112 protein-coding genes, 3 tRNA genes, 2 pseudogenes and 1 riboswitch (1 of these 118 running past the window's edge) are annotated in these 115,343 nt (G+C 40.5%); of the genes and pseudogenes, 43 read left to right on the top strand and 74 right to left on the bottom strand.

Features of this window, described 5'->3' with window-relative positions:
- The first annotated feature begins 175 nt into the window (after positions 1-175).
- Positions 176-1,027, top strand: a complete 852-nt coding sequence (locus MTN96_RS14775; RefSeq protein WP_248532104.1) for a DUF2971 domain-containing protein — start codon at positions 176-178, stop codon at positions 1,025-1,027.
- Between the two features lie 257 nt (positions 1,028-1,284).
- Here the strand turns inward: MTN96_RS14775 and MTN96_RS14780 are convergent, their stop codons facing one another.
- The 6 genes and pseudogenes from MTN96_RS14780 to prlC form a co-directional block, all read right to left on the bottom strand.
- Complete coding sequence (locus tag MTN96_RS14780; RefSeq protein WP_248532105.1) at positions 1,285-2,286, bottom strand: TniB family NTP-binding protein; 1,002 nt, start codon at positions 2,284-2,286, stop codon at positions 1,285-1,287.
- A complete protein-coding gene (locus tag MTN96_RS14785) occupies positions 2,283-4,124 on the bottom strand; it encodes a Mu transposase C-terminal domain-containing protein (protein ID WP_248532107.1) in 1,842 nt (613 codons plus the stop codon). Before MTN96_RS14785 ends, MTN96_RS14780 begins: the two co-directional genes overlap by 4 nt.
- Complete coding sequence (locus MTN96_RS14790) at positions 4,121-4,750, bottom strand: TnsA endonuclease N-terminal domain-containing protein (protein ID WP_182752307.1); 630 nt, start codon at positions 4,748-4,750, stop codon at positions 4,121-4,123. Before MTN96_RS14790 ends, MTN96_RS14785 begins: the two co-directional genes overlap by 4 nt.
- Before the next feature lie 245 nt (positions 4,751-4,995).
- Positions 4,996-5,751: a class I SAM-dependent methyltransferase gene (locus MTN96_RS14795; RefSeq protein WP_036981241.1), complete on the bottom strand. Its 756-nt coding sequence runs from the start codon at positions 5,749-5,751 to the stop codon at positions 4,996-4,998.
- Between the two features lie 144 nt (positions 5,752-5,895).
- Positions 5,896-6,196 (bottom strand): annotated as a pseudogene (locus MTN96_RS14800) (response regulator); the annotation flags it as partial.
- A 162-nt stretch (positions 6,197-6,358) separates the two neighbouring features.
- Complete coding sequence (prlC, locus tag MTN96_RS14805) at positions 6,359-8,410, bottom strand: oligopeptidase A (protein WP_248532108.1); 2,052 nt, start codon at positions 8,408-8,410, stop codon at positions 6,359-6,361.
- Positions 8,411-8,658: 248 nt separating this feature from the next.
- Here prlC and gorA point away from each other — a divergent pair, with 248 nt between their 5' ends.
- Entirely contained in the window at positions 8,659-10,020 is a 1,362-nt protein-coding gene (gene gorA / locus MTN96_RS14810; RefSeq protein WP_036981238.1) for a glutathione-disulfide reductase, read from the top strand.
- A 159-nt stretch (positions 10,021-10,179) separates the two neighbouring features.
- Here the strand turns inward: gorA and zapE (MTN96_RS14815) are convergent, their stop codons facing one another.
- The gene (zapE, locus tag MTN96_RS14815; protein ID WP_010390581.1) at positions 10,180-11,268 is read right to left on the bottom strand and encodes a cell division protein ZapE; all 1,089 of its coding nucleotides are present in this window, start codon (positions 11,266-11,268) and stop codon (positions 10,180-10,182) included.
- 133 nt (positions 11,269-11,401) lie between these two features.
- Here zapE (MTN96_RS14815) and MTN96_RS14820 point away from each other — a divergent pair, with 133 nt between their 5' ends.
- From MTN96_RS14820 to MTN96_RS14830, 3 genes are all read left to right on the top strand, one after another.
- On the top strand, positions 11,402-11,836 hold the full coding sequence (locus MTN96_RS14820) for a YhcB family protein (RefSeq protein ID WP_036981235.1): 435 nt from the start codon (positions 11,402-11,404) through the stop codon (positions 11,834-11,836).
- Positions 11,837-11,967: 131 nt separating this feature from the next.
- On the top strand, positions 11,968-13,320 hold the full coding sequence (locus MTN96_RS14825; RefSeq protein WP_008465125.1) for a Do family serine endopeptidase: 1,353 nt from the start codon (positions 11,968-11,970) through the stop codon (positions 13,318-13,320).
- 87 nt (positions 13,321-13,407) lie between these two features.
- A complete protein-coding gene (locus MTN96_RS14830; RefSeq protein WP_013463993.1) occupies positions 13,408-14,490 on the top strand; it encodes a trypsin-like peptidase domain-containing protein in 1,083 nt (360 codons plus the stop codon).
- A 275-nt stretch (positions 14,491-14,765) separates the two neighbouring features.
- Here MTN96_RS14830 and murA read toward each other — a convergent pair whose 3' ends face one another.
- The 7 genes from murA to MTN96_RS14865 are packed head-to-tail and all read right to left on the bottom strand — an operon-like array spanning position 14,766 to position 19,432.
- Entirely contained in the window at positions 14,766-16,025 is a 1,260-nt protein-coding gene (gene murA, locus MTN96_RS14835; RefSeq protein WP_036981232.1) for a UDP-N-acetylglucosamine 1-carboxyvinyltransferase, read from the bottom strand.
- Positions 16,026-16,039: 14 nt separating this feature from the next.
- The gene (locus MTN96_RS14840) at positions 16,040-16,297 is read right to left on the bottom strand and encodes a BolA family protein (RefSeq protein WP_007378312.1); all 258 of its coding nucleotides are present in this window, start codon (positions 16,295-16,297) and stop codon (positions 16,040-16,042) included.
- 5 nt (positions 16,298-16,302) lie between these two features.
- Positions 16,303-16,596, bottom strand: a complete 294-nt coding sequence (locus tag MTN96_RS14845) for a lipid asymmetry maintenance protein MlaB (protein WP_008465119.1) — start codon at positions 16,594-16,596, stop codon at positions 16,303-16,305.
- Positions 16,589-17,269, bottom strand: a complete 681-nt coding sequence (locus MTN96_RS14850; protein WP_069438866.1) for a phospholipid-binding protein MlaC — start codon at positions 17,267-17,269, stop codon at positions 16,589-16,591. The genes MTN96_RS14845 and MTN96_RS14850 overlap by 8 nt, the downstream gene beginning before the upstream one ends.
- 5 nt (positions 17,270-17,274) lie before the next feature.
- Positions 17,275-17,823, bottom strand: coding sequence for an outer membrane lipid asymmetry maintenance protein MlaD (mlaD, locus tag MTN96_RS14855; protein ID WP_069438865.1), 549 nt, complete (start codon positions 17,821-17,823; stop codon positions 17,275-17,277).
- A gap of 14 nt (positions 17,824-17,837) precedes the next feature.
- A complete protein-coding gene (gene mlaE, locus MTN96_RS14860; RefSeq protein WP_013463989.1) occupies positions 17,838-18,617 on the bottom strand; it encodes a lipid asymmetry maintenance ABC transporter permease subunit MlaE in 780 nt (259 codons plus the stop codon).
- The gene (locus tag MTN96_RS14865) at positions 18,617-19,432 is read right to left on the bottom strand and encodes an ATP-binding cassette domain-containing protein (protein WP_013463988.1); all 816 of its coding nucleotides are present in this window, start codon (positions 19,430-19,432) and stop codon (positions 18,617-18,619) included. The genes mlaE and MTN96_RS14865 overlap by 1 nt, the downstream gene beginning before the upstream one ends.
- A gap of 266 nt (positions 19,433-19,698) precedes the next feature.
- Between MTN96_RS14865 and MTN96_RS14870 the strand changes: the two genes are divergently transcribed.
- The 12 genes from MTN96_RS14870 to mgtE all read left to right on the top strand — a co-directional run bounded on the left by MTN96_RS14870 (position 19,699) and on the right by mgtE (position 29,237).
- Positions 19,699-20,667: a calcium/sodium antiporter gene (locus MTN96_RS14870; protein WP_033104260.1), complete on the top strand. Its 969-nt coding sequence runs from the start codon at positions 19,699-19,701 to the stop codon at positions 20,665-20,667.
- Between the two features lie 3 nt (positions 20,668-20,670).
- On the top strand, positions 20,671-21,642 hold the full coding sequence (locus MTN96_RS14875; protein WP_248532110.1) for a KpsF/GutQ family sugar-phosphate isomerase: 972 nt from the start codon (positions 20,671-20,673) through the stop codon (positions 21,640-21,642).
- Positions 21,643-22,194 (top strand): 3-deoxy-manno-octulosonate-8-phosphatase KdsC, encoded by a 552-nt coding sequence (gene kdsC / locus MTN96_RS14880; protein ID WP_036981223.1) that lies wholly within the window; start codon positions 21,643-21,645, stop codon positions 22,192-22,194.
- The gene (lptC, locus tag MTN96_RS14885; protein ID WP_036981221.1) at positions 22,191-22,745 is read left to right on the top strand and encodes an LPS export ABC transporter periplasmic protein LptC; all 555 of its coding nucleotides are present in this window, start codon (positions 22,191-22,193) and stop codon (positions 22,743-22,745) included. The genes kdsC and lptC overlap by 4 nt, the downstream gene beginning before the upstream one ends.
- Positions 22,735-23,274, top strand: a complete 540-nt coding sequence (gene lptA / locus MTN96_RS14890; RefSeq protein WP_036981218.1) for a lipopolysaccharide transport periplasmic protein LptA — start codon at positions 22,735-22,737, stop codon at positions 23,272-23,274. Before lptC ends, lptA begins: the two co-directional genes overlap by 11 nt.
- Entirely contained in the window at positions 23,271-23,996 is a 726-nt protein-coding gene (lptB, locus tag MTN96_RS14895; RefSeq protein ID WP_013463982.1) for an LPS export ABC transporter ATP-binding protein, read from the top strand. Before lptA ends, lptB begins: the two co-directional genes overlap by 4 nt.
- Before the next feature lie 334 nt (positions 23,997-24,330).
- Positions 24,331-25,830, top strand: a complete 1,500-nt coding sequence (locus tag MTN96_RS14900) for an RNA polymerase factor sigma-54 (RefSeq protein WP_036981216.1) — start codon at positions 24,331-24,333, stop codon at positions 25,828-25,830.
- A 26-nt stretch (positions 25,831-25,856) separates the two neighbouring features.
- Complete coding sequence (hpf, locus tag MTN96_RS14905) at positions 25,857-26,144, top strand: ribosome hibernation promoting factor (RefSeq protein WP_010390562.1); 288 nt, start codon at positions 25,857-25,859, stop codon at positions 26,142-26,144.
- A gap of 4 nt (positions 26,145-26,148) precedes the next feature.
- A complete protein-coding gene (gene ptsN, locus MTN96_RS14910) occupies positions 26,149-26,601 on the top strand; it encodes a PTS IIA-like nitrogen regulatory protein PtsN (protein WP_248532183.1) in 453 nt (150 codons plus the stop codon).
- A 19-nt stretch (positions 26,602-26,620) separates the two neighbouring features.
- On the top strand, positions 26,621-27,463 hold the full coding sequence (gene rapZ / locus MTN96_RS14915) for an RNase adapter RapZ (RefSeq protein ID WP_036981214.1): 843 nt from the start codon (positions 26,621-26,623) through the stop codon (positions 27,461-27,463).
- Positions 27,464-27,482: 19 nt separating this feature from the next.
- A complete protein-coding gene (locus MTN96_RS14920; protein ID WP_013463979.1) occupies positions 27,483-27,755 on the top strand; it encodes an HPr family phosphocarrier protein in 273 nt (90 codons plus the stop codon).
- 123 nt (positions 27,756-27,878) lie between these two features.
- A complete protein-coding gene (gene mgtE / locus MTN96_RS14925) occupies positions 27,879-29,237 on the top strand; it encodes a magnesium transporter (protein ID WP_013463978.1) in 1,359 nt (452 codons plus the stop codon).
- An 84-nt stretch (positions 29,238-29,321) separates the two neighbouring features.
- On the opposite strand, the gene MTN96_RS14930 is transcribed toward mgtE, so the two are convergent.
- Positions 29,322-31,505, bottom strand: a complete 2,184-nt coding sequence (locus MTN96_RS14930) for a YgiQ family radical SAM protein (protein WP_248532111.1) — start codon at positions 31,503-31,505, stop codon at positions 29,322-29,324.
- A gap of 289 nt (positions 31,506-31,794) precedes the next feature.
- Between MTN96_RS14930 and MTN96_RS14935 the strand changes: the two genes are divergently transcribed.
- Positions 31,795-32,343, top strand: coding sequence for an SRPBCC family protein (locus MTN96_RS14935; protein WP_069438860.1), 549 nt, complete (start codon positions 31,795-31,797; stop codon positions 32,341-32,343).
- Positions 32,312-33,193: a TIGR03899 family protein gene (locus MTN96_RS14940; RefSeq protein ID WP_248532112.1), complete on the top strand. Its 882-nt coding sequence runs from the start codon at positions 32,312-32,314 to the stop codon at positions 33,191-33,193. Before MTN96_RS14935 ends, MTN96_RS14940 begins: the two co-directional genes overlap by 32 nt.
- Positions 33,194-33,234: 41 nt before the next feature.
- Here MTN96_RS14940 and MTN96_RS14945 read toward each other — a convergent pair whose 3' ends face one another.
- From MTN96_RS14945 to MTN96_RS14980, 8 genes are all read right to left on the bottom strand, one after another.
- Positions 33,235-34,005, bottom strand: coding sequence for a TIGR04219 family outer membrane beta-barrel protein (locus tag MTN96_RS14945; protein WP_036981206.1), 771 nt, complete (start codon positions 34,003-34,005; stop codon positions 33,235-33,237).
- A gap of 3 nt (positions 34,006-34,008) precedes the next feature.
- Positions 34,009-34,995: a DUF2333 family protein gene (locus tag MTN96_RS14950; protein ID WP_013463973.1), complete on the bottom strand. Its 987-nt coding sequence runs from the start codon at positions 34,993-34,995 to the stop codon at positions 34,009-34,011.
- An 8-nt stretch (positions 34,996-35,003) separates the two neighbouring features.
- Positions 35,004-35,513 carry a copper chaperone PCu(A)C gene (locus tag MTN96_RS14955; RefSeq protein WP_138627049.1) on the bottom strand — a complete coding sequence of 170 codons (510 nt, stop codon included), beginning with the start codon at positions 35,511-35,513 and terminating at the stop codon, positions 35,004-35,006.
- Positions 35,514-35,591: 78 nt separating this feature from the next.
- Positions 35,592-35,918 carry a hypothetical protein gene (locus tag MTN96_RS14960; protein ID WP_069438857.1) on the bottom strand — a complete coding sequence of 109 codons (327 nt, stop codon included), beginning with the start codon at positions 35,916-35,918 and terminating at the stop codon, positions 35,592-35,594.
- A 10-nt stretch (positions 35,919-35,928) separates the two neighbouring features.
- Positions 35,929-36,135: a PspC domain-containing protein gene (locus tag MTN96_RS14965; RefSeq protein ID WP_013463970.1), complete on the bottom strand. Its 207-nt coding sequence runs from the start codon at positions 36,133-36,135 to the stop codon at positions 35,929-35,931.
- A 10-nt stretch (positions 36,136-36,145) separates the two neighbouring features.
- Positions 36,146-36,826 (bottom strand): PspA/IM30 family protein, encoded by a 681-nt coding sequence (locus MTN96_RS14970; protein WP_069438856.1) that lies wholly within the window; start codon positions 36,824-36,826, stop codon positions 36,146-36,148.
- A gap of 236 nt (positions 36,827-37,062) precedes the next feature.
- Positions 37,063-37,995, bottom strand: a complete 933-nt coding sequence (dusA, locus tag MTN96_RS14975) for a tRNA dihydrouridine(20/20a) synthase DusA (protein WP_069438878.1) — start codon at positions 37,993-37,995, stop codon at positions 37,063-37,065.
- Between the two features lie 123 nt (positions 37,996-38,118).
- Positions 38,119-38,739, bottom strand: coding sequence for a MarC family protein (locus MTN96_RS14980; RefSeq protein WP_036981200.1), 621 nt, complete (start codon positions 38,737-38,739; stop codon positions 38,119-38,121).
- A gap of 92 nt (positions 38,740-38,831) precedes the next feature.
- Here MTN96_RS14980 and MTN96_RS14985 point away from each other — a divergent pair, with 92 nt between their 5' ends.
- The 3 genes from MTN96_RS14985 (at position 38,832) to MTN96_RS14995 (ending at position 40,222) form a co-directional block, all read left to right on the top strand.
- Positions 38,832-39,266: a transcriptional repressor gene (locus tag MTN96_RS14985; protein WP_036981198.1), complete on the top strand. Its 435-nt coding sequence runs from the start codon at positions 38,832-38,834 to the stop codon at positions 39,264-39,266.
- A gap of 63 nt (positions 39,267-39,329) precedes the next feature.
- A complete protein-coding gene (locus tag MTN96_RS14990; protein WP_036981196.1) occupies positions 39,330-39,797 on the top strand; it encodes a chemotaxis protein CheX in 468 nt (155 codons plus the stop codon).
- Positions 39,794-40,222, top strand: coding sequence for a secondary thiamine-phosphate synthase enzyme YjbQ (locus MTN96_RS14995; RefSeq protein WP_069438855.1), 429 nt, complete (start codon positions 39,794-39,796; stop codon positions 40,220-40,222). The genes MTN96_RS14990 and MTN96_RS14995 overlap by 4 nt, the downstream gene beginning before the upstream one ends.
- Positions 40,223-40,362: 140 nt before the next feature.
- Here MTN96_RS14995 and MTN96_RS15000 read toward each other — a convergent pair.
- From MTN96_RS15000 to orn, 4 genes are all read right to left on the bottom strand, one after another.
- Positions 40,363-40,438, bottom strand: a tRNA-Gly gene (locus MTN96_RS15000).
- A gap of 155 nt (positions 40,439-40,593) precedes the next feature.
- Positions 40,594-40,669, bottom strand: a tRNA-Gly gene (locus MTN96_RS15005).
- A gap of 242 nt (positions 40,670-40,911) precedes the next feature.
- A tRNA-Gly gene (locus tag MTN96_RS15010) sits at positions 40,912-40,987 on the bottom strand.
- A gap of 154 nt (positions 40,988-41,141) precedes the next feature.
- Complete coding sequence (gene orn, locus MTN96_RS15015) at positions 41,142-41,687, bottom strand: oligoribonuclease (RefSeq protein WP_008115490.1); 546 nt, start codon at positions 41,685-41,687, stop codon at positions 41,142-41,144.
- A 122-nt stretch (positions 41,688-41,809) separates the two neighbouring features.
- On the opposite strand from orn, the gene rsgA reads away from it, so the two are divergent.
- The gene (rsgA, locus tag MTN96_RS15020; RefSeq protein ID WP_069438877.1) at positions 41,810-42,868 is read left to right on the top strand and encodes a small ribosomal subunit biogenesis GTPase RsgA; all 1,059 of its coding nucleotides are present in this window, start codon (positions 41,810-41,812) and stop codon (positions 42,866-42,868) included.
- A gap of 14 nt (positions 42,869-42,882) precedes the next feature.
- Positions 42,883-43,749, top strand: a complete 867-nt coding sequence (gene asd / locus MTN96_RS15025; protein WP_016900290.1) for an archaetidylserine decarboxylase — start codon at positions 42,883-42,885, stop codon at positions 43,747-43,749.
- A 106-nt stretch (positions 43,750-43,855) separates the two neighbouring features.
- On the opposite strand, the gene MTN96_RS15030 is transcribed toward asd, so the two are convergent.
- The 8 genes from MTN96_RS15030 to MTN96_RS15065 form a co-directional block, all read right to left on the bottom strand.
- Positions 43,856-44,611, bottom strand: a complete 756-nt coding sequence (locus tag MTN96_RS15030; protein WP_175416130.1) for a HesA/MoeB/ThiF family protein — start codon at positions 44,609-44,611, stop codon at positions 43,856-43,858.
- 4 nt (positions 44,612-44,615) lie between these two features.
- On the bottom strand, positions 44,616-46,142 hold the full coding sequence (thiE, locus tag MTN96_RS15035) for a thiamine phosphate synthase (protein WP_069438853.1): 1,527 nt from the start codon (positions 46,140-46,142) through the stop codon (positions 44,616-44,618).
- Positions 46,143-46,154: 12 nt separating this feature from the next.
- Complete coding sequence (locus MTN96_RS15040; protein ID WP_069438876.1) at positions 46,155-46,946, bottom strand: thiazole synthase; 792 nt, start codon at positions 46,944-46,946, stop codon at positions 46,155-46,157.
- Positions 46,947-46,950: 4 nt separating this feature from the next.
- The gene (gene thiS / locus MTN96_RS15045; protein WP_248532113.1) at positions 46,951-47,145 is read right to left on the bottom strand and encodes a sulfur carrier protein ThiS; all 195 of its coding nucleotides are present in this window, start codon (positions 47,143-47,145) and stop codon (positions 46,951-46,953) included.
- A 7-nt stretch (positions 47,146-47,152) separates the two neighbouring features.
- A complete protein-coding gene (locus tag MTN96_RS15050) occupies positions 47,153-48,154 on the bottom strand; it encodes an FAD-dependent oxidoreductase (protein WP_248532114.1) in 1,002 nt (333 codons plus the stop codon).
- A gap of 103 nt (positions 48,155-48,257) precedes the next feature.
- Entirely contained in the window at positions 48,258-50,210 is a 1,953-nt protein-coding gene (gene thiC, locus MTN96_RS15055; RefSeq protein ID WP_248532115.1) for a phosphomethylpyrimidine synthase ThiC, read from the bottom strand.
- Positions 50,211-50,351: 141 nt separating this feature from the next.
- Positions 50,352-50,458: riboswitch (TPP riboswitch) on the bottom strand.
- A gap of 100 nt (positions 50,459-50,558) precedes the next feature.
- A complete protein-coding gene (locus MTN96_RS15060) occupies positions 50,559-50,957 on the bottom strand; it encodes an META domain-containing protein (protein WP_282452050.1) in 399 nt (132 codons plus the stop codon).
- Positions 50,958-51,083: 126 nt separating this feature from the next.
- Positions 51,084-51,482, bottom strand: coding sequence for a thioesterase family protein (locus MTN96_RS15065; protein WP_248532116.1), 399 nt, complete (start codon positions 51,480-51,482; stop codon positions 51,084-51,086).
- Between the two features lie 102 nt (positions 51,483-51,584).
- Here MTN96_RS15065 and MTN96_RS15070 point away from each other — a divergent pair, with 102 nt between their 5' ends.
- The gene (locus tag MTN96_RS15070) at positions 51,585-53,684 is read left to right on the top strand and encodes a TonB-dependent receptor (protein ID WP_248532117.1); all 2,100 of its coding nucleotides are present in this window, start codon (positions 51,585-51,587) and stop codon (positions 53,682-53,684) included.
- Positions 53,685-53,786: 102 nt separating this feature from the next.
- On the opposite strand, the gene epmA is transcribed toward MTN96_RS15070, so the two are convergent.
- Positions 53,787-54,761, bottom strand: coding sequence for an elongation factor P--(R)-beta-lysine ligase (gene epmA, locus MTN96_RS15075; protein ID WP_248532118.1), 975 nt, complete (start codon positions 54,759-54,761; stop codon positions 53,787-53,789).
- A gap of 60 nt (positions 54,762-54,821) precedes the next feature.
- Positions 54,822-55,388: an elongation factor P gene (efp, locus tag MTN96_RS15080; RefSeq protein WP_010390517.1), complete on the bottom strand. Its 567-nt coding sequence runs from the start codon at positions 55,386-55,388 to the stop codon at positions 54,822-54,824.
- Between the two features lie 40 nt (positions 55,389-55,428).
- On the opposite strand from efp, the gene epmB reads away from it, so the two are divergent.
- Positions 55,429-56,442 carry an EF-P beta-lysylation protein EpmB gene (epmB, locus tag MTN96_RS15085; protein WP_069438846.1) on the top strand — a complete coding sequence of 338 codons (1,014 nt, stop codon included), beginning with the start codon at positions 55,429-55,431 and terminating at the stop codon, positions 56,440-56,442.
- Here the strand turns inward: epmB and MTN96_RS15090 are convergent.
- Positions 56,439-56,648: a hypothetical protein gene (locus MTN96_RS15090; RefSeq protein WP_036981174.1), complete on the bottom strand. Its 210-nt coding sequence runs from the start codon at positions 56,646-56,648 to the stop codon at positions 56,439-56,441. The two genes, epmB and MTN96_RS15090, sit on opposite strands and share 4 nt — an antisense overlap.
- 116 nt (positions 56,649-56,764) lie before the next feature.
- Here MTN96_RS15090 and MTN96_RS15095 point away from each other — a divergent pair, with 116 nt between their 5' ends.
- On the top strand, positions 56,765-57,055 hold the full coding sequence (locus MTN96_RS15095) for a hypothetical protein (protein WP_010390514.1): 291 nt from the start codon (positions 56,765-56,767) through the stop codon (positions 57,053-57,055).
- 53 nt (positions 57,056-57,108) lie between these two features.
- On the opposite strand, the gene MTN96_RS15100 is transcribed toward MTN96_RS15095, so the two are convergent.
- A complete protein-coding gene (locus tag MTN96_RS15100; RefSeq protein WP_069438845.1) occupies positions 57,109-57,594 on the bottom strand; it encodes a DUF3016 domain-containing protein in 486 nt (161 codons plus the stop codon).
- Between the two features lie 251 nt (positions 57,595-57,845).
- Here MTN96_RS15100 and galE point away from each other — a divergent pair, with 251 nt between their 5' ends.
- Positions 57,846-58,862 carry a UDP-glucose 4-epimerase GalE gene (gene galE / locus MTN96_RS15105; protein ID WP_248532119.1) on the top strand — a complete coding sequence of 339 codons (1,017 nt, stop codon included), beginning with the start codon at positions 57,846-57,848 and terminating at the stop codon, positions 58,860-58,862.
- Positions 58,863-58,934: 72 nt separating this feature from the next.
- Here galE and zapE (MTN96_RS15110) read toward each other — a convergent pair whose 3' ends face one another.
- Positions 58,935-60,044, bottom strand: coding sequence for a cell division protein ZapE (zapE, locus tag MTN96_RS15110; protein ID WP_248532120.1), 1,110 nt, complete (start codon positions 60,042-60,044; stop codon positions 58,935-58,937).
- Between the two features lie 58 nt (positions 60,045-60,102).
- On the opposite strand from zapE (MTN96_RS15110), the gene rsuA reads away from it, so the two are divergent.
- A complete protein-coding gene (gene rsuA / locus MTN96_RS15115; protein WP_193050100.1) occupies positions 60,103-60,801 on the top strand; it encodes a 16S rRNA pseudouridine(516) synthase RsuA in 699 nt (232 codons plus the stop codon).
- A gap of 134 nt (positions 60,802-60,935) precedes the next feature.
- Here rsuA and MTN96_RS15120 read toward each other — a convergent pair whose 3' ends face one another.
- Complete coding sequence (locus tag MTN96_RS15120; RefSeq protein WP_248532121.1) at positions 60,936-61,709, bottom strand: YggN family protein; 774 nt, start codon at positions 61,707-61,709, stop codon at positions 60,936-60,938.
- A 139-nt stretch (positions 61,710-61,848) separates the two neighbouring features.
- Positions 61,849-64,278, bottom strand: a complete 2,430-nt coding sequence (locus MTN96_RS15125; RefSeq protein WP_248532122.1) for a zinc-dependent metalloprotease — start codon at positions 64,276-64,278, stop codon at positions 61,849-61,851.
- A 155-nt stretch (positions 64,279-64,433) separates the two neighbouring features.
- Here MTN96_RS15125 and MTN96_RS15130 point away from each other — a divergent pair, with 155 nt between their 5' ends.
- A complete protein-coding gene (locus MTN96_RS15130; protein ID WP_008115459.1) occupies positions 64,434-65,402 on the top strand; it encodes a class 1 fructose-bisphosphatase in 969 nt (322 codons plus the stop codon).
- A 113-nt stretch (positions 65,403-65,515) separates the two neighbouring features.
- On the opposite strand, the gene MTN96_RS15135 is transcribed toward MTN96_RS15130, so the two are convergent.
- Entirely contained in the window at positions 65,516-65,842 is a 327-nt protein-coding gene (locus tag MTN96_RS15135; RefSeq protein ID WP_069438841.1) for a hypothetical protein, read from the bottom strand.
- A gap of 43 nt (positions 65,843-65,885) precedes the next feature.
- Here MTN96_RS15135 and MTN96_RS15140 point away from each other — a divergent pair, with 43 nt between their 5' ends.
- On the top strand, positions 65,886-66,236 hold the full coding sequence (locus MTN96_RS15140) for a DUF5522 domain-containing protein (RefSeq protein WP_069438840.1): 351 nt from the start codon (positions 65,886-65,888) through the stop codon (positions 66,234-66,236).
- Between the two features lies 1 nt (position 66,237).
- Here MTN96_RS15140 and MTN96_RS15145 read toward each other — a convergent pair whose 3' ends face one another.
- Positions 66,238-67,068, bottom strand: coding sequence for a sulfurtransferase (locus MTN96_RS15145; protein WP_248532123.1), 831 nt, complete (start codon positions 67,066-67,068; stop codon positions 66,238-66,240).
- Between the two features lie 131 nt (positions 67,069-67,199).
- Here MTN96_RS15145 and MTN96_RS15150 point away from each other — a divergent pair, with 131 nt between their 5' ends.
- The gene (locus tag MTN96_RS15150; protein WP_248532124.1) at positions 67,200-67,943 is read left to right on the top strand and encodes a glycosyltransferase family 25 protein; all 744 of its coding nucleotides are present in this window, start codon (positions 67,200-67,202) and stop codon (positions 67,941-67,943) included.
- A 40-nt stretch (positions 67,944-67,983) separates the two neighbouring features.
- On the opposite strand, the gene MTN96_RS15155 is transcribed toward MTN96_RS15150, so the two are convergent.
- From MTN96_RS15155 to MTN96_RS15175, 5 genes are all read right to left on the bottom strand, one after another.
- Positions 67,984-68,403, bottom strand: a complete 420-nt coding sequence (locus MTN96_RS15155; RefSeq protein WP_248532125.1) for a group 1 truncated hemoglobin — start codon at positions 68,401-68,403, stop codon at positions 67,984-67,986.
- Complete coding sequence (locus MTN96_RS15160; RefSeq protein WP_248532126.1) at positions 68,403-69,233, bottom strand: DUF3034 family protein; 831 nt, start codon at positions 69,231-69,233, stop codon at positions 68,403-68,405. Before MTN96_RS15160 ends, MTN96_RS15155 begins: the two co-directional genes overlap by 1 nt.
- Positions 69,223-71,538: an EAL domain-containing protein gene (locus MTN96_RS15165; protein ID WP_248532127.1), complete on the bottom strand. Its 2,316-nt coding sequence runs from the start codon at positions 71,536-71,538 to the stop codon at positions 69,223-69,225. Before MTN96_RS15165 ends, MTN96_RS15160 begins: the two co-directional genes overlap by 11 nt.
- Positions 71,528-72,193 (bottom strand): methylamine utilization protein, encoded by a 666-nt coding sequence (locus MTN96_RS15170; RefSeq protein WP_248532128.1) that lies wholly within the window; start codon positions 72,191-72,193, stop codon positions 71,528-71,530. The genes MTN96_RS15165 and MTN96_RS15170 overlap by 11 nt, the downstream gene beginning before the upstream one ends.
- A 137-nt stretch (positions 72,194-72,330) precedes the next feature.
- A complete protein-coding gene (locus tag MTN96_RS15175; RefSeq protein WP_248532130.1) occupies positions 72,331-73,434 on the bottom strand; it encodes a phosphoribosylaminoimidazolesuccinocarboxamide synthase in 1,104 nt (367 codons plus the stop codon).
- A 178-nt stretch (positions 73,435-73,612) separates the two neighbouring features.
- Between MTN96_RS15175 and MTN96_RS15180 the strand changes: the two genes are divergently transcribed.
- From MTN96_RS15180 to MTN96_RS15195, 4 genes are read left to right on the top strand one after another with little or no spacing between them, the layout of a single operon-like run.
- Positions 73,613-74,683, top strand: a complete 1,071-nt coding sequence (locus MTN96_RS15180; protein WP_248532132.1) for a CDP-glycerol glycerophosphotransferase family protein — start codon at positions 73,613-73,615, stop codon at positions 74,681-74,683.
- A 7-nt stretch (positions 74,684-74,690) separates the two neighbouring features.
- Entirely contained in the window at positions 74,691-75,389 is a 699-nt protein-coding gene (locus MTN96_RS15185) for an ABC transporter ATP-binding protein (RefSeq protein ID WP_069438833.1), read from the top strand.
- Positions 75,386-76,633, top strand: coding sequence for an ABC transporter permease (locus tag MTN96_RS15190; RefSeq protein WP_069438832.1), 1,248 nt, complete (start codon positions 75,386-75,388; stop codon positions 76,631-76,633). Before MTN96_RS15185 ends, MTN96_RS15190 begins: the two co-directional genes overlap by 4 nt.
- A 14-nt stretch (positions 76,634-76,647) precedes the next feature.
- Positions 76,648-77,148 (top strand): DUF3299 domain-containing protein, encoded by a 501-nt coding sequence (locus MTN96_RS15195; RefSeq protein WP_028834506.1) that lies wholly within the window; start codon positions 76,648-76,650, stop codon positions 77,146-77,148.
- Positions 77,149-77,207: 59 nt separating this feature from the next.
- Here MTN96_RS15195 and tldD read toward each other — a convergent pair whose 3' ends face one another.
- From tldD to MTN96_RS15240, 9 genes and pseudogenes are all read right to left on the bottom strand, one after another.
- Complete coding sequence (tldD, locus tag MTN96_RS15200; protein ID WP_248532134.1) at positions 77,208-78,647, bottom strand: metalloprotease TldD; 1,440 nt, start codon at positions 78,645-78,647, stop codon at positions 77,208-77,210.
- Complete coding sequence (locus MTN96_RS15205) at positions 78,644-79,483, bottom strand: carbon-nitrogen hydrolase family protein (protein WP_248474008.1); 840 nt, start codon at positions 79,481-79,483, stop codon at positions 78,644-78,646. The genes tldD and MTN96_RS15205 overlap by 4 nt, the downstream gene beginning before the upstream one ends.
- Complete coding sequence (locus MTN96_RS15210; RefSeq protein WP_248532136.1) at positions 79,480-83,328, bottom strand: YhdP family protein; 3,849 nt, start codon at positions 83,326-83,328, stop codon at positions 79,480-79,482. The genes MTN96_RS15205 and MTN96_RS15210 overlap by 4 nt, the downstream gene beginning before the upstream one ends.
- Positions 83,328-84,800, bottom strand: coding sequence for a ribonuclease G (gene rng / locus MTN96_RS15215; protein WP_013463925.1), 1,473 nt, complete (start codon positions 84,798-84,800; stop codon positions 83,328-83,330). Before rng ends, MTN96_RS15210 begins: the two co-directional genes overlap by 1 nt.
- A 1-nt stretch (position 84,801) precedes the next feature.
- Positions 84,802-85,371 (bottom strand): nucleoside triphosphate pyrophosphatase, encoded by a 570-nt coding sequence (locus tag MTN96_RS15220; protein ID WP_248532143.1) that lies wholly within the window; start codon positions 85,369-85,371, stop codon positions 84,802-84,804.
- Positions 85,371-85,850: a rod shape-determining protein MreD gene (mreD, locus tag MTN96_RS15225; RefSeq protein WP_016900308.1), complete on the bottom strand. Its 480-nt coding sequence runs from the start codon at positions 85,848-85,850 to the stop codon at positions 85,371-85,373. The genes MTN96_RS15220 and mreD overlap by 1 nt, the downstream gene beginning before the upstream one ends.
- Positions 85,843-86,685, bottom strand: coding sequence for a rod shape-determining protein MreC (gene mreC, locus MTN96_RS15230; protein WP_171034717.1), 843 nt, complete (start codon positions 86,683-86,685; stop codon positions 85,843-85,845). Before mreC ends, mreD begins: the two co-directional genes overlap by 8 nt.
- Positions 86,685-87,728, bottom strand: coding sequence for a rod shape-determining protein (locus MTN96_RS15235; protein WP_036981126.1), 1,044 nt, complete (start codon positions 87,726-87,728; stop codon positions 86,685-86,687). Before MTN96_RS15235 ends, mreC begins: the two co-directional genes overlap by 1 nt.
- A 134-nt stretch (positions 87,729-87,862) precedes the next feature.
- A pseudogene (locus tag MTN96_RS15240) lies at positions 87,863-89,783 on the bottom strand (SUMF1/EgtB/PvdO family nonheme iron enzyme).
- A gap of 336 nt (positions 89,784-90,119) precedes the next feature.
- Here MTN96_RS15240 and MTN96_RS15245 point away from each other — a divergent pair.
- A complete protein-coding gene (locus tag MTN96_RS15245) occupies positions 90,120-91,028 on the top strand; it encodes a 1-aminocyclopropane-1-carboxylate deaminase/D-cysteine desulfhydrase (RefSeq protein ID WP_248532150.1) in 909 nt (302 codons plus the stop codon).
- A gap of 29 nt (positions 91,029-91,057) precedes the next feature.
- Here the strand turns inward: MTN96_RS15245 and MTN96_RS15250 are convergent, their stop codons facing one another.
- From MTN96_RS15250 to MTN96_RS15260, 3 genes are all read right to left on the bottom strand, one after another.
- Entirely contained in the window at positions 91,058-92,704 is a 1,647-nt protein-coding gene (locus tag MTN96_RS15250; RefSeq protein WP_248532151.1) for an EAL domain-containing protein, read from the bottom strand.
- A gap of 282 nt (positions 92,705-92,986) precedes the next feature.
- Positions 92,987-93,676, bottom strand: coding sequence for a single-stranded DNA-binding protein (gene ssb / locus MTN96_RS15255; protein ID WP_248532153.1), 690 nt, complete (start codon positions 93,674-93,676; stop codon positions 92,987-92,989).
- Between the two features lie 20 nt (positions 93,677-93,696).
- Entirely contained in the window at positions 93,697-95,064 is a 1,368-nt protein-coding gene (locus MTN96_RS15260) for an MFS transporter (RefSeq protein WP_036981115.1), read from the bottom strand.
- A 163-nt stretch (positions 95,065-95,227) separates the two neighbouring features.
- Between MTN96_RS15260 and uvrA the strand changes: the two genes are divergently transcribed.
- The 3 genes from uvrA to MTN96_RS15275 all read left to right on the top strand — a co-directional run bounded on the left by uvrA (position 95,228) and on the right by MTN96_RS15275 (position 98,958).
- Complete coding sequence (uvrA, locus tag MTN96_RS15265) at positions 95,228-98,053, top strand: excinuclease ABC subunit UvrA (protein ID WP_248532154.1); 2,826 nt, start codon at positions 95,228-95,230, stop codon at positions 98,051-98,053.
- A 29-nt stretch (positions 98,054-98,082) separates the two neighbouring features.
- Entirely contained in the window at positions 98,083-98,406 is a 324-nt protein-coding gene (locus tag MTN96_RS15270) for a hypothetical protein (RefSeq protein ID WP_248532156.1), read from the top strand.
- Between the two features lie 72 nt (positions 98,407-98,478).
- On the top strand, positions 98,479-98,958 hold the full coding sequence (locus MTN96_RS15275; protein ID WP_248532158.1) for a hypothetical protein: 480 nt from the start codon (positions 98,479-98,481) through the stop codon (positions 98,956-98,958).
- A 55-nt stretch (positions 98,959-99,013) separates the two neighbouring features.
- On the opposite strand, the gene trpS is transcribed toward MTN96_RS15275, so the two are convergent.
- Genes trpS through rpe form a run of 3 tightly spaced genes read right to left on the bottom strand, consistent with a single transcriptional unit; the run spans position 99,014 to position 101,400 of the window.
- Positions 99,014-100,018 carry a tryptophan--tRNA ligase gene (trpS, locus tag MTN96_RS15280; RefSeq protein ID WP_248532160.1) on the bottom strand — a complete coding sequence of 335 codons (1,005 nt, stop codon included), beginning with the start codon at positions 100,016-100,018 and terminating at the stop codon, positions 99,014-99,016.
- Positions 100,019-100,051: 33 nt separating this feature from the next.
- Entirely contained in the window at positions 100,052-100,717 is a 666-nt protein-coding gene (locus MTN96_RS15285; protein ID WP_036981107.1) for a phosphoglycolate phosphatase, read from the bottom strand.
- Entirely contained in the window at positions 100,717-101,400 is a 684-nt protein-coding gene (gene rpe, locus MTN96_RS15290; RefSeq protein WP_028834492.1) for a ribulose-phosphate 3-epimerase, read from the bottom strand. The genes MTN96_RS15285 and rpe overlap by 1 nt, the downstream gene beginning before the upstream one ends.
- Before the next feature lie 298 nt (positions 101,401-101,698).
- Here rpe and MTN96_RS15295 point away from each other — a divergent pair, with 298 nt between their 5' ends.
- Positions 101,699-101,998, top strand: a complete 300-nt coding sequence (locus MTN96_RS15295; protein ID WP_214552037.1) for a hypothetical protein — start codon at positions 101,699-101,701, stop codon at positions 101,996-101,998.
- 4 nt (positions 101,999-102,002) lie between these two features.
- Positions 102,003-102,188: a DUF2970 domain-containing protein gene (locus MTN96_RS15300; protein ID WP_008115053.1), complete on the top strand. Its 186-nt coding sequence runs from the start codon at positions 102,003-102,005 to the stop codon at positions 102,186-102,188.
- On the opposite strand, the gene MTN96_RS15305 is transcribed toward MTN96_RS15300, so the two are convergent.
- The 9 genes from MTN96_RS15305 to MTN96_RS15345 all read right to left on the bottom strand — a co-directional run bounded on the left by MTN96_RS15305 (position 102,151) and on the right by MTN96_RS15345 (position 111,283).
- Positions 102,151-103,002: a Dam family site-specific DNA-(adenine-N6)-methyltransferase gene (locus MTN96_RS15305; RefSeq protein ID WP_036981101.1), complete on the bottom strand. Its 852-nt coding sequence runs from the start codon at positions 103,000-103,002 to the stop codon at positions 102,151-102,153. The genes MTN96_RS15300 and MTN96_RS15305 overlap by 38 nt on opposite strands.
- A gap of 53 nt (positions 103,003-103,055) precedes the next feature.
- Entirely contained in the window at positions 103,056-104,372 is a 1,317-nt protein-coding gene (locus MTN96_RS15310) for an AAA family ATPase (RefSeq protein ID WP_069438816.1), read from the bottom strand.
- Positions 104,373-105,443: a 3-dehydroquinate synthase gene (gene aroB, locus MTN96_RS15315; protein WP_248532162.1), complete on the bottom strand. Its 1,071-nt coding sequence runs from the start codon at positions 105,441-105,443 to the stop codon at positions 104,373-104,375. It lies immediately after the preceding gene.
- A 29-nt stretch (positions 105,444-105,472) separates the two neighbouring features.
- A complete protein-coding gene (aroK, locus tag MTN96_RS15320; protein ID WP_008466255.1) occupies positions 105,473-105,991 on the bottom strand; it encodes a shikimate kinase AroK in 519 nt (172 codons plus the stop codon).
- 447 nt (positions 105,992-106,438) lie between these two features.
- Positions 106,439-108,529 (bottom strand): type IV pilus secretin PilQ, encoded by a 2,091-nt coding sequence (locus tag MTN96_RS15325; RefSeq protein ID WP_138626377.1) that lies wholly within the window; start codon positions 108,527-108,529, stop codon positions 106,439-106,441.
- The gene (locus MTN96_RS15330; protein ID WP_036983362.1) at positions 108,516-109,052 is read right to left on the bottom strand and encodes a pilus assembly protein PilP; all 537 of its coding nucleotides are present in this window, start codon (positions 109,050-109,052) and stop codon (positions 108,516-108,518) included. The genes MTN96_RS15325 and MTN96_RS15330 overlap by 14 nt, the downstream gene beginning before the upstream one ends.
- Positions 109,052-109,654, bottom strand: coding sequence for a type 4a pilus biogenesis protein PilO (locus MTN96_RS15335; protein ID WP_036981094.1), 603 nt, complete (start codon positions 109,652-109,654; stop codon positions 109,052-109,054). The genes MTN96_RS15330 and MTN96_RS15335 overlap by 1 nt, the downstream gene beginning before the upstream one ends.
- A complete protein-coding gene (locus MTN96_RS15340; protein ID WP_069438813.1) occupies positions 109,644-110,216 on the bottom strand; it encodes a PilN domain-containing protein in 573 nt (190 codons plus the stop codon). Before MTN96_RS15340 ends, MTN96_RS15335 begins: the two co-directional genes overlap by 11 nt.
- The gene (locus MTN96_RS15345) at positions 110,204-111,283 is read right to left on the bottom strand and encodes a pilus assembly protein PilM (RefSeq protein WP_036981089.1); all 1,080 of its coding nucleotides are present in this window, start codon (positions 111,281-111,283) and stop codon (positions 110,204-110,206) included. Before MTN96_RS15345 ends, MTN96_RS15340 begins: the two co-directional genes overlap by 13 nt.
- Positions 111,284-111,414: 131 nt before the next feature.
- Between MTN96_RS15345 and MTN96_RS15350 the strand changes: the two genes are divergently transcribed.
- Positions 111,415-113,889 carry a penicillin-binding protein 1A gene (locus tag MTN96_RS15350; RefSeq protein ID WP_248532163.1) on the top strand — a complete coding sequence of 825 codons (2,475 nt, stop codon included), beginning with the start codon at positions 111,415-111,417 and terminating at the stop codon, positions 113,887-113,889.
- 48 nt (positions 113,890-113,937) lie between these two features.
- Here the strand turns inward: MTN96_RS15350 and metL are convergent, their stop codons facing one another.
- Positions 113,938-115,343, bottom strand: the 3' portion of a protein-coding gene (gene metL / locus MTN96_RS15355) for a bifunctional aspartate kinase/homoserine dehydrogenase II (protein ID WP_248532164.1). Its footprint extends 940 nt past the window's final position; the window shows 1,406 of its 2,346 coding nt (coding positions 941-2,346); its start codon lies beyond the right edge, outside the window; it ends in the stop codon at positions 113,938-113,940.

A 115,343-nucleotide genomic window follows, 5' to 3' on the forward strand; every position in this document is an offset into this window, starting at 1 on the left:
TTAAATCAGCTAGGAAAGTGAGAGCCTCCAAAAAGCAAATTCCCATAGCATAAACAACACCAACTCTGACACACCGAGCAGGTAGCGGCTCAGTCCAACAAGCGATTATGCAACACAAACAGCGTGTCGCATAAATACTAAAATGTTATGCATTTAATCAGAATTTTGAGGTTTAATGAGAAATCATAGAGTTTTTAAATTTAGAGCCGGAAACGCTAATGACCTTGATGCTCTTTTCGATAGCTATGTCTGGTTTGCTGGGTTGTCAGCTTTAAATGATCCTTATGAAGGCTTTGCTGCACTGTCAAATGAAAATATTGACGATGATTTCAGAGAAAAATATTTAGCCGCTGTCTATTCAAAGGAACCTAAAAAAGAAATAACCCCAGAGAAAGAGGCTTCGAAAGTTCGACAAGAATGCCAAGGCGATAGTTTTTCTGAGTATGTGGACAAAAAAACTGCTGAGATAATAAATAGCTACTATGAGGAGCATAAGAATGATTTCAAAATATTTTCTCTTTCCTTAGCGAAGGATCAGCATGAATTTCCTGCGCCATTAAATAACATGCTCATGTGGTCCCATTATACGAATGGTTTCAAAGGCTTTTGTATAGAGTTTGATTTTGAAAAGCTGAAAGAGAGCATAGAAACTAACATGGAATGTGAACTTGGCACTTCCCAAGTTGCGTATGCCACTGACGGTAAACTACCCGTTGTAAATATGAAAACTTTTATGCAATCGACTATCGATGACAGTAAAGATAGTTCGTTTGAGATTATCGATGCATTTACAAAAAAAGAGCAGAGCTGGTTTTACGAAAACGAAGTAAGGTTTCTTTCTACTGCCGCAGGAAAACATGAATACTCCTCAGATGCCATAAATGCAATATATGTCTCAGAAAATGCGCCCAATTGGTTAAAGCAAAGCATTGTGACTTTCGCGGTAGCTAATAGTAATCTGAAACTCTTTTTAGTTAAATTACATCGTAGTGAATACAAATTTGGTTTCGAGAGAATAAATGCATAACAAACCGCTGTAGTCGGTCGCAAGCTCCCTGGGACAATAACACGTGGGCTCAGTCGCTTCGCTCCAAATTTTAGCCCACGTGTTATTGCCCATAAGCGGAGCGTTATCAATATCCGCATCACGCCCTGAGGCACTCAACAAGCTTTTTCTATCACTAAAAGAGGAGAACCTTTCTCTTTTAGTGCTTTTAAATATTTTGATTCATCATAAGCTTTTCCTGTTTTCCAGCACCTTAATAGACCTTAGGCTAGTACAGCTTACTTTAGTATTGCGAATTTACGACCTGTGAGCATATGTTCAGGATCTAATGCATTAGGGTTGTAAGATGAGCTTTTAATTACTTCATAAATAACAATATCTTTAGCATCTTGTTCAAAAGGGTTTTTTAACTCCAGTGACTCTTTGTCATTAAAAAAGTCGAACTTTTCATAAGCAGTAATAAAATGTTTATTTTCAAGATACTCGTTACAACTCAATGCTAATTTTAAAGCCTCCAACAGTAGATGTTTAAGAGCTCGATTCTCACCCCGACATGCAGCAAACAACGCTATTGTGGTATTTTTACTTTCAAGCTTAGGCGGCTCATCAAATGGCATTTGTTTCGCTAGGCCCATTAAATATTGACGAAAGTACTTGCTATCATTTTTTAAGCTAAAGTATTCAAGTTTTCTTTTTCTAACTAAGCGAGAAGCCCATTGTGGTTCTTCAGCTATTGTTGCAGCCCAAGGCATACCAACCAGTACTATTGGCACTTTGGCTTCTTCACTAATAAACTTTAACCCATTTGCGATTTGTTGCCGCTCTTGTATGCTTTTAAACTCTATTAACTCCTGAAACTCATTAATGATGAGTAACTCAACTTGAGCTTTAATTAAGCTTTCTACAAGCTTTTTAGTAAGGTCTGTTTTGTAGCCTCGCTTTTGAATTTGACTACTTCCAAATAGCTCCAGATCTGCCAGCATTTGAATTAAAGTAGCATCTAAGCCTTTCCCCCTAGATATACGACTTATTAAGACTGGCATAGTGTTTCGGCTATAATTCTGTGTAGCTAGAACTCTTTTTTTGTATTGATTAATGGTATGGCTTTTTCCTACGCCTGTATCACCAATTAATAGCATACACTGTTGGTCTGACTGAAATTTACGGTTTAATCTTAATTCATCAAAGTCATTAAAAATTGTTTTAATTTGAGTATGCATAACGATGCAATCGCTAAAGTTGCGCAACTGTCCGATCTGTAATTCTGTTAAGGCATTCATTCAAATGCCTCTAAGTCATCATCCCAATCATCAAAAATATCGTTACTTATATTTTTTTGCACAGGGGCTGCACTTTTTTCAGAAACCTTAATAGTGCCCGTTCCTGTATTGCTTACATCAGCTATTTGAGCTTGCTTTTTGACAGTTGTTATTTTTGCTTTAGTTTTTGATTCAATCAAAGCTTCTTGCTCTTGTTTTACTCGCTCATGAATAGCCATGCGAGCTTTAGCTAAGCCCAGACTATCTTTAGATTCCCTAATCATTTCTCTATTAATTTTTTTTATTGTTTTATGCTCATAGATACTTAACCCGTCCGTATAACCGGTAGGGTCTGTACACGGTACTTCTAGGTAGCTTTCCAGCTCTTCTAAGTAAACATAAATTTTTGAAATATCATCAGGATCAACTTTAATCAGTTTTTTTATAGTTTCTTTTGTTTGCGGATAATGTTTACGATAATCAGCCAAAGCTGTTGAGTCATACATTAACTCTTGATATTTAAACCCATTTCTCGTTAATGTTCTTGAGTCTGAGATGCGCATTAACATATCAAAACGCGCTTCATCATCTTCACTCATAGTTAAAGGAGGATAGACATCATATCCTCGTTGCCACTGCTTGATTGGGATACGAGTTTCACGCGAATTATTATCTTGATGGTATACATCCACGATCCAACGGTGAAATTCTTCAACAAACGTTGAGAAACGCATAATTGCATCTTTCTCAGGTTTATATTCTTCTTTTTCTAAAATATTTGAAAATGTTTTTCCTGGTAATTCTGGTAAGAAATATTCATTAATCACGCCAAAAAACCGCTCTATAAACGGTTTTAACCAAGGCTTGCGTACGGGGTTATATTGGATATTTATTCCTGCTGACTGACAAGCATGCTCTAAGTTTTTAGACCAAAACTCAGCACCATTATCTACAACTAAATTTTCAAATTTACCAAAGCAGGGCCAAACATTTTGTAGTTCTATATTCAGACCATCAAGTGATTTTGGCTTAATTGCATGAGTAATAGCCTTAGCAGCAGATACGTACGAAGGAGATTTATAACTAAGATGAAAACCAAGAACACAACCACTAAATACATCAATAAGTAATGTTAGATAAGGTCTTCCTATAGGGATAAGTAACTCATCATCAAGTAGAATTAAATCAAGTGGAGTATGATCAATCTCTACCCGCTCTAGTATTCTTGTAGGAGGTACATGAGCAGCACAGTAAGCAAACCATTGATCTGCTTTAAATTTACCATGCCTTGCCACCGCAACCGCATATGGAGGGATTGCTTTGATTCTTTGATTAAAAGCACTGTAGGATATTATTGGAACTTTGCCTTCAACAATATGCTCATTTTCAATAATAATTAAGTCTTTGTAGTACTGGTATGCTGTTGCAACAGTAGGCCTTTTAGCATCTAAAAATCGCTCTAAAGCTTTATCAAAAAACTTATCATCCCCTGTTATACGCTTGGTTCTATTTCCCATTTTATGGTTTTTATCAGCAAGGGAGGCAATATCCCCGTTGCTTTCGATATACTTTTTACGCCAACGAGCAACAGTCCGCCAATTTGGCCTATCTTGTGTATTCTCTTTAAAAAGTTCGTCTAAAATAGGATCTAAATTTTTTTGAGTCCAGCCACGTGAAAGCTTTTTATCTATAGAGCTAATTATCTTATATCTTTGTAGCGCTTGATTCTTAAAGGTATCTGTAAAGGTATCCAAATCACGCTTGATTAAGTTAGCATCATCTAATTTGACGTATTGAGTGGGCGTTTGTGGTTTTAATGGCGCTAGTGATTCATCAAATTCATTAAAAAAGTCAGTCATGGTGTAGCCCATAATGTTGGATTATTAGTTAAATCATCACACCCTAGATCAGCCTTAACCAATCCTTTATGCATTAACCCAAATATAAAGGAGCGTGTTTTACCAATTGGTAAACCAATCTGAGAGCTTATATCATTTAACTTAATTACCCCTGATTTATGAATAAAACTGAGCAACTCATTTTGAATGCTACTGATACCATAAACACCTGAGTAGCGATGTAATAGTTTTAAGTTGTTTAATATTGGGTTTACCCTAATTTGCCTATCAGTCACTAAAATAAGATCAATTCCCATTTTTAATGATGCAGCCCTTTTAGCCGCAAATTCAGCTCTAAATAGTGGAGAAGCAATTTTAGAATAGGGCTTATATTCGTGGTATTTTTGAGTTTTATCTGTATATGAAATCAGTGCATCTGGTGTATAAGGTAAGCTTTTACCCATAAACTCATATTTAAAGCCTTCAGGCTGACTGCCAAAACTCTCTATCAAGTCGTTATATTCATGATGAAAACATGCATCAAACTCTAATGTGCTCTCACACATAACTACACTACTAACTTTAGTGCTCGCAAATTTGAATACATTTTTATTAGGAGAAGGCTTTCTTAAGTTGCGTATATACATAAGTAAATATTTATTTTTATTATTTTAGTACACACACTATACAAATAAAAATCCAGTATGTCACACTATGGCTCAACTTATGTGTAAGCGATTGATTATAATGATATTTATTTTTAGTATAATTTTTAATAAGAGGATTTATGTCAAAGTATGGTTTAATTATGTCATAGTATGGTTGTATTATGTCAGACTATGGTTTCAGCGACATCAGCGACAACTTTAACCTTTAACCTTTAACCTTTAACCTAAACCATCGCGGCTTTTACATATACATCAAAGCGGTTCTTTTTCGTTTTGATTTGCATGCTTGGGGTTTTATCATTTAAAAATGGTGCGTAATCGGGGCGTTTAACCACCACACGTTTGCTGGCAAGAGGGTAGGCAAACTCGAGTAAATCATCGGCGTCGGTATCACCACCCACTAACTCTTGGAATACCCGCATTTCTTTTTTAACCAATGCTGATTTTTCACGGTGCGGAAACATAGGATCTAAATACACTACATCGGGCACGCTGTCACATTGAGCAAGTAAGGTATGGCTTGAGCCAAATATTAAGCTCATATTTTGCTGCATCCATAGGCCAATTTCACTATCGTTATAAGCACGTTGTAAACCGTCATATAACAGCGCGGCAACCACGGGGTGGCGCTCATGCAAAATCACTTTACAGCCTAGCGAGGCTAAAACAAAACCATCACGTCCAAGCCCTGCGGTTGCATCGAGTACCACTGGCGTTGCGCCCTTATTAAGACCAACGGCTTTAGCAATTGATTGCCCTTTACCACCACCAAATTTACGCCTATGTGCAACGGCACCAGTTACAAAGTCTACGTTAATTGCACCTAGTTTAGGCTCATCAGTTTTATATAGGCTTAGCCCTTTATCATCGTAATGCAAACTAAAGCCACTGCTTTGCTCTGCCCATTGAGCAAGCCCAAAGCGTGTTTCTAACTCATTCAAATATGGCCGACACTCTTTAAACGCACACTGTATAACCACTTCACACTCCGATGATAAATTTCACCGCTATTATACCCAAACAGCAGCAATATACGAAGTTCGCAAGGTGTATAGTTTAAAACAACTCAATATCGTTATTTTCACTCTCAGATTCTGGCTTCGCTTGTTGTTTACTTAGTTGTAAATGTAGTCAGCCCCGCCAACACTAAACCCTTTAATACGTTCAGCCTGCCCCACTTTGGATGATAAAAACATTACCGGAATGTCTGTTGTGGCTTTATTTTTTTTGGTGCTTTGACACACTTCATAACCAGACATACCCGGCATTTCAACATCAAGCAAAATAATATCAGGGTTATACTTGTTTGCTTGTCTTATGCCATCTTCACCATTTTGGCATGGAGCACTTTACAAAACCCAGCTAAAGACTCTTCAATAATATGGTGCATTAATTTATCGAAATTGCCAGTATTAACTTTGCCATGCGTTAGTCCCTTTTAGTACTTCGTTCAAAGCATAGTGCGCTATGTTGAAACTACTAAAACTTATTCAAAATATTCTTTAACAACACTGTGTTTTAGGCAATAAAAAAGCGCCACTGGGGCGCTTTTGTAATTATATTTTAATCCGCAAAGGTCAACAGACCCTAAGCGGCAATGCCACTGTGGCGTAGTAGTGCGTCTACACTTGGCTCACGACCACGGAAGTTTTTAAACAGTGCCATTGGCTCTTCACTGCCGCCTTTTTCAAGAATGTGCTGCATAAACGCTTGGCCTGTTTGTGGATTAAAAATCCCCTCTTCTTCAAATTTAGAATAGGCGTCTGCCGAAAGTACTTCAGCCCATTTGTACGAGTAATAACCTGCACTATAACCGCCCGCAAAAATATGACTAAAGCCATGCTGAAAACGATTAAACGCTGGCGGCTTAATGACTGAGGTACGACTGCGTACATCATCAAGCACAGCTTGAATGTTACATGGTTTGTCTGCCACGTAATCGTGGTGGATTTTAAAATCAAATAACGAGAACTCAAGTTGTCTTAACATTTGCATACCTGAGTTATAATTTTTAGCCGCAAGTAGTTTATCAAGCAACTCTTTTGGTAGTGGCTCACCGGTTTCGAAGTGACCTGAGATAAAGCTAAGCGCTTCTTCTTCGTAACACCAGTTTTCTAAAAACTGACTTGGCAATTCAACGGCATCCCATGCTACACCATTAATACCGGCAACGGGGGCTGCATCCACTTGGGTAAGCATATGATGAATGCCGTGACCAAACTCATGAAACAGTGTGGTTACTTCATTATGGGTAAACAAAGCAGGCTTATCGCCAATCGCTTTATTAAAATTACACACCAGGTAAGCAACTGGTGTTTGAAGTTCACCATTAGCGCGCACTTTACGACCCATACAGTCATCCATCCACGCACCACCACGCTTGTGATCGCGCGCATACAAATCTAAGTAAAAACGACCACGTAAAGTGTTATTGCTATCGTAAATTTCAAAAAAACGTACATCTTTATGGTAGCTATCAAAATCAGCAACTTCATTTACAGTAATACCAAATAGGCGATTAACCGTTTCAAATAAGCCACTTAGTACTTTATTTGCTGGGAAGTATGGGCGAAGAACTTCATCTGAAATCGCGTACTTTTCTTGCTTTAGTTTTTCACTGTAATAACCAAAATCCCACGCCTGTAGTTCACTAATACCGTGCTGTTGCTCTGCATATTGTTGCAACTCTTTAAGCTCTTGCTCTGCTTGTGGCTTAGATTTAGCGGCTAAATCTTCTAAAAATGAAAATACCTGCGCAGGTGATTCTGCCATTTTTGTAGCTAACGATTTTTCGGCGTAATTATTAAAGCCTAGTAATTGTGCTAACTCATGACGCAGTGCCAGTTCTTCACTCATTATAGCTGAGTTATCGAACTCACCCGCATTTGGCCCTTGATCGGATGCACGAGTAGAAAACGCGGTGTATGTTTCTTTGCGAAGTTCACGGTCGTCTGCGTAAGTCATTATAGGTAAGTAAGAAGGGAAATCGAGAGTGAATACCCAGCCTTCTAAGTCTTTACTTTTTGCCGTATCGGCCGCTAATGCCAGTGCTGATTCTGGTAAACCCGCTAGTTGGCTTTCATCGGTAATATGCTTATGCCATGCAAGCGTGGCATCCATCACATTATTACCAAATTTTGAAGCAAGCTCTGATAAACGCGCACTAATTTCACCGTAGCGTTTTTGCTGCTCAGGATTTAATGCAATGCCTGAAAGCTTAAAGTCGCGCAATGCGTTGGTAATGGTTTTTTGCTGGGCAGTAGTGAGTGTTTTAAATTCATCACTGTTATAAAGCGCGCTGTAAGCCTCATATAAACCTTGGTGTTGGCCAACAAAAGTAGAATATTCAGAAATAAGCGGCAAACATTGCTCGTAAGCTTCGCGCAGTTCATCGTTGTTCATTACTGAATTTAAATGTGATACCGGTGAAAATAATCGCGATAGTTTATCGTCGGCTTCTTCAAGCGTTAGTACTAAATCATTCCAAGTGAAAGATTGCTTTGCTAGTACGCTTTCAATCTCACTGCGACAGTGCTCAATACCTTTTTTTAATGCCGGTACTACATGTTCAGGCTTTATTTTTGAAAAAGGAGGAAGTCCTTCAAGCCCAATAAGGGGATTTGTTTGTGCATTGCTCATAGTCATTCTCAGTTTATGCAAATATAAAAATGAAGTTGGGGCAAAATACGTAAATACAAGGGCAAACCTGCTTTACTAATTAACGAGTGTGTATCTGCAAATGTTCACCTAGCCGCTTGATCTGAAATAGCATATCTTTCGTTTGATAAAGGATGTTTGATAGATTTTAGCAGCCCCGAACAAGTGACTTGTTCATCGCATATGATATTATCGGTAAAACATTGTTAAATACATTTAGAGGATTAAACATGGCTCAGCATTTTGATTACATTGCAATTGGTGGCGGTAGTGGTGGTATTGCATCAGCTAACCGTGCAGCAATGCGTGGCGCAAAAGTAGCATTAATTGAAGCTAAACACATGGGTGGCACCTGCGTAAACGTAGGGTGTGTTCCTAAAAAAGTAATGTGGCATGGTGCTCAAGTTGCTGAAGCAATTAATCTTTATGCTCCTGATTACGGTTTTGATGTTGAAGTTAAAGGTTTTGACTGGTCAAAGCTAGTAGAAAGCCGTGAAGCCTATATTGGCCGCATTCACAAAGGCTATGATAATGGTTTAGCTAAAAATGGCGTAACTGTGATCAAAGGCTTTGCAAAATTTGTGGATAGTAAAACCGTTGAAGTAAATGGTGAGCATTACACTGCTGATCACATTTTAGTTGCCGTAGGCGGACGCCCTACTATTCCTAACATTCCAGGTGCTGAACACGGTATTGATTCAAACGGCTTTTTTGAGCTGAACGAACAACCTAAACGTGTTGCTGTTGTTGGTGCCGGTTATATTGCCGTAGAAATTGCCGGTGTACTGCACAGCTTAGGTACACAAACTCACTTATTTGTTCGTAAGAGCAAGCCACTGCGTACCTTTGACCCATACATTATCGACACACTGGTTGATATTATGGCAAAAGAAGGCCCAACACTGCACACTGAGTGTTCACCAAAAGAAGTGGTAAAAGAGGCTGATGGCAGCTTAACGATTCATTTTGAGAATGGTTACAGCGAAAATGTTGATCAGGTTATTTGGGCTATAGGCCGCACGCCAACAACCGATAAAATTAACCTTGCTGCAGCAGGCGTAGAAGTAAACGAAAGCGGTTATGTAAAAGTAGATGAATACCAAAACACCACAGCTGAAAATGTATACGCTGTGGGTGATATTATCGAAAATGGTATTGAGCTTACACCGGTTGCTGTTAAAGCGGGTCGTACTCTATCGGAGCGTTTATTTAATAAAGAATTGCCGAACGATTTAAAAATGGATTACAGCCTAGTACCAACCGTAGTATTTAGCCACCCACCTATCGGCACCATTGGTCTAACTGAGCAAGAAGCGATTTCTCAGTACGGCGGCGAAAATGTAAAAGTATATAAATCAAGCTTTGCGGCCATGTACACCGCCGTTACTCAGCACCGCCAAGCCTGTAATATGATGTTAGTATGTGCAGGCGATGATGAAAAAGTTGTGGGCTTACACGGTATTGGTTTTACCGTTGATGAAATGATTCAGGGTTTTGCAGTCGCTATGAAAATGGGCGCCACTAAAGCTGATTTTGATGCCGTGGTTGCACTACACCCTACGGGGTCGGAAGAGTTTGTTACTATGAGATAAGCTTGAGGTTCGAGGTTCGAGGTTCGAGGTTCGAAAAATAAAAAAACCTTGTGGTTAACATCGCAAGGTTTTTTATTTTTAAATGACCAAATTTACGCGAGATAAACTCGCTGCTACGTAATCTCGACTCGTAGCCCGTCGCCCGCTAACCTTCGCACTTTAAGCTAAATGCTCTCGGGCTAAATACTCTAACGATTGCATTTCTTGCAGGCGACTAATACAGCGTTTAAATTCAAAGTTTAAATTGCCTTGTGTATAGAGCTCGGTAATGGGTTTTTCTGCAGAGATAATTAACGTTACATTACGCTCATAAAATTCATCTACCAACGCAATAAAGCGCCTTGCTGCGTCATCATTATTTTGCCCTAACTGTTTTACATTAGATAAAATCACCGTGTTATATAATCGGCTTATTTCCATGTAATCCACTTGGCTACGGGCAGTTTCACACAGTTCGCTAAATTCAAACATAACGATGCAGTCAGACACCTTGCGGGTTTTGATCATCCGCCCTTCGATTTCAATTGGGGTATCTAGTTTACCGACTTCTGGCGAGAGCTTGTCAAAATATTCGAATAGGTTTTTATCGGCTTGTTCATCAAGCGGGCTGTGAAAAATTTCTGCTTGTTCCAGTGTACGTAATCGGTAATCAACGCCTGAATCTACATTAACTATTTCAGTATGCTTATTCACTAAGGCAATAGCCGGTAAAAAACGGGCTCGCTGTAAGCCATTGCGATATAAATCATCAGGTACAATATTAGAGGTTGCAACTAATACAATACCGCGAGCAAATAGCGCTTCCATTAAACCACCGAGCAACATGGCATCGGTAATGTCTTGAACAAAAAATTCATCAAAGCAAATTATGTCTGTTTCTGCTTTGAAAATATCGGCAACTGTTTCTAAAGGGTTGGCAGTGTTATTTAACTTTTTAAGTTCATCGTGTACTCGGTGCATAAAACGGTGAAAATGCACTCGCATTTTTCTATCACCCGGTAACGCTTCGTAAAAAGTATCAACAAGGTAAGTTTTACCACGGCCTACGCCACCCCAAAAGTATAAACCTTTAATAGGAGCTGGCTCTGCTTTATTAAAAAGCTTTGCAAAAAAACCTTTAGATTGTGGTTTTGCTTGTGTTAAATCGTCGTATAAGCGCTGTAAATGACGAACTGCATTTTCTTGTGCTGCGTCATGTACAAAGTCATCGCGTTGAAGGTCTTGCTGGTATGTTTGCCAAGGAGTCATATCTATTTACAGTTAAAACACAGTTTAATTTGTAAAGCATATTAACACGCATCAATACTCAGGGTATATTAGACTTAATATGAATTATTATTGAACTAAATTTTTTTAGTTATTTTCGCATAGAGGTGAATTTATGGGTACATTTACATGGGTAGGTTTAGTGATAGTGGTTGCTATTGCTGCATTTTTCGTTGGTGCCTTTGTCACTAAAAAACAATTTAAACAAGATGAGTTAGAGCAACAAGTAGAGCAAGCTAAGCATTCGCTTGAGCAGTATCGTCAAGATGTTGCCGACCATTTAGCGAACACTGGTAAGTTAGTAAACAAAATGAAAGAAAACTACGACCAGTTATTAAGTCATGTTGAAGAAACTAATCAACTGTTACTTGAGGACAGAAATAAAGCCCCTGCTGAACCGTTTTTCTCAAAAGAAACCACAGAACAGTTACAAGCGTCATTAAAAGAACGTAGTTCTGACCGCTCAAACGCCGATGCCCAACCAGCGGATTATGTGTCGGGTAAGTCAGGTTTATTTGCAGGTGATATGAATACTTCTAAAGCATCTTGATGAACTTTTTTTTGACCCCATAGTCTTTAAGTAATATACCTAACCATGTGTGAGCTAGGTATACAGCTTTGATACTTTTTTGAGGCTGCTTATTGCAGCCTTTTGCTTTTTAAGTGGAGTAAACCCTGACTATGAAAATGAAATTATCACTTATCAGTGCTGCTATTTTATCTACTAGCTTATTACTAAGTCCAACCGCCTCGTTTGCTAAGTTGCCGGTTGCCGTTAATGGTCAACAATTACCAACACTTGCCCCTATGCTTGAGCAAATTACCCCAGGTGTAGTGAGTATTCAGGTTTCAGGCTCTAAAGAGGTTCGCCGACGCGGTGACCCACTCGATTTCTTTTTTGGCAACCCGCAGCCACGTAGCCAAAAGCGCCAGTTTAGTGGTTTAGGCTCTGGAGTTATTATTGATGCTGACAAAGGTTATGTGGTTACTAACAATCATGTCGTGCAAGACGCTGAAAAAATGGTGGTCACTCTTGAGGATGGCCGCGAATATGAAGCAACAAAAATTGGTAGCGATAAAGAGTCTGATATTGCGCTACTACAAATAGACGCAGATGAATTAACCGCAGTAAAGCTAGCTAACTCAGATGATTTACGTGTCGGTGATTTTGCCGTCGCAATTGGTAACCCTTTTGGTTTAAGCCACACGGTTACCTCAGGTATTGTTAGCGCATTAGGCCGCAGTGGCTTAAATATTGAGGGTTACGAAGATTTCATTCAAACCGATGCCGCGATAAACCAAGGTAACTCAGGTGGGGCTTTAGTTAATTTAAACGGTGAGCTGATTGGTATTAATACCGCTATTTTAGGTGCATCAGGCGGAAATGTGGGGATTGGCTTTGCTATTCCGTCAAATATGATGAAAAACCTAGTTGATCAAATTGTAGAGCATGGTGAAGTACGCCGTGGTTCGTTAGGTATTTCAGGCCGTCCTCTTGATGCAGGTCTTGCTAAAGCACAGCAGCTTGATGTTAAACAGGGGGCTTATGTTATGCAGGTAATGGATGACACCGCAGCCAGCAAAGCCGGTATTAAAGCAGGCGATGTGATTATTAGTATTAATGGTAGCGAAATTAGTGGCTTCCATGAACTACGCAGTAAAATTGCCACCTTAGGTGAAGGCCGCGAAGTACAATTGGGGATTTACCGTGACGGTAAAGTTAAAAATGTGGAAGTAACCCTAGATGGTGCATCAGGCATTACCGCTGCGGGCGAAGAGTTACACCCAGCATTCCAAGGTGCAACACTGGAAAACGTGAAGAAGAACAAAATGAAAGGGATTGAGGTGACCTCTGTCGACCCTCGTTCGCCATCAGCACGAGTAGGCCTTGAAGAAGGCGATGTTATTGTGCAAGTAAACCGTCAACGAGTAGAAAGCATTCGCGACATGAACAAAATTATCGAAGATATTCAAGGTAATATTGTGTTAGGTGTGAAACGCGGACGTGAGTCTATTTTTGTATTAATTCAGTAATAATACAATAAAAGTAACAGCGGCACTTGCCGCTGTTATTTTTTTTGTGCCATCATAAAGGGATTGCTCACTAACAATAAGAATACCGTGCTAAAACTTCTAAAATTTGTACTTCCTCCTCTATTTGCCGGTTTAGGCATTGCTTTTTTAGTGGTTTTTTTTAGCCCTAACATGCGCACTGCATTGCTACCTAATGTGCCGCTACCTAGTGCAATGACTGCAAGTCATTTGAGCTTTTCTGATGCAGTTAAGCGCGCAGCGCCATCGGTTGTCACCATTTTTTCAGAAAGCATTTCCAAAGAGCCACGCTATAAACGCCAAAATACGGTGCAAGAGCTTGGTTCTGGGGTGATCATGTCACCTGACGGTTATATTTTGACTAATTACCATGTGATCAATAATGCCGATCAAATACTGGTTATTCTTACTGACGGCAGACGTTTTTTTGATGTGCAACTCATTGGATTTGATACTATTACCGACTTAGCATTATTAAAAATAAATGCCAATCACCTGCCAGTTATCCCTGTTAATGATAACTACAGTTCGAGTGTAGGCGATTTGGTGTTAGCCATCGGAAACCCACTTAACTTAGGGCAAACCATTACTCAGGGGATCATTAGCGCCACCGGTAAACAAAAAATTACCGACAGTCCTTACAATAACTTACTGCAAATGGACGCTGCTATTAACGTAGGTAACTCTGGTGGTGCACTGGTAAATTCTAATGGCGATTTAGTAGGGATCACCTCTGCCCAGTTTAAAACCCGTGAAAACTTAAATATACAAGGGATCTTTTTTGCGGTGCCTTACACCTTGGCAAAAGAGGTAATGGGTAAGCTTATACGCCATGGTCGTGTTGTACGCGGCTATTTGGGCTTTGAAGGCACAGCTGTAGACAGTACAGGCAAAGAGGTCAATGATAGCTTAACGCCTGTTGCAGGCATGCGTATTACCAACCTAGACCCTTTAGGTCCTGCATGGCAGGCGGGTATAGAAGAGCAAGATATTGTGATTAAAATTGCTGGGCTTTCAGTGGCTAATCCACAAAATGTATTGAAAAAAATAGGCAGTACCGAACCGGGGAAAGAAATTGAATTTGAGCTTTACCGTAACGGTGAAATACAAAAAATAATGGTGAAAGTAGCAGAGCTTGAAACCAAGCTATAAAGCGCTTATTTATACTTTGGCATTAGACATAAAAAAACGCGATAGATCATCGCGTTTTTATGTAACCTGAACTCTGGTTAAGAGATTTACTAACGTATTGAATCAAAAAATGATATTTATGTTTATTTTTCTCTAGCCAGAGATTTCCAGTGAAAACAAGGCGAAATTACGCGTCAATAGCTAGCCTATTGCAAGTAAATTCAACGCAGTTAGCGCTGAAAATAGCTGCTTGAGATAGATTTATTATCCAGAGTTCAGGTTACGTATTAGTATAACTAATTGCTTTTGCGTTTGATGTTAGCACCTAGCGCACTAAGCTTATCTTCAATACGCTGATAGCCTCTATCTACATGATAAATACGATCAACAATCGTTTCGCCTTGAGCCACAATCCCCGTTAGAATAAGACTCGCTGATGCACGAAGGTCAGTTGCCATTACTTGCGCACCCGATAAGCTTTTTGTTTCACCACAAAAGGCCGTATTGCCTTCTAAGCGAATATTAGCGCCCATACGTTGTAGCTCAGGCACATGCATAAAACGATTTTCAAAAATAGTTTCGGTAATAGTCGCACTACCATTAGCCACCACATTTAATGCGGTAAACTGCGCTTGCATATCGGTTGGAAAACCAGGATGAGGCATAGTTTTAATATTCACCGCTTTAAGCTCTCGGCCTCGCATGTCTAGATAAATACTGTCATCGTGCACTTCTAATAACGCATTGGTTGCACGTAGTTTTTCTATTACAGGCTCAAGTGAGTGAAAGTCGGTCATTTTACATAGTACTTCTCCGCCAGCCATCGCTGCAGCCACTAAAAAGGTACCTGTTTCAATACGATCCGGTAATATGCGGTGTTCACAACCTGATAAACGCTCAACTCCTTCAATCTCAATACGGCTTGAGCCCGCACCACTGATTTTAGCCCCCATAGCAATTAAGCAATTGGCTAAATCGATAATTTCTGGCTCGCGGGCAGCATTTTCCAGTACTGTTTTACCCTCGGCGAGCGTTGCCGCCATCAGTAAGTTTTCAGTAGCACCTACGCTGATCATTTCCATGAAAACTTCAGCGCCTTTTAAGCGACCATCTACTTTGGCATTAATATAACCGTTTTCAACGGTTATTTGAGCGCCCATACGCTCTAAGCCTTGAATATGAATATCAACCGGGCGCGCACCAATAGCACAGCCACCAGGTAAGGATACTTGTGCCTCACCAAATCGAGCGACTAAAGGGCCAAGTGCAAGCACTGACGCACGCATTTGCTTCACTAAGTCATAAGGCGCTAACGTGCTATTTACCGTTGCACCATCAATAATGAGTGAATCGCCCTGCCACTGAACATCAGCGCCTAACGTTTTCAGTAAGGCTTCGGTCGTGATGATATCGCGAAGATGTGGTACGTTAGTAAAAGTACTTTTACCATCAGCTAATAAAGCTGCAAATAGAATCGGAAGAGCTGCGTTTTTAGCGCCAGAAATAGTTACTTCACCAGCCAGTGAAGTGCCACCTTGAATTACAAATTGATCCATTTAAGGGGCCTTATTTATTGCGGTAAAATAAATTTTTGCTCACGTTTCCACTCTGTCGGAGTAAAAGCGCGGATAGAAACAGCATGAATGGTACCGTCTGAAATGGTGTTCATTAATGGCCCATATACTAGCTGTTGCTTTTTAACACGACTTAATCCGTCAAAGCATTCACCGACAGCGATTACTTCATAATGACTGCCATTGGCTTTTACATGTACTTCAGCTAACTGAAGTTCGTCGCGTAATAATGTTTCGACTTGACTCGTTTCCATAACTCTCACTCAAATAGGGTTGTAACCTGGCCTAACTGCATAAGGTTTTGCAGTTGTTCAGGTGGGTTTTGCAATTCAAGGCGAATGCCTTGCTGCTTAAATTCTGTAAAAGAGTGAATTAACCAAGCTAAGCCGGCTGTGTCAACCCTTGTCACCTCACTTAGGTCAAAATAAAGGGTTTTATGCTCAGTTTGTCGCTTGGTATTCAGAAGCCGTTCATTGCCAATTGAATTATGAGTCAATTCACCACTGACTCGTAGATGCTGTTCATCGACTTGGCTGATTGCCAATTTAGTCATTTGTGTCACTGCCTCTAAACTGAACCGGTAACTTACTTTTTTGCTCTAACAGGTCGCTAACGTGGTCAATACCTTGTTGGCGTAAAATGCCCTGAAACTCACTTTGTTTTGCATCAAGTAAGCTAATGCCTTCAGCAATCATATCGTAAGCGCGCCATTCGCCACTTCTATCTTCACGTACTTTAAAATCAATTTTAATATCAGGCTTACCGGCTTCTACAATTTTGGTTTTTATCACCACCACATCTTTGCCTTTAAAGGGCTGCTCGGCAGCAAATTCAACTTGTTGATTAGTATACTGGGTAAAAACGCCAGCATAAGTGGCAACAAGGTACTCTCTAAACGCGCCAATAAAACGCTGAATATCTTCAATTGCTTTTGCTTTTTCTGCTTTGTCGGTAATGGCGCGTACCTTAGATACTTCGCTACCTAACACTCTCAGTGCAGCATATTTGTAGTCAATGTAAGGCATCAGTTCTTCTTCAACGATGACCCGTAAATGCTCTTTATTAGCGGTTATTAACGGCTGGTCTTTGGTAATACGTTCAAAGGTATTATCAGCAACCTGACGTACCATTTTATTAGGATCAGCCAATTTCACCTCACCGGCATGTACACTTTGTACTAGCGTGACAGTTACTAATGCGATACTTGCTAAAAATGTTTTCAACATAATAATTACTCACTACCTTGGTTGAATAAAAACTGGCCTATTAATTCTTCTAGTACCAATGCTGACTTGGTATCTGTAATAGAATCGCCGTTAGCTAATGCTTTACTTTGAACACCAAATAAATCGTCAATGGCTTGATCTTGTTCGCTGTTCGCTACATCTTCGCCTAAGCATCGCTGTTTAGCTGAATCTGATGCGATAACGGGGTGAATCCCTAAATATTGTTCACCTAAAATACCCGAGGTTAAGATAGAGATGGAACTAGTGTCTGAAAAACGACACAAATACTGCGCATCAATGCTCATATTTACTACTGGTAAAAACTCTTGAGGATGCACATAAATTGACTCTACACGACCAATAACAACGCCGCCCACCTTAATGGGTGCACGTGTTTTTAATGATCCTATATTTTCAAACTTGGCGTTCAATGTGTAGGTTTCACCTGAGCCGCTAATACCCGAATTAGCCACTTTGAGCGCCAACATTGAAAATGCCAAAATGCCCAATGCTACAAAAAAACCAACTAAAATTTCTAATTTCCGTGAATTCATTATTTAATACCCTATTAGCTGGTAAACATTACCGCTGTCAAAATAAAGTCAAAACCTAATACCGCTAGTGATGAGTGCACCACTGTCTCTGTTGTTGCCTTGCTGATCCCCTCTGATGTGGGAACACAGTCATACCCTTTGTAAAGTGCAATCCAGGTAACAACAATCGCAAATACGATACTTTTAATTAAACCGTTTAGTATGTCTTTTTCAAACGACACCTGAGATTGCATAATTGACCAGAAACTTCCCGTATCAACGCCTAGCCAATCAACCCCCACTAAATGAGCACCAATAATAGCTACAGCAGAAAAAATAAGTGCCAACATTGGCATACTGATCAAACCAGCCCAAAACCGCGGCGCTATAATTCGTCTAAGCGGGTCAATGGCCATCATCTCAAGTGACGATAACTGTTCGGTGGCTTTCATTAAGCCAATTTCAGCGGTTAACGCACTGCCTGCCCTACCGGCAAATAATAACGCGGTTACTACAGGTCCAAGCTCACGTAATAAACTAAGTGCCACTAGAGGCCCTAGACTGTCTTCAGCGCCATAATCAACTAAAACAGTATAGCCTTGCAGAGCCAATACCATGCCGATAAACAATCCTGATACAACAATGATCAATAATGACTGTGAGCCAACCATATATAATTGGCGCACGAGTAAGGGCGTGCCTTTTTTAAAATTGGGTACATGCCATAACGCACTTGCCAGCATTTGGGTTGAACGCCCCAGTGCAGCAAAACGGCCCAGCGTTTTATGGCCTATTTTTTGTAGTAAATCCAACATTACTGCTGCTCTCCTAACAGTTCATCTGCATAGGTTTGTGCTGGATAATGAAATGGCACTGGACCATCTGATAACCCTTTTAAAAACTGTTGAACAAGTGGTGATTCGTGTTCTCGCATCTGCTCTGGTGTACCACTGCCTATAACGCCTTGATCAGCAATAATAATAACGTGGTCGGCAATACTCATTACTTCTGTCACATCGTGCGTGACAATTAAAGAAGATAAGCCAAGTACTTCGTTTAAAGATTTGATCAGCTTAACTAAAACCCCCATTGAAATAGGATCTTGTCCTGCAAAAGGCTCATCATACATAATAAGTTCAGGATCAAGCGCTATAGAGCGAGCCAAAGCTGCACGACGTGCCATACCGCCAGATAACTCTGAAGGCATTAAATCTTTAGCACCACGTAAGCCAACAGCTTGTAGTTTCATTAATACCACTAAACGGATTAAATCTTCACTGAGCTGCGTGTGCTCTCGAATGGGGAATGCAATGTTATCGAACACCGACATATCAGTAAATAAGGCACCGCTTTGAAATAACATACTCATGCGTTTACGTGCCGCGTAGAGTTCTTTGCGCGACATAGCGACAATGCTGTCGTTTTTAAATAAAATATCACCGGAGTCTGGTTTAAGCTGGCCACCTATTAGGCGTAGCATCGTGGTTTTGCCAATTCCGCTTGGCCCCATAATGGCAGTAATTTTACCCTCAGGTACGTCAAAGCTCATATTTTTATATATGACCCTATCGCCTCTAGAAAAGGTAACATCCTTGACTTCTACTATTGATTGCGACAAGTCGCTCTCCATAACAATACTCTCTCATATTTCTATTTTAAGGGTTTTTTAACCAATATGGAAAAAACAATTCGTAAGATTTTGTAATAGTGTCGCAAAAAGAGTTATAAGGTTGATTCAAGCAGCCTTAACTTTGGCTTAAAATTGCATATAAAAAGCGCCAAAGAATACTTAAAATAACCGCCTAATGTATTACACCTTATTCTTTTATTTATACTTTTATGGTGGCTTTTGTTACTATTCGCACTATCTGAATTTACATTAATTGGCTTATCATAATGGTTACCTCGTTTGTCATTTTAATTCTTGGTTTTGCGGCTCTCGTATGGAGTGCAGACAGGTTTGTTTATGGTGCAGCAGCACTGGCTAAAAACTTTGGCGTGCCAACGCTAATTGTAGGTTTAACCGTGGTAGCTATGGGCTCTTCAGCGCCTGAAATGATGGTATCGGCTTCAGCAGCTTTGGCAAATAAAACCGATACTGCCGTGGGTAATGCAGTTGGTTCAAACATCACTAACATCTTATTAGTTTTAGGTATTACTGCCCTTTTAAGACCCTTATCAGTATCTTCAAGTACGTTAAAACGTGAAATTCCACTGGTACTGCTGGTCTCCATTGCAACTTGGTATATTTTTTCAGATAACTATTTTTCATTTTTTGAAGGTGCAGCCTTATTATTTGGCTTTGTTGTTTTTATTGGCGGACTTATTTTTGTCTCACTGCGAGCTAAAAACCAAGACGATCCGTTTGTGAGCGAAGCCTGTGACGAAGTACCTGACAACGTACCAACCAAAAAAGCTGTTTTTTGGCTGGTAGTGGGTATGATTTTACTGCCGGTTAGTTCACACTTTTTAGTTGGCTCAGCCGTTGATATCGCAAAATATTTTGGCTTAAGTGACTTAGTTATTGGTTTGACCATTATTGCTATAGGCACCAGCTTACCTGAACTTGCAGCTTCAATTGCAGGTGTACTTAAAAATGAAGATGACTTAGCGCTGGGTAACATAGTTGGTTCGAATATTTTTAATATTTTAGCGGTATTACCGCTGGCAGGATTAATTAATCCATCGGTTATCGATGCTTCGGTAGCTAACCGTGATGTTATTATTATGATTGGCGCAACCTTGGCGCTAATTGCTATGTCATTGAACTTTAGAGGTCAAAGACGTATCAATAGAATAGAAGGTGGCTTGCTCATCGTCGCATTTATGATTTACCAAGGTTATATTTTTAGTCAAGTAGGATAGCCCATGGCAACGCTAAACTTTATTCAACAAGGGTTACGTGTTCTAGAGATTGAACGCCAAGCACTCAGCGATATTACACAATACGTTAATGAAAGCTTTAACCAAGCCTGTCAATTAATGTATGACTGCTCAGGTCGTATTATTGTTATTGGCATGGGTAAATCAGGTCATATTGGTAACAAAATAGCCGCCACTCTTGCCAGTACCGGCAGCCCCGCATTTTTTGTTCACCCAGGTGAAGCAAGCCATGGTGATTTAGGAATGATCACAGCAAATGATGTGGTTATCCTCATTTCAAACTCTGGTGAAACCAGCGAAGTACTTAATATTATTCCGGTATTAAAGCGCATTGGTGCCAAAATGATTGCCATGACAGGCAACCAAGGCTCAACCATGGCAACATTGGCAAATGTGCATGTGTGTATTAAAGTTGAACAAGAAGCCTGCTCATTGGGCTTAGCACCTACTGCAAGTACCACTGCCACACTCGCTATGGGTGATGCCATGGCGGTGGCATTATTAGAAGCACGTGGCTTTACTGCTGATGATTTTGCACTATCGCACCCTGGTGGTAGCTTAGGCAAGCGATTACTCTTAACTCTTAAAGATGTTATGCACAGTGGTGCTGATACGCCTATCATTAACGAGACGCAAACGATTAAAGATGCCTTAATTGAAATGTCGGCCAAAGGACTCGGCATGACCGCTATTGTTGATATTGACCAGCAATTATCAGGCCTGTTTACCGATGGCGATTTACGCCGTATTTTAGAGCAACGTATTGACATTCATAGCACAGAAATTAATGTTGTGATGACTAAATCATGCACAACAGCCACACAAGACATGCTCGCGGCTGAAGCGTTAAATATTATGGAACAAAAACGTATTAATGGCTTAATTGTAATTAATGAGCATAATCAACCGATTGGCGCACTAAATATGCAAGACTTACTTAAAGCGGGAGTGCTATAAATGCAATTTGAAGATCTCTATCAACCGCTAAGTGATGATGCAAAGGCGCGCGCAAAAAAAGTAAAGCTATTAATTTGTGATATTGATGGTGTATTTTCTGATGGGCGTATTTACCTTGGAAACCAAGGTGAAGAACTCAAAGCATTTAACACCAAAGACGGATTTGGTATCAAAGCCCTGATTAACAGCGGTTTTGAAGTCGCTGTGATCACCGGGCGCCATTCTCATATAGTGCAGCAACGTATGAGCAGTTTAACCGTACAACATATATATCAAGGCCAAGAAGACAAACTTATAGCCTATCAAGAATTAAAACAAAAATTAGCGCTTAGCGATGATCAAATTGCTTATATAGGTGATGATGGCCCAGACATGCCAGTAATGGAGCAAGTCGGTTTTGCGGTTGCCGTAAACGATGCTCATCCACTTATTAAACGTTTATCACATTATGTAACCCAACTACCCGGCGGTTTTGGTGCGGTAAGAGAGCTGACAGACTTACTTATGCTCGAAAATAGCAAGCCACTGACTAGCCAAGGAACGAGTTCATGAATGTAGCGCGCATTATACTGAGCGTTTTATTCATAAGCTGTATGGTTTGGCTCTGGTATCCTTATTTTACTAAGGTTGATATTACTGCAAGCGAAGAAACACAAGTTATTGCTAAGCCTGATTATACCGCTATTGAGCTAAAACAAACGGCTTATGATGAACAAGGTAAAGTGAGCCATAAGGTAACTGCGGTAAAAATGGAGTTGTATCAACAACTCGGTTTTACCTTTTTTGAAAAGCCTATATTCACTTTATACAACGAGCAGCAAACATGGCGTATTAACGCCGATGAAGCCACCCTCTACGACGACCGTCAACTGGTGTTAGAGGGTAATGTAACCGCTCAAAACTTAGTAGATAACGCCATGATCGATACGATCACCGCCCAGACCATCAATGTTGATATAAAACTATTAACCATGCAATCACAGCAGCCTGTCGTTATTACAGGACCTAATTTAAAAATCACAGGTAAAGGCCTTGAGGCCGATTTAAAAACCGAGGTGATTAAACTTATTAACCATACGCGAACCCTATATTATGACCAATAACCTATTTAAAATTTTAATTGTTCCCTCACTATTAATTGCTTTTAACAGTAATGGCGCTGAACCTGCTGAAGCCCCCGCTGCGAATCAAATTTCAATTAGTGCAGATAAACAAGAAGGCCAATTAAAAGAAAACGTAGGCATTTTTGAGAAAAATGTTGAAATTATTCATGGTAATCGCCGTATCACAGCTGACCGTTTAGAAGTGCATAAACGCGATAACCTAGGCGATAACAAACAGTTATTAATTGCCACAGGCAGCCCTGCATATTTTGAAGAAACACAAGCTGATGGCACCATAATGAGCGCCAGTGCTAATGAAGTGCGTTACGATGTGTCGCTGCGTTTTTTAACCTTAATCGGCGATGCAAGCATTGCTCAAGCAGGTCAAAAAATAACAGCTAAAAGTATCACTTACGATATCGAGCAGCAGTTAATTAGCGCAGAAAAAGACGAAAACTCAACAGACCGTGTACACACTATTTTAGTGCCTGTTGAAAATAAAAAAGAAGATGATAAAGGCCAACCATGAGCACATTAAAAGCAGAGCTATTAGCTAAAAGCTACAAAGGTCGTGAAGTGGTGAAAAACGTTGGCCTAGAGGTTGAAGCTGGCAGTATTGTGGGGTTACTTGGCCCTAATGGTGCAGGTAAAACCACCACCTTTTATATGATTGTAGGCCTTGTACCTAGCGATAAAGGCAAAATATCAATTGATGATAAAGATATTACTTTATTACCGATGCACAGCCGAGCGCGTTTAGGGATTGGTTATTTACCGCAAGAGTCGTCTATTTTTAGAAAGCTGACTGTTTATCAAAACTTAATGGCTATCTTAGAAACACGTAAAGAATTAAATAAACAACAACGCGAAGATACTTTAAATAATTTACTTGATGAATTTAGCATTCAGCATATCCGCGATAGTCAAGGTATGGCTTTATCAGGTGGTGAACGTCGCCGCGTTGAAATTGCTCGCGCGCTTGCAGCAAACCCTAAATTTATCCTTTTAGACGAACCCTTTGCGGGGGTTGATCCTATCTCAGTATTAGATATTAAAAAGATTATAGAGCATCTTAAAAACCGTGGCATTGGCGTCCTTATTACAGATCATAACGTGCGCGAAACACTTGATGTTTGTGAAAAAGCCTACATAGTTTCTCATGGGGAGTTAATTGCATCAGGCACTCCTGAATACGTATTAAACGATAAAACAGTACGCGATGTTTATTTGGGCGAGCAGTTCAAGCTCTAATATGTGTGTTATTCCACTAAGCATCTGCTAAGATTAATCATACTTAGGTCTGTTGACCTATCAAGGTTGAATTTGCAGCAGTCTGTTTGGTATTTAGGCAAGGCAGAGCCTATGTGGTGTGGTATTTCCCCATAAATAGGCGATAACGCAGCATCAATGCCAAACAGGCGCTGCCCTTCGGGTTCTGCCTAGGGACGATTTACTCTTTGTTGCTCGGTTTTGACTTAGCCCACTAGGTTACAAACCTCGCGCCGCAATTAAACCGCCCCTGGTTTGAACAAATTTTAATCGTAAAGGTCAACAGACCGTAATTTAAAAGGATTGTTAGAGATACATGAGGCAATCATTACAGCTGCGCATGGGCCAGCAACTTACAATGACTCCACAATTGCAACAAGCAATTCGCTTATTGCAACTCAGTACATTGGATCTCCAGCAAGAAATTCAAGAAGCGCTCGATAGCAACCCCTTGCTTGAAGTTGAAGAACACGATTACAGCGAAGACACTGCAGGTAAAAACGAACAAAAAGCCGATAACGATGACTTAACGCTAAGTGCCTCAGCTGACGATAAACCTAGCGAGTATGAGCAAGATAGCGGCGAAGCAATGACCAAAGACACCATTAGCGATGATATGGCTATGGATGTTACTTGGGATGAATATATGAGTGCTGCGCCTGCCTCTTCATCGGGCCCAATGCCAGAAGATGAATCTATTTATCAAGGCTCTTCGACTGAAACGCTGCATGAGTATTTAATGTGGCAACTTCAACTGACGCCGTTTAGCCCTACCGATGAAGCGATAGCTATTGCAATTGTAGAAGCTGTGGACGACTCAGGGATTCTAACCCTTAGCTGTGAAGAAATATTAGAAAGCTTTAACCAAGAAAACGACGCCGAAGATGAAGTTGAACTTGACGAAATAGAAGCGGTACTAAAGCGTATTCAACTATTTGATCCAGTGGGAATAGCCGCGCGTAGTTTACAAGAGTGCTTGTGTATTCAGCTAAATCAATTTGATAAAGACACACCTTTTTTAAACGAAACAAAAATGATCTTAACCGATCATATTGATTTACTGGCTGCGCGTGACTATCGCACGTTGATGAAAAAAACAAAGCTTAAAGAAGATGAGCTTAAAGAAATCATGACGTTGATTCATACGCTCAGCCCAAAACCGGCAGACACTATTGTCAGAGAAGAGTCTGAGTACGTTATTCCTGACGTGTCGGTTAAAAAAGTAAAAGGCCGTTGGGTGGTTGAACTAAACCCAGATAGCATGCCTAAGATCAGAGTAAATAGCCAATATGCAGCTATGTCGCGTACGGTTAAATCAAGTGGTGATAGCCAGTTTATTCGCTCGCACTTACAAGAGGCTAAATGGTTTATAAAAAGCTTAGAAAGTAGAAACGACACGCTGCTTAAAGTAACTAACTGTATTGTGCAGCAACAACAGGCCTTTTTTGAACATGGTCCTGAGGCGATGAAGCCTATGGTACTTAACGATGTGGCTGAAATGGTGGAAATGCACGAGTCGACTATTTCACGTGTTACTACGCAAAAATACATGCACACACCACGTGGCATTTTTGAGCTTAAATATTTCTTTTCAAGCCATGTAAGTACTGAAAATGGTGGCGAATGCTCATCAACAGCAATACGAGCATTAATTAAAAAATTAATCGCTGCAGAAAACTCAGCTAAACCATTGAGTGATAGTAAAATTGCAGATATATTGGCAGAGCAAGGAATTAAAGTAGCGAGGAGAACTATAGCAAAATATCGCGAATCTCTAGCTATTCCCCCGTCTAATCAACGTAAAAGTTTGATTTAAGGCGTACAACAAAGAGGAAAATGTTTATGCAACTGAATTTAACTGGTCGTCATGTAGATATTACCGACTCGCTTAGAGACTACGTAAATAGCAAATTTTCGAAGTTACAGAGGCACACTGATCACATAACGAATGTGCACGTTATTCTCGATGTAGAAAAACTAAACCAAAAAGCTGAAGCAACCGTTCATGTTAGTGGCGCTGAGATTTTTGCTTCTACTGAGCATCAAGATATGTATGCCGCTATAGACTCGCTCATTGACAAGCTAGATCGTCAAGTAATTAAACACAAAGAGAAACTTGCTCGACACTAACACTATGAAACTAAGCTCACTTATCTGTCAGGACTGCAGTAAAGCTGCGGTCCTTTTTAATAGTAAAAAAAGAATTTTAGAATTTATCAGTGAATTGGCTCACAATAAGCTGCCCTATTTAACACAACAAGATATTCTTAATGCATTAACTGCAAGAGAAAAGCTTGGAAGTACAGGCATTGGTCGAGGCATTGCTATTCCACATGGTCGCATGAGTGGTGCTCAAGAACCCCTAGCTTTGATTTTAGTGAGCGAAACAGCTATTAATTTTGATGCGATTGATAACCGACCGGTTGACATTTTTGTCGCGTTAATTGTTCCCGATGGCGATAATCAGCAGCATTTGAAGACGCTAGCCACGATAGCAGAAAAGCTCAATGATAAAGAATTTTGTAAACAGTTACGCGCCGCCAAATCGGATAGCGAACTGTATCAGGTTATCGTCAGTCAATCGTAGTAATAAAGAAAGGTGGTAAATGGAATTAATAATTATAAGCGGTCGCTCAGGGTCAGGTAAATCTGTGGCGTTACGCGTTGTGGAAGACTTAGGTTATTATTGTGTAGACAATATTCCTCTTAATTTATTACCATCATTAGTGCGCAGTGTTTCCGACAGTTATAATAAAATTGCTGTGAGTGTTGATGTACGTAACCTACCTAAAGAGCAACAGCAGTTTAATGAAATCATTGAATATTTACCTGGTTTTACTAAACCAACGGTATTTTATTTAGACAGTGACGATCAAACATTAATAAAACGCTTTTCAGAAACGCGTCGTCTTCACCCTTTATCTATTGATTCTTTGCCGCTTGATTTAGCCATAAAAAAAGAAAAACAACTACTTGATGTATTGATTAATCGTGCTGATTATATGATTGATACCACAGATTTAAGTGTGCATCAGCTTGCTGAGTCTATTCGTGAAAAAATACTCGGAAAAAAAGATAAACAACTGATCATTACCTTTGAGTCATTTGGTTTTAAACACGGCCTCCCTAAAGAAGCAGATTACGTATTCGATGCCCGTTTTTTACCAAACCCGCATTGGGAGCCTGAACTAAAGCTACTTACAGGGCTGGATCAACCAGTAAAAGACTACCTAGCAAGTCACAGTATAGTGCAAAAATTTACATGGCAAATTCAAACATTTGTGCAAACATGGCTGCCGCATTTAGAACGAAATAACCGCAGCTACTTAACTATTGCAATTGGCTGCACCGGTGGGCAACACCGCTCTGTTTATTTAGCGCAAACCATTGGCGAAAGCTTTGCAATGAGCCATCCTAATGTAAAAATTCGCCACCGAGAACAAGAATAATACCGAGTGAGAACATGTCATGCGCTTAGAAAATACATTTTTAATAAAAAACAAATTAGGATTACACGCTAGAGCGGCGACAGTATTAGCTCAGCTTTCTGTGCAATTTGATGCCACAATCACTTTATTTCAAGATGACAAACAAGCCGCTGGCGATAGCGTGCTGGCACTTATGTTACTCGAAAGCAGCCAAGGCAAAGAAGTTAAGGTGGTATGCGAAGGCCCCGACGCTGAGCCTGCACTTAGCGCAATAGGTGAACTCATCGACCAACGATTTAATGAGCAAGAATAAAAAAGTTCATTATTAACTCATCATCCTAAACTTAGATTAATAGTGGTTGAGGTAGTTTACTGATATAAAGTAAGATAAAGCAATACCCCATCATCGTGTAATAAAATTTAATTAAGGACGCCAATGCCTGAAGCTTTAGAACAAGATATTCCACTACAACAACTAAAACAGGTGACTAAGTCACTAAATAGTGGTCAATTTGTTCAAGTTAGGCGCATGCTAGCAAAAACGGCACCTTGTGATACCGCACTTCTTTTAGAATCATCTCCCCATAAAATTCGTCGTATGCTCTGGCAACTGGTTGATCCTGATGTACAAGGTGATGTGCTTGAAGAGCTGTCTGAAGATGTACGTTTGGGCATTATTGCGCAAATGGCACCCGAGCACATTGCTGCTGCAACCGAAGACATGGGCCATGATGATTTAGGGGAAGTACTACGTAGCCTACCTGACACTGTTTATAAAGATGTTGTTAGCGCTATGGATATTCAAGATAGAGAACGTGCAACGCAGGCTTTATCGTATCAAGAGCGCTCTGCTGGCGCATTGATGAATATAGATACCGTTACTATTCGCCCCGATGTGACTCTAGATGTGGTACTACGTTATATTCGCTTACGCGGCGAATTACCTGAGGGTACAGATGACTTATATGTGGTTGATGAAAATAACTGCTTTTTAGGCGCCCTATCGCTGAGTACTTTATTAACTAATCCCCCTGAAAAAATTGTTCATGAGTTAATGGATGAAGACTGTGAGTCTATTCCTATTTCAATGGATGAGAGCGAAGTTGCACAATTGTTTGAGCGTCATAACTGGATATCGGCACCGGTTGTTGATGACAACGCACACTTGCTTGGGCGGATCACCATTGATGATATCGTTGATGTTATTCGTGAAGACGCTGAGCACAGTTTACTGGGTTTAGCGGGTTTAGATGATGAAGAAGATACCTTTGCACCTGTGTTAAAAAGCTCTAAAAAGCGCTCAATTTGGCTGGGTGTAAACTTACTAACTGCATTGCTGGCTGCAATTGTGGCGAGCTTTTTTGAAAACACCTTAGCTATATTACCAATTCTTGCTGTGCTCAATGGTATTGTTCCGTCAATGGGTGGGGTTGCAGGCAGCCAAACCTTAACTTTGGTTATTCGCGGTATCGCGGTGGGCCATATCAACCAAACTAACCAACGTTTTTTATTATTAAAAGAACTCGCTATCGGCGCGATTAACGGTATGGTTTGGTCTATCCTAATTGCCGGTGTCGTTGCGCTTTGGCAATGGGATTTCAAACTCGGTGGTGTTTTAGCGTTTGCTATGTTTATGAATTTAGTTGCAGCAGGTATTGCGGGTGCTAGTATCCCACTATTGCTTAAAAAAATGAAAATAGATCCAGCACTTGCAGGCAGTGTGGTACTAACCACAGTAACTGATATTGTTGGTATATTTGCCTTCTTAGGTACTGCGACTTGGTTATTGATTTAGGCTCTAATCTTTTTATAAACAAAAACACCGCGTCAATACGCGGTGTTTTTGTTTAAGCCGATAGTTACTTTACATAAGTTAAGGCTACTTAGCGCGCTGGCGATTACCGCCAACCTTAGGTTTAGTGTTGGCTTTTTTAAACTGACTAAACCCAGTATGACGAGTAAGCGCAGGGCGACCGCCCTTGTTACCTTTACCGCCTTTGGCTTGCCTTTCATCTCGCCCTTCTTCTGGCACTAAACAATTTGGACCTTTACCAATGAGTTTAGCTTTGCCCATGTTACGAAGGGCTTCACGGATCATCGGCCAACCGGCAGGATCGTGATAGCGTAAAATTGCTTTATGCAAACGACGCTGACGCGCGCCCTTTGGCACCGCAACTTGCTCAGTATTATTTTTAATATTGCGTAGCGAGTTCATTTCAGTATGATAAATAGTGGTCGCATTAGCCATCGGTGATGGGTAAAAATTTTGTACCTGATCAAGCTTAAAATCATTCGATTTCAACCATAAAGCCATGTTTACCATATCTTCATCTTTAGTCCCCGGGTGAGCAGAAATAAAGTATGGAATTAAATACTGCTTTTTACCCGCTTCTTTTGAGTACTTATCAAATAGCGCTTTAAATTCATCATAAGCGCCCATACCTGGTTTCATCATTTTTGATAATGGACCATCTTCTGTGTGCTCAGGTGCTATTTTTAAATATCCACCAACATGATGGGTTACTAGCTCTTTAACGTAACGAGGATCACGTACAGCAAGGTCATAACGCACGCCTGAAGCAATTAAGATCTTTTTGATCCCTTTAACCTCACGCGCCTTTTTATATAAGTCGATAGTGGGTGTGTGATCGGTATCCATATGCTTACAAATATCAGGATACACACACGACAAGCGACGACAGGTACTCTCTGCTTTTTTACTGGTACAACGCAGTTTATACATATTTGCAGTTGGCCCACCTAAATCAGAGATAACCCCAGTAAAGCCCGGCACTTTATCTCTAATTTGTTCAATCTCTTCAATAATTGATTCTTGAGAACGGCTTTGTATTATTCGCCCTTCATGCTCGGTAATAGAACAAAACGAACAGCCGCCAAAACAGCCGCGCATTATATTTACCGACGTTTTAATCATATCGTAAGCAGGAATTTTAGCGTCGCCATAACTTGGGTGCGGAATGCGCTGATACGGTAAACCAAACACATCATCCATTTCTTGGGTTTCAAGTGGATAAGCTGGCGGGTTCACCCAAATAGAGCGATCGCCATGACGCTGAAACAACGCTCTTGCACAACCGGGGTTGGTTTCTTGGTGCAAAATACGCGATGCATGAGCATATAATGGTTTATTAACACTGACCTGCTCAAAAGCAGGTAACTTAACGTAAGTTTTTTCCCACGGCTTAGGGCGCGCAGGTTGGATGATAATTGGTTTTGCAGCTTCGGCTTTTAAATCAATACCCGCTTGCTTAAATTCTGATTTAGCACAACCCACATCATCCGCACCATAAGGATTAGGAATAGGGTCTATTTTACCAATTTTATCAATGGCTGTTGAATCACTGCCACGCCAACCGGGTAAAGGCTCTTTACGAATAACCGCCGTGCCTCTCACATCTTGTATGGTATCTATGGTTTCACCCGCAGCGATACGGTGCGCTACTTCAACTAACGGGCGTTCGGCATTACCATAAATTAAAATATCGCCTTTAGCGTCAAATAATACGCTACGACGTACTTTTTCTTGCCAATAGTCATAATGAGCAATACGACGCAAGCTGGCTTCAATGCCCCCTAACACGAGCGGCACATCTTTATAGGCTTCACGACAACGTTGTGAGTATATGATCACGGCGCGATCGGGGCGTTTACCGCCGACATTTCCTGGTGTGTATGCATCATCATGGCGCATTCGTTTTTCAGCGGTGTAACGATTGATCATCGAGTCCATATTACCGGCTGTAATACCAAAAAATAAGTTAGGCTTACCCAATGCCATAAAGGCATCTTTAGAGTTCCAATCAGGCTGAGCAATAATGCCCACTCTGAACCCCTGCGCTTCAAGCACACGGCCAATTACGGCCATCCCAAAACTAGGATGGTCTACATAAGCATCACCGCTAATAATAATAATATCGCAGCTATCCCAGCCAAGCGCGTCCATTTCTTCGCGTGTTGTTGGTAAAAATGGAGCTGTGCCATAACACTCAGCCCAATACTTGGGATATGAGAATAAGGCGCGATCAGCTTTTAATGTGCTCATAAAATTGGCCGTTCAATAACAAAAGGCGCGAATTATACCCTATCGACATCCCCGTTGATATAGCACAAAATGAAAGCGCTGATTAAAAATTGTTTACCTTTATTGCATTACTAAAACTAATAAATCATCTAAACTTATTACGGCTAATGTCTGCTTTTGAAATAATACAAGGTAGATAAAATAGATCAAAAGCAACCGCGACTTCGTTAAACTATTAAATAATTAATAATTGATAGACGCTGTAAATTAAAATAGATGAGGAATACCTATTAAACTACTTAAAAAAATAATGCAGTTTTCAATCATTTTACTCTTGGTTTTTGTTATCGTTGGATTATTGTTACCACAAAATTATCATGTGCAAAAAAGTATAAAGATTAACGCACGCGCTCCCGCAATAAAGTCATTAGTGGAGGACTTTACCCAGTGGTATAAATGGTCGCCGTGGCAACAAATAGACCCTAATATTAAGTTTAATATTGGAGAACCAAGCTCTGGCGCAGGAGCCTACCAATCTTGGGAAGGTAAATGGGGCAAAGGCGAAATGACAATATCGGCATTAAGCGATAATGAAGTTGTATTTAGTGTGTTATTTAATCAAGAGCATATTATCACTAGCAAATTGCTATTTAGCCCGCACACAAAAACCGTCACGTGGCAAATAGAAGGACAAGCAACGATGCCGCTTATTTCTGGGTACGTTGCTATATTTGCTGAAAATATATTAGGTAATATAGTGACCCTAGGGCTAAATAACTTAAAAACGGTCGCTCAACTCAGTGATGCACAAGCAATAATGGAAAGCCATGACAGTCAAAACCGCACAAGCCAGGATTAAACTTGCCAATATTATTGAGTCACTGCTAGGTTACTCGGTCACAAAAGTGAGTAATACGCCTGCCATTGATGAAAAAACCTATAATCCTCAAAGTAAAGCCAAATCGCTTTATAGTATTAATAGCGAGCATTCAATTTTAGCGCGTGCTCAAAAAAGACAAGACTTACTACTGATTAAACAGCAACAAAATATTGAGACTATTTTAGCCTTAGCAATGGAGTTTTGTCCTGATGTTGCTTGCGCTAAACAGCCCGATGCTGATTGGGTAGAGCACTTTATAGCCTTATGTGAAGATACCTCAAATCAATCTATGCAAGTGTTGTGGGCAAAAATTTTTACTGGCGAAACCATTAGCCCAGGTACTTTTTCTATTAAAAGTTTACAAACACTCAAGCACATGACCCAGCGCGAAGCCGATTCATTAAGAAAGTGCGTGTCTATTTCTGGGTATAACGAAAAGGATAGTAGCCACCTAATATTCTTGGGGTATTACAAAAAACCCTCATTATTTGATTTACTAGGTAAAGGTAATAAAGTGTCATTAAGCATAGGTAAAAGCGGTGTGAGCTTTCCTGATGTATTAACCTTAATGGATTTAAATTTGTTATACCGTAAAGAGATTGAATCCGCTGCATTAAAAGCAGGACAAGAGTTCACCCTCTCCTTTTTGACTCAAAAACTAACTTTAAAAGCAAAAAGTAACGATTTGGTGCTTAGCTATTATAAGTTTACCCAAACCGGTGATGAACTGTTTAGATTAATGAACTACCCAATTAACAAGGTGTACAAACAGTTAATTGGTGCGGCATTTGAAGGGGAATTTGAATTAGTGTGGCATGCTTCAAAGTAACTAAAAAAGCCACACGAGGTGGCTTTTCGAAAAGTCGGTGCTTAAAAGTGAACCTGAATACCGGCAAACGGCCCCGATGCATCAATATCAGTATTAATATCATCTACATCATCAAGTTCTAACACCATAGAGCGGTAGCCCGCCTTAACCGCAACATCAACGGCTAGGTTATCAATAAACTCCCAAGCAATACCCATTTGGTAATCTTGTACTTTACTGTCATCTATGGCTAAAAAGCTGCCTTCAGCAAAAACACTTAAACCACTAAATGGTAAACCCGCTTCAAAACGTCCATATACTAACGGCACAACACCAGAGAACTCTTCGATTTCAGTAAAGTTAGCGCCACCTTGTTGTGATGTACCTGTTACAACAAGCTCACCATCAAACTGCTTAGCATTAAGACCTAAATCAATTGAGATTAAATCGTTATCAAAAATCTCGTAGTAAAGAATATAATCAATATGCGATAAGTCAGTCACTGAATTAACACCTGTGCCTACAACATAATCAGTGCCGTTAAAGCTAAATGTGTCTTCAAGCACTGTTGAACCGGTTAATTCAAGCTCAGTGTATTTTAACTTTAAGTTTGGCACTAATGGCACTGGGTGCTCAAGCGCAGCGTAATAACTGACAAAAGTTTCATCTTTAAAGTTGAAGTTTTGCAGGGCGTTATTGTTATCAGAAAAGCTACCGTCATTATCTGCTTTCCAACCATCAACCCCTACATATAAGCCTAATACAGTGTCGGCTTGTGCTACAGGAGCTAAACATGCCATTGATAAGGCTGCTGCTATACAATACTTTTTCATTTTTTATCCTTGCGCTAATAATTCACTAAGTTCAATCAGTGCCGCATTGGCTCTAGAAATATAATTTGCCATAACAAGTGAATGGTTGGCGACATAACCAAATCCATTACCGTTTAAAATCATTGGGCTCCATACCGTTTCTTGGGTTGCTTCAAGCTCGCGTATAATTTGTTGCAAGCTGACACGGGCGTTCTTTTTATCAAGCACATCGGCAAAATCATATTCAACCGCCTGTAAAAAGTGCAGTAAAGCCCAAGTAGCACCACGTGACTCATAAAATACATCATCAATTTCCCACCATGATGTTTTTATTTGTTGTTGTAAAGGCGTATAGGTGGCCTGTGTATTTGAAGAGTTACCGGCGAGGTCAGTGTTAACTTTATCTTGACCCACGCTTGCACTTAAACGCTGACTTAAGCTGCCTAAACGCTTTTCAGCTTCTTTTAACCAACTGCGTAGGTTATCTGCACGAGAGTAAAATTGGCTATCGCGCTCATGCTGATTGGCTATTTGAGAACGATATACCATTAAATAATCAATTCCTTTTTGGTATTCACCCTCAGCACTTGGCCATGCCCATGCTTCAGAGCTGATATTAAATTGTGGCTGAGCTTTTTTGAGCGCTTCGTGTTCAGTTGATTGCGATTGTGAGCGGCTAAAATCTTTTCGCATAGACAACGCTAAATCACGCACCATTTCCAGCGCACCATACTCCCAGGCCGGCATATTGTCCATTATTACGCTCGGTGGTAGCACATCATTTGATAAGTAACCGCCTGATTTAGTTAAAAGCGTATCAGCTACAGTGATGAGTGTTGAAGTTGTTACATAACCTGTGACTAGTTTTTCACTGCGTTGCTGCGCTTGTTGCTTAGCATTTTGCACAACATCAAAACGTGAAGGCTCTATACTCCAGTATACTGCAATGGCGTAAAACACGACAAATAACAGTACCAGTGCCGTTATTATTTTTCCTTTATGCTGTGACATTTATCCTCCTAATGATGACTATGATCTTTCGATGCTTTTACCGACTCTGCTTGTGAGGCTAACGAAACGACTTTTGCATTGGTAAATACTCGGTTCCCGTCTTCAAAATATAGCGTGAGTTTACGTTCTTGACCTACTTTTAACGGTTCTTGTGGTTCAAACACCATTAAATGATAGCTGCCTGGCTTAAAATCGAGTTGTTGGTGAGCTTTAATAAGCAATGATTCGACTTTTTGCATTTTCATCATACCGTCAGCGTGAACGTGCTCATGAATTTCAACACGCCCTAGACCATCAATTGTCGCTTTAGTCAACGTTGCTGGTACATTGCTGTGGTTTTTAATACTAAAGTAAGCCACACTGGCTTTGGTTGCCGGCAAAAACTCTCTTACTTGCGCATGTGTTACTTGTAGCTGCGCAACAACACTATCGTGTTCATGTCCTTCGTGCGCCATTAACGAAGACGAAAAAACCCCCACCATTAATGCACTTGCTATCAAAATACATTGTTTAATCATCGGTAAAATCCTTGTTAAAACAAAAAAATATAGTTTAAATTTATCATAATTCCCCTATGTTAGGCAGCTAATTTAAGCTCAAGAGACGACTTTTTTGTTATCTGCGATTAACCAACACAGCCCTGCTACAAACAATAACGGCCAAGCAATCATCAATGATCCGAATAAAAAAGCTAAAATAGTACCAGCCAGTGCCACCATCGCCGCGCCAACTAACCCCATCGTCACTAAAGCAACAATCGCAATAACAACGATAATAGCAACTAACGCACCAATGAGCTCTATACCTGTCCAGCTAATATCTGAGATCCATAGCGGAAACTGCCACACATCAAAGTGAATAATTGAACCGCTATTAATTAAAAACAACGCAAAAATAACTAGGCACACGACGAATGTTTTCATGCTGCTCTCCTTACACTGCTTTTTCTTCAAGGCAACAGTGAGCAATTAAATAACCTAGCGCCACTGCAAACGGAAAACTTAAAAATAATAAAACAGTCACTAAGCGAGTAGACCATACCGGAAAGTCTAGTCGGTAAGCTAACCCACTACAGACGCCTGATATTTTTTTGTTAAGCGTGTTTTTGTACCAACGACGGTGTGTATTAAAACTATTCATAACAATCTCCTTAAGCTGTTTGTTTATTAGCAGTATTTAAACTTGCTTTTAAACTAGCCAGTTCTACATCAATTTTTTCATTTTTAACCAGTGACTCAATTTGCATAGCTGTATTGCTCGCAGTATCTGTGAGCTCATACGCTTCAACTTGCGACTCTACACTTTCAACGCGGCGCTCTATTTGCTCAAATCGTGATAAGGCAAAAGCCACTTTATCGCTTTGTAGTTGCGTATTTATTTTTGCCCTTGCTTCAACTACGTTTTCACGCTTTGTAAGTTGTGCTTGTTTTGCTTTTGCCTGCATCATTTTGTGTTGTAAGCGCTCGCAGTCTTCTGTGATTTTTACAATTGATTGCTGCAATGTTTCAAGCTGCGTTTGCAGGCACCCTATGCTTTGTTCAACTGTGTGTTTTTCGGCTAATGCTGATTTAGCTAAATCGTCACGATTTTTTGCCACAGCATGCTCAGCTTTTAATTGCCAATTTGCGAGCGCTTGCTGTTTGTTACTTATTTGTCGTTTAATGCACTTTTCTTCACATAAAAGTGCAGCTACCGTACTACGACACTCATTAAGCGCTTCTTGCATTTCAGTAAGCATTAAATTGAGTAATTTCTCTGAGTTTTCTGCTTTATCAAGCATAGCTACGATATTTGCTTGAATGACGTCGTTTACGCGGTTAAATATACCCATGTTATTCTCCTGATGATTTTTATTTATACATCAACAGGATTCCAAGAGTTATGCCAACAACTTAAAATAGTTTTATTTTAATTAAATATCATGTAGTTAAGTTATTTCAAGTAGGTAAATTAATGACTCATCACTGAATGGAGTTAAGTCGAATTGGCTAATAAATTAAACTTTTGACCAAAATTTGGGGTCAAAAAAAGCCACCTGAGGTGGCTTTTTTCTATACAGAGGATCTGTTATTCGGGTACGTAACTTAGTGCTTTATCCATAACACCTAGATCAGCTTGCTTGCCATGGCCATTTTCAGATAAATGGCGTCTAAAACCACGCGCACCGGGTTGTCCCTGAAAAATACCTAACATATGGCGAGCAACATGCCAAAAGTTAGCGCCTAAACGCATCTCTTCTTCAATGTAATCATACATAGAGCGCACAACTTCATGACGTGACTGAGTATTAGCAGCGTCACCATATATTTTTTCATCCACTTCATTTAGCATAAATGGATTACTGTAAGCCTCTCGCCCAACCATCACCCCATCTATGTACTGTAAATGCTCAAGACTTTGCTCAATGGTTTTAACACCCCCATTAATACTTAAATCAAGTTGTGGATAATCTTTTTTAAGCTGGTAAACACGGGGGTAATCAAGCGGTGGTACTTCGCGATTTTCTTTTGGGCTCAACCCTTTTAGCCATGCCTTACGGGCATGAATAATAAAATCATCACAGCCTACTTTATGCGATGCTTCAATAAGCGCACATAAAAATTCATAGGAGTCTTGCTCATCAATACCAATGCGCGTTTTTACCGTAACAGGAATACTGACTTCACTTTTCATTGCAGCAACACACTCTGCCACAAGCTCGGGCTCTGCCATTAAACAGGCACCAAAACGCCCATTTTGCACACGATCAGACGGACAGCCTACGTTAAGGTTTATTTCATCATAACCGCGCTCACCTGCAAGCTTGGCACACTGTGCTAGCGCTTGCGGATCTGAGCCCCCCAGCTGCAGCGCTACTGGGCCTTCGTGTTGATTAAAATGCAAATAGTCACCACGACCAAATAAAATAGCACCTGTGGTGATCATTTCAGTGTAGAGCACGGTGTGCTTTGTCATTTTACGATGAAACGTACGACAATGGCGATCAGTCCAATCTAACATTGGGGCAACAGAAAAGCGTCGATTTAAAGTACGTTTATCCAAAATGTAGTCCTCAAAAATTTATAATTTAAGCACAGCTTAAAAGGCGCTGCATTTTACACAAAAGCCCCATGCGCAGCAATGTTAAGCAAACACCTGCAAGCCAAAGTATTGTGCGATACCATTTAAAATATTCGTTACTGCGACTGAGCTTAAAATTAACCCCATAATTCGGCTAATAATACTTGCCCCGCTATCACCTATTATTTTATGTACCTGCGTAGCAAGTAATAACAAAATAAGTACCACCACTAAAACGGCCAGCATCATTGATGAGGTAATCATTTGTTCAACCCAAGTATATTCTTCATTACGCGTCATTAATACCGCACCTAACATAGCGCCAGGGCTTGCAATTGAGGGTATAGCCAGCGGAAAAATAGCGGTTTCAGTGCTATCGCGAACACTTTTAATTTCAGCTTCGGGTTTACTTTCACCAAACGTCATGGAGAGTGCAAAAATTAATAAGATCAAGCCACCGGCTATTTGAAATGCCGATAGTGGAATCTCAATCACATTGAGTAATTGCTCACCGGCAACCACAAAAAATAACAGTACTAAAGCAGATACACCCACTGCCTTAAAAATCACTTTACGCTTAAACTTGTCGTCATCACCCCGAGTTACGGCGATAAAAACCGGAATTGTGCCGATTGGATCGATAACTGCAAAAAAGAAAATAAATGTGGCTAATAATTCATGCATTAATGAATACCTTTTCACAAAAGCGGTTAATAAATCGCTGCAACTACAATACAGTATGTTAGTATATCACGGCAAAGTAAGGATGAGAGAAGATGAATATAGAATCACTCGTAAATAAAGCAAAACAAGTATGCGACAACCGTGGTGCGCGATTCACACCTATTCGCGAAAAGGTATTTCGTTTATTAGCAAGCGCTCAAGGTGGTGTGGGTGCATACGATTTGCTAGAGCAATTAAAAGTCACTGAAACAGGCGCAAAACCTGCGACAATTTATCGTGCTTTAGACTTTTTAGCAGAACTCGGTTTTATTCATAAAATTGAAAGCACTAACGCATTCATGTTGTGTCATCACTTTGATCATATTCATCCTGTTCAATTACTAATTTGCGATACATGTGGGTTTGTTAAAGAGCTGCATTCAACAGTAATTTCACATGAGCTCAATAACTTAGCAGCGGAAAGTGGCTTTGTAGTTTCTGGGCAAACCATAGAAGCACACGGTAAATGTGACGCTTGTCGAGCATAGCTGAGCGACTATAGCTATACTTTACGTATCCCCCCTATCAGTACCAATTTAAGGATATATAATATGAATGTAGAGTTCATTAATCCCTTTTTATCTTCTTTGATGAATGTATTGAGCACCATGGCTAAAACTCAGTTAAAACCAGGTAAACCTCGCATTAAAACCGATGAAGTGGCCTGTGGTGATGTATCGGGATTAATTGGTATGGTTGGCCCCCAAACTCGCGGTTCATTTTCAATAACCTTCGACGAAAGTTTAGCGCTGACTATAATGGAACGTATGTTAGGTGAGAGACCTAACAGCGTAAATGAAGAAGTCACAGACATGGTCGGCGAAATAACCAATATGGTCACCGGTGGTGCTAAAAACCTATTAGGTGAAAAAGGCTATGACTTTGCCATGGCAACCCCCATTGTTGTGTCTGGTAAAAACCATACCATTACGCATAAAAGTGACGGCAAAAAAATTATTATGCCATTTACCAGTGATGCAGGTAATGCAAACATTGAAGTGAGCTTCGATAAGCTATGAGCTGGTCGCAAACCACGATTACATTAAAGCCTCGCTCGCGGGGCTTTCACTTAATTGATAACGACATACTGACTAAACTCCCACAGCTGAGCCAACTAAAAATAGGTTTATTACACTTATTTATTCAACACACCTCTGCCAGCTTAACCATTAATGAAAATGCCGATCCGACCGTGCGTATGGATATGGAAAGTCACTTCAATCAGTTTGTACCTGAGCGCCAGCCTTATTATCGTCATGACTATGAGGGCGATGATGATATGCCTGCTCATATTAAAACCAGCACTTTAGGTTGCGAGTTAATGATACCTATTAATAATGGTCAATTAGCGCTGGGGACTTGGCAAGGAATATACTTAGGCGAACATCGCGACCATGGCGGGGCTAGGCGTATTATTGCCACTTTGCAAGGCGAAACGTTTTAGAGCTAGGTTTTATAACACAGATCGTTCGCATCCATTGAGCACTTCAAATCGATAAAAATTATATAAATTAAATTTATAATGATTCACGTGTGGATTATTGTTTGCTATTTGAAAATGAATATCTGGAAAGTAAATAAGATTGGAGCGGTACACGAGGCTCGAACTCGTGACCTCGACCTTGGCAAGGTCGCGCTCTACCAACTGAGCTAGTACCGCATTATATGAAGGTTCTAGGTTCTAGGTTCTAGGTTCTAGGTTCTAGGTTCTAGGTTCTAGGTTCTAGGTTCTAGGTTCTATCAATATTAAACCTTGTTCCTTTAACCTTTCATCTTGAATCTTTATTTCTACTACAATTTCTTTTGGTGAGAAATTGGAGCGGCACACGAGGCTCGAACTCGTGACCTCGACCTTGGCAAGGTCGCGCTCTACCAACTGAGCTAGTGCCGCATTCAAAATAGTCAGTAATTTGTCTGTTGGTGCGCGACAAGTCGCGTCCTACATTCTGGCAACTGAGCTAGTGCCGCATTCAAAATAGTCAGTAATTTGTCCGTTGGTGCGCGACAAGTCGCGTCCTACATTCTGGCAACTGAGCTAGTGCCGCATTCTAGGTTCTAGGTTCTGTCAAAATTAAACCTTGTTCCTTTCATCTTGAATCTTTATTTCTACTACAATTTCTTTTGGTGAAAAATTGGAGCGGCACACGAGGCTCGAACTCGTGACCTCGACCTTGGCAAGGTCGCGCTCTACCAACTGAGCTAGTGCCGCATTCTAGGTTCTAGGTTCTATCAATATTAAACCTTGTTCCTTTAACCTTTCATCTTGAATCTTTAACTTAAGCTCAAATACACTAACCCCGCGGGGGTTATCGTCTTAAGCGGGGCAGGATTCTACAATAATTAGGGTGCTTTGCAAGTATTTTTTATAAATTAAAAAACTTTTCTCGGTAAACCTTTAATTCCATAATCGAATCTTTAATGTCGTCTAACGCTAAATGTGACCCTTTTTTATTCACTTGAGCCAATACATCTGGTTTCCAACGACGAGCAAGTTCTTTAATGGTACTTACATCTAAATTACGGTAATGAAAAAAGTCTTCAAGCTCACGCATATACTTATTCATAAAACGACGGTCTTGGCCTATTGAGTTACCACACATAGGTGAAGCACCCGCTGGCACCCATTGCTTTAAAAACGCGAGAGTTTGCTCAACGGCATAAGCTTCATCGAAAGTACTTGCCTTACAACGCGCTGTAAGCCCTGATTTGCCATGCTGAGTTGTACACCACTCATCCATACCATCAAGTAGTTCATCACTTTGATGAATGGCAATGGTTGGGCCTTCGGCTAATATATTCAGATCAGCGTCAGTGACAACAGTTGCAATTTCAAGTATTTTGTCAGTCTCTGGTTCAAGTCCGGTCATTTCCAGATCGAGCCAAATTAAATTTGATTTATTAATAGTCATAATTACCTTAAACGGTGCTTTTCTTTAGATCCAACGCATTTCGATATATCATATTAGCATCAACCGTCGAGCTAAAGCTTTTTTTGGCAAACTCGGCATTTAACTCAGGTTATAGGCCTCAAGTGGCAAAACAGAAAAAATTAAGTAAAGGCCAATCCCGTAGGATCAAGGCCAATCATCAAAAGCGCTTATCGAATGCCGATACAAAACCGGCAAAAGTCGGCGCGCAAGAATGGCAAACAGATAATTTAGGTCAAGTGGAAAATGCGATTGTTATTAGCCGCTTTGGACAACATGCCGATGTAGAAACACAAAACGGTGATGTATTACGTTGTAATATTCGTCGTACCGTATCGAACTTGGTTTGCGGCGATGAAGTATTGTTTCGCCGTGCAAAAGTAAGTGCAGGTGATTTAGCGGGTGTTATTGAAGCAACTCAAGAGCGCCGTTCACAACTCACGCGCCCCGATTTTTATGATGGGGTTAAAGTGATTGCCGCTAATATTGATCAAATTTTAATGGTTTCAGCGGTACTGCCAGAGTTTACCCCGAGCATTATTGATCGCTATTTAATTGCCTGTGAAGATATGGGTATCGAACCCATTTTAGTACTGAATAAAATTGATTTAATTGATGAAGCTGGTTTAAACGAAATACAACAAATCCTCGACATTTACCGTAAGCTTAATTATCAGGTGCTGCTAGTTAGTAATATAACTGGCGAAGGCATTAATGAGTTAAAAGAAGTACTTGCGGGCAAAAACAATATTTTTGTTGGTCAAAGTGGCGTGGGTAAATCTACCTTAGTTAACACTGTACTGCCGGATGCTGAAATTTTGACTAAAGAAGTATCTGAAAACAGCGGGCTTGGCCAGCACACCACCACGGTATCACGCCTTCATCATTTACCGAGCGGGGGTAATTTAATTGACTCACCGGGGATTCGTGAATTTGGCCTATGGCATTTAGATGTTGAACGCGTCACTTGGTGCTTTAAAGAATTTAGAGAATTTATAGGCGGATGCCGGTTTAGAGATTGTAAACATTTAAACGATCCGGGCTGTATAATTAAACAAGCGGTAGCCGATGGCGATATTTCAAAATTACGCTTTGAAAGCTACCACCGTATTTTAGAAACCATGGCCGATGGCCGTGCAGGCGCTCGTGCGCCCCGCGTATAATAAGGGAATAACCTGTGAGTTTAGATAAATTTAAAATCGCCATGCAGTATGCCATGCCAAAACACTTTATTTCTCGTGTGGTAGGTAAACTTGCTGCAGCAAAAGCCGGTGCGTTAACAACTACATTAATTAAATTATTTATTAAACAATATAAAATAGATATGAGCGAAGCTAAATATTCAGATCCGGCTCATTACAAAAGCTTTAATGAATTTTTTACCCGTCCGTTAAAAGACGGTGTGCGTCCTATGGTTGAAGATGACGATATTATTATTCATCCAGTAGACGGCGCAATTAGCCAACTAGGCGACATTGTTGATGGTCAACTTATTCAAGCTAAAGGCCACGATTACAGCTTACAAGCATTGTTAGGTGGATCACAAGACGACACAACCCCGTTTTTAGGCGGTAAATTTGCAACTATTTACTTAGCCCCAAAAGATTACCACCGGATTCATATGCCAATTGATGGCACGCTAAGCAAAATGATTTATGTACCGGGCGATTTATTTTCAGTAAACCCACTTACCGCTCAAAACGTACCAAATTTATTTGCCCGTAACGAGCGTGTAGTGGCTATTTTTGAAACTGAAATTGGTCCTTTAGCTATGGTCTTGGTAGGCGCAACCATTGTTGCCAGCATAGAAACTATTTGGGCTGGCACAGTAACTCCACCAGCTGGCAGTGATGTGTTTAGCTGGAACTACCCAACTAAAGGCGAAAACGCGATCACCCTTAAGAAAGGGGAAGAAATGGGTCGCTTTAAATTAGGCTCAACGGTTGTACTTGCATGGGGTGCGAACAAAGCAGAAATATTAGACGATCAACTCCCAGAGGTAGTTACTCGTTTAGGCACTGCCTTTGCAAAAATTGATGATTAATAGGTATTGTCAGTTCGAGCTTAAAAAAACACCGCGTTTATTTTCAATAACCGCGGTGTTTTCTTGTAAACGTAGAGCTTACTCACGTTAAAAGCCAAGCTTTTCATTACTCATACCCGCCACACTCTTTACACGCTAAATCCTTAGTCATCTTAAAATGCTGTTGCTTTAAGCTTAATGCGTCAAACGTTATAAACACATTCCCCTTAAAATGACCTAACAACATATTGAGGGTTAATTGTGCCTGCATTGACCCAACAATCCCAAGTAAAGGGCTAATTACCCCGGCATTACTACAATTTATAACCGGTGCATCACTACTTTGAGGGAAAACACAGCCGTAACATGGGCTGTCACTTTGTCTAAAATCAAACCCCATTAATTGCCCTTGAGTTGCCAGCGCAGCCCCTGTAATTAAGCGAGTGTTTTTAGCAATGCAATAGCGATTAACCGCATAGCGGGTACTAAAGTTATCAGAGCAATCAAGCACTATGTCGGCGTTTTTTAAGAGCAACGCACTATTGGTATCATCCAGCTTTTGAGTGTGGGTTATTATATTTATTTGATTGTTAAGGCTCGCAAGCACTTTTCTAGCCGCGCGAACTTTGTTTTGCCCCAAATGATTTACTTTATAGAGCACTTGGCGCTGTAAGTTAGACAGTTCAACTACATCGTCATCAATTAAAATAAGCGACCCAATGCCAGCTGCCGCTAAATACAGCAGCGCAGGACTACCTAAGCCACCTGCACCAACTACGGCAACCGTTGAACGTTTCAGCATTAACTGCCCGTCAAGCCCCACTTCATCAAGTAATATATGGCGGCTATAACGCAAGGTTTCTTTGTCATTTAACGTTTGCAACGTATCAGTCATGTTTTGTATTAATCGCGGTTTGCAGTGATCGAATTGCTGAAACATGATCAGACGCTTCACTAATGGCACGTACCACAGCTACGCTACCAACCCCCGTATTTGCTACTTCAGTTGCGCGGCTTAAATCAATACCGCCAATAGCGACTGTAGGGTAACTCTGCATAAGCGGTACAAATTTATTGAGCTTTTCAAGCCCTTGTATTTGCCCTGTCATGTCTTTGGTCGTCGTTGGGTAAATAGCACCAAACGCCATGTAGCTTGGGCGATAATTATGCGCGCGTAGCATTTCATAAAACCCATGGGTAGAGAGACCAAGTCGCAGGCCTGCTTCTTTTATAGCAACTAAGTTTGCACTCTCTAAGTCTTCTTGCCCTAAATGCACCCCATAGGCGCCATGTTTGATGGCAAGTTGCCAGTAATCATTTATAAATACCTGCGCATTATACTGCTCACCTAAGGTGACCGCTTTGGCAATCAGTTCATCTAGCTCATTCTGCGTTTTATTTTTAACACGAAGCTGAGCTGTTTTAATTCCTTGCTGTAAGCACTTTTCTAGCCATTCAATGCTATCAACCACGCCGTAGAGGCCAAGCTTTTTACTTTCACAGGCTGCAAAATCAGCAGCCATATTAAAATCAAGCGGCACATCAAAATCCAACTCATCACCTAACCAGCTACCCGGTTCAATCACCTGAGGGTAATGCGCTAAATCGGTAGGAAACTGCGTTTGTGCGACGGGCCCTATACCCTCGCCATAGCGAACTGATTGCTTTAAACCTTGGTTTATATAGGCTTTAGCTAAAATAAACGCATCTTTTAATGGGTAGTCTTTTGCAAGACACGCAGCAATTACCGACGCCATACTGCACCCTGTACCATGGCTATGTGGAACTTGAATTTTTTCATTACCTAGCCAATAGTCTTCACCGTTTTGTGTGCAGTAATCAATGCAATACCCGCTTGGGTAATCCCAATGTCCGCCTTTAATCACCACCGCTTTTGCGCCCCACGCCATCAGCTTACTCGCCGCTTCTTTAATCGCTGCAGGGCCAATTAAATACACACCCGTTAATAACTGTGTTTCGTGGGTATTTGGGGTAATTACATCCACCAGCGGTAATAAACATTCTTTTATTGCGCTTACGGTGTCTTCTTCTGTTAGTAAGTCACCGCTTGAGGCAATAGCCACAGGGTCATACACAATAACCGGCGGGGTTGGCCATTTGGTTTTGTAGTGGCTTATGTGCTCACTAATTAACTGAATTTGCTGCACATTAGCAAGCATGCCAATTTTTATCACTTTGGCTTTCATGTCTTTTTCAAGTGCAAGCAACTGAGATTCAATAATATCGGTAGACACTGCATTAATGGCCTCTACACCTAAGCTATTTTGAGCGGTAAGCGCGGTGATTGCTGTACAAGCATGTACACCAAAACTTTGCATTGCCTTGATATCGGCTTGAATACCCGCGCCGCCGCCGGAGTCTGAGCCAGCAATTGTCCACACTACGTTTGTCATATTTTTATTTCCTTACTGCTGATGCCAAAATGGCATACCCATTGTTGGGGTTGAGGGGGTTGCAACGTCTTTTTCGGGCATTGCTTTGGCATTGTATGCAAAGCGCCCTGCTTCTACCGCAACTTTAAATGCACGGCTCATAGTCACTGGGCAACCCGCCCCTGCAATGGCTGAATTTAATAATACCGCATCATATCCTAATTCAAGTGCTTGGCAGGCATGCGATGGTAAACCTAACCCAGCATCAACAATTAATGTTGTATTAGGCAGGCGCTCTCTAATGGTTTTTAAATTATAACTATTTAACAATCCTTTACCGGTGCCAATAGGCGCGCCCCACGGCATTAGCACCTCACAACCTAATTCATTTAAGCGCTGACACAGCACTAAATCATCAGTGCAATAAGGCAGTACTTTAAACCCATCATCAATCAATATTTTTGTGGCTTCAAGTAATGCAAATGGATCGGGCTGTAAATTATAGTCATCGCCTATTAATTCAAGTTTTATCCAATCGGTAGCAAATACTTCTCGGCACATTTTAGCTAGGTTAATAGCCTCTTTGACACTGTGGCATCCGGCAGTATTAGGCAGTATTTTTAAACCGGTGTTTTTAATTAATTGCCAAAAATCATTCCCTGCCGCCGCGTTTTGTTGTCGCCTAAGTGACACGGTGACTATTTCAGCACCTGAGGCTTTAATTGATTGCGTCATTATATCTGGTGATGGGTATAACGCAGATCCAATTAACAAGCGACTATTGATTGGCTCACCATAAATTGTTAAACAGTCTTTGCTTTGCATAGCACTATCCACCTTGGATAGGTGACAATAACTCAATACTGTCACCTTCGTTTATAACAACGTGGCTATGGCGACTCTGAGGAATAAACTCTCCATTTACAGCCACGGCATAAGGCGCCATTGCACCCACGTTTTTTACTATTTCCAGCAGCGCTTGGCTAGTCACATTTAAAAGCTCACCATTAATTGTAATGTTCATTTAATACTCACTCTATTTGCAATAATGCTTGTGCCACAAGCGCGGGGGCCAACATATAACCGTGGCGATACAAGCCATTGATACTGATAACCTTGCTCGTTTTTTTTACCTGTGGGCGATTATCGCTAAACGCTGGGCGTAAGCCTGTTTGAATATTTAATAATCGCGCTTCGGCAAAGCCACTGTGAACAGTGTAGGCCGCCGATAATAGTTCAAGGGTTGAGCGCACAGTTGCAGGACCTGTATCTTGCGATTCGATCTCCGTTGCCCCTATGACATATTCATGATTAGGTTTAGGTGCAATATAAATAGGGTAACGCGGATGCATTAACCGCACAGGCCGCGTTAAGTTAACTTCAGGGGCGTATAACCTTGCCACTTCCCCGCGCACACCTCGAAGTGGCTGTTCTTGCTTGGCTCCAAGCCCTCTGCAATCAATAATGTAATCAAACTCTCGATTATTCACTTTATTATCAAAAATACTGACGCGTTGATTAAATACAAACTTTACTTTACGTTTATTGAGGGTTTTAAAACTGGCTTTATAAAAAGCCTGATTATCAATTTGTCCTTCACCGGGTAAAAATAGTCCTTGATTAAAACGCCCTGTAAGCTCAGGTTCTAAATCCGCTATTTGCTGCGCATTAACCGCTTTGGCACTAAAATTTAGTAACGGCTTTATTCGCTGTGCAAAACTTTGTAAGTCGGCTTTATCTTGCGTATGAGCAACCACCAAGGTGCCCTGCTGTTGAAAGAACACCTCACTGTTTAACTCATCTAAAATAGCAGGCCAGCGAGCAATAGAATCTACTCCCAATAGCGCTAAATCATGTTCACACATAACCGATTCAGCTAGCGGTGCCAGCATAGCCGCCGCCACTTTACCCGCACTATTTTGGGTATGCTCATCATCAGCTTCAAATACAGTAATACGGTGCTGCTTACTTAATTCAAGCGCCGCCAACCGCCCTGCTAAACCAAAGCCCACCACAGCAATGTCATAAAACATAAACACTCCTACATTTAGCTGCGCGCTGCGGATCTCCGGCTTCGAGCAACAAGATGTTAAGATAAACATTTCGCTACTCGATTCTCGCAACTCGCAACCTATTTTATATTGCTTTATGGTAAATCTCTGAGCCTGTTTGCTTAAACTCTTCAGATTTGGCTTTCATCTCGGCTTCTACATCAACCATTTTGATTTCAATGGCATCACCTACGTTATTAGGATCAATACCGCGCGCTTCTAGATCTTTGGCGTAGTCACGTACTTCTTGGGTTATTTTCATCGAACAAAATTTAGGACCACACATGGAGCAAAAGTGGGCTACTTTTCCTGATTCTTGCGGCAGTGTTTCATCATGATATTCACGAGCGCGAACAGGGTCTAAACCAATGTTGAATTGGTCGTGCCATCTAAATTCAAAGCGTGCTTTTGATAAAGCATTGTCTCGCTCTTGTGCCCCGGGGTGACCCTTGGCTAAATCGGCGGCATGAGCGGCAATTTTGTAGGTGATAAGGCCTTCTTTAACGTCTTCTTTATTTGGCAAACCTAAATGTTCTTTCGGTGTTACATAACACAGCATGGCACAGCCATACCAAGCTATTTGCGCAGCCCCAATCCCTGAGGTTATATGGTCGTACCCTGGGGCAATATCGGTGGTGAGTGGGCCTAAGGTATAAAACGGTGCTTCATCACAATGTTTAAGTTGCTCTTCCATATTGGCTTTGATCATATGCATAGGCACATGCCCAGGGCCTTCTATGAACACTTGTACATCATGCTTCCAAGCTATTTTAGTCAGTTCGCCTAAGGTACGAAGCTCACTAAATTGCGCTTCATCGTTGGCATCGGCAATAGAGCCCGGGCGAAGGCCATCGCCTAGTGAAAAACACACATCGTATTGTTTTAAAATTTCACAAATATCTTCAAAGTGCGTGTATAAAAAGTTCTCTTTATGGTGCGCTAAACACCATTTGGCCATAATTGAGCCACCGCGCGACACAATACCGGTTACGCGTTTTGCTGTCATAGGGACATAGCGCAAAAGCACGCCGGCATGAATAGTAAAGTAGTCAACTCCCTGCTCTGCTTGTTCAATTAAGGTATCGCGGAATATTTCCCAGGTTAGGTCTTCCGCTACACCGTTTACTTTTTCAAGGGCCTGATAAATGGGTACAGTACCAATAGGGACTGGCGAATTACGCACTAGCCATTCACGGGTTTCGTGAATGTAACGTCCAGTTGATAAATCCATTACGGTGTCGGCGCCCCAACGGGTTGACCACACCATTTTTTCAACTTCTTCTTCGATAGATGAACCGACTGATGAATTACCAATATTGGCATTTACTTTAACTAAAAAGTTGCGACCAACAATCATAGGTTCGGTTTCTGGATGATTAATGTTGTTAGGTAAAATAGCGCGACCACGCGCTATTTCAGCACGCACAAATTCAGGAGTAATAAACTCAGGGATACTCGCTCCAAACGACTCCCCTTTATGTTGTGCCGCGAGAAGCTCTTTGCGTATTTGTGCGCGCCCCATGTTTTCACGTATAGCAACATACTCCATTTCAGGCGTAATAATTCCTTGGCGGGCATAGTGCATTTGCGTTACGTTTTTACCCGCTTTTGCACGGCGAATTTTTGGTAAATGCTCAAAGCGAATATGATCAAGCCCATCGTCAGCCATACGCTGCTGCGCAAACTGTGAGGTAACTGACTCAAGTACTTCGGTATCATTACGGCTCTCAATCCATTGTTCACGGTATTTATTAAGTCCCTTGCGCACATCCAATTTAAATTCAGGGCCGGTATACGGGCCTGATGTATCGTAAACACGCAGTGGTGCATTTGGCTCATACACTGGATTTTGTTCATCACCACCAATAAAAGTATCGCTTAATGTTATTTCGCGCATACCCACACGCACGCCTTGCTGGGTTCCTTCAACATACACTTTATGAGAGTTTGGGAATGGTTGACCCGTTAGGTTATAAATATAGTCAGATGCAGCAGCACGGGTTTCGCGGCGCGATGATTTGTTTGTAGTGTTTGACATGACTTACCTCATTGCTTAAGGGTTGTCTTGCCAGATATTCCGATGGAATAGAGAAAGATCGTAAAGTAGCTTTATGCCACTTTGCAGCCTAAATTGACGGGTTTGATGTTGTTGTACGCATAAAAAAGACGCACAAGCGTCCCGTTTAGGCAGCTTGTTCCCTACGCAGGTATTAACCTGATCAGGTTCACGGATCCCGCTTTCGCGATCTCAGCCTAAATAAAACTTAGGCACTCCGACAAGTAGTTAAATTGTTCGTTGATTTGATAATGTTTTAATCAAATCTGCTATGAGTGTACGCCAGTTGAAAACTCCCCGCAAGGGGCTGTTTTTCAAAATGTGTAAAATTTACTTAGGGATAAACACAAATTTTTGCTCGCCTTGCATCACCAATTTTTGGTCTTGCAGGTTAAGCTCGGCACCTTGCTTAAGCGCTTGTAAAAACTGCTGTTCAAACTCATCGAGTTCAGGGCCGCATGATTTGCGTGTCATTCCTAATTTACTTACGCTCAAGCTGCTATCTTCAAGCGAACCTTCACCAAAAAACTTATTGCATCCGGCAAAGCCATTTATTTGTAGCGCTTCTATAAAGCTCATTGATGCTTTAAAAGATGCGGGAATGGCCAAACCATCAACCTTTGATAATTGCCATTGTGTATATTTTAGCTGCTCAGTGGTAACTGTCCCTGTTGATGCGCAACCAACACATAAACCGATTACAAGCATCGGTATTGTTGCTAATTTCATGTTACTACTAACTTATTGTCTAATTAGTGTAATAGTATCAATATTTGTCAGATTTATCCGTTAAAAATGCATGTTTTAAATGTAAATTTTTGTTCTAAGCTAGTTTAAAAGCAGTGCTATTTGGAATTAAGCAATTGCTTGGAATAAGTTATCTATCTGTGGTGGTAAAAATGGACGACCTTTCTCGTTAACCGACGTACCTATTATTAAGGCATTGAGCATCACTTTTTCGTCTAATTTGCGAACTACCGTTTGTTTAAACGCAAATTTAAGGCGACTAATGCGTACAGGCTCTACTGCTACATAAAATTCATCCGCTGGCTTTAAAGACTGCTTGTAATCCATTTCACTGCGAAGTACCACTAAGTTAATTTTATCTTTGGCAAGTTGTGCAAAATCAACACCCTGTGCGTATAAAAACTCATGACGAGCGTGCTCCAGATAATTAAAATAAACACTATTATTTACAATACCTTGTAGGTCACACTCGTAGTCACGCACTTTAAAGTCTACTTTAAAGGTCATATTAGTAATCCCAATTATTTAACGTATAATTGCCGCGTTTATAGCACAAGTGTTGAAATAATTGCTACCATACAAGTCCCTAAAATGGAGTTAAGTAACCTAATGAACTTACGTTTGTCTTTAATTACAGCCACGTTATTACCCCTGTTCGCAGCACCTATCTATGCTAACGCAGATGACACCGAACTAGAGAAAATCATTGTTACCGGTGACTTTCAGCAAGAAAGCATTCAAACATTAAGCGCCAGTGCCAGCTTATTTTCTGAAAATGAAATGAATCAACGTGGTGCAACGTATTTAGACGAAATGTTAGCCAGTGCTGCCAATGTAAATTTTGCTGCTGGTGCGTCTCGCGGACGTTATATTCAAATTCGCGGTGTAGGTTTACGCTCGCAGTTTGTTGACCCGATAAACCCATCTGTGGGCTTAGTAATTGACGGTATTAATTATTCGGGCTTAGGTGGCAGTTCATTATTGTTTGATATTGACCAAGTAGAAATTTACCGCGGTCCTCAAGGTACACGTTTTGGTGCAGATGGCATGGCGGGCATGATCCAAATGCAATCAGCTAGTGCAACCAGCGATCCTAGCTTAAAGTTACATTTAGGTGCCGGCACTTATAACAGCCACGAAGCAGGCCTTGCTGCTAGTACAGGTTTAACAGATAACACCAGTGCCCGCGTTAGCTACTTTCGCAGAAAGTCTGACGGCTACGTAGACAACCTTTATTTAGATAAACCCACTCAAGATCAAGATGAGCAAGTTGCACGCTTTAAATTAAACAGCCAACTCACAGTTCATTTAAATTCAGAGCTAAACCTGCACTATATCGATATTAATAACGGCTACGATGCATTTACTCTTGATAATTCTCGTAACAGTCTTGCTGATCAACCAGGCGAAGATAACCAACAAAGTTATGCTGTTGGCCTGAATAATACTTACACTGGTTTTGATGCCTTTGATGTGAGCTTAAACCTTTCAGCCATTGATACTGAGCTTTTTTATAGTTTTGATGAAGACTGGGTGTGTAACGATACAAGTAAGCCGCAATTATGTGCCGCCGGGTTACATCCTGATGGTTATAGCTCAACAGATATTTATAGCCGCGATCGTGATGATCAAGCGCTCGATCTGCAGTTTAATGGTAAAGCAGGTAACTGGGTTGCGGGTATTTACTATCAAAACCGTGATGTTGACCTTGAGCGTCAATATACATGGTTAGCCAATCCGTTTTCTTCAACCTATGAAACTAATAACATTGCAGCTTATGGCCAATTAGCCACAGCAATAGGCCCAAAAACTACGCTTATTACTGGTTTACGAGTTGAGCAATATCAAGGTGATTACACCGATAGTAACGGCTTTATTGAAGAAACTGATGACGTAATGGTTGGTGGTAAGGTTGCACTTGAATACCAAGTAATTGATCGCACTATGATCTACGCAAGTATTACTCGTGGTTATAAAGCCGGTGGTATTAATTCAGAAGCGCTAGCAAAAGCAAAAGATGAAGGTTTAAGCTTAGATGCTGATTTTTTCAAACAGCATACCAGCTTTGATCCAGAGTACTTATGGAGTGGTGAGTTTGGTGTTAAAGGTTCATCGCTAGATGACAAGTTTACTCTGCGTTTAGCTGCTTTTTATATGCACCGCGATAATATTCAATTAAAGTCGTGGCAAGTATCAGATCAACAATTTACCGGTTATGTTGCCAATGCCAGCTCTGGTAGCAACTACGGTCTTGAAATTGAAGGTAGCTACTTACTTACTGATAATTTACTCATTAGTGGTAGTGCTGGCTATTTAGATACGAAAATAAACGACTTTGTCACTAAATCAGGCTTAAACCAAGATGGCCGTGAGCAAGCACAAGCGCCTAAATATCAATACGCATTTAGTGCACGCTACAATGTTACTGATGAGCTATATGCTATGTTAGGTGTTGAAGGTAAAGATGATTATTACTTCTCAGACAGCCATAATGCAAAAGCTCCAAACACAAACTTAGTGAATGTAAGCCTTGGCTACGAAGCAGAAAACTGGGCTGTTCGTGCATGGGCACGTAATGTGTTTGATGAAACCGTTCCAACTCGCGGTTTTGAATTTGGTAACAACCCGTTAGATGGTTATACAAGTCAAACTTACATTCAACTAGGTGAGCCACGTGTGGCCGGCGTTACGTTTACGCTTAATCTGTAATACAGCGAACCAGTTGTCAGATCGAGAATAGAAAACACCGCGTTTAATGCAAACGCGGTGTTTTTTTATCTGATAGCTGACCGCTTAAAGCTATTAGCTGCTTTAAGCTCTGGCCACATCAAACGCAATCACTTCTTTTATTTTTTGTTTATTGGTTGCTAGCATCACGAGTCTATCAATCCCTAATGCAACCCCTGCACATTGCTCTAAACCATGCTCTAATGCGGCAATTAAACGCGTATCCATAGGTACTTGTTTTAAGCCGTTAGCAGCACGGTAGGCGTTGTCTTCGTTAAACCTTTTTTCTTGCTCTTTAGCATTAGTGAGTTCATTAAAGCCGTTAGCCAGTTCCATATTTTTATAATAAAGCTCAAAGCGCCCTGCTACTCGCTGATCGTGTTCACAAATTTGTGCTAGTGCCGCTTGTGATGCCGGAAAGTGATACACAAAACATGGCTTATCTTGCCCTATTGTTGGCTCTACTTTCATACAAAATAATAATTGCAGCAAGGTATCTTTATGAGTCTCGTTTTTAGCAATATCAGCAAAGCCATGTTCGCATGCGAGTTGTTGTAACTTCGTGATAGATACAGTTAATGGATCGACCCCTAAAGCGCGTTCAAATGCCTTTTGGTAGGTAACGCGCTCTGCAGGCGCAACCTCAAGAATGAGCTGCATTAGCTCATCAATTTCGTCCATTAAAGCAAATTCGTCAAACCCAGGACGATACCATTCAAGCATAGTAAATTCAGGATTATGATGACTACCCGCTTCTTCATTTCTAAATGCCTTACAAAGCTGGAAAATAGCGCCTGAGCCGGCCGCTAACAAGCGTTTCATCGCAAACTCTGGAGATGTTTGCAAAAACAGGGGAAGCCCACCAGCGTGACCTGGGCCTACAAATGTAGTATTAAAGCTGGCTAAATGTACATCGGTTACACTGGCACCACTTAAACTCGGTGTTTCGACTTCCATTACATTACGCTCATAAAAGAATTCTCGAATGCTGCGCATAATTGTTGCGCGTTGCTTAAGTATTTCTATACTGGCACTCGGCGCCCAAAGATCTGCTGACATATTTTCTCCAAAAAAAATCCCAGCTTAAGCCGGGATTTAATTAATAAGGCGTGTTACTGCTTACTTAACACGGCTCACGTATTCACCATTACGAGTGTCTACTTTAATTACTTCGCCAATTTGTACGAATAATGGAACACGTACTACAGCACCTGTGCTAAGCGTTGCTGGTTTACCACCCGTGCCTGCTGTATCACCTTTAAGGCCAGGGTCGGTTTCAGTGATCTCAAGCTCAACAAAGTTTGGTGGAGTTACTGCAATTGGGCTGCCGTTCCATAATGTAATAGTACAAACATCGTTTTCAACTAACCATTTGCCAGCATCGCCCAGTGCTTTTTCGTCAGCAGCGATTTGTTCAAATGTTTCGTTGTTCATGAAATGCCAAAATTCACCGTCTGTGTATAGGTACGCTAAATCGGTATCCATTACATCAGCACCTTCAACCGATTCACCCGATTTAAAGGTTTTTTCAAGTACCTTGCCAGAGATAAGCTTACGGATACGAACACGGTTAAACGCTTGGCCTTTACCCGGTTTTACCATTTCATTTTCTAAGATACTGCAAGGTTCGCCGTCCATCATAATTTTTAGGCCGCCCTTGAACTCGTTGGTGCTATAATTCGCCATCGTTTCCTCTATTTATATTTTTCGAGTAATCTACGTGCCAATGATACAAAGAAATGAAGCAAATTTGCATAAAAACTGGCAAAAAGAATTAGCAAATGTAGTTACCTGCCCAAAAGTGTTGCTAGAAATGGTTGGTTTATCGAGCCAAGTCCATGAAAACGACATAAAAGCTCGTAGCTTGTTCCCTGTTCGTGTGCCATTGCCTTTTATAAAAAAAATTCGTCACGGCGATGAAAATGACCCTTTATTGCTGCAAGTTATGCCCCGCCATCAAGAATTTTTAACTAAGTCGGGGTTTAATAAAGACCCGTTACTTGAGCAAGATAACAATCAACCGGGTCTGTTACATAAATATAAATCGCGTGTTTTAGTCATGTTTAAAACCGGTTGTGCAGTAAATTGCCGCTACTGCTTTAGACGCCACTTTCCTTATCAAGAAAACCAACTGAATAAACGTAGCCTTATTGATGCATTAAGCTATATAAAATCGGATAAAAATATTAACGAAGTGATTTTAAGTGGTGGCGATCCACTAATGGCCAAAGACGATGCTATTAGCTGGTTTTTAGATGAGCTTGAGCAAATACCACAAATTAAACGCATGCGCATACACAGCCGCTTGCCTGTGGTTATTCCTGCACGTATCACTGAGCAATTATGTGAAAGATTAGCAAAGTCACCATTAAAAATTATATTCGTTAATCATATTAACCATGCAAACGAAATAGATAATGACTTTAAAAATGCCATGAACATGCTCAAAAAAGCAGATGTGCTACTGTTAAACCAGGCGGTTATTTTAAAAGATGTGAACGATACAGTTGATGCGCAAATAAACTTAAGTGAAGCGTTGTTTGATGCAAATGTATTGCCTTATTACTTACACTTACTAGATAAAGTAGAGGGCGCAAGTCATTTTGATATTGATGAACAACAAGCAATAAAAATTCAGGCCGAGCTACTAAAAGCCCTGCCTGGATTTTTGGTGCCTAAACTAGTTCGGGAAATAGGAGGTCAAAAAAGTAAAACCCCTATCGACCTCAAATTAGTTTAAACATAAACGTTTATATTATTCCCAAGTGTTGCAGTGACCGACTTAGCCGGTGTTTGCGCACTTGAAGATTGTGTAGCGCCTTCAATAAGTGCCAGTGCAGCAGCACCATCAGCTTGCTGTTGCTTTTTAGATAAAGCAGCAGTTAATACTTCTGCGCCTTGGCCTGCACCAGGCATTGTAGGTAGATTTCCACCTGATATATTCATAACTCACACCTGACTTTTAACTGTAATACACGTATTATAGTTGCTGAATTGGTAAATTACTTTACCAACCCACTTAAGTATTTATCGGCAACATTGCACTAAGCTTTAGGAAAACCATGGATTCTATAATTGAACAACTCAACGCCAACTTAAAAATTGTTTACCGTCAGGCACTTGACGCTGACAAAAAACTCGATGAGTTACAACAGCAAGGTCACGGAAAATTTAAAGCCTTATTTGCCGAGGACGCTGGATTTAGTTTCGAAGCTAAACGCTTTAAGCCTTATGTTTTAGACGTTGCCGCTGATGTAGAAAGCTTATCGAGCGACGGTTTGGATGAAGAAAAACTAAAACAAGCGGTTATTAAACTACAAAATTTACTAACCTTGTTAGCGACCTTTAAGTGAATGAGCGACTTACTTGCAAAGCATCTACTAAAGTAGATGCTTTGCATTATTAGCTAGATTCGCGGTAAGATTTGTTCACCAAACCACTCTGTTAATAAGCGTTTTTCATAGTAAAATGCTTCGTCTCGACCCATTTTAATTTTATCCATAAAGCCCATATCTTTTAAACTTACATTATCTTCTTGTGCGACAACGCCACTTTCATCACTAAGCACATAATTAAATTCAATGCGTGGAAAGTGAATAGGTTCAACCACTCGGATTTCGTTAACACCGCCATAGCGTACGTCTCCGGCTAAATCTAAATCGGTTACTTCAATTTTTAAACTGTAATTTTTAGGAAGTTGCTCGCTGAGCTTTGCAAAGTGTTCATCAATACTTTTGGCTATTTGCTTATGGTATGAGCCTTTAGTTTGGTTGGATGGGCGTACATCGCGATAATCATTAAAGTCATGCCATTTCACTTGAGCCTCACCCGCGCAAACAACACTCGGTAGCGCAATACACATCAACATTGCTATTTTTTTAACTAAGTTCATACGTTTCTCCAACGAGTATTTTGATCATTGTGATCAATTGAATATTTTACAAATTGCTATACATCACTTTAGCAATTACATATGAACTATAACTTAATCTTTACGCTGAGGTGTTATTAAAATTGCACAAAATGTAATCAAAAGTACAGCTTGCGATGTTACGATTGCAAAACAAACAAAATAATACATGTAAAAACTCATTATTTATGGTGAAATTAGGGTAATTGAACAGAGGTTTCCAAGGAGCATTCATGGCAATTTTAGTAACCGGTGGCGCAGGCTATATTGGCTCACACACCGTTTTAGAACTTTTACAGCAAGGCAGCGACGTTATCGTGATTGATAACTTAAGTAACTCCTCTGAAGAGTCACTTGAGAGAGTGAAAAAAATAACCGGTAAAGCAATTACTTTTTATCAAGGTGATATTTTAGATAAACCCTTTTTAGACTCGGTATTTGCCAAGCATACCATTGAAAGTGTGATTCATTTTGCTGGGCTAAAAGCCGTGGGAGAATCGGTCGTAAAACCCATTGAGTATTATCAAAATAATGTACAAGGTACACTAACACTCGTTGATGCTATGCGTGATGCGGGTGTATTCAAACTGGTATTTAGCTCATCCGCAACTGTATATGGCGACCCAGCAAGCTTACCAATACGCGAAGACTTCCCCGTTGGCGGTACAACCAACCCATATGGTACGTCTAAACTAATGGTTGAAATGATGTTACAAGATATCGCTAAATCAGATGAGCGCTTCGCGTTTGCTATTTTGCGCTACTTTAATCCTGTCGGTGCACATGAGTCAGGTTTGATTGGTGAAGACCCTAATGGTATTCCTAATAATTTATTGCCTTTCATTTCACAAGTTGCGGTTGGCAAATTAAAGCAACTTGCTGTATTTGGCGACGATTATGATACGGTTGATGGTACTGGCGTTCGTGATTACATTCACGTTGTAGATTTAGCCCTAGGGCATTTAAAAGCACTTGATAAAATAGCCGCAGAAACCGGTGCGTTTGTTTATAACCTTGGTACAGGTAACGGCTATTCAGTATTACAAATGGTCAATGCGTTTATTAAGGCTAGCGACCAAGCAATCCCTTATGCGGTGTCACCTCGTCGCCCAGGTGATATTGCAGCCTGTTATGCTGCGCCAGAAAAAGCCCTTAGTGAACTAGGTTGGCAAGCTGAGCGTGGTATTGATGTCATGATGCAAGATACTTGGCGCTGGCAATCAAATAATCCAAATGGATATAAGTCATAAAGGCTTCTTTAAGTTACCAGCTTAAAATTAAAACACCGCATTTAAATTAAATGCGGTGTTTTAATGTTGTACTTACCAATTTTGCATTTCTACAATCCGTGACTGGGTTCGCGAATATTCAAAACATAACTTTTTACCTTGGTATAACTCGTTTATGTCGGCTTGGGCATTAATTACTAGTAATTTGTGGCAATCGTAAAACTCATCGACTAATGCAATAAAACGCCGTGCTTCATCATCGAGCGTATGCTCATCCAATTTCTGCTTTTCTCGCTGATAGCTATCTTCTATACCATGCACAATAATCTTACCGGTTGCTTCTTTGCCCATTATTGGCACATTCGCGATATATACTACCGAAAACTGTTCTGCTAAAAACATATAGTCATTGGCGCTGCGAGGACCTGAGCACAGTGCCATAAAATCAATCAGTAGTGCATCGTTAGTTTTTAATAAATAGGAAAGTGCTCGGCCATGCACAGTCATTGTATTATCACGCGTTGCTTGAGGGTATGCGGATAAAAACCCAGCCTCAAATTCAGCATCGGGCAAGTTAATAAAATAATGACGACTGCTTTTACCGTACCTGAAGCGGTGGTCTTCCTCCCCCGCTACGTTAATTACATGACAATGCGCATTTATTAAATCGATAGTTGGTAAAAATCGCGCGCGTTGCAAACCGTTGTAATAAAGTTGCTCGGGTTTTGCGTTAGAGGTTGCGACTAGTACCACGCCTTGTTCAAACAAAGCGTTAAATAACCGAGCCATAATCATGGCATCACCAATATCACTAACAAAAAACTCATCAAAGCACAGTACCTTTATCTCTTTGGCCCACTGTTTAGCTATTATTTGTAGCGGATTTTTATCCCCTTGTAACTTGGCTAGTTGAGCATGAACTTTTTCGATAAAATGATGAAAATGCAGGCGCTGCTTTTTCTCTGTGGGTAAGTTTTCATAAAATAAATCCATCAACATAGATTTACCCCGACCAACCGGGCCATATAAATATATTCCCTTAATTAAAGGTGCTTTTTGCCACCAACTTGCAGGCTGATTTAATTGCTCACTTAAAGACTGTAACGCACTCACTGCTAGGTGCTGCGCCGCATCGAAATCAAGCTCTCCTGATGAAACCTTGCTATGGTAAAGGCTTAAAATTTCTGTGCTGGGCTCTGTCATGGTATTTCACTATCCGCTATACTCGCGGCCATTGTAGCCGACTAAAAATGTGAACAACATGAAATTTCCTTGCCGTTTAGATAAATTTATTAGCCATTTAGCAGAGATACCACGCTCAAAAGCCCGCGCAGCAATAAAAAGCCAAGTGGCTTGCGTTAATGGCGAGGTGATCACGGCATTTGACTTTCAAGTTAGCCAACAAGATGACGTGCTGTTTTATGACGAGCCATTGGTTTTTTTAGGTAAACGCTACTTTATGCTCAATAAGCCGGTAGGTTATGTGTGCGCTAATTCAGATGAGTTACACAAAACCGTATTTGATTTGCTTGATGAGCCAAACATGGCCGACTTTCACATTGCCGGGCGTTTAGACATAGACACCACTGGCCTAGTGCTTATTACTAATGATGGCGACTGGTCACACAAAATTACCTCGCCGAAAAAGAATAAGTTTAAAACCTACCTAGTCGAAACCCAAGAACCGATTACCGACGATGCACTTAAACAACTACGCGACGGTGTGCAGTTACACAATGAAAAAGATTTAACTCGCCCTGCTATTGCTGAACGCTTGGGCAGTTACGGTTTACGCTTGTCTATTTCTGAGGGGAAGTATCACCAAGTAAAACGTATGCTAGCAGCGGTAGATAACAAAGTGGTTGAACTACATCGTGAACAAATTGCGGGTATAAAGTTAGGTGAAGATTTGGCTGCAGGTGAATACCGCCCACTAACCGCCGCAGAGATAAAACTGTAAGACTGTTTAGGTGTTAGGAAATGGCTTCGGGCCACGAGGTTCGGGCTGTTCATCTGCCGCTCTAGGCTCGCTGCTCGTAGCCTTTAATAATCTTGCTTAATATCTGTCTGAAATCTGGCGTTTAACACCTGATCTTACGATTTAATTTGTACTAAATCAAAGTCTGTCATTCCGGGTACAATCGCTTGCAGACGAGATTCAGTAATATCTAAAGAGTTTAAGCATTCACAATATTCAGAGGCTTTAAGTTCTAATTGATGGGCTTTTTTCTGCAACGACTTATCGATTTCTTTAGTGATGATATCCATGCGTTGCCCCATGTCGTTCATGCGGTCTTCTATATTGCCTTCTCGAGATTTAAACGCATCCCCGAGCGACATTAAAATAGCGCCTAAAGATCCATGTACTGCAGAGTGTATTTTTTGGCTAATTTCTTTAGTAAAAAAATCATCAATTTGGGAAAGCGATTGAGGGGCTATAAAAAAGAAGTCGTCGCCACGCTTAAACTTATCCATAAGTGCACGCTCTACATATTGTAATTGCGTTTTTAGCACTTCGGGTTCTTTATCTGACATGCCCTCAACAACATGCTCAATAGCACTAAGCCCAAGGTTTACGCCATCAGTCGCTAAATCGACCAGCTCTGGCACCGTTTGACGAATACCATTGCTAAATTGTTCTAGCACTTTACTTTCGTCGGTACTTAAATCGACCCAGTAGCCTCGAATAAACAGTTGATTATTATTGTTAATTTGCACCCTGGTTTGGCCTTTATCAACAATACGGATCACATCATCGGTAATAATTAAACCATGACGAAGTTCAACATCACATTGTTTTTGTGCGATTGCATTGCAGCTTAAAAGTGCCATTGATAACGTCAATATCGAACGAGATAAAAACGCCATAAACACCTCAAAAAGACTAAAATAGGGGGTGGCTAGATTAACAAAAAACCAACTTTATGCAAGCAAAAGTAACACCCTAAAAACAAGGCACCATGAAACGTAACGTTTACACAGCGCCTTTATCCTCTGGCTTGTACTATTAAATAGGTGAGCCTGGTGGTATAGGTAACGCTTTAAAGTTATCAGGCCACTGGCCTGTTGTTAAAAACTGATTAATTTGCGCCGCTAAATAGTCTTTAAATGCGCTGTCACCTACTTCAGGATGGCTCAGTAAAGAGTGTTGATTAAACTCATCAGCAAGCTTGCTTAAATAGAAATGTAGTTGCGCTTGCACTTCAGGGCTTAAACCGTCGTTAGCCACAAGATCAGCCATGGTTTTTGCCGTTAGGTACTGTACTCGTTGCGTTACTTTTCCTGTCATGGTGGCAGGCGCTGATACGTTAAACACTTGCTTATTTAACTGTTTAAGTAACTCATCTAGGCTATAAAAGCGGTTATCACGTGCTTGTTGCTGCGCTAATCGGTTTAATCGTTGAGCATTTAGTAATAGCGATAAACTATGCTGCGCGGCGACTTCAGGCAATGCAAGTGCATCCATGGTTAAGCCGGTACGCCCCACTATACTTTCTCGTGATTTAGACTCGCCATACGCTTTAGGTACGATTAAGGAAAGTATCGACTCTGGAAGCGTTAAGTTGCTTGCTTTTAGGGTCGCTAAAATGGCATTAACCGCTTGTTGTTGAGCCTCTTTAGTTACAACTTGGGCGCCTTTAACGGGTGCATCACTGCGTATCTCATAGTCATAATCAACGCCCGCGATAAGCTTAGCAACCGCTTCAACTTGATAACGGTGGAACAAATAAAGCGGTACTAGCTTTTCTTCCAATTGCGATAGCGCAACCCCAGTTTTTATATTATTAATACCAAACTGCCCAAGCGCCTGCTTTCGCACATCAAGCACTCTAAGTAATTCTTCACTTGGATTACTACCGTTATCCCAAAGGTGCGCTGTAGGGTGTGCCCCACCTTTGGCACGGGCATCACTGTCAGAAATAAACGCCAAACCTTGCGCTTTATTTTGCTGTAAAATAGCAGCGAGTGCTGCGCTTTCATCTTGTCCGGTAAAGTCGCTGTAGCCATATTTGATCACTTGCTTATCCCATGCGCCCATACCTTTAGCATAACCATCAGATACATCTAACTGACCATTATCAGCAAAACTTAACAACGGATGCGGATAGTCCATCACCGAAGCACGATTATTTACTGACGCAGCAAAGTTGTGCGCAATACCCAGTGTATGACCAATTTCGTGAGCACTGAGTTGACGAATACGATCAAGTGCCATTGCATGTAAAGTGCTTGCTACTTCATTGCCTTTTAAATAAGGCGCCGCCAGTGATTCAGCTATTAAAATATCTTGGCGTACTCGTAGCGATCCTAGTGTCACATGGCCTTTAATAATTTCACCTGTACGTGGGTCTATAATTGAACTGCCATAAGACCAACCACGAGTTGCGCGATGCACCCATTGAATAACGTTGTAGCGCACATCCATAGGATCAGCATTATCTGGTAGCACTTTAACTTTAAAGGCATTTTTATAGCCTGCAGCATTAAAAGCGTCATTCCACCATTGCCCGCCATCTAATAAAGCCGTTTTTACTGGTTCAGGTACCCCAGGATCTAAGTAATAAACAATAGGCTCTACTGGCTCACTAACTGCTAGGCTTGGATCTTTTTTTGCTAAACGATGGCGCGGAATGTAACGCACATACATAGACTCATCGAGCCCTGCTGCATAATTTTTATGCTCCACACTCCAATAACCCGATTGCGGGCTAAATTTACGAGGTGTGTAATTATCATCAGGCAATTGAATAAGTGAATGGTGCATATGCACACTCAAAGCGTAAGGGTCAGCACTCACTTGGCGCACATATTCACCTGGTTTAGACCCTTTAAAGGTGAGAATGGCTTCAAGTTCGGTATTTTTTACAAATGCTTTTGAGCGATTCATAAATACCGCACTGCGCGACTCATCAAGGCTAAACTGCCCTTGCTTGCGCGCAGCTAAAGTACGGCTTACGCCATGTACATCGCTTAGTAAATAGGGGGTGTAATCAATTAATGCAGCATTGTCATCTTGCGCGACAACTTTAAAACCCGCCAAAATACTGGATGCAAACGCTTCGTTAACGCTTTGCTGCTCTGCTATATTACTCGTGTTAGCACGGTAGTAAGTATTTACAGCGCGCAACATCACCTTGTTGCCAAAGCGCTCAAACTGTACTAAATAAGTACCGCCTAATTGGCCTCTATCTAAACCTATGTCGTTAGACCCAACGCCATAAGGTAAGCTGTGTTGTAATAAAAATTGTTGTTCAAGTTTATCGACCTTTAAATACACATTGCCGTTTTGTGTATCGTAAAAGAAAGAAAAATAACCAGGGAAATGGTTCATTTTTTCAGTAAATTCGTCAATAGACTTAATTGCTGCGTGCGCTTGGGTTATCATACAGAGCAGCACAGTAAAGAGTATGTAACTTAATCGTGATATTTTTTGCATAATCTTATCTTTGTTATTAGCGTTTTAAATGCGATGTAGGTACCCCATTATAAGGGGGTTATTTATACAATACAGTTATTTAAGACGAATTTCAGCGCTCTAAACTAATCTCTCTCACATTATGATTAGTTTTAACACGTTATCAGGAAAAAAGAATGCGTAGACTCCCACCAGTATTACTAGAAGATGGCTGTTCAAGAGAACTTTTGTCGTTAATTCGTACTATTTTAGCGGCATGTAAAGAAATTTCATTTCGCGTCGGTCAAGGTGAATTATCGGGCGTATTAGGCTCAACCCTCGATGAAAACATTCAAGGCGAAACACAAAAGAAACTCGATGTACTGTCTAATCAGTTATTAAAAGATATATTGCTGGAGTCAGGCACAGTTAAAGCGATTGCCTCTGAAGAAGAAGACTATACCGTTGCCGGTAACCCAGATGCTGAGTACATTGTTGCATTTGACCCACTTGATGGCTCGTCAAACACCGATATTAACTCGCTAGTAGGTACTATTTTTTCTATTATGAAAGCGCCTGTGGGCTCAGATGCGGCTGATGAAAAGATTTTTATGCAGCCTGGGCATCAACAAGTGGCTGCAGGTTATGTACTGTATGGGCCATCGACCATGCTTGCGCTAACAACGGGTAAAGGTACACGCATGTTTACCTTAGATAAAACCCAAGGTAGCTTTTTACTTACCCAAGATTTTGCCGCTATTCCTGCTAAAACCAATGAATTTGCAATTAACGCCTCTAACCAGCGCCACTGGGAACCGGCAATGCAAAACTACATTAACGACTTACTTGCCGGAGATACAGGCCCTCGCGCTCAAAACTTCAATATGCGCTGGATTGCTGCAATGGTTGGCGATGTACACCGTGTACTTAGCCGTGGTGGTTTATTTACTTACCCAACTGATACTAAAGACCCTAATAAGCCTAATAAGCTGCGTTTACTTTATGAAGCAAACCCAATGGCAATGCTAGTAGAGCAAGCCGGGGGTATTGCTTCAACAGGTACTGAGCGTATTATGGATATTCAGCCTGATGCTATCCATCAGCGTGTTGCGGTTATTTTAGGCTCTAAAGACGAAGTAGAAACTTGCTTGAGCTATCATAAGTAAACTTTAAGAACAGGTTTTAGGTTTCAGGTGTCAGCTAGAGATTAGCCCAGCGGTGGTTACTAACATCTGAAAACTGTTGCTTAAAACCTTTAATATTTTCTGATAACCACCTGCTACTGTTGTAATAGTTTTAACAACTGTGCGAGCTTTTGATGAGTCAATTCGCCCATTTGCTCGCTGTTGCTCAGCGCGTAAATAACGCCTTCATGCTCGGCGCAATTTATGTCATCTCGCGACTCAATGACATTTGCCCACAGCTGTAAATCGTCAATATCAATTTCTTTATTAAAACAACGCGTAAGTACATTAATTAGTACAGGCTTTGTGAGTGTATACAGGTAGGTTTGATTGTTTGCTGCGGTTGAAACAATCACACTAATGGCGTTATCTCTTTGCTCCCCAAATGTAATAAATTCAGCCAATGCTTTTTGTATATTCATAATGTTTGTTATTCTTGCTGCTCTACTGTTAATAAGACCTAAAATGACCCAGATAAACTGCAGCCAATGTAATACAACACTTAACTGTAATGTTAATGATATAACCGCATGTTGGTGTTATCAGTTACCTGCTATTTTACCACTCGATGATACAGCAACCAGCTGCTTATGCCGATCATGTACTCTTGCTAAAATTAATTACTATATAGAAACTATATATACTCAGCCAATAAAAGCTCAAATCGCTTTTGCTAAACAATTTAGAAGCCATGATAACTTAATTGAAGGGTTAGATTACACCATGCAGAATAATTACATGGTGTTTAGTAAGTGGTATTTTTTAAAACGGGGTACTTGCTGCAAAAACGGGTGTAAAAATTGTCCCTATAATTAAATTAGTCACCCACAGCAATAGGCAGTGAGCTATCAGCGCCCCACTCACTCCACGAGCCGTCGTAAACACTTAAATTATTATATCCGCATTCATCAGCGAACAATGCAAGCGCACAGGCAGTAACACCTGAACCACAGCTAAATTGCAGCTGTTTTGCATTCCCGACTAATTTATTAAACTGTGCCTGTATAAAGTCGAGTGATTTTGCCTCGCCATTTTCTAATAAGCTAGTTAAAGGTAGCGAATAGCTATTAATAATATGGCCGCTGCGCATACCCGCTCTTGGCTCTTTATTTTTACCGGTAAAACGCTCATAAGCACGCGCATCTAAAATGACCGTGTTGGTATCCTTAGTAGCACTTAGCACCTGTTTTTTATCAATAAAGTAACCAGGCTGGTATTGAGCAATAAAGTCACCTTTTAGTGATGCTTGTGTATAGCTTGACTCAACCGGAAGCTCTAGTTCAAGCCACTTGGCTAAACCACCACTGAGCACTTTTACGTTATTAAATCCCATGGCTTTAAACATCCACCAGGCTCTAGCTGCACTGAATAACCCCGCATCTTCATAAATCACCACCAATGAGTCGTGATTCACGCCCGCTTTTTGCATCACCTGAGTAAATTGATCTGCACTACACAAGGTATTAGGCAATGGGTTTGAGGGATCTGCGAGTTCTTTTTTGATATCAAACCGTTGTGCTTTAGGTAGCATGGCAACGGGTGAGTACTCCCCCGCAGCTGAGGGACGTAACATACCCGCATCAAAAATAACCAGGTTTGCTTGCTCTAAGCGAGCATGTAACCATTGTGCACTGACCATGTTTTTCATCGTCTTTCCAAATTTGAGGAAATGAAATAGCTATATATTATTACAGCCTGTTTATAAACAGAATTTAGACTGGTTACAAATTATAATAATGCTAAAATAGCTGCTTTGAGGTTTCTAAATAAAATAAAATTATGCCAATCCCTTTTTACATTATCAATATGCAAGGCTGCGAAGACCGTTGGGAAACAACCCTAAAGCGACTTACCAGCCTACACTTAAATGCTGAACGTTTTGAAGCGACCATTGGCAAAAACCTTAGTGAAGAAGAAACCCTCAAGTGGTATTGCCCGAAAAAAAATAAAAAACGTTACAATCGCAATCTATCTGCAGGTGAAATTGGTTGCTATGTAAGTCATATGCGCCTTTGGCAAAAAATGGTTAATGAAAACATGCCTTTTTGTGTTGTATTAGAGGATGACCTTTTCATTGAGGCTTCGCTTAAAGATGTTGTTGATGCGGCAATTAAATTGAAAAACTGGGATTTAATAAAATTATCTGACAACAGAAATTTTCCATTTATTGACAGTGCCCCATTAGAAAATAATCTAACAGTCGGTAATTATAAAAAAGCACCAAATGGCACTCAAGGCTACATCATTTCATTAAGTGGGGCTAAAAAACTACTGCAAAGAAAACCATTTTTTAGACCCGTAGATGTCGATATGCAATTTCACACAGAAGTAGGGCTAAGTATGATTGGCATAAAACCCTACCCGGTTGCCGAAGATCGAAGCTTTATTAGTGAAATAACAAGCGCTAATGCAGGTTCGCACTCAAACCGCAGTACATTTATCAGAAATTTAATTCATAGATCGAGTATTCATAGGCAAAGACGATATAAAACTGCGGATCTTGCCAAAATTACAAGTGAGTAATGCCAGGCATATTTTTACATGTATATATTTGATTATAAAATTAAATCTTAATAATTTCGCCACGCAATGGCGCCATTTTAGCTAAAATTTCATTTTGCACTGTATGTGGGATATTTTGCTCATTCATTGCATTTATTAATAAATCGACAACGTGATTGAAGTCTTTTTCGTTTATGTTCATGCCTGTATGAATAGCAACCATAGAGTCACCTTTATATTCACAAGGGCCCTCCACCAGCGAACATAAATGGCTAATAAACCCTTGTCGAAAATGACTGATATTACTGTGCTCAAAGTAATGAAATACCTGCTTGTCATTACCTATTTGTGTAATAAAACTGTCAGTTAACTTTTCAAGCCCAGCTTGTTCGCCTAGTTGCTGATACAAAGAGGTGTTAGGTTGGGTTGTACACCCTGCAAGTAAGTTTAAACAACAAAAAATAAATACACTAATTTTCATTACCAATACCCCGTAACCGATAAATACCAGCCGGTTTGTTTGTCAACACCAGCAATCCGCCCTAAGTCTAAATAGGCCGCCGTTACACTGACATGTTTATTAGGCATCCACGCTATAAATAAATCGCGCCAATCTTGTTCGCCCAACCCTAGGTTATTGGCTTTTTGTCGATACTCAATGCCAATAGCAAGTTCACGACTTACAAACACCGCACTACTTGCTTCTAGTAAAATATGGCTACCTTCATTAGCCCCTCCATATCCTAAAAGCCCTAACTGATTGGCTTTACTGTAACGAGTGGTCACATTCCAAAACCAGTTGTATCCAGCAAGTGCACCCAAATGTAATTTACTGGCTGCTAGGTACACATCTGTACCACTGGTATTTTTTGCACCAACCAAATTTGCTACTGTGCCATCCTCTAGTGATTTATGCTGCACACCCATGCTTAGCTGTGGCCACTGACTATAAACAATATCACCATATAAACGTACTTTTGCACCAGAAATTGACTGCTCTATTTCTGTATTGAGTGCAGGCACATCAAACTGCTGCACTGCATAACTGAGCTCAACACGATTGAATAGGTTTAGTTGCATGCCGCAGGCATCTAGGCGGTAATCTGTTACATCAGCACGACTACAAAAACCATTAACAGCCCATTCGTCTTCACTGGCATAACCTGCCAATTGTGCCCAAGGAACTAATCCGCCCCCTGCACTGCCTTCAATTTGAGACACCCCAGGTGTTGCTAATAATTTCCCCGTAGCAGCCATACTTAACGTACTACAAAATGAGAGTGCCAAGGCGAATAATAACTTAATGTGCACGCTGATATTCCTCTAACCATTGTTCTAGTTGCTGCGCTTTTAAAGGGCGACTTAAATAGTAACCTTGCGCATGATCGCATTGCATTTCGTGAAGCATTGATAAAGACTCAGCGGTTTCCACCCCTTCAGCCACAACAGAAAACCCCAATTGGTGACCCAATGTGATTGAGGAGCGCACTATGTATTGATCTTTTTGTGATTCGTGCAGAGTTAAAATAAAGCATTTATCTAACTTAAGCTCATCAATAGGTAACATTTTTAATCGCCCCAATGATGTTTGCCCGACACCGTAATCGTCTAATGATATTTTAACACCGATAGTTTTTAAGTTCTCTAACGCTTTGATACCTTGAGCTTCATTTTCGATCATATCGCGCTCCGTCAACTCAATAGTGACAGAGCTTGGGTTTACATGATATTTCTTTAAGGTTGCGACCAACAAATTATGAAACCCCGCATGCGCTATATCTTGGGCTGACACATTAATGGCTGCCTGTAAGTGAATCCCTTTTTTATCCCAATCGGCTATTTGCGCAATAACTGTATCGACAACCCAGGCAGTTAGTTCCACAACTAATCCTGACTGCTCAGCTAAATCAATGAACACTTCAGGCGAAACCCAGCTCCCATCATCACGTTGCCAACGAATAAGTGACTCAACCTTATCAATTTTCTGACTTTTAATATTCAACTTAGGCTGATAAGTCATAAACAGTTGCCCGTTATCATCATCAATCGCTTGTTTGAGCTCATCAAGCATAATTAAACGGTCTAAGTGCGCCTCATCTTCACCATCTTGGTAGTAATATAAGCTTTGTTGGCTTGTTGTAGCCGCATCAACAGCAATGAGTACACGCCGCATTAAATCGTCCGCTTTAACGCCTTGTCCAGGGTACTGCACAATCCCAGCGTTAAAACGCAAACTTATTTTTAAGCTTTTAATCTGATAAGGTGCCTGTAATTGCTCAATCAAATCGGCTACAGCACATTTTACTTGGTCAGCCTCCACACTGGGGTAAACCGTTAAAAACTCATCACCGCCAATTCGTGCATGAAATCCACCAAGCTCATCAGAAAATTGACGAATACGGTTTGCCACCGCAATTAAACACTCATCTCCTACTTGCGGACCAAGCTTGTCGTTTATGTGTCTTAAGCCTTTTATATCAATAGCAACAAGCGTGTAGCATCTATCTTTAGTGAGCTGCTTTGCCAATAAATCTAACATAGCTGAACGGTTATAAAACCCTGTTAAGGTATCGTGATGTGCTTGAAAACTTATTTGCTGCTCACGCTTATTAATATCATTACCCATGTTATTAAAGGCGCTGACTAGCGTTGCTATTTCGCTGCTTTGTTTTTTACCTTCAAATTTAAAACGGTAGTCACCTTTGGCAAATTGCCTTGCGATAACCGCTAACTGTGTAAGTCCGCTGGTTAAGTTATTGGCAAGCAAACTACTGGTGATCACACCAAATAACATAGTTAACACGGCCAATGTAACTAGCGTTAGCAATAGTTGCTCAATATCGCGATAACTCGAGGTTAAATCTGCGCTAAGCAGTAAGGTTATCGGATGCGATTGTAAAGAGGGTAAAGCTATTTGTTCGTTTTCATAGGCCAAATATTCGGCAAAAAAACGAGCCGTAGTTTTATTTTCAAAGTACTCCATAGGTTGAAATTTTTCAGGTTGAGGTGCAAACGAGCTTGCAGCAAAATTATCTAATTGCGCAACAAAACTAACCTCCATTCCGGTTAAGCTTTTTAGCTCAGTGGCCACTGCAGATGTTATTTTAAATCCGACCAAACTGTAAGCTATGATTCTGGGAGTTTTAACGGGCAATAAAATCACTTGGTACAGCTGGTTATTTAACACGACAAAGCTCGATTGCTCAGAATTATTTAATAATTCATCCATTAAGGGTTGTAGGTTATCGGCAAAATTTTGTGCATTCACATTAGCAGACACTAACCGCCCTGATAAATCGAGCAACAGCATTAAATCGGCATTGATCCGTTGGCTATGATTGTATAATACACTACTAATGGTGGCTGCATCGCGAGTAGCAACTGCCTGCTTAAAACCAAAATCAGCGGTTAACACCTTTGCAGCAGTTAATAGCAAGCTCTCTTTTGATTTTAAATATTGCTTATAAACGCTTTGCGCAACCGTTATATTTTGCTGTACTTTTTCTGCCTGAAACTTACTCGTAGACCACCAAAAACTCACTAAGCTGAGTAAAGTTGTAAGTAACACCAAGCCAACGCATAACGTTGTTATACGGCTACGTAAATTATTGCCCATTACCTTCCCTAAATTGACTACCAAAGGTGTTACGTGGTGCAGGCGTAGACGTATTTATAGTGATTGATAACGGGCTGGTTGATTCTATATTAAACTGTTTTTTATTATCCAAGGGAGCAGTTTGCAGTGAATGCCAAACACTGGCTTGCACAGGAAAAGTGTCTACTTGCAGCTTTATCTGGCCTTGCTCGTTACTGGTATACACATAACTACTGTTAGCAACATATATATAGCCCACCATGGAGTCATGAATATTGCAGCCTAGAACAACAACACCTTGATTATCAAACTTAATAGGTTCTTCTGGCTGGCCAGAATAGAGCTTTAATTGAAAGGGCTTTGCTTTTGAAAAAGAATATACATGGTGGCGAATATTATCGCTATTTGGAAAGTTAACGTACTGACCTTGATGCACAATAAGTAGCTGTGGTGAAAACTGTTTATCAACTTGATCCACTACCGCTGTAGGTAAATTGCCCTGAGTTTTTGAAGAAGGTAAATGATTTATTTCTACGACAGCATTAGGCAATACTTGGTCATGCTGATCTTTAATAACCAAATTAATGGTATTACCAAAAGCCGATACATTAAACACTACACCCAGTACTAATATGTAACGACGTTTTGCAATAACTTGCCATGCTCGCTCTAACATAACCACACCCAAAAATTCACCATAGGTTAAGTTAATTAGAGACGAGCACTAATTGCAAGAATTATAGCTCAGTTAGTTAAAATAAATACTTTTTCATTAGTTAAAATGAGCTTTGCTATATCTGTCTACTTACTACGTTATTTAACGATTAAACCGTAATCAGCATCTAAAATAGCAATCACTTCTTGGCGTGGATCATTGGGTATAACGATCTCTTTACCGATAATTTTGCTAGCAATACCCACATAAGTGTCAGACACTTCAAGCATTACTGACTCAGGTAAAATATAATCTTTTGCTAGCTGCTCACGCTCAGCCATACGGTCTTTATTTAATAACACATCACTCTCTGGCACGTTATTAATTAACAGCTGACGGAAGCCTTCCTTTGAGTTTTCAACAATTTTGCCATTCTTATATGATGCTTCATCCCAAATACGCGATGAATCGGGTGTCCCTACTTCATCAATATAAATAAGTTGCTGAGCACCATTTAAATCTTCTACGTAACCGAATTCAAATTTAGTATCAACGAAAACCTGGCCAAGCTTAGCTAACTCATTACTAATTAGCTCGAACCCTTCTACCAATAATTTTTCGTATTTGGTGACGTCGTCAGCCGATTTAAAATTAAAGACATCTAAGTTGTTTATAATATTTTCACGCGTGATATTTACATCATCAACGGCAGGAATATCAGCAACCCCTTCTATAATACCCTTGGTAGAGGGGGTTATAAGTACTTGCTCAAGCTTTTGATTCGCTTTTAAGCCTTCTGGAAGTTGCAAACCACAAAAGTCTCTTTCACCTTTAGCGTAGTCACGCCACATACTGCCTGTAATATATTGACGAGCAATCGCTTCAACTTTAACTGTACTGGCTTTACGAACAATCCATACGTATGGATGAGGAATATCAACAATATGATTACCCGCCAAACCGGCTTCATTAAACATGTTAAACCAATGAGCAGCCACTGAGTTTAATGCAATGCCTTTACCCGGCACGCCATTTAGGCCATTTTCACCTTGCCATATGCAATCAAAAGCAGAAATTCTGTCTGAAATAACCATAATGGCTAATTCAGTATCGGCAGGAACGTTATAGCCTTTTTCATTTACTAAGCGTTTACTATCTGCATCGGTTAACCAATAAACTGAACGCACTTTGCCACTGTGTACTTTACCTTTGGTACGAATGGGTAAGTCATCGTTTACGTCTAAAACTTTATAGCTAGTCATGCTATCTCCGGGGTTTGGCATGCTCAAAGAGCAAAGTATGGAATTGGGGTTAGGCGCTCTATAATAATCTAGGCAACCACAAAGCTCAATCTTAGGCTAAAAACAAATCATCTTAGAATATTTATCTAGCTGGCGCATTGGGGTAAACTTGAATGATTACTTGCCCTAAGGAGCTAGCTTGAACTATTTAACTGCCACTAAGAATAAGAAATATTTAATGTATATTTCTCAAAATTATTCCTACGCTATTTTAAGGCCTTTACAGGCGCAAATATTGGCATATGGTGGTGAAGTACGCTGGTTTTTAGCGGGTAGCGAAGTAAACCCCGATTTTTTAACTACAGACGAGCCACGTTTACGTACCATAAAAGATGTTAAAAACTGGGCTCCAAACATTACATTTATACCGGGCAATATAGTACCTAGCTTTATTCCGGGTAAAAAAGTGGCTGTATTTCATGGTTTTAATTCTGAAAAGCGCAGCTCTGAAGGTAATCGTGGTCACTTTACTATTCGTGGTTGTTACGATTTATATTGTACGCAAGGCCCAAATACAACAACCCGATTTAAAGAGCTCGCTAAACAGCATGGTTTCTTTAAAGTAACAGAAACTGGCTGGCCAACACTCGATCCACTTTTTAGTAATACTTCAAATAACCCTTATGTAAGTGACGACCCTCGCCCTACTTTACTTATATGCTCAACTTTCTCACGAAAGCTATCACTTGCTCCTAAATTATATGAACAAATAAAGCATTTTAGTGAACAAGGTAAGTGGCGTATTTTGATGCAGTTTCATCCTAAAATGCCAGTCGAATGGGTTAATAAATACAAAGCGCTGAGTAACGAAAATCTAACATTTATTGAAACCGATAACGTTTTGCCGTTGCTACAAACTGCTGATGTTATGCTGTGCGATACATCGTCAGTTCTTTTAATGTTTTTACTACTACGTAAACCGGTAGTCACGTTTTGTAATCAAAAACCTCTTTCTCATTTACTTAATATTACCGACGCTGATGACGTAGAAGCAGCTATTGAACACGCGCTTACTAAGCCTACTGATTTAATGCAAAATATTGAAAGTTACTGTCAGGAGCTTCATCCGTACACCGATGGTCAATCTAGCCAGCGCGTATTAAATGCAGCTAATGAATTTTTACAACGTAACGAAAAACTAAAACCCAAGCCATTAAATATTATAAGACAACTAAAAATGCGTAAAGATCTAAACTACTGGGGTTGGTAACCTGATAATGATAAATCTGAAAAACGTAACTTTTAAGTGGCATCAAAGCGATAGCTCACTCACACTCAACATAAAAGAGTTAGTCATAGAAAAAAGTGAGCATATTTTTTTACACGGTCCTAGTGGCTCAGGTAAATCAACATTATTAGCGATTCTTGCTGGTATTAATACAGCCACTAGCGGTGAGGTATCAATTTTAAACCAAAACCTAACTGCATTAAGCAATACTACCCGTGATGTTTTTAGAGCGGATCACATTGGCTACATTTTTCAGAACTTTAACCTGCTTCCTTATTTAACTCCTATTGAAAATATAACGCTTGGGTGTGAGTTTTCAAAAAACCGAAAACGAAAAACATTAAAGCAATCATCAAATAAAAACTCTGCCTTACAACAAGAAGCGATACGGTTATTAATTGCTTTAGGCCTTACACCGCAGTATCACCATAAAGATGTTGCCACTTTAAGTATTGGGCAACAACAGCGAGTTGCCGCAGCACGCGCATTTATAGGCAGCCCTGAACTTATCATTGCCGATGAGCCTACTTCAGCACTTGATACGCAAAATCGTGAAAGCTTTATTAAGCTGCTATTTGAACAAGCAAAAAAAAGTAACAGCACGCTTGTTTTTGTCAGTCACGATGAAACATTAAAGCCACTCTTTAGCCGCACAATCGACTTAGTAAGTTTACAAGGTGATGTATGATTTTATTTAAACTTGCCTATAAAAGTTTGCTCAATAGACGTGCCAGCGTATTACTGACATTGCTCACTATTGCGATTAGCGTCATGTTATTACTCAGTATTGAGCGAGTTCGCGTAGATGCTAAAAGTAGTTTTAGTAATACCATTTCGGGTACCGATTTAATTGTTGGCGCACGCACTGGCGATATTCAATTACTCCTCTCCTCGGTGTTTAGAATTGGCCATACCAACAATGGGGTGAGTTGGCAAAGCTATCAATACATAACAAAACAGCGCGGGGTTAAGTGGAGCATTCCTATCAGCCTTGGAGATAGCCATAAAGGTCAAGCTGTCTTAGGCACCACACTCGATTATTTTAAGCACTATCGATTTGCTAAAAAACAACCCTTAGCATTTGAACAAGGACAGGCTTTTTCTAGCATCAATGAAGTTGTTATAGGTAGTGAGGTTGCAAGTAAACTGGCCTATAAAATTGGTGATGAAATTGTGATTTCTCATGGCATGGGCAATACTAGCTTTCATCATCATGATGATAACCCTTTTAAAGTGGTTGGTATCTTAAAGCCTACCGGTACCCCGGTGGATAAAACCTTGCATGTGCCACTGGCGGCAATTGAGCTGATCCATGGTGGCGGCCATCATGATCATGACGATCATCATGATCACTCGAGCCATGCATTAATTGGGCACCCAAAACAAATTACCGCCTTTTTAATGGGCTTCGACTCACCGCTTTATACGCTACAAATTAGGCGTAACATAAATCAATATAAACAAGAGCCTCTATTAGCGATTATGCCCACAGTCACTTTAAAAGAGCTTTGGGAAATGCTGGCAATAATAGAAAAAATACTGCTGTTATTTTCATTTGTGGTGGTCATTATTAGCTTGCTCGGTATGTTAACCACACTGCTGGCTAACCTTAATCAACGCCGCAGAGAACTGGCAATACTGCGTTCTGTGGGTGCCCGCCCTTGGCAATTATTTTCGCTGATCAGTATGGAGTCACTACTCACCACCTTTTTAGGTTGCTTAGTAGGTTGCACTCTATTTTATGCGCTTATGGGTACGACCGCGGGTTACTTACAGACCCAAGCTGGAGTGAGTATTAATATCAGCATGCTCTCTGACTATGAACTCACTTTGATTGGCGTTATTATGGCTGCGGGATTTATTATTGGCTTGATCCCCGCTACACGCGCTTACTTTTATTCTCTCAGTGATGGTATGAGTATAAAAATATAAACTTTAGGATGATCATGACGTTGTTTAAAGTAACTACACACTCTTTAATGCTATTAAGCGCAGTGCTAATTAGCTTTGCTAGCATTGCAAATCCACCCAAGGAAATTTTTTGGGAAGACCTCATACCCGAGGGCCATGTACAAATAGATACTCAAGCACAAGCTAATCACGAAGGCAGTGAACAAAACTGGGTGCAACCTGATTTAGACGCGCCAGTTGTTAAAGCACTTGATGGGCAATCTGTTAGCTTACCTGGTTTTGTTGTACCTCTTGAAGGCGATAGCGAACTTATTACCGAGTTTTTATTAGTCCCTTACTTTGGTGCCTGTATTCATGTGCCCCCGCCGCCGCCAAATCAGCTGGTTCATGTGACCATTAAAGGCGGTGTCCCTATCGATAGCTTATACGATGCGATTGTTGTAACGGGTATTATTAAAACGCAAACTTGGTCTGGCGAAATCGCTCAAGTAGGTTACACAATGCAAGCTGTCGGTGTTGCTCCTTTTGAGCTTTAATTCTTAAAATAAAAAACCGCGTAAAAACGCGGTTCTTTTATAACGACTTTGTAATAAAATTAAGCCGTGCCACCCACTGTTAGGTTATCTATTTTCAGGCTTGGTTGGCCAACACCTACTGGTACACTTTGACCGTCTTTACCACAAACACCTACACCTTTATCAAGCGCTAAATCATTACCTACCATAGAAATTTGTTGCATAACCTCAGGGCCATTACCAATTAAGGTAGCCCCTTTAATTGGCTGGGTGATTTTACCATTTTCAATTAAATACGCTTCTGAGGCACTAAATACAAACTTACCCGAGGTGATATCCACTTGGCCGCCACCAAAATTGGGAGCAAACACGCCTTTTTTAACCGTGCTGATAATATCAGCTTGGCTATGCTCACCGCCTAACATGTAAGTGTTGGTCATACGTGGCATAGGTAAATGCGCGTATGATTCACGACGAGCATTACCTGTTGGGTTTACCCCCATTAAACGCGCGTTCATTTTATCTTGCATATAGCCTTTTAAAATACCGTTTTCGATAAGTACGTTATAGGCTGCAGGCGTACCTTCGTCATCTACATTAAGTGAACCACGGCGATCGGCCATAGTGCCATCATCAACCACAGTACATAGCTCTGAAGCAACTTTTTGACCTACTTTACCGCTAAACGCAGACGCGCCTTTACGGTTAAAGTCTCCCTCTAGGCCATGACCTACGGCCTCGTGCAACAACACGCCTGGCCAGCCATTACCTAATACCACTTCCATAGTACCCGCTGGGGCATCAATAGCTTCTAAGTTTACTTTAGCTTGACGAACGGCTTCTTCTGCAAAACCCATCCAACGCGGCTTACCATCTACCAGCTCTTTAAAGTAACCATAATCTAGGCGCGCACCGCCACCAGCACCGCCACGTTCACGACGACCATTTTTCTCTAGCAATACAGAGCAGTTTAAACGGATCAGTGGGCGAATATCGGTAGCAAAGGTGCCATCGCTGGCTGCAATTAATACTTCTTCGTATACCGCAGACATTGAGCTAATGACTTGCTCAGCATCTGGGGCTAATTCGCGAATATAATTTTCAAGCTCACGTAACAAATTAACTTTATCGGTATCGCTCATGCTAGAAATAGGCTGATGTGACGCATACTGCTGCTTTGCAGCCACATCGCTGAATACTTTAACCGCTTTATCTTCACCGGCATCGGCAATACTCCGTGCTGCCGTGGCTGCTTTGTTTAACGCTTCAAGATTGATTGCGTCTGAATACGAAAAACCGGTTTTTTCACCACTAACAGCCCGTACGCCAACACCACGCTCAACATTATAAGACCCTTCTTTAACAAGGCCATCTTCTAATACCCAAGACTCATGATGACTCGATTGAAAATAAAGATCGGCATAATCAACTTTGTGCTGATGAATATAAGCTAATGTTTTTTCGAGTTCTTCTCGATTTAGCTGGCTGTCGTGTAATAAATGCTGTTCAACCGAATTCATAATAATGGCTCTCTAAATCGTTGGTGAGATTGCAGCGGCATATCTCGTCTAATTTTGTGTAACTGGTTTAAATCTACGGCGCAACTAATAAAACCAAGCCCTGTTGATTTTTCACTTAATGTTTCACCCCAAGGCGATAACATGAGGCTGTGACCATAAGTTTGCCTACCGTTTTCATGCGTTCCATATTGCGCTGCAGCAATAACATAACATTGCGTTTCTATAGCTCGCGCTGCAAGTAGCGGCTGCCAATGCGCTTTACCTGTTGGAACAGTAAACGCACTGGGTACTAATATAATTTCGGCGCCTTTGCGAACTAAGGCATTAAATAAACCAGCAAAACGCAAATCATAACACACTGTTAAACCAATTTTACCAAAGGGCGAATCAACAACCACAACCTCATCGCCGGCTTGAGTAAAATCGGATTCTCGGTAGCTGCCGGTCTGGTCATCTACCTCAACATCAAATAAATGTATTTTGTTATAGCTTGCAACAATATCGCCTTGGTTATTAAACAAGTGTGAGGCAGCGTAATACTTATGCTGGTTATACGGCTCTGGTAGCGTGCCAGCATTTAACCAAATATTGTGCTTACGGCACAATTCACTGAGTTGCTGTTTGTACTGTTCAATACGCTGTGACACTAAAAGCGTATCACCTGCGTGTTTACTAAACACTAAAAATGCTTCTGGTAAACACACTAACAGCGGACGAGCTGTCGGTAAGGTTTGTAATGCCTGTTTTAATTTTGCAATATTATCATCAGGGTTTAAGCCTGAGCACATTTGCAATGCAATAATCGCAGGGGCTGAATTTATACCTTGTTTATTCATTGTGTGGCGCTAACCTCGGCATCTTTAAGCTTTAACTCTGAGGATGCTTGTGGCTGACTTTGTGCTGCTTGCGGTAAAGTCACCTCTCGACTCTTACGATCTAACTCTTGTACCTGAGGATCGTTCATTTTGCCTGTTACTTTAAAGTTGATCTCTGAGATCACTCGGGCAGAATGAATCACTTTATCAATTGCTAAAGCTGCAAGCCCCGTTACTGGATTAACCATCCAAGCCACAATCACCGGAATGCTCGAGGTTACTTGTGGTGCCACGGCTAAGTCGTAGTCAATTTCGAGAGTATTTAAATTTGCATACCCTTTTATAGAGAGATCGGCAGGTACCCCATCCATTTTAGTATCTTGGGTATAGGCAATGCCTTTATCTATCTGCATGGTGCCTTGCATGCTGTTATAAAAAAAACCTTTAGAAAATACATCTCTAAAATCAAGCTTTAGCTTACGCACTAATGAATCAAGGCTCAGTAATGAGAATACGCGTGCACCTCCATCACTGATTTCAGTTAAATGGCCTTCGCCTAAATCCCAGCTAATTTCGCCATCTAAACTGGCAATGTCTAAATCATAAGGTGCCGCTTGCCAATTTAGCTGATAATTTAGATTGGCGTTTGAGTCTTTAATAGTGGTGGTAATATCAAACTCATTAAATAAGGCGCCAATATCATCACTTTTAAGTTCACCACTCATCGCCGTTAGGCCATTCTGCCATTGCCCTTTAGTCCGTAATATATGGTCGCCCTTATCAACCACTAGCTCAGAAATAAGCAGCTTTTTACCATCGCCTAACAATGAGGCGCTTACCTTATCAAGCTGATAATGACTTACTTTACAATCGGCACATTCAAATTCAATAGCCGGTAATTTTGCAAGCCATGCAAGTTGTTCAGGGGTTGATTTTTCGCTCAGTCGCTCTGATTCTGTATCTAAAAAATTAAGCCTTAAATAATCGCTATTAATTCGAATCGGCTGACTTGATTGCCCGCTAGGTATAAATACTTCGGCTCTTAACTCTTTGGCATTGAGCTTTAATTGCAAATTATTATTTAGGGGCGATAAACGCATATCAAAATCATTAAACTGCATGCCACTCACGTTAAAAGAGTTAATATTCGCAATCACTTCATGTAAAGGCGGCATCACGCCCGGCGATGCGTTCTCAGGCTGCGCTTTAGCTACATTAATAATTTGATCAATTAAATCAATCCAAGGTAATAACTCACTCTGCGCTAAATTAATACTCACCGCTAAATTTTGTGAGTTAAGCCCTAAGTTTTTTTCACCGATGATAAAATGAGCGTTGGTAAACTGCGATTGAGTATTGTCTAGAATGGCATTGAAATAAAATAACTCATTAATATTTGCAGTGATCAGATTAGAGATATCATCACCTTGAATAACCGCACTCAGAGGCCAAATTTGCTCACTGCTTTTTGTGTATACTCCTGGCAAGGAACTATTTAAGCCAATAAGTGGCGATTCAACTTCGGCACGATAGTTAAACCCTTGCTCGGTAAAATTAAGCTCTAAAGCAATATCAACGTCACTTTGCCCACTTAAGTAACCATCTAAAATGCCTTGACCATGGTTTATGAGTGTTTGCGCATCAAGCTGAGCATTTATATTTATATTAGCGCGATAATCCTCTGCGTTTGCGTCACTAGTGTAGTTAATCGTTAATGGCATACCAAGCCATGTAGCCGTAGCATCGGTGAGGTTTATTTGTTGATTATTAAAGCTAAGTTCACCCTTTAAATGCTCAAGCGAAATACCGGGAGCAGAAATATAAAGAGGTGAGTCGAGTAAATTAACCTTACCAGTTACACTCGCTCCGCCCTCAAATTGTGAACCGATTAGCAATTCAATGTTTGCGCTGGCAAGCCCCTGTCCTTGCACAACATTAAAAATATCAGCTAATGGATTTGCTAAAGGTGTGGCGGCAAAAAAATCGTGCATTTTTTCAAGCTCAGCTTGCTTATCAATACTAACCACCAATGGCGCATCGCCCATTAAGTCATCAATACTCACATGTACACTACTGCCAACGTCAAGGTTTACAAGTTGGCCTTGCTGGCTATAAATATCCATTCGCTCATTAGCAAAATGCAGCTTTACACTGGCATTTGTGACTGCTGGCCAAGCCGGATCGAATTGATAGGTAGCATTATCTATTTGCGCTAAAACATCAAACTGCCCAGAACCATCGTCAAATGGAAAGCCTGATAATGGACCAGAAAATAACACCTGGGCATTTGTTACTTCACCTGATTTTATTGCGCCATTTAAATAACTAACTAACTCAGGGCTCATTAACGTTAAAGGAAAATAATGACAGGCAACACTGGCATCGGGGGCAAATGCTTCGGCATATAAATCTAAGCGAGGCGTCTTACCTAAACTTAATTTCATCTGTGCGCTTAAGGTCACTTCATTGTTATCAAACCACAGGTTATCACTACTAATATGCCAATCGCCTGAGCGCTTAGCTAAATCTAATTCAATGTTTAGCTGGTTATAGTCAATATTATTACTAAAACTAGCACCTGTAATTAAATGGCTGTTTTCACCAAAAATAGTGATCCGCCCATATTGCTGATTAACTAATCCATCAACCCTTAAAGATTGAGCGGCGGGTACGGCGTTTTTTTCTTGCCAGCTAATTTCATCGGCTTTAAACCATAGTTGCCATTGCTTTGCATCGGCAAACTCTAGATACGCGTTTTTTATTTCACCACTGGGTTGGCGAGCTAAAAAAGGAGTTAAATCAGTAAAATTAGTTAATTCTGCTAAATCATTTAATAGGGCTAAATCGAGTTGCTGTAGCCATATTTTATTTTTCTTGCCTAATAAAGCTTCAAATTCGAGGCTAGGCCACGTTATTTCGTTGGTACTAAACGCTAAGCCAGTACTTTTTAACCGCCAGCTATTTTGCTCAGGGTATAAATGAAATCCCCCTTCACTTAGGCTGACTTTTTGTGTTTGCTCATTGAGTTGCCAATTTACCGCACTCGGTAACCACTGTACTTTTACGTCACTTATTAAGCCTTGTTCTAACCTAAGCCATGCTTGTAAATTTAAATCACTATGCAGTTGCTGCTTTTGAGTATTTATATACTGGACTAACCAATTTGACACATCAACCTGATTAGCCTGCACATACAGATCACCTACCATTTGCTCTAAGGTTTCACCTTTGAGCGCAATACGGGCATCAAAATTACCCACAGAAATACCCGGTAGCGCTAGACTACCACTGCCAAGATGCTGTTTATCTTGGTTTTGCCATACAATGTTTTCTAATAACAGTTTACGTTCTTTGTTATCTTCTAGTACAAAGCTGATGCTGGAGTTTTCTATTGCAAAGTGACCGGTTTCGCCTAAAAACAGTCCTTCTATTAATTCTTTTTGCTCAAATGAAACTTCATCTTGATCACCTGCAAATAAATTGGCGACATTAACCTTGGTATGAAAACCATTGATCACAAAGTAATTTGATTTAAACTGCAGCGACTTTAAACTTTCCCAAAGATTTAGCTCTAAACTGGTTTTAGCTATGGTTAAAGAGATAGGGGCTGTTTGGTTGTCTTTAAATGATAATTCTTCGAGTACTAAAGCGGGACCACTGCCTTGCCAACTTGCTGATATAGTACCTATAGATAAACTAATATCAAACCTATCATCAAGGTAGCTTTCTATATCTCCTTTATAATCGTTCGCGTAGGGTAAGGTGTATTTTAAAATAGAAACAATCACGGCCAGTAGTACTAAAATTACAGCACTTATTTGCCATAATTTTCGTACACAATAAAAACAGGCCGCTTTAAATTTCATTACATCATTACCACATCAAACTGCTCTTGGCTGTATAAACTTTCAGTTTGAATATTGACCTGCTTTCCAATAAATAGTTCTAATTCGGCGAGGTTATGATACTCATCATTTAATAGCGCTTCACAAACTGCAGGCGAAGCATACACTACAAACTTATCTGCATCGTAAGCGCGATTAACACGTACTATTTCACGAAGAATTTCATAGCAGACCGTTTCAACTGTTTTTTGTGAGCCACGCCCTGAACATGCTGGGCATACATCACACAGTACATGCTCTAGGCTTTCGCGGGTACGTTTGCGGGTCATTTCAACTAAGCCTAATGCCGACAAACCATTGATATTAGATTTGGCACGATCTTTATCGAGTGCAGATTCTAATGAATGCATTACACGGCGTTTATGCTCATCGCTTACCATATCAATAAAGTCGATAATAATAATACCGCCCAAATTGCGCAGCCTTAGTTGACGGGCAATAGCAGACGTTGCTTCTACGTTGGTATTAAAAATAGTTTCTTCAAGGTTACGGTGACCAACAAAAGCACCGGTATTAACATCGACAGTGGTCATCGCTTCAGTTTGATCTATGATCAAATAACCACCCGATTTTAAAGTAACTTTACGATGCAGTGCTTTTTGAATTTCACTTTCTACATCAAATAAATCAAAAATGGGACGCTCACCTGGGTAATACTCAAGCACTTGTGATAACAAAGGCACAAACTCTTCAGTAAACAGCTTAAGCTCTTGGTAGGTAAGCTTAGAGTCAACACGAATGCGCTCCATATCTTCACCTACGTAATCACGTAACGTTCTAAAGGCAAGTGTAAGATCTTCATGCAAGATACTGGCTTTGCTTGTTTTTCTGCGTCTAGAGACAATTTTATCCCAGAGCTTTTTTAAAAAAGCTGCATCGTGTCTCAGCTCAGCTTCACTTGCGCCTTCAGCAGCTGTTCTGACAATAAAACTACCATTTTCATCGCCGTATTCGGCTACAATTTTTTTCAGCCTTGCACGCTCTTCTTCCGTTTCGATACGCTGACTCACCCCAACATGTGTCGCATCAGGCATAAACACTAAATACCGTGAAGGTATCGTGATATCAGTGGTTAAACGTGCCCCTTTACTACCCAAAGGATCTTTAACCACTTGCACCATAATGTACTGACCTTGGCGAACAAGCTCACGAATATCTTGGACTTTTTTAATCGGCTCGTCGTCAACACCCTCAACGATAGAGGCACTATTAACGATATCTGAAGCGTGTAAAAAGGCAGCTTTCTCTAGGCCTATATCAACAAAAGCGGCTTGCATACCTGGTAACACGCGACTTATTTTACCTAAGTAAATATTACCCACGATACCTAAGTTACCAATACGTTCTAGCTGAATTTCTTGTAATACACCGTTTTCGATTAGGGCAACGCGACTTTCACTTGGCGTGACATTGATCAGTAGTTCTGTACTCATGCTACCCTCTTAAGAATGTATTTAATAATTGTTCTGTCTCATATAAAGGTAAGCCGACAACGGCAAAATAGCTACCCGAAATATGCGTTACAAAGCGCCCACCTACCCCTTGGATACCGTAACCACCGGCTTTATCTTGAGGCTCGCCCGTTTGCCAATAAGCATGTATTTCTTCATCACTGAGCGTTTTAAAGGTGACATCTGTACTGACCACACAACTGAGTACTTTATCTGATGTAGCAAAAGCGATGGCTGTTAACACTTGGTGCGTGCTCCCTGATAAGCGCTTTAAGGTTTGAGTAAAATCGTCTTTATCTCGAGGCTTACATAATGATTGGTTATCCATCACTACCACGGTATCACTACCTAGAACAGGCCGATCGGTATATCCTTGTTTTACGCCCATTTGTGCCTTTAAACGCGCTAAACGTTCGACATAATCATATGGGAGCTCGTTAGCGAGCTGGCTTTCATCGGCATCAACACTAAATTGTGAAAACTCGATACCCAACTGGGTTAAAAGCTCTTTACGGCGGGGAGACGCGGAGGCTAAATATACTGCGCAAGTCATTATCTGATCCTAAAGTGTCTACGGTATTTTCTAAGTAATAAAAATACCCATATCCAACTCAACATACCTGTTAATACAGGCCATAAGTAATGTGGGCTAAAATAAACGCCAAGTAAAAAATGATTTAACCAAAACTGCATTAAATGATAAAGCGTTAAAAATAAGCCAATTAAAAGGCTTTGTTGCCACAATGAAAAATTGCGAATTTTTTGAAAGTTACTTGCCGTAACAAAAATACACACCGAGTAGGTTAATGAGTTTACACCTAAAGAAGAACCGGTCGCTAAATCAATCAGTAGTCCAACAACCCAAGCCGTGCCTATGTTTAAGCGATGCGGTAAAGCCAAAGACCAGTACATAAGTACCAACAGCACCCAGTCAGGGCGAAATGGTTCAAGTGAAAAAGGTAACGGCATTAGCGCCATTACTAATGCAAAGAAAATACTTAATGCGATTAAGAGCATATGGCGATTAATCATCTCCCATCAACTCCTGCTGATTTAGCCATAACACGACTAATAATCGAATTCGGTCTAATTGAGCTATAGGTTCAGCAAATACTTGTGCAAAAGGTTGTCCTTCATCACGGGTTATTTCGGTGATCACCGCTACCGGATAGCCCTCAGGGAACGTACCACCTAGGCCAGAGGTCACCAACACATCACCAATACGCACATCTAAGCTATGCGGCACATGTGATAGCTTTAACACGTTAATTTTACCGATACCTTCAACCACTGTGCGCACATCGTTTCGTAATATACGCACCGGTGTTGCATGGGTAGTATCTGTAATTAACAGCACCCGCGAGGTTGTTGAACCAACTTTAGTCAACTGCCCGACTAACCCCATATCATCAATCACCGCTTGGCTTTCGCTTAAACCATCGGTGGTTCCCCGATTTATCACCACTTGGTGACTATAAGGATTTGAATGAACAGAAAGTACTTGAGCAATAATTTTACGATTGGTGTGTTTAGAGGAAGAGCCAAGTAATGCACGAAGTTTTTGATTCTCTTTTGCTAAAAACTCATATTGCTGGATTTGCTCACTTTGCAATACTTGCTTCTTTTTGAGTGCTTCGTTTTCGGTTAGTAACTGCTCACGGGTATGCAAACTTTTGGCGCTAAAGCTAAATACTTCGTAAGGTAGGTTAGCAACATAAATAAGTGGACTGACCAATGTATTCAAACTAGTACGAATGTTCTGTCCACCTTGCGTGTACTTGTCTCCAAGGATCAATACGATACTCAAAAGCACTGCGACAAAAAGTCGCAGTTGCAAAGAAACCGTTTTTTCAAACATTGATTTCATTAATCGTAACTAAAAACGTCACCACCGTGCACATCAATCATTTCAAGGGCCTTGCCGCCGCCACGTGCAACACACGTAAGTGGATCATCAGCAACAACCACTGGAATGCCCGTTTCTTCCATTAGCAGGCGATCTAAATCCTTAAGTAATGCGCCGCCGCCAGTTAACACCATACCATGCGCTGAAATATCAGATGCCAGCTCAGGTGGAGACTGCTCAAGCGCCACCATGACAGCGCTTACAATCCCCATTAGTGGTTCTTGTAATGCTTCTAAGATTTCATGCGAGTTAAGCGTAAACGAACGAGGTACGCCTTCTGCAAGGTTACGACCACGCACTTCTATCTCTACTGGCTCGTCTGTTTTAAATGCCGATCCAATTTGGTGTTTAATATTCTCAGCGGTGGCTTCACCGATTAAGCTACCAAAGTTACGACGCACATAATTAATAATGGCTTCATCGAACTTATCACCACCAATGCGTACTGAAGATGAATACACAACACCATTAAGTGAAATAATAGCGACTTCTGTTGTACCGCCACCAATATCAACCACCATAGAACCCGTTGCTTCAGACACCGGTAAACCGGCACCAATTGCAGCTGCCATTGGCTCTTCGATTAAGTAGACTTCGCGAGCACCTGCACCCATTGCTGATTCACGAATTGCACGCTTTTCAACTTGAGTAGCTCCACAAGGAACACAAATAAGCACGCGTGGGCTTGGGCGCATAAAATTATTATTGTGCACTTGTTTGATGAAGTGCTGTAACATTTTTTCAGTAACATAAAAATCAGCAATCACACCGTCTTTCATTGGACGTATAGCTTTAATATTACCAGGCGTACGGCCCAACATTTGCTTAGCTTCTGCACCTACAGATGCAACACTTTTAGGTCCACCAGCACGCTCTTGACGAATAGCAACAACTGAAGGTTCGTTTAATACAATACCTTCTTCTTTTACATAAATTAGTGTGTTGGCTGTACCTAAATCGATCGATAGATCGTTTGAAAAAATACCACGGAGTTTTTTAAACATGAGGCTGGATGACCTTTGAAATTCGTTCTTGTTGTAGTTGCGCTTACTTTAACATTCTCAACACAATGAGCAATGTAAAGCGCAGCCGTTTTTGTAATCATTAAAAAGAGGAAGCGTCGATTCCCCATTAAATATTATCGTTCGCTCATTAAGCGAAAGCCAATATAATTAGCTCTAAAATCTGGCGCTAAAATTAACGCGTTGATGCACGAGCAAGGCTTGGGGCAAAATTCCATGCACCTTCGCGAACAACGGCATCTTTTTATTCCCTGTACTACTAGTCCATTCCCATACATTGCCTACAGTATCGCATAAGCCAAATGCATTTGCAGAAAAAGACCCTACCGGAGCCGTGCGTTTATTAGACCACTCGCTACCACACCAACCACAGTTAGCTAGATTTTTACCAATTTCGTTATCCCATGGGTACTCTGTCTCTGTGCCTGTACGCACCGCATATTCCCACTCAACCTCAGTAGGTAAACGATACGTTTGCGCTGCTTTATCAAAAAACCATTAAGCGTAAACAATAGCATCATTTTTTTTGTCAAACACACAGCAGGAAACTCATTGGTTTGCTCAAATCCTGGAGCTCGCCAATTTAAGCTTTCTTCCCAAACAGGTTCGCCGTTGGGTAATATGCGCAACCTTTGCCTTTTTCAGCTTCGGTTTTATATTGCGTTTTGTTTACAAACCCTTCAAATGCGCCAACAGTCACTTCTTTGCTCTGCGTAGCAAAAGATTCACTAATCGTTTTTTCAACCACGGGGCGTTCATTTTCAAGCCCATTGCCGTTTATATCACCCATTTTAAATTTGCCAACGGGGATCATCACTGCTGATGGGTCCACCATAGGTAGGCGTGTATCAACTTCCACTCCTTTTGGGCAATCTGCTTGTATTATTTGCTCGCGCTTTATAAGGGATGTAACCCTCTTTGCGTATTTCTAATTTATGCAAACCACGTGGTAAGTTCGTCACCAAACGAGTAGAACCGACTCAATATCATTAATAAATACTGCATCGCTGTGTACATTAGAGCGTAAGGTTAACTGAACTAATTTATCTTTTTTGTTCTCAGCGACCACTTTAGGCTTTTTATTAACTGTTTTAGCGACAACGGCAGCAGCTTTATTATCCCCATTATCGCTGAATATTAACTGACTATCAGAGAAAGTAGTACTATAAGCTGGCTGATAAGTATTTGCCAGTGGGGTACCATACTCTAAACAAAAGCTATTATTCACACTAAGTAAGTGACATAAACGACTGCTGTTTACATCTTCGCGCTTAGTAACGCTTAAATTGGCGTTGTAATCACCTTGCCCGCTAAATGCGCTCTTAATCACGTGACTACTTAAAATTTGTGCTTGTACCCCAGCCATGTCTCGCTTAGGTTCAACAAGACGTTTTTCTGTATAATTTTCAAATATTTGATCTAAAAAACGTTTAGTTGCCTTTTTCAGTCCTATTTGCTGACCGCTCTGCTCACTTGCCGCCAGTGCTTCAGTGCGCTTACAGTTAATGGTATGGTCAACTTCAAGCGTACCCTCTCGGGTAAATTCATTGCGTAATCGCTCTACACGCGCCGTAATATATTGCACTTTTAAGCTTTCAATCGTGTTTTGAAGTGCATGTTTATCAGCGCGAACTTGCTCAATATCTTTTAGATGGATGCAATTGCCGCCAATTGCATAAAAATATCATTTTTATTTTGTTTTTGATCAACAACGGCTTTTTGATAACGCGATTGTGCAGAGGTAATGTATAGCGACGGATTATCAATTAAACGTCGATACATATCATTCATCGCATCCAACACTTGGTTTTTTTCTTTATCAAGCTGTGTGGAACGCGTTCTCAGCAATTCAAGTTGTGTTTGAAGTTGATTCTCTTCTTTTAAATATTTATCGAGCATCGTCGTTGAACGAGTGTATTCTGTTTGTTTCGCATTAATCTCTGATTCAATTCTGTTTACAGTAGTTGTATCTTGTGCAAATACTGTGCTTGCAAAAAAGCTAGCATAAATGAACAGAGATAAAGGGGCGATTCGCATATATTTCAGTCCCAAAAAAGCGGCAATTATTTGGTTATTATTATTTTTTATAATAAAACCTTATGCTATGTACTTGAAGCACAAAACACAAGCTTTGTTCATTTATTATCTCAGTTTACAACTATTATCCCGTTTCATGCCAGTAAATAACCGTTTCATTTGTACTAAATAGCTAATTTATTTAACAACACCGAGATTTATCTGCATTTTACGCTATATAAGATGCCAATTTAGCCGCGTATTCATATTTTTTAGTTTGCTTAAGTAATAAAAACTGAGTCAAAATAACGCTATTACACAGCACATTCATAATGTAACTAATGAAAAAGAGTGATAATGCCAATACCATTCAGTATTAATGAACATAGCTATTTACAAACAATTACCAGTGAATTACTAACAGACAAAAAAATAACTTTAGCTATTAAGCGCGATGATTTATTGCATCCACTTATCAGCGGTAATAAATGGCGAAAGCTCAAATACAATTTAGTTCGTATGCAACAACTGGGTAAATCTGAATTACTTACATTTGGTGGGGCCTTTTCAAATCATATTCATGCGTGCGCCGCTGCTGGTAAAGAGTTTAACTTAACAACCCACGCAATTGTGCGCGGCCCACAGCTTGATCTAAATAATCCTACTCTAAAATTTGCACAGCAATGTGGTATGCAGTTATATGCAGTCAATCGTATAGAGTACAAACAACGACATGATGAAGCCTATTTAGCCGCATTACAGGCACGCTTTCCAAACGCATACATTCTACCTGAAGGAGGCACTAACGAGTTTGCTATAGAGGGATGTAAAGAGCTTGCCCAGAGTTTACCTGAGCACGACTACTTAATCTGTCCAACTGGCAGTGGCGGCACCTTGGCTGGATTGATAGAGGGCAGCTCAAATAAAATCAACCTACTAGGGATTGCTGTTTTGAAGCAAGCCGACTACCTGCGGGACGAAATACGCGCTCTTAGTCCTAAAGCAAAATCACAAAATAACTGGCAACTACTTACGCAATTTCACGGTGGTGGATATGGTCGTTTTACAGCTGAGTTATGGCAGTTTTGCCAACACATGCAGCAGCAACATCAATTACCCTTGGAGCCTATTTACAGTGGTAAAATGATGTACGCACTTTGGCAGCTCATCAATAATGATTACTTTGCCCCTAACAGCAAAATTATTGCAATACATACTGGTGGGTTGCAAGGTTTAGAAGGGCTAAAATATCGCAAATTAGTGTAGAGTATATTTAACTTGTTAATTGCTTAGCATTAGTGAAATGCGACTTGAGTATAATTGGGGAGTAATTTAGAAAAATATCCTCCTTGCGCGCCGCTAATGCCTATTACTTTTAAAAGTTGTAGCTCCTGATGCGTCTCCACATCAAGTGCAAATACTGATAAGCTCAATAATCTACCCATATGCACAATCCCCCTAACGTATTTTTGTTGTGAATTACTGCGCTCTATCCCATGGACAAGTTCAGAAGCTAAGTTAAGCCCTGATATTTGTTTATTAAGCGTAAACTTAAAGATATTTTTACTGCTTCTCACATCATCAATTACAATATTGCAGTTTAGTGCCGCTATTGCTGCAAAAGCGCCTTGCAAACGTAATTGATTATTTAAGAATTCTGATTCATTTATAGAAAATTGCAGTGTATGTTGGTTTTTTAAGTCATTGATATAAGCAGTTAACCAGCTCCAAAACTCGTTATTAAACCAGTTTTTAGGATGTAACTTAATACTAATAACTGACGATGATTTATCTATAAGCAATAGTTTTTTTACTTGCATGACTACCGCTTGATCGTGCAATAGCGCCTCACCTTCGTTATAAAATTGACTGATACTTTCTTGATTAAGTAATTGTTTATTTCCCCTGTCATTACTTTTAATTGATACGTAATGCTTAATAATAGCGCCGCTATCGAGCTCGTATACTGGTTGAAATAAAATAGCCAATTTTTGCTTTTTAATTCGTTGTGGTATTGAGTGTCTATCGAGCTTTTGGACATGACCATAATTTAACGCTAATTGGTGATAATGCTTAACTCGATTTTGCTGTGAAAGAGTAAGTGCCGACTTTGCCAACTGATACACCATAACCTGATCAGCCTCTGAATAATAAGTACATAAACCTACTTTTACATGCCTCTGTGCAGTTCTTGGCGTCAATACATGAGCGGCACTTACAATGCATTGATGTAAATATTTAGCGCAATTGAGTTTATCAATTGCATCAATCCCTTTGAGAGTAAAAGCGAAATTGCCTGCAGTTAATAACTTAACGGATATTTCAGTCGTATTAATAAAGTCTTTTGCCAATAAGACGTTAAAGGTCGCTTGTAAGTCAGTGTTTGCATCAAAATGACATTCACACTGAATAAGTGCAAATACATTATATTTAATTGCTTCCTGCACATTAGTTGTCGCTATTGGAGCGAGCTGTAAAGAACTCACTTTGGGTGCATAACGCACTTTCTTATTATTAAAGTGCTGCTGACGTTTAGAGGCTATTGTGCTGTTTTTTATTGTTTTAGGCTTTTTAAAACGTCGAATACAAAGCATAGCGAGCAAAAAAAACGCGTTTATTATTAAAAACAAATAGCTATAGCTATACCAAACTGGCCATGAGTAAAGCAAAATTCCTTTTGAGTTAGCGCTAAAATAATGTTTTTGTTTTTCTATATAAATAGAGTTTTTATTAGGGGCGAGCGTAAAAGGCGTATTTGCAATAAGTTGATTTTCATTGGCCAATGGCTGTTGCAATTGCTTCGCTAGCTTTAAACCAACTTGCTCGTTTTGATGCTGTAAAACCAAACTTAAACCGCTATTAATAATCACTAGCAAGGCGATACACAGAGCATAAAACAAAGCATTTGAATAATTGGTAAAGTGAAATTTACTGGCTTTCATAACCCACCGGCACATCAAATAAGTTATTAAAGTGTTGTCTACTATTTGCAATTGTACAAGCCAACAATAAAAGTTTAGCAGAGGTTTAAAAGTTAGTACTTAATGTTATAAACATTATATTTAGCCTTTAATTAGTTAACTAAACAGCTGTCATTATTTATATATTAGTTTGAACAAATGAGGGCTTGGCTTAAAAAATAAAAAACCCAGTTTTTACGCTGGGTTTGAATGAAAAATTTGATTAAAAGTGATTTATATTTACACTTTTAAGTTATACGTAAGCTAGAACGGGATATCGTCATCAAAGTCGATTGTTGGTTCCATAGGGTTTGATGCGCCACCTTGCGGTGCATTTTGTGGCTTAGGTGCAAACCCGCCTTGCTGTTGTGGTGCACTATTTTGTTGTGGTGCAAAACCACCTTGCTGCTGTGGCTGGTATTGGTTGTTTTGCTGCTGAGCAGGTGCAGATTGCTGCTGTGGAGCATAACTGCCTTGCTGGCTATTTTGGCCTTGGTTATTTTGACCATAACCACCGCTTTGTTGCCCGCCTTGGTTTCCTTGATAGCCACTACTTTGTTGACCACCTTGGTTACCTTGATAACCACCACCTTGTTGGTCGCCACCGCGTGCACCTAGCATTTGCATTTGACCCGTAAAGCCATCAACAACGATTTCTGTAGTGTATTTTTCTTGGCCTTGTTGATCAGTCCATTTACGGGTTTGAAGTTTTCCTTCTACGTAAATTTGTGATCCCTTGCGGCAGTATTCACCCACAATTTCAGCTAACTTGCCAAAAAATACCACACGGTGCCACTCAGTTTTATCAACCATTTGGCCAGTGTTTTTATCTTTATAGCTATCTGAAGTTGCTAAGGTAATATTTGCTACACCATTACCATTAGGCATGTAACGAACTTCAGGATCTTGCCCTAAATTACCAACCAAAATTACTTTGTTCACACCGCGTGCCATGGAACCATCTCCTATAAACGTTAGATTAAACCAGCCACTCTTCGGGCTTGGTCTAGGTCAAATTCTTTATCATTAATTTTTAAGTAGCTACGACTTTCATCGCGAACTACGGTTGCTTCTATTACGCCGGGTAAAGCAACTAACTGAGAAGCCAGTGTTTGTGCCTGCTCTTCAGAATCTAATTGGGTCATTAAACTAATAACTTTGCTTTTCGGTGGGACTTGCATTTTCCACGCAATAATAAGCCATATTACCCCAACAAGTGCCGCCGCCGCAAACACAGCTTGCGTACTAGTTGTTTGTGCTACATACCCGCCAAGCATGCCGCCTAAAAAAGCGCCTAAAAACTGGCTCGATGAATACCCCCCCATGGCTGAGCCTTTTTGGCTTGCTGGAGCAATACGCGACACAAGAGCCGGCATAGTGGCTTCTAAAAAGTTAAACGCAACAAAATATAACAGCATACAAACTGCAATACCAACAACGCTGTTTGCCCACATAGACATACTTAACATGCTAACTATTAAAACCATAACAGAACCAATAAAGGCTTGTTTTTCTTTCTCTTTTTTAATTGCCACTATCATTACTGGCACCATTAAAAAAAACGCCAAAAATAAAACCGGAATATAAAGCTGCCAATGGTTTTCGGCCACTAAGCCATCTTTAATTAATTGGCTTGGTAATACTACAAAAATAGTCGTTAATGTTAGATGCAGCAATAATACGCCTACATTTAAACGTGCCAGCTGTGGGTGTTTAATCAATTTTTTGATGTCACTAAAACTGGCAAGCGTATCGCCTTTAGGGGCTTTATTTATTGCACTGGGAACGAGCATAGTGACTATAAAAATACCACACACAGCCAAAATAGCCGTTAGCCAAAATACGCCTGCAATGCCCCATGAAGCTGCCACTATCGGCCCTAATAACATCGCAAACGCAAAGCTCATGCCGATGCTCATGCCGATCACCGCCATCACTTTGGGGCGCTGTTCATCACGGCTTAAATCTGATGCAAACGCTAATAATGCGCTGGCGATAGCTCCCATGCCTTGTAACGCACGCCCTACCGTCACCATTTGAATAGACTCTGCCAAAGCGGCAATTACCGAACCTAAAGCAAACACCGCCAAACCACCGACTATGACTTTTTTACGACCTATTTTATCGGAAAGTCTCCCCATTGGGATTTGTAATACGGCCTGAGTTAAACCATACGCACCAATTGCAAAACCAATCCAGATAGGTGAAAAGCCTTCAAGCTCTTGACCATAAATAGCTAAAACAGGCATCAGCATAAATAAGCCGAGCATTCTAAATGCAAACACACTCGCTAACGATACGGCGGCGCGTTTTTCTCGTGAATTAAGTGAAGATGCGGTCATTATTTGCGTGATCTTACTGTGTTAAAAAATTAGGCAAGGATTCTATCACAAGCTTGGCAATAATTAATCGTCTATAACTAAGGATTTTTTCGATGATCAAGGATTAATATTGCAGCGTATTATGCGATACTGAACAAATAATTTTGGCAATAAACGAGATAGCATGGAAAACATTGAAGTCCGAGGCGCCCGCACGCACAATTTAAAAGACATCAGCCTAACCATCCCACGTGATAAACTAATTGTTATTACTGGCTTATCTGGTTCAGGAAAGTCATCACTTGCATTTGATACGCTGTATGCAGAAGGGCAACGCCGGTATGTTGAATCACTCTCTGCTTATGCAAGGCAGTTTTTGTCATTAATGGAAAAGCCCGATGTAGATCATATTGAAGGCCTTTCTCCTGCTATTTCCATAGAACAAAAATCAACCTCGCATAACCCACGTTCAACCGTGGGAACTATTACTGAAATCTACGATTATTTACGCTTGATGTTTGCACGCGTTGGCGAACCTCGCTGTCCGACTCATGATTTACCGCTCGCGGCGCAAACAATCAGCCAAATGGTCGATACCACACTGGCGCTGCCTGAAGGCACAAAGTTAATGCTCTTGGCGCCTGTTGTTAAAGACCGTAAAGGCGAACATGTAAAGCTATTAGAGCAGCTTGCAAGCCAAGGCTACATTCGCGCACGTATTGATGGCGAAGTGTGCGACCTATCTGATCCACCATCACTAGATCTACATAAAAAGCACACAATTGAAGTCGTGGTTGATCGCTTTAAAGTCAAAGACGGCCAGCAACAACGTCTCGCGGAATCATTCGAAACAGCACTTGAAATGTCAGGCGGCGTTGCCAACATTGCGTTTATGGACGATAGCAATGCTGAAGAAATGCTGTTTTCAGCAAATTTTGCCTGTCCAACCTGTGGCTATGCGATGACAGAGCTTGAACCGCGTTTATTTTCGTTCAACAATCCTGCAGGGGCTTGTCAAAGCTGTGATGGTTTAGGCGTAAGACAATACTTTGACCCTAATCGCGTGGTCCATAATCCTGAAATAAGCTTAGCTGGCGGTGCAATTAAAGGTTGGGATAAACGCAGCTTTTACTACTATCAAATGTTGCAAGCAGTTGCACAACATTACGAGTTTGATTTAGATGTTCCTTATCAAGAGCTTGCAAAAGAACATAAGAAAATTATTCTAGATGGCTCGGGTGATACTAAAATTGCATTTAATTACCGTAATGACCGCGGTGATTTAGTTACACGTAATCATGTATTTGAAGGCGTGTTAAATAATATGAACCGCCGCTACCGCGAAACTGAATCAAACTCTGTGCGTGAAGAGCTAGCTAAGTATCAAACCAGTCAAGCGTGTCCTAGTTGTAAAGGTTCGCGCCTTCGCCAAGAAGCACGCAATGTATTTATAGGTCAAACTAACTTGCCAACCATTACGCATATGAGTATTGGTGAGGCGATGAGCTTTTTTGAAGGTTTGCATTTAACTGGGCAAAAAGGCCAAATCGCCGAGAAGATACTAAAAGAAATTCGCGACCGGTTATCGTTCTTAATAAATGTAGGTCTAAATTACTTATCACTTGAGCGCAGCGCCGACACACTTTCAGGCGGTGAGGCACAGCGTATTCGCTTAGCGAGTCAAATTGGTGCTGGGTTAGTGGGTGTTATGTATGTACTGGATGAACCTTCCATTGGTTTGCACCAACGTGATAACGACCGTTTATTGAAAACCTTAGTTCATTTACGTGATTTAGGTAACACCGTTATTGTTGTAGAACACGATGAAGACGCCATTCGTGCCGCTGATCATATTATTGATATTGGCCCAGGTGCTGGCGTACATGGCGGCCATGTTATTGCTCAAGGTACACGCGATGATATTTTAGCAAGCAAAGACTCGGTTACCGGCCAGTTTTTATCGGGCGTGCGTAAAATAGAAGTACCTAAAGAGCGCCATGCTACTAACGAGAAATGGTTAGAACTGTTTGGTGCTACTGGTAATAACTTAAAAAATGTTGATTTAAAAATACCTTTTGGCTTAATGACCTGTATTACCGGCGTATCTGGTTCGGGTAAATCTACACTCATTAACGATACCTTATTTAAACTCGCTCACACTGAGCTTAATGGTGCCACAACCGCAGAAGCGGCACCTTACAAATCAATTGCAGGCCTTGAGCACTTTGATAAAGTAATTGATATTGACCAAAGTCCTATTGGCCGCACACCGCGTTCAAACCCTGCCACTTATACTGGTATTTTCACTGGTATTCGTGAGCTATTTGCAGGTACTCAAGAAGCCCGTTCACGTGGTTACAAAGTAGGTCGCTTTAGTTTTAATGTTAAAGGTGGGCGTTGTGAGGCATGCCAAGGTGATGGCGTTATTAAAGTAGAAATGCACTTTTTACCAGACGTTTATGTACCGTGTGATGTGTGTAAGGGTAAACGTTATAATCGCGAAACCTTAGAAGTACAATATAAAGGCAAAAACATCAACCAAGTGCTCGACATGACCGTTGAAGATGCCCATGACTACTTTGATAAAATACCGGCTATTGCACGTAAACTTAAAACCCTGATGGATGTTGGACTTTCTTATATCCGTTTAGGCCAAGCCGCTACAACACTTTCTGGTGGTGAAGCACAGCGAATTAAGTTAGCACGTGAGCTTTCTAAGCGTGATACCGGTAAAACACTATACATATTAGATGAGCCAACAACAGGCCTGCACTTTGCAGATATAGAGCAATTATTAGTAGTACTGCATCGTCTGCGCGATCATGGCAATACCATTGTAGTGATTGAGCACAATTTAGATGTAATCAAAACAGCCGACTGGATCGTTGATTTAGGCCCTGAAGGTGGTGCTGGCGGCGGTGAAATACTGATTGCAGGTACACCTGAAGAAGTGACTGAATGCCAGCGCTCTCATACTGGGCACTACTTAAAACCGTTATTAAATAAATAACGGTAATACGCTTTAGATAAGGTAAGTCGGTGTTAAGGTATTTAAAAATTGCAAAATGGCATGCTAATAAGCAGTTTAAGCAACAGCAAAAAAGCTGGCAACCACACCAAGTTAAACTGCTTAGCCATATAAAAAGCATATGGTTTAACCTTAACACCGCGCAAAAACTTTATCTGCTTGCGTTTATAACTCTAGCCATTTTTAAGTTAACGTGGCTACGTGCCACTATTACTATTATTGCGCTGATCATAGAATTTTGGCCTAAGTTTAATCAGCTCTGGAATTCACTCGCCGGTAAAGCAGTTATTTTGGTATTTTATGCCAGTATTACTAATCAAGCCATTTGGATCTGATCGCATAAAGTTTATTAGCCAAAGCTACTCACCACTTCTAACTGCATTAACCCGCTTTTTTTAGCGACGGTAGTGTTTGTAAGTCTGATTGCATTTATTGATGAAAAACCGCCTGAAAAAGTATTAAACGATATAGTAAATAGCTTTGAAAATAGCCAATCGCTCGCAAATAAATCCCCCGCTGAACAAGAGCAAGCCATAGAAAAGTTGAGTGAGCAAATAAAGAAAAAACTTCCCTCTTCAGACGATGACGGCGCTCAGACAAAAACATTTGGTATTCGCTTAGAAGGCGAAGATGAGAACACTCAAACGGTTAGGCAGTTTTTAGATACTAAAGGCTACTTTGAACGTAGTAAGCGCTTAATTGCCATGTTTGCCTATAGTTATGAAGCTGACAGTTATTCACGCTGTAAGAAATCAACACAGAGTAAGTCAATAGAGCTAAATGATTACGAAATTATTGAAATAACGCCTGATCAAAGCATGCCTTACAGTTATAAATTTATAGTTAGAGCCTGTGAGTCTGCCGGTATTTCTGCTACAAAACATTAAAATACAAAAAATGCCGCTAAATTAGCGGCATTTTTGTATCTGCAAATAAACGAGCCTATGGGCGTGGAATAAACCCAACCGCATCATAAACTGCTTTTAATGTAGTTTCTGCACGCGCGCCGGCTTTTTCAGCCCCTGATCTCATGATGTCATTAAGAAGTGTTTGATCTTCACGAATTTCTTTAAAACGTGTTTGAATTGGCTCAATCATGCTGACAACAGCTGCTGCGGTGTCTTTTTTCAAATGGCCATACATTTTGTCTTCGTATTCAGGGACTAACTCTTCAATTGAGCGCTTAGTTGCCACACTTAGTAGTGTAAGTAAATTAGATACACCTGGCTTTTCTTTGCGATCAAAGTAAATACGCGCTTGCTCGTCAGAATCGGTAACTGCTTTTTTAAGCTTTTTCTCAATCTTTTTCGGCTCGTCTAACATCATAATAAAGCCATTTGGATTTTCATCTGACTTAGACATTTTCTTCAGTGGATCTTGCAGGCTCATTACTCGCGCACCAAATTCTGGAATATACGGTTCTGGCAGCGTAAAAATATCGCCGTAAACATTATTAAAGCGAGTTGCAATATCACGCGTTAGTTCAAGGTGCTGTTTTTGATCTTCACCTACAGGTACTTTGTCTGCTTGGTACAGTAAAATATCAGCCGCTTGCAAAGCTGGATAAGCAAATAACCCCACATTAATATTATTAGCATGCGTTGCCGACTTATCTTTAAACTGGGTCATGCGATTAAGCTCACCCATTTGCGCATAACAGTTTAATACCCAGCCAAGTTGCGCATGCTCAGGTACCTGAGATTGTACAAATAACGCCGCTTTTTCTGGGTTAATACCGCATGCCGTATATAACGCAACGCCATCGAGTACACGAGCACGCAATAATTCAGGGTCTTGGCGTACGGTAATTGCATGCAAGTCTGCAAGCATAAAGTAGCTATCATATTCTTCCTGTAGCTTAACCCACTGGTTAATAGCGCCAACATAGTTGCCTATTGTCATACCACCGGTTGGCTGCATGCCACTTAATACTACTGGTTTACTCATGATTTTCCTTTATTTTTACTTAATTAAATATGCTTAACGCTGTGTTAGTGTCGGTATTATAGCTAAGAAGTTATCGCATAGGTACTGCGGATTATAATCCGCTAACTGCTCTCCCTGATGATACCCATAAGTAAGCGCTATCACGTCAATGTTAGCGGCTTGCGCTGCGAGTATGTCACTCTTTGAATCACCAATCATAATCGCTTTATCAGGCGTTATATTTAATGCATCGCAAGCAAATAATAGCGGCTCAGGTGACGGTTTTTTTGCCATGTCATCACCGCAAACAATCACTTCAAAATGACTGCGAATAGCGAGCTTATCTAAAAGCATTTCAGTAAAGCGGCGTGCTTTATTAGTAATAAGTGCTTTAGGCATACCACTGAGAGCAGCAAGACCAGTTTCAACATGCTGATATAACACACTGTATTCACCGACCTGCTCACTGTAATGTTGATAAAACAGGTTGGTAGCTCGTTCGCTTAAAGCCTCATCGAGATGCTCACTAATTTGCATATCGCCGCAAAGAGCTCGTTTAACTAACACCTCAATGCCATTACCTACCCAGCTTTCAACTAATCGCTGACTGACAATTGGAAACGCTAAATCGCTAAGTGTTAAATTTAAAGCCATATACAAGTCGTACACGCTATCAACTAGGGTGCCGTCTAAGTCAAAAAACGCTGCTTCATATTTCATTATTTAACACTTTCTAATTGCTGACGCATCTCATCAATCACCGTTTTATAATCAGGCTGATTAAAAATAGCTGAGCCTGCAACAAACATATCGGCTCCCGCTTCAGCCGCCGCGGCTATGTTATCTACTTTAATACCACCATCTACTTCTAAACGAATATCACGTCCAGATTCAACAATGCGTTGTTTTGCCTCTCGCAGTTTCTCGAGTGTTTGTGGAATAAAACTTTGCCCACCAAACCCAGGATTTACTGACATTAATAAGATCACATCTACTTTATCCATTACGTGATCGAGGTAGCTTAAACTTGTTGCAGGGTTGAACACTAAGCCTGCTTGACAACCTTCATCTTTTATCAATTGCAAAGTACGGTCAATATGCTCGCTCGCCTCTGGATGGAAGGTAATAATTGATGCACCCGCCTCGGCAAATTGTGGAATTAAGCTATCTACCGGTTTTACCATTAAATGCACATCAATCGGGGCTTTAATCCCGTAGTCGCGAAGTGCTTTACATACCATTGGGCCAATCGTTAAGTTAGGTACGTAATGGTTATCCATTACATCAAAATGAACGACATCAGCACCAGCGGCTAACACTTTGTCGACATCTTCGCCTAATCGTGCAAAGTCTGCAGATAATATTGAGGGCGCTATTAAGTATTTTTGTTCACAGTTGAGCATCGTTAATCCGTTAATGAATAATTTATGCCGTTAATGTAACTTAATTAGCGAAGTTACCCAAGTACCACCTTTAAAAAATAGCGCTAAATAAGTAATGTTAAAGCCTTATTGCGGCTAGTCATGAAAAAGAATAACCTGCTGAGGATGTAGGCTTTATAATTAAAAACAGAGTCAGTTTTTAAGCGGGTGTCACTCAGTATTTAACACACAATACAAATAAACAATAACAAAAATAAAGTGTATTATTTAAGCAGTTTTTGTTATGCTGCGCGAAGAACTAAATTATTAGGTTTATATTATGCGTGCTTTTAAAATTGGATTATTAATCACGTCGGTAAGTGTTATTATTGGAGCAGTATCGTTTTGCTCAAATACTGAGCAAGATTTAAGCTCTGCCAACATTTGTCTTCATAAAGAGCAAACCAACGCTATTAATAATAGCGCAACCCGTTGCATTCAAATTGAAGAGGATTCGTCTTGGGCCTCTTGGTTAACAGGTGATAGCCGTAGCGCTCAGTTTCATTACTTAGACTTGCTAGAGTTGTTAACGGGTACTGATGACAAACACAAACCCTCTTCAATCAAGCCATTATTTTAATTAAATGCAGCACTTTTTTAGCGCGTTACAAAGCGTACTGGCTGCATTTTTTGGTGTTCAATCTGAAGATAAGCGCAAAACAGACTTTAAGTACCACTCTCCAATTACGCTGATAGCTATTGCCGTAGTACTGTTTGTATTATTTGTACTGGCTATTTATGCAACCGTGACTTCGGTGCTAAATACATAGCCATTAGCTCATCCACTTTATTTCGTGAACCGCCCTTTGGACTAATCGTACGTTTAACCTGAATTTTATCCAGTGATGCTTGACTGTAAATTTTGCGTGTCCACACGGTATCGTGGTTTGAAATAAGGACTGGCGTGTTATTCTCAAATGCCGCTTGCTCAGCCAAGTTAGCTAAATTAGCCTGATCATCTAAGTTAAATCCGCCTTTAGCGTAAGAGGTAAACGATGCGGTTTTACTTAATGGCACATAGGGCGGATCGCAGTATATCACCGCATTTTTAGGGACCAGTTTAAATACATCATCGTAGCCTAAGCAGGTAAATGTTGCTTTTTGTGCTTTGCTGGCAAAAAAGTACATTTCTTTTTCAGGAAAATAAGGCTTTTTATATTTACCAAAAGGCACATTAAAAATGCCCTTTAAGTTATAGCGACATAATCCGTTATAACCATGGCGGTTCATATATAAAAATAAAATAGCTCGCTCATACACATCGCTGCTTTGGTTAAACTGCACACGATAATCGTAATACGCATCTGGATGGTTATTTAAATCAACAAATAGTTTTTTTGCATCGCTAATAAACTCATCCGGCGAACGTTTAAGCTCTTTATATAAATTGATTAAATCAGCATTTATATCGTTAAGTACGTAGTGTTTAAAATTACTATTTAAAAACACTGAGCCCGCACCAACAAAAGGTTCAACCAAGGTATCTGCATGTTTACTTGCTTGATTTAGTCGCGCGTTAATATCTTCAACGAGGCTGTATTTTCCGCCTGCCCATTTAAGGAAGGCTCTACTCTTTTGCTGCATTGGCTCTTTACTTCAATTCGGTGTTGCGCGATTTTACACTAAAGTCACTGAGTTTACTGATCAACTCGTGCAATTTCTTGTTTTATTTTGCTAATTTTTTTATAGAAAGGTTTATTTTTTCTTACTCCAGCGGGGAGTGCTTGCAGTGCTTGTTTTGCCTCATTTAAGTTAGCAAAACTGCCTGTTGTTACCACCCACCACATTTTACCATTTCGCTTAGTTTGGTATGTATTGGTAATACTTTCTAGCTTATGTTCAGCAATAAACTCATTACTTACCTGCTGCTGAGTTACGGCTAATAGCTGAATAACAAAATTATCTTCAGGTTGTTCCAGGTACCAGTTACTAGGTATTTTTACCATTTGGCTTTGCTGCTTTACCACCTCAGGTACGCTAATGACTTCTTCAACCGGCGGCGGTGCTGGCTTTTCTTGTTCAGTTAAAGTCGATGGCTCAGTTAAACTTCCTACAATTGCTGGCACGTCATTGTGGGCACGCTCATCTGTAGTTGGCTCTTTAGTTATAGGCTGTGGTGAGGTAAACAGGGTTGGTGATTTAGCCGGTTGTTGTTTATTTTGAATAGCTTGCTCGGTTGTAATAGCGGTTGTGAGGACTTGCTCATCGCTTTGACTATTAGCATTTTTCCACCATTGGGTCATATCAGCTTTGTATACAACGCCAATAATCAATAACATAATTATGAGTAATAGTGTGAGCAACTGTAAGCGCCAAGATACTTTGTCTTTTACTATAATATCAGCAACTTGTTCGCTAGGCTGCCAGGCTAATAAAAGACTTGGGTTACCTTGGGCTTCAACTAAAAAGGTTTTAAATACAGGGTCTTCATCATAAGGTAGCGCCGTGAAGTACCATCCCATTAGCTGCTTACTTTCAACCAAGTTTAATGGCTCTAAATGAATATTAACTGCCTCTTTAAACGGCAATTTAGACTGCGATGCAATCATAATGTAAAGCACATTGGGCGCACTTTTTGATAACAGCTCGAGCTCTGCAATTAGCTCATCAGATAAGTGCCTGCCGCCATCGATAACCCATAAACACGCGCCGCATTGTTGTTGCTTCGCTAATTGATAATAATTTTGTGATAAGCTCAGGTTGTGATCAATTAAAGGGCCATTAAAGCTTTGCTCTAATAATTGAGTCATCAATTGCACATCAGTCATCTGAGCGCCAACTTGCACAAACGCTTTATTAAAATCGTTATATTTATCAGTGATGAAGGTTTCAAGCAAATAGCTTTTACCTAAACCAGAAGTGCCCAACAAAACAATTAGGTTTTGACCATATTCAAATTGCAATGCGATTCTATCCACCAAAGCCGCACGGCTCGGTAAAATTTGTGACTGCATTTATTGCTCGATCAATGCTCTGACTTGCTCATCAGACACATCATCAACTAATGCACAATGACCAAATTCGGTGGGTAAAATGAATCTGATAGTCCCTTTTTTATTCTTTTTATCTTTTCGCATATGCAGTAAAAAGTGCTCACTGGTCATATCGCTAGGTATCTCGATTGGTAAGCTATATTGCGCTATTAATGTAGCAATACGCTCTACATCTTCTCGTGTTAAATCTTGGCGAGTATAAGCAAGCTTTGCAGCAAGCACCATACCTGTCGCGACCGCTTCTCCATGTAACCAGACACCGTAACCCATTTGCGCTTCAATAGCATGCGCAAACGTGTGCCCTAAATTTAACAACGCACGAAGGCCCTGCTCTTTTTCATCTTGTGCAACAATAAGCGCTTTAATTTCACAGCATCTGAAGATGATGTGCTGTAAACACGCCTCGTCTAATTGTTGTAATTTAGCGATGTTATGCTCTAGATAAGCAAACAGTTCAGTATCGTAAATCAAGCCATACTTAATAACTTCAGCCATACCTGCAGCAAACTCGCGTGTTGGTAAGGTATGCAACGAACGTGTGTCAATAAATACAGCTTGGGGTTGATAAAAAGCCCCAATCATATTTTTACCTAGCGGGTGATTAACCGCTGTTTTACCGCCAACTGAAGAATCAACTTGAGATAATAAAGTGGTTGGTATTTGGATAAATGGGACGCCACGCTGATAACAAGCGGCAACAAATCCAGTTAAATCACCTACAACGCCACCACCTAATGCAATTAAGCAGGTGTCACGGCCGCAATTATTCTCAAGTAGGAATGCCGATATTTTTTCAAACCAAGTGAGTGATTTATATTGCTCACCATCTGGAATAATAAAATGCAGTGGGTTTAGCTGTGCTAATGAATCAAGCAACTGTTGAAGGTACAGCGGTGCAATCGTTTCATTAGTAATGATGATAGGCCGACAATCACCAATGTGATGGATTAGACGGCCTGTATCTTGAAGTGCAGATTGACCAATATAAATAGGATAACTTCGCTCGTCTAAATTAACAGTTAATTCAAGCATGCTGGGTTAGTCCTTTTTAATACTGGCTTTTAAAAATCCAATTTCTCGATGATTTGGTTAGCAACAACTTTCGCGCTCTGCTCATCAGTGCGTACAACAAAATCAGCTACTTCTTTATATAATGGTTCACGCTCTTCTGCTAAGCGCTCAAGTACATCACGAGGTGCTTCTTCTGTTTGCAGTAATGGGCGACGCTTGTCGCGTTGCGTACGTGCAACTTGCTTTTCAATCGGTGTCTCTAAGTATACAACAATACCGCGAGCCGAAAGCTTGTTTCGAACTTCTTTACTCATTACAGAACCACCACCGGTTGCAAGTACAATACCTTGCATTTCGGTTAAGTCACCAATAACAGATTCTTCACGAAGTCTAAAGCCTTCTTCACCTTCAAGATCGAATACCCAGGCAATATCTGCGCCCGTGCGACGTTCGATTTCTTGATCAGAATCAACAAATTCAAGGTGTAATTGGTCAGCGATGTGACGACCAATCGTGCTTTTGCCAGCCCCCATGGGGCCAACTAGAAATATATTACGTTTCTCAGCCATATCTTTTAGTACAAACGAACTCTAAAATTTGAAATAAAACCCCGCCTAACGACCTGGCCCCAAAATTAAGAAAGGGATTATCTCAGTAATCGGTCGGGTATTTCAAGTCAATTAGGATAAAAAGCCATATAACGAGCAATTAAACTAAATAATTACCCACTGGTTAACAAAAAAGCACCTTATTATAGGCAAGTTTATCTTCTAGGGTTAAAATTTATGCAATTAAGGTTACTACATTGTTGCTTCATGAAAGCTTTTGCATGGTAACTTTACAAGAGCCTGAATTACAAACAACATAAACGCAGCCTTAAATACATCCGCAGTACAGTACATGATCAAAATTATATACTGTCTTATTGTACATTTATAGGGAGTGTTCACACCACGATAACTAAATTACATACCCATACTATCTAGGCTGGTATTCAACCTAGATAGCTTAAATATTTAGTCTATTTGGATTTTAGGTGTAACAAAAATCAGCAGTTCGCGCTTTTCATTGAACTCGCTTGTGCTTTTAAATAGTCTTCCTACGTAAGGAAGGTCGCCCAATAAAGGTACTTTTTTGGTCGAATTAATAATTTGCTGTTGGAAAATACCACCCAACACTACCGTTTGTCCATTCTCAACGAGTACTTGAGTCTCAATTTGTTGCGTATCGATGGCAACCGCTGGGCCTGTACCTGTTTGAACCGTATCCCCTCGGGTATCTTGAGTAATGATTAAATTTAAAATAACTTTGTTATCGGGTGTGATATGAGGTGTCACTTCTAGGCTTAGTACCGCCTTTTTAAAACTTACGGTTGTTGCACCACTTGAAGCTGACTCCACATACGGGATCTCAGTACCTTGTTCAATACGCGCTTTTTGCTGATTAGCTGCAGTAATGCGTGGGCTTGCAATGATTTCACCTTTGTTTTCTTCTTCAAGGGCGGTTAATTCTAAATCAATTAATGTTCCGTTAGCCAATTTAGCAATGTGCATACCTATACTTGCCGATGGATTCGCCACTGGTAAATTAACGTTAAGTCGATCAGAAAGACTAGGAATATTACCATTAGAAATCGTTTCCGCTCCTTCTAATGTGCCAGAAACACCGTCTGAGCCTTGCTGATCACTAAACCCCCAACGAACCCCCAAGTCTTCAGTTACGTTGTCACGTACGGTTACCATACGCGCTTCAATAACTACTTGTTTAACTGGTATATCTAAAGTTTCGACCATACGACGAACACTTTCAATACTTTTTGCAGTGTCTTTCATTAATAACGTATTGGTACGTTGATCAACAGACACGCTCCCTCTGGCTGTAATAATACTATTGGTATCTGTTTTTAATAAGTCGGCAAAGTCTTCTGCTTTTGCATAATTTAAGCGGATGTATTCACTGTAAAGTGGCTCTAAATCCTCAACTTGCTGTTTAGCTTTTAACTCTTTTGCTTCACGGGCAGCCAGCTCTTCAGATGGTGCAACCATTAAAATAGAACCGTCCATGCGTTTGTCTAAGCCTTTTATTCTAAGCACGACATCTAACGCCTGATCCCACGGAACCCCATCAAGGCGAAGAGTAATATTGCCTGTCACTGAGTCGCTTGTTACCAAGTTAAAATCATTGTAACCGGCAATAATCTGTAATACAGCACGAACAGAGATATCTTGAAAATTAAGCGTCATAGGACGACCCAAGTACTCTTTACCACCATCTAAGTAGGCATTTTGCGTTTCATCTTTCTCAACCGTTAAGGTAAAAATATTCTCAATTTGCTGATAGGTATAGGCAAATGCAGTGTTTGGTTCAATCACTAAACGTGTAAGGTTATCTTCTTTAAACGTTTCAATACTGCTCACCACAGTACCAAAATCAAGTACATCTAATTCATACAATAAATCATCTAAAATATCGGTATGATGAAACTCGGCAATGATTTTTCCACCGCTTTCATGCACCTCTACAGCTGCCTGAGTATCTTGTAGATAAACAAGTACTTTCGCTTCACCTTTTTCTCCACGTCGAAAATCAATTGCTTGAATACCGTTAATATAATTAGACGTGTAAGCAGGCTCATCTTCGCTGGTTGTTAAAATTTGCTCTGTAAGTGGGTTATCTGAAATTCTAATAGAAACTAAATTATTGTTTACTTCAGTCTCATAAATTTTTAATCGGTCCAAGTTAATGGTCACTTTTAAACCCGCACTGGTCATCATACTCGTGATGTTACTGATACCAGCTTGGTTGATAGCGATATTCGTCAACCCTTCATCTAATTCTACCCCATCAAATAGTAGCTCTATTCTTGCAGGGCTATTAAAAACTTGTACTGCTGGTTGCTGCTGCAACTCTTCATCAAAAACTAGCTGTAATTCGGTTTCACCTTTAAGCAATGGATTATATCGAACGTCATAGAGTAAAGGGGCTGCACTTACGGCTTTTGTCATTAGTAGTAAAAAAACAAACAATAAAGCAGATAAAATACGATGATGCGAACACTCACCTTTATGCATATAGGGTATACCTTTTTTCTTATTAATTTGCGCCATTGGTTGCCGCCTCTAACATTTCTAATTTGGTCAAACGTTCTTTCCAACAACCTGACCCATCAGGGATTAATTCTACTAATTCAATATAGTCACTATTAACACTGCTTACTTTTCCGTCATAGGTGCCTAAGTAGCTTCCTATTGTTACTCGGTGCAAGGTGTCATCAGCAGCTGTAATGAGCGCCCATGTTTTGCCGTTCGATCCTATTGTGCCCCTCATTGCTAAATTATCTAATGGGTACTTCTCCAGTGGCTGACGAACACGCTCTGGGTCTGGGTGAAGACAGTTTTTAACTTGTGTTAGCTTGTTTTGAATAATTTCTGGTTCTGGTGCTACAAAAGGGCTACGTAAGTCTTTGGCGTTATACTCAAAGTGCTCAAACTTAACTAGCTCAGGTATTTTTTCAATACGTGCCGTGGTATTTGCTTTAACCTGATCAATAAATTCTTTTTGCTCCGATGTATCCTCGTTACAGCCACTGAGCAGCAACATCGCGGTGGTTAAAAAGAGAAGCTGCTTCATCATCTCACCCCCTCTTCATAACGGTAAGTTTTTGCTACTACACTGAATGTTAGCTGCTTTTCGCCAGATGATAAAATAGAAAAGTCATGTAAACTGACAATTCTTGGTAGTTGAGCCACTTTCCCTACAAATTCGCCAAACTCATGATAAGTACCTACCACCTCAATTTTAATTGGCAACTCGGTATAAAACTCTTTTTCAACTTCTGGCAACCAACCAATTTTTAAAAATGTTAACCCGCTGGTTGTACCCACATAAGAAAGGTCGTCCAATAATCCTGGCGTCTCATTTGAAGTAGGTAGGCGTTTTAATAATTGAGAGAATTTATCTTCCATCTCAACCATTTGCTCACGATAAATATCAAGCTTACTGGCAACTGCATATTTAGTTCGGTAGGTTGTGCGTAACTCAATTTCCTTAGCAACGGCATTGTGGTAGCTGTCTATTTCATCCGACACTAATAAACTGTAGCTAAAAAACAACACCAAACAAGCTACAAAAGTTACGCATATTGCTTTTACAATAACGGGCCACTCACCGATGTTATCGAGCTCGATTTCATTCCAATCGATTTCTGTAAACGATTTAAAATCAAGGTTCATTGCGTACCTCACCTATTTTGCCAAATGGTTTTACGTAAAACTCCATATTAAAATCGCTGAGTAAACGTGAAGATTGATCGCCGGCAACAATACCTTGCATAGTCGGGCGCTCTAATAAGTAAGAGCTTTGTACCTGTCTGAGCATAGTAGATAAACGATTATTAGACTCACTTTTGCCTAACACTTGAATTTGATTACCTTTGCGCTCCAGCTTGGTTAAATAAACCCCTGCAGGCACTATTTTTGCCACTTCATCCATTATTTGGGTGCCTAAATTACGGCTACTTTGTAACTCTTCAATTAAACGCATACGTTGTTGTAAGTTTTCTTTTTTCTTGTCTAAATCACGTATGTCGCGAATTTTATTGTCGAGCGTTGTAATTTCTGAACTAAGATAATTATTTTTTAACGTTTGCCCTTCTTTTAGAGCACCATAAAACACACTCAGCATATACATACCAGCAAAACAGACGATAACCACAGCCATAAGAAGTGTTATAAATTTCTTTTTAGACTGCTCACGCTGTAGCTCACGCCAAGGTAATAAATTTATATGTGGCATGATGAAAAGCTCCTCAACGCCAGGCCAGTCGCAATTGCAAATTGAGTGCGGTGGCGCTGTATTATATTACGATCAACTCTAGGGGATATTTCCATCTTATCAAATGGTTCAACAACAACTGTGTGTATTCCTAATTCTTCAATCAGCAATCTATCAATGCCTTTAATCATCGCTGAGCCGCCCGTCAATACAATATAGTCCAATTGTTCTTTACCTGTGGTAGTTAAAAACATTTGAACAGCACGACGAACCTGCTGGAGTAACGATGTTTGAAAAGGAGCTAACACTTCAAATGTATAGTTTGGAGGTAAATCACCGGTTGTTTTGCCAATTTCAGCTTCATCAAAGCCTTTGTTGTAGTAAGCAACGATACTATTTGTGTAATGGTCGCCACCAAATACTTGGTCACGGGTATAAATTGTCTCACCAGATTGCACTACACTCACCAAGGTGAGTACAGCACCAATATCAACCACTGCAACCGTTTTGTCATATGCATCTGATGGTAACTGTTGGTAGTAAACATCCATAGCGCGACTTAGTGCATAGCTTTCAACGTCCACTACTTTTGCGGTTAAATTCGCAGCACTTAACGCACCGACTCTGGCTTCAACGCTTTCGGTTCTAGCGGCAGAGAGCAGTACATTTATTTTGCTCGGGTCAGCACTATTTATAGAGAGCTTTTCAAAATCAAGACTCACTTCATCTAGTGGGTAAGGAATTAAGCTGTCGGCTTCAATTTCAATCTGCGACTCTAATTCAGCGTCGCTTAAGGAAACATCCATAAAAATAACTTTGGTAATCACGGTTTGCCCAGAGACGGCAACAGACGCGAATTTTAGCGACTTTGGTAGCTTTCGTTTTAACTTGATTATCACATTACCAATTGCTTCAATATCTTGAATATTACGCTCGCTCATGGCGCCTTTTGGCATAGGTTCAATTGCAAGTGCTTCTAGTCGAAGCCCAGTTTCTGTTTCACTTAAAAGTACGGCCTTGATAGAGTGCGATCCAATATCAATACCTACCATCATTGGTGATGGTTTTTTTATTAGTTGACTTAGCATGTTTGCAACTTTGCCTTTGCTTTAATAATAAACAAGTTATAATTTATATCTTAAAAAATATTATTCAATTTTTAATCAATATATACTAGCAGTCTCAACCAGTAATTGGGAGTCCGTTTAGGGAAATATCAGTGATTTTATTAAAAAGAACTTTACAATTTTTGATCCTTTGTGCATTACTTGCACTAATTACATTGCTCAGCCTTTATTACTACGTTAAATCCGATATTCCCAGCGTGCAAGTTTTAAAAAACGTGCAATTACAAACGCCTATGCAAGTATTTACTAAAGATGGGCTTTTAATCAACCAATTTGGTGAAAAAAGACGGATCCCTGTAACTATAGATCAAATTCCCCAGCCTTTATTGCAGGCTTTTTTGGCAACTGAAGATAACCGCTTTTACGATCATATCGGTATTGATCCAATTGGTATTGTGCGCTCAGCACTAGTACTTATTTCTACTGGTGAGAAAAAGCAAGGTGCCAGTACTATTACCATGCAATTAGCTCGTAACTTCTTTTTAACACGAGAAAAAGCCTACATTCGTAAAGTAAAAGAAATATTTATTGCCATTCATATCGAAAACCTCCTCTCAAAAGATGAAATATTTGAGCTTTACCTAAATAAAATCGAATTAGGAAATCGTGCCTTTGGTATTGGTGCTGCGGCTCAAGTTTATTATGGTAAAGAACTAAAAGAGTTAACTCTTGCGCAAATGGCAATGATTGCTGGTTTACCAAAAGCTCCTTCAGCACTTAATCCTATTCGTAATCCAGAACGTGCTAAAGCAAGAAGAAATGTGGTGTTAGGAAGAATGCTTGAAGAGAAGTATATTTCAAGAGCGCAGTATAATGAAGCCACTAACCAACCAATTACCGCGTATTTTCATGGAGCTGAAATTGACTTATATGCGCCGTACATTTCAGAAATGGTACGAGCAGAAATGGTGTCACGCTACGGTATAGATAAAGCCTATAACTCAGGGTTTAAAGTGTACACCTCTGTTGAATCAGATGTTCAAAAAGCAGCACAAACAGCTCTAGTTAATAACCTACATGCCTACGATATGCGCCATGGTTTTAGGGGCCCTGAAGCCATATTGTGGGATCCGCAAACAGAGCCGCCATTGACGCAGTCGAAATTATTAAATACTTTAAAAGCTGTTAATGAATTTGGCCCTTTAAAAACGGCTGCGGTGTTAAGCGTGAGCGATAAAAGCGCTGAAGTTATACTTAAAAGCGGCGAGCGCACAACCCTTACTTGGGATAACCTAAAATGGGCACGTAAGTTTATTACACGCTATCGCCAAAGCTTTGCGCCTGAAACAGCAAGCGATATATTAACCCCAGGCATGCAAATATGGCTGCGTAAAAATGACGATAATAGCTATATTTTAAGTCAAATACCTGAAGCGGCGAGCGCCATTGTTTCTTTAGACCCACAAGACGGGCGCATAAAAGCCATTGTTGGTGGATATAGTTTTGAACAAAGCCAATACAACCGAGCTGTACAAGCTAAACGCCAAGTAGGCTCAAATATTAAGCCGTTTATATATTCAGCTGCGCTTGAAAAAGGCTACACACTAGCGTCAATTTTAAATGATGCTCCTATAAATCAATGGGATAAGAGCCAAGGCGTTGCATGGCGACCAAAAAACAGCCCAGCTATTTATAATGGTCCAATTCGCATTCGTCGTGCTTTAGCCCAATCTAAGAATGTAATTTCCGTACGCTTATTAAGGGGCGTTGGACTGCAAAGAACAGCCGATCATTTATTAAAATTTGGTTTTGACGATAAAGATATAAATCGTAGTGAGTCACTGGCATTAGGCAGTGCATCCATTACGCCGCTTGAATTAGCTCGTGGGATGAGTGCTTTTGCTAATGGCGGTCACCTAATTGAGCCGTACTTTATTTCACAAATCCAAGATGCAATGGGTAATACGTTATTTAAAACCAATCCCACCATTATTTGTGATGATGAAACGACAACACCTAGCTCGCTAATGCTAGGTGAGCAAGTAGCACCAAATTGTGCGCCGCAGATCATCTCTAAACAAAATGCATTTTTAATTGCCAGCGCAATGAATAGTGCTATTTGGGGTGGCGGTAGCTGGTCACATAAAACCGGTTGGAGTGGAACAGGCTGGCGTGCACAAGCGCTAAAACGTCGCGATCTTTCTGGTAAAACAGGCACGACTAATGATTCTGTAGATACTTGGTTTAGTGGCTTTAACCGCGATGTGATGACATCAGTTTGGGTTGGCTTTGATAACCCAGGTAATACACTGGGACGCTCAACCTACAATAACAACTTAGGAAGTGGTCAAATATCAGGTGCTGAGTCAGGCGCAAAAACAGCTCAGCCTGCATGGGTTGATTTTATGCGCGCTGCACTGGATGGTAAACCTGCTGCGCCAATCGAACCACCTGAAGGCTTAGTTTCTATTCGTATTGATTTAGAAACCGGGTTATTAAGTCATAAAAACGATTACACCAGCCGTTTTGAATACTTTGAAAAAGGCACCGCTCCTACCAAGTATGTGTTATCACAACCAAATGATATATTTGAAGAAAACACTAAAACTGAAGAAGAGCTATTTTAAATATAGTGAACAATGAAAAGGCCGCTAATTAGCGGCCTTTTTGATGGTCTAACTAATATTTTGTACCAGCCAGTATAAGTCAGAGTGAACGCCAGCAGCAGTCACTTCTTTACCCGCACCGGGGCCTTGTATCACTAATGCGTTTTGGTTATACCACTGGGTATTAATCACAAAAATATTATCGCCAGGGGTCAAATTCGCAACCGCTTCGCTTTTTGGTACATAGGCAATCCCTACCTTAACGTTTAGCGTGTTGTTTTCAAACTCTAATAACCCGGTGTAGCACAGTGCAGCATTTTGTTGCTGAGCCGCTTGCGCATGCTGCTCAATAAACGCATCTAAACGAGCCTTGTTATCAATAAAGTCATTCCAGCTGCCAGCACTTAACTCATCGGGCATCAATGCGGATAAAGAAATGTCATCAAGTTCCAATTCAATACCTAATTCACGCGCTAAAATAAGCAACTTACGTTGCATATCTCGTCCAGATAAGTCTTCTCGAGGATCAGGCTCTGTGAACCCCAAAGCTTGCGCTTCTAGAACTAAATCTGAAAACGCTTTACTGCCATCATACATACTGCATAACCATGACAGCGTGCCTGAAAACACGCCTTCTATTCGCGTTATTTTATCGCCACTATTTTGTAAATCAGCCAAGGCAAAATTAATCGGTAGTCCGGCCCCTACACTTGCATTATAACGCCAATGTAAGCCACGTTGAGCAAGGCTTTCACGTAGTGTTTGATACCACGAAAGCGATGCGGTTCCCGCGTATTTATTAGCACTAATTAGATGGCAGTTTAATTCAACTAACTTACTATAAAGCTGACTAAAATATTCACTTGCGGTCATGTCGATCACTATTTTATGTTCATACTCAAGAGTATCTATGTATGACAATAAATCGGCTTGTTTATAGGAGCTTGCATGGTTTTCCCATTGAAGTTGCCAGCTTTCACAGTCTAATCCATTAGCATTCACCAGCATTTGCTCTGAGCGTAAAAGCGCTACTAACTTGACGTTAAAATCAGTTGATAAGCGTGCTAGTTGAGCAGGTAATTGGCGCATAAACTCAGCACCTACATTACCAAGTCCTGCAATAATTATAGCTATTTCTTGTGCTTTATTAATGAGCTTGTCATGTAACAGGCTCAGCACATCACTTTCAAGTACTTGATCGGTTAATAGTAACGTATATCCCTCACCGTAATGGGTAAACCGAGGCTGGATAGATTGTGTTTGTAATAAGGCTTCACTTTGCTTACCAAGCGGCGCTACCTCTTGATCAGGTGCAATAATCGCCACCCCATTTAAGTTTGACTCACTAATATTGGCGCGGCCAGCAAAATAATTAGCCACCTGGTGTGTCGCTGACGCAGGGACTAGTAAGTAGATTTCGCCTTCGTGTTCAAAGTGATGCAAACTATGCTGAATAAGTTGGCTAACATGTGCTA

The sequence above is a fragment of the Pseudoalteromonas sp. 2CM28B genome (assembly GCF_023161935.1).

What these genes read in the sequence shown, in the direction of transcription:
- MTN96_RS14775 (WP_248532104.1), top strand. Translation starts at nt 176, where the DNA reads ATGAGAAATCATAGAGTTTTTAAATTTAGAGCCGGAAACGCTAATGAC.
- MTN96_RS14780 (WP_248532105.1), bottom strand. Translation starts at nt 2,286, where the DNA reads ATGAATGCCTTAACAGAATTACAGATCGGACAGTTGCGCAACTTTAGC.
- MTN96_RS14785 (WP_248532107.1), bottom strand. Translation starts at nt 4,124, where the DNA reads ATGACTGACTTTTTTAATGAATTTGATGAATCACTAGCGCCATTAAAA.
- MTN96_RS14790 (WP_182752307.1), bottom strand. Translation starts at nt 4,750, where the DNA reads ATGTATATACGCAACTTAAGAAAGCCTTCTCCTAATAAAAATGTATTC.
- prlC (WP_248532108.1), bottom strand. Translation starts at nt 8,410, where the DNA reads ATGAGCAATGCACAAACAAATCCCCTTATTGGGCTTGAAGGACTTCCT.
- gorA (WP_036981238.1), top strand. Translation starts at nt 8,659, where the DNA reads ATGGCTCAGCATTTTGATTACATTGCAATTGGTGGCGGTAGTGGTGGT.
- zapE (WP_010390581.1), bottom strand. Translation starts at nt 11,268, where the DNA reads ATGACTCCTTGGCAAACATACCAGCAAGACCTTCAACGCGATGACTTT.
- MTN96_RS14820 (WP_036981235.1), top strand. Translation starts at nt 11,402, where the DNA reads ATGGGTACATTTACATGGGTAGGTTTAGTGATAGTGGTTGCTATTGCT.
- MTN96_RS14825 (WP_008465125.1), top strand. Translation starts at nt 11,968, where the DNA reads ATGAAAATGAAATTATCACTTATCAGTGCTGCTATTTTATCTACTAGC.
- murA (WP_036981232.1), bottom strand. Translation starts at nt 16,025, where the DNA reads ATGGATCAATTTGTAATTCAAGGTGGCACTTCACTGGCTGGTGAAGTA.
- MTN96_RS14840 (WP_007378312.1), bottom strand. Translation starts at nt 16,297, where the DNA reads ATGGAAACGAGTCAAGTCGAAACATTATTACGCGACGAACTTCAGTTA.
- MTN96_RS14845 (WP_008465119.1), bottom strand. Translation starts at nt 16,596, where the DNA reads ATGACTAAATTGGCAATCAGCCAAGTCGATGAACAGCATCTACGAGTC.
- MTN96_RS14850 (WP_069438866.1), bottom strand. Translation starts at nt 17,269, where the DNA reads ATGTTGAAAACATTTTTAGCAAGTATCGCATTAGTAACTGTCACGCTA.
- mlaD (WP_069438865.1), bottom strand. Translation starts at nt 17,823, where the DNA reads ATGAATTCACGGAAATTAGAAATTTTAGTTGGTTTTTTTGTAGCATTG.
- mlaE (WP_013463989.1), bottom strand. Translation starts at nt 18,617, where the DNA reads ATGTTGGATTTACTACAAAAAATAGGCCATAAAACGCTGGGCCGTTTT.
- MTN96_RS14865 (WP_013463988.1), bottom strand. Translation starts at nt 19,432, where the DNA reads ATGGAGAGCGACTTGTCGCAATCAATAGTAGAAGTCAAGGATGTTACC.
- MTN96_RS14870 (WP_033104260.1), top strand. Translation starts at nt 19,699, where the DNA reads ATGGTTACCTCGTTTGTCATTTTAATTCTTGGTTTTGCGGCTCTCGTA.
- MTN96_RS14875 (WP_248532110.1), top strand. Translation starts at nt 20,671, where the DNA reads ATGGCAACGCTAAACTTTATTCAACAAGGGTTACGTGTTCTAGAGATT.
- kdsC (WP_036981223.1), top strand. Translation starts at nt 21,643, where the DNA reads ATGCAATTTGAAGATCTCTATCAACCGCTAAGTGATGATGCAAAGGCG.
- lptC (WP_036981221.1), top strand. Translation starts at nt 22,191, where the DNA reads ATGAATGTAGCGCGCATTATACTGAGCGTTTTATTCATAAGCTGTATG.
- lptA (WP_036981218.1), top strand. Translation starts at nt 22,735, where the DNA reads ATGACCAATAACCTATTTAAAATTTTAATTGTTCCCTCACTATTAATT.
- lptB (WP_013463982.1), top strand. Translation starts at nt 23,271, where the DNA reads ATGAGCACATTAAAAGCAGAGCTATTAGCTAAAAGCTACAAAGGTCGT.
- MTN96_RS14900 (WP_036981216.1), top strand. Translation starts at nt 24,331, where the DNA reads ATGAGGCAATCATTACAGCTGCGCATGGGCCAGCAACTTACAATGACT.
- hpf (WP_010390562.1), top strand. Translation starts at nt 25,857, where the DNA reads ATGCAACTGAATTTAACTGGTCGTCATGTAGATATTACCGACTCGCTT.
- ptsN (WP_248532183.1), top strand. Translation starts at nt 26,149, where the DNA reads ATGAAACTAAGCTCACTTATCTGTCAGGACTGCAGTAAAGCTGCGGTC.
- rapZ (WP_036981214.1), top strand. Translation starts at nt 26,621, where the DNA reads ATGGAATTAATAATTATAAGCGGTCGCTCAGGGTCAGGTAAATCTGTG.
- MTN96_RS14920 (WP_013463979.1), top strand. Translation starts at nt 27,483, where the DNA reads ATGCGCTTAGAAAATACATTTTTAATAAAAAACAAATTAGGATTACAC.
- mgtE (WP_013463978.1), top strand. Translation starts at nt 27,879, where the DNA reads ATGCCTGAAGCTTTAGAACAAGATATTCCACTACAACAACTAAAACAG.
- MTN96_RS14930 (WP_248532111.1), bottom strand. Translation starts at nt 31,505, where the DNA reads ATGAGCACATTAAAAGCTGATCGCGCCTTATTCTCATATCCCAAGTAT.
- MTN96_RS14935 (WP_069438860.1), top strand. Translation starts at nt 31,795, where the DNA reads ATGCAGTTTTCAATCATTTTACTCTTGGTTTTTGTTATCGTTGGATTA.
- MTN96_RS14940 (WP_248532112.1), top strand. Translation starts at nt 32,312, where the DNA reads ATGACAGTCAAAACCGCACAAGCCAGGATTAAACTTGCCAATATTATT.
- MTN96_RS14945 (WP_036981206.1), bottom strand. Translation starts at nt 34,005, where the DNA reads ATGAAAAAGTATTGTATAGCAGCAGCCTTATCAATGGCATGTTTAGCT.
- MTN96_RS14950 (WP_013463973.1), bottom strand. Translation starts at nt 34,995, where the DNA reads ATGTCACAGCATAAAGGAAAAATAATAACGGCACTGGTACTGTTATTT.
- MTN96_RS14955 (WP_138627049.1), bottom strand. Translation starts at nt 35,513, where the DNA reads ATGATTAAACAATGTATTTTGATAGCAAGTGCATTAATGGTGGGGGTT.
- MTN96_RS14960 (WP_069438857.1), bottom strand. Translation starts at nt 35,918, where the DNA reads ATGAAAACATTCGTCGTGTGCCTAGTTATTTTTGCGTTGTTTTTAATT.
- MTN96_RS14965 (WP_013463970.1), bottom strand. Translation starts at nt 36,135, where the DNA reads ATGAATAGTTTTAATACACACCGTCGTTGGTACAAAAACACGCTTAAC.
- MTN96_RS14970 (WP_069438856.1), bottom strand. Translation starts at nt 36,826, where the DNA reads ATGGGTATATTTAACCGCGTAAACGACGTCATTCAAGCAAATATCGTA.
- dusA (WP_069438878.1), bottom strand. Translation starts at nt 37,995, where the DNA reads ATGTTAGATTGGACTGATCGCCATTGTCGTACGTTTCATCGTAAAATG.
- MTN96_RS14980 (WP_036981200.1), bottom strand. Translation starts at nt 38,739, where the DNA reads ATGCATGAATTATTAGCCACATTTATTTTCTTTTTTGCAGTTATCGAT.
- MTN96_RS14985 (WP_036981198.1), top strand. Translation starts at nt 38,832, where the DNA reads ATGAATATAGAATCACTCGTAAATAAAGCAAAACAAGTATGCGACAAC.
- MTN96_RS14990 (WP_036981196.1), top strand. Translation starts at nt 39,330, where the DNA reads ATGAATGTAGAGTTCATTAATCCCTTTTTATCTTCTTTGATGAATGTA.
- MTN96_RS14995 (WP_069438855.1), top strand. Translation starts at nt 39,794, where the DNA reads ATGAGCTGGTCGCAAACCACGATTACATTAAAGCCTCGCTCGCGGGGC.
- orn (WP_008115490.1), bottom strand. Translation starts at nt 41,687, where the DNA reads ATGACTATTAATAAATCAAATTTAATTTGGCTCGATCTGGAAATGACC.
- thiE (WP_069438853.1), bottom strand. Translation starts at nt 46,142, where the DNA reads ATGACAAACGTAGTGTGGACAATTGCTGGCTCAGACTCCGGCGGCGGC.
- MTN96_RS15040 (WP_069438876.1), bottom strand. Translation starts at nt 46,946, where the DNA reads ATGCAAAGCAAAGACTGTTTAACAATTTATGGTGAGCCAATCAATAGT.
- thiS (WP_248532113.1), bottom strand. Translation starts at nt 47,145, where the DNA reads ATGAACATTACAATTAATGGTGAGCTTTTAAATGTGACTAGCCAAGCG.
- MTN96_RS15050 (WP_248532114.1), bottom strand. Translation starts at nt 48,154, where the DNA reads ATGTTTTATGACATTGCTGTGGTGGGCTTTGGTTTAGCAGGGCGGTTG.
- thiC (WP_248532115.1), bottom strand. Translation starts at nt 50,210, where the DNA reads ATGTCAAACACTACAAACAAATCATCGCGCCGCGAAACCCGTGCTGCT.
- MTN96_RS15060 (WP_282452050.1), bottom strand. Translation starts at nt 50,957, where the DNA reads ATGAAATTAGCAACAATACCGATGCTTGTAATCGGTTTATGTGTTGGT.
- MTN96_RS15065 (WP_248532116.1), bottom strand. Translation starts at nt 51,482, where the DNA reads ATGACCTTTAAAGTAGACTTTAAAGTGCGTGACTACGAGTGTGACCTA.
- MTN96_RS15070 (WP_248532117.1), top strand. Translation starts at nt 51,585, where the DNA reads ATGAACTTACGTTTGTCTTTAATTACAGCCACGTTATTACCCCTGTTC.
- epmA (WP_248532118.1), bottom strand. Translation starts at nt 54,761, where the DNA reads ATGTCAGCAGATCTTTGGGCGCCGAGTGCCAGTATAGAAATACTTAAG.
- efp (WP_010390517.1), bottom strand. Translation starts at nt 55,388, where the DNA reads ATGGCGAATTATAGCACCAACGAGTTCAAGGGCGGCCTAAAAATTATG.
- epmB (WP_069438846.1), top strand. Translation starts at nt 55,429, where the DNA reads ATGATACAAAGAAATGAAGCAAATTTGCATAAAAACTGGCAAAAAGAA.
- MTN96_RS15090 (WP_036981174.1), bottom strand. Translation starts at nt 56,648, where the DNA reads ATGAATATATCAGGTGGAAATCTACCTACAATGCCTGGTGCAGGCCAA.
- MTN96_RS15095 (WP_010390514.1), top strand. Translation starts at nt 56,765, where the DNA reads ATGGATTCTATAATTGAACAACTCAACGCCAACTTAAAAATTGTTTAC.
- MTN96_RS15100 (WP_069438845.1), bottom strand. Translation starts at nt 57,594, where the DNA reads ATGAACTTAGTTAAAAAAATAGCAATGTTGATGTGTATTGCGCTACCG.
- galE (WP_248532119.1), top strand. Translation starts at nt 57,846, where the DNA reads ATGGCAATTTTAGTAACCGGTGGCGCAGGCTATATTGGCTCACACACC.
- zapE (WP_248532120.1), bottom strand. Translation starts at nt 60,044, where the DNA reads ATGACAGAGCCCAGCACAGAAATTTTAAGCCTTTACCATAGCAAGGTT.
- rsuA (WP_193050100.1), top strand. Translation starts at nt 60,103, where the DNA reads ATGAAATTTCCTTGCCGTTTAGATAAATTTATTAGCCATTTAGCAGAG.
- MTN96_RS15120 (WP_248532121.1), bottom strand. Translation starts at nt 61,709, where the DNA reads ATGGCGTTTTTATCTCGTTCGATATTGACGTTATCAATGGCACTTTTA.
- MTN96_RS15125 (WP_248532122.1), bottom strand. Translation starts at nt 64,278, where the DNA reads ATGCAAAAAATATCACGATTAAGTTACATACTCTTTACTGTGCTGCTC.
- MTN96_RS15130 (WP_008115459.1), top strand. Translation starts at nt 64,434, where the DNA reads ATGCGTAGACTCCCACCAGTATTACTAGAAGATGGCTGTTCAAGAGAA.
- MTN96_RS15135 (WP_069438841.1), bottom strand. Translation starts at nt 65,842, where the DNA reads ATGAATATACAAAAAGCATTGGCTGAATTTATTACATTTGGGGAGCAA.
- MTN96_RS15140 (WP_069438840.1), top strand. Translation starts at nt 65,886, where the DNA reads ATGACCCAGATAAACTGCAGCCAATGTAATACAACACTTAACTGTAAT.
- MTN96_RS15145 (WP_248532123.1), bottom strand. Translation starts at nt 67,068, where the DNA reads ATGAAAAACATGGTCAGTGCACAATGGTTACATGCTCGCTTAGAGCAA.
- MTN96_RS15150 (WP_248532124.1), top strand. Translation starts at nt 67,200, where the DNA reads ATGCCAATCCCTTTTTACATTATCAATATGCAAGGCTGCGAAGACCGT.
- MTN96_RS15155 (WP_248532125.1), bottom strand. Translation starts at nt 68,403, where the DNA reads ATGAAAATTAGTGTATTTATTTTTTGTTGTTTAAACTTACTTGCAGGG.
- MTN96_RS15165 (WP_248532127.1), bottom strand. Translation starts at nt 71,538, where the DNA reads ATGGGCAATAATTTACGTAGCCGTATAACAACGTTATGCGTTGGCTTG.
- MTN96_RS15170 (WP_248532128.1), bottom strand. Translation starts at nt 72,193, where the DNA reads ATGTTAGAGCGAGCATGGCAAGTTATTGCAAAACGTCGTTACATATTA.
- MTN96_RS15175 (WP_248532130.1), bottom strand. Translation starts at nt 73,434, where the DNA reads ATGACTAGCTATAAAGTTTTAGACGTAAACGATGACTTACCCATTCGT.
- MTN96_RS15185 (WP_069438833.1), top strand. Translation starts at nt 74,691, where the DNA reads ATGATAAATCTGAAAAACGTAACTTTTAAGTGGCATCAAAGCGATAGC.
- MTN96_RS15190 (WP_069438832.1), top strand. Translation starts at nt 75,386, where the DNA reads ATGATTTTATTTAAACTTGCCTATAAAAGTTTGCTCAATAGACGTGCC.
- MTN96_RS15195 (WP_028834506.1), top strand. Translation starts at nt 76,648, where the DNA reads ATGACGTTGTTTAAAGTAACTACACACTCTTTAATGCTATTAAGCGCA.
- tldD (WP_248532134.1), bottom strand. Translation starts at nt 78,647, where the DNA reads ATGAATTCGGTTGAACAGCATTTATTACACGACAGCCAGCTAAATCGA.
- MTN96_RS15205 (WP_248474008.1), bottom strand. Translation starts at nt 79,483, where the DNA reads ATGAATAAACAAGGTATAAATTCAGCCCCTGCGATTATTGCATTGCAA.
- MTN96_RS15210 (WP_248532136.1), bottom strand. Translation starts at nt 83,328, where the DNA reads ATGAAATTTAAAGCGGCCTGTTTTTATTGTGTACGAAAATTATGGCAA.
- rng (WP_013463925.1), bottom strand. Translation starts at nt 84,800, where the DNA reads ATGAGTACAGAACTACTGATCAATGTCACGCCAAGTGAAAGTCGCGTT.
- MTN96_RS15220 (WP_248532143.1), bottom strand. Translation starts at nt 85,371, where the DNA reads ATGACTTGCGCAGTATATTTAGCCTCCGCGTCTCCCCGCCGTAAAGAG.
- mreD (WP_016900308.1), bottom strand. Translation starts at nt 85,850, where the DNA reads ATGATTAATCGCCATATGCTCTTAATCGCATTAAGTATTTTCTTTGCA.
- mreC (WP_171034717.1), bottom strand. Translation starts at nt 86,685, where the DNA reads ATGAAATCAATGTTTGAAAAAACGGTTTCTTTGCAACTGCGACTTTTT.
- MTN96_RS15235 (WP_036981126.1), bottom strand. Translation starts at nt 87,728, where the DNA reads ATGTTTAAAAAACTCCGTGGTATTTTTTCAAACGATCTATCGATCGAT.
- MTN96_RS15245 (WP_248532150.1), top strand. Translation starts at nt 90,120, where the DNA reads ATGCCAATACCATTCAGTATTAATGAACATAGCTATTTACAAACAATT.
- MTN96_RS15250 (WP_248532151.1), bottom strand. Translation starts at nt 92,704, where the DNA reads ATGAAAGCCAGTAAATTTCACTTTACCAATTATTCAAATGCTTTGTTT.
- ssb (WP_248532153.1), bottom strand. Translation starts at nt 93,676, where the DNA reads ATGGCACGCGGTGTGAACAAAGTAATTTTGGTTGGTAATTTAGGGCAA.
- MTN96_RS15260 (WP_036981115.1), bottom strand. Translation starts at nt 95,064, where the DNA reads ATGACCGCATCTTCACTTAATTCACGAGAAAAACGCGCCGCCGTATCG.
- uvrA (WP_248532154.1), top strand. Translation starts at nt 95,228, where the DNA reads ATGGAAAACATTGAAGTCCGAGGCGCCCGCACGCACAATTTAAAAGAC.
- trpS (WP_248532160.1), bottom strand. Translation starts at nt 100,018, where the DNA reads ATGAGTAAACCAGTAGTATTAAGTGGCATGCAGCCAACCGGTGGTATG.
- MTN96_RS15285 (WP_036981107.1), bottom strand. Translation starts at nt 100,717, where the DNA reads ATGAAATATGAAGCAGCGTTTTTTGACTTAGACGGCACCCTAGTTGAT.
- rpe (WP_028834492.1), bottom strand. Translation starts at nt 101,400, where the DNA reads ATGCTCAACTGTGAACAAAAATACTTAATAGCGCCCTCAATATTATCT.
- MTN96_RS15295 (WP_214552037.1), top strand. Translation starts at nt 101,699, where the DNA reads ATGCGTGCTTTTAAAATTGGATTATTAATCACGTCGGTAAGTGTTATT.
- MTN96_RS15300 (WP_008115053.1), top strand. Translation starts at nt 102,003, where the DNA reads ATGCAGCACTTTTTTAGCGCGTTACAAAGCGTACTGGCTGCATTTTTT.
- MTN96_RS15305 (WP_036981101.1), bottom strand. Translation starts at nt 103,002, where the DNA reads ATGCAGCAAAAGAGTAGAGCCTTCCTTAAATGGGCAGGCGGAAAATAC.
- MTN96_RS15310 (WP_069438816.1), bottom strand. Translation starts at nt 104,372, where the DNA reads ATGCAGTCACAAATTTTACCGAGCCGTGCGGCTTTGGTGGATAGAATC.
- aroB (WP_248532162.1), bottom strand. Translation starts at nt 105,443, where the DNA reads ATGCTTGAATTAACTGTTAATTTAGACGAGCGAAGTTATCCTATTTAT.
- aroK (WP_008466255.1), bottom strand. Translation starts at nt 105,991, where the DNA reads ATGGCTGAGAAACGTAATATATTTCTAGTTGGCCCCATGGGGGCTGGC.
- MTN96_RS15325 (WP_138626377.1), bottom strand. Translation starts at nt 108,529, where the DNA reads ATGGCGCAAATTAATAAGAAAAAAGGTATACCCTATATGCATAAAGGT.
- MTN96_RS15330 (WP_036983362.1), bottom strand. Translation starts at nt 109,052, where the DNA reads ATGAAGCAGCTTCTCTTTTTAACCACCGCGATGTTGCTGCTCAGTGGC.
- MTN96_RS15335 (WP_036981094.1), bottom strand. Translation starts at nt 109,654, where the DNA reads ATGAACCTTGATTTTAAATCGTTTACAGAAATCGATTGGAATGAAATC.
- MTN96_RS15340 (WP_069438813.1), bottom strand. Translation starts at nt 110,216, where the DNA reads ATGCCACATATAAATTTATTACCTTGGCGTGAGCTACAGCGTGAGCAG.
- MTN96_RS15345 (WP_036981089.1), bottom strand. Translation starts at nt 111,283, where the DNA reads ATGCTAAGTCAACTAATAAAAAAACCATCACCAATGATGGTAGGTATT.